Below are 115343 nucleotides of genomic sequence, written 5' to 3'. Positions count from 1 at the left end.
TCCAATTACCTTCTGAAAATTGCCGACCGGATCGAAACCGAAGCCGAAGATTTCGTCAAACTGGAATCCCTGAATTGCGGCAAGCCGATCAATGCTGTGCGCAATGACGAAATCCCGGCCATTGTTGATTGCTATCGTTTCTTTGCCGGTGCTGTGCGCTGCATGCAGGGATCGATTGCCGGTGAATATATGGAAGGCCATACTTCCATGATCCGCCGTGATCCGATTGGGGTGATCGGTTCGATCGCGCCCTGGAACTATCCGATGTTGATGATGGCCTGGAAACTGGCCCCGGCGATTGCCGGGGGTAACACGGTTGTTTTCAAGCCGTCTGAACAGACACCGCTGACCGCGCTTAAACTGGCGACCATTCTGGCCGATATCCTGCCCGAAGGCGTGGTCAATATTGTACTGGGCCGCGGGGCAACGGTTGGCAATGCCCTGATCAACCATCCCAAGATCGACATGATTTCGATCACCGGCGATGTCGCGACCGGCAAAAAGGTTCTTCAGGCCGCCGCCAAATCGGTCAAGCGCACCCATCTTGAACTGGGTGGCAAGGCCCCGGTCATTGTCTTTGATGATGCCGACCTTGAAGCCGTTGTCGAAGGGCTGCGCGCCTTTAGCTATTACAATGCCGGACAGGATTGCACGGCGGCATGTCGTATCTACGCCGGTCCGAAAATCCATGACAAGCTGGTGGCTGATCTTTCATCGGCGGTTTCAAGCATTGCCTATGCCCGTTCCGATGACGGTGAAAACGAAATCGGCCCGCTGATTTCCGAACGTCAACGTGACCGCGTGGCAAGCTTTGTCGCCCGCGCATCCGAACAGAAACACATCGAAATCACCACCGGCGGCAAGCTGCATGACGGGCCGGGCTTTTTCTATCAACCGACCGTGATTGCCGGTGCCCTGCAAAGTGACGAGATCGTACGCCGCGAGGTCTTTGGGCCGGTGGCCTCGATCACCCGCTTTACCGATGTCGACGAGGCCGTCGCATGGGCCAATGATTCCGATTACGGTCTGGCATCGTCGATCTGGACCAAGGATATCTCGCGCGCCATGCAAACCAGTGCCCGCCTGCGGTATGGCTGTACCTGGATCAACACCCACTTCATGCTGGTTAATGAAATGCCGCATGGTGGCCTGAAACAGTCCGGCTATGGCAAGGACATGTCGCATTACGCACTCGAAGATTACACCGCTGCCCGTCACATCATGATCGCGCACGGTTAAGCAACCGATCCAGCGGTTTGAACATTCCAAACAGCAAGGGCAGTCAACAGGCTGCCCTTGTTTTGTTTAAGTCCCGGCAACCAAACAGGAAATCAATTTCCAAACCCGATGAACTAGCGATTGCATTGCCATCCCAAATCGATCGATATAGTGAGTAATCAAATTCCGATATCGAATTGTCCGGGCCCCGGGTTATGCCGTGTGGTGTCGCAAGTTGCCGAGAACAAAGCATGGTTAAAAACAACAAAGCATTCCGTCTGACCATCCTGACGGTTTCAATCCTGATGTCCACCAACCTTTGGGGGACACCGTTCATCGGAGAAAGCCATGCCGCAACCATGGCGATGGCAGCAACGGCAGCAACGGAAAAATCCTGCGAGGAAAGCGGGTTCAGCGCCTTTATGAAAAAGCTGGGCCTGCAGGGAAATCGGGTTTCCAAAAGCGATCTTCCCCCTCCGCTCAGCATTATGCTGAGCAAGGAAAATGTGGCCCATAAAGAAAAACTCGAAGAAAGCGAGGTCTACAAACAGGCCAGAACAGATTTTGAATATCATATGCTTTTGGCCGCGGTAAGCTTCGGGGACCGGGATTACGCCTTAAGCCTGTATTACATGGGCAAACTCCGCGCGGAAACCGATGATCTGCCGGCAAACTATTATTTTTATTATGCTTTCATGACCTACAGATTATCCATGTTCGAAGATTACGACCACAATCGGGATCAGTTGGTGGCCGTCGCCAAGCAGTATGCAGATACCTATCTTGCCCTTGCGGGTGACTGTGCTGATTTTGCAGAAGATGCGCTGAAAATTTCTGCGGGGAAGGTTCTGTGATGTTTGCAAAAATCCGGCGCGCTTTCGCCGCCCTTGCCATTGTTTTTCCGGTCTCGGTTCCTGCATTTGCCGATGACGACATCACCAAAATTGGCCGGGTTGAAACAGATATCATCACCCTGAAAGATGTTCAGATCCCGTTCAAGGCCGAGATGCTTGATGGCTGGGGCTCGGAAGGCGAGGGGATGGCATCGGTCGATATCAATGCGAAACTGATGATCTATACCCTGTGGGGGGAACCGGTCGTTTATTGCACAGCGAACTGGTCTTTCAACAAGGCACAGACAGACAACACACTTGTCACAAACATCAAGGGTGTCAGTGGCAATCTGCCACGTGAAGTGCTTGACACGATTGTTCTTTATAATGTGAAGATCAATTTCTTCACCAGCCTGACCGACAATATCTGGGTCACGTGCGATCCCGGCTACTTCACAAAATCCGATGATACGAAACTTGCGTTAAGTATGCCTGGAAGTCCAAGCTGGGAGGAACTTTTCCAGGATAACGGGTATGACCTGGGCGGGCGCGAAGAACGCGCGAAGTCTCATTATCTCGAACTGCTGGAAACGGGAAAGATCAGCTCGCAGGCACAGCATTCTGTGCAAACTGCACAAATCGATCTTCATCACGTTCGAAAATGGCTTGCCGAGCAAGACCTGAAAATTGTCGAACAAAAACAGATACAAACCTCGGATCGTTGGCAAGAACGTAAGGACGCACAGTTAAAAGCCCAAAGAGACGACAAACCGATAAAGTCATCTCCGGAAAGCATCGACGCCTTCATGCAATACCTGTTTGAGGCTGTTTATCGCAAACAGCGTGTCGAAGAGTATAAATGGCGCGTGAACGCCTATATTCCAATCAATACAAGTTTGATGGAAAGGAGTGACTCCCTTTTTAAAAAGTTCCGCCACTGTCAGTCCTTTACCCCGCCGCGCAGCTTTGAAGATGCACCAAATTCAGTCATTGGCTATCGCGACTGCTTGCCATCGCCGCTTGACGCCCTGGTTATGTATTCAGTTGGCGAAGATGATGACTATCGCTGCGGGTACAAGAATAAAGACGGCAAAGTTGTGCTCGAAGCTCAGTATAAAAGTTGCTACGACGAACTTAAAGGCATCGGCGTTGTCAAAAGGTTCGAAGGAACACGCGAGGAAACAGGAAGTACCATCGGCCTTTGTAGCGGTAAATGTTCAGGCGGTGCTTCTACGCGCTACACCATGCTGGTCGATGTTGTGAAATGGGTGGTCATCAATGCCAAAGGCGAAGTTCTTGTGCATGAGGACGACACAGAGCCGGTCTTCGGGTTCCAGGCGACACATTTCAGCTTCCTCGATGGCAATCTGGTCGTTACACGGCGAGATGAAGATACGTATCAGGAACTGATCTACGACAACCAGTTGAAGTTACGTCTAAAGCTGCCGGAAGGCTGGGAGTACGAGGGTTATTCAGAAGATCTGATTCTGATCAAGTCGCGGGAGAAAGTCGAGGATGGCTATTCCAGCGCATATGAATATGGATATGTGGGTTGGGATGGAAAATTCGCGTTTGACCCCATGCCCGCAAACGAAGCCAACGTCTTTGAAAATGGCAAGGCCTGGATCGTTGATCCGGATGGGACCGGGTTCCTGTATGACAAGAAGGGTCGTATTTTGGAATAGCCGCTCGCATTCCTCATACAAAAAGGGGCAGCCGGTTGGCTGCCCCCTTTTTATTTGTCTGACTTATGGCCGAAACAGTTTTGCGGCGGGATGTTCGAACGTTACCCGCCCGTCTTTCATACCCCACACGGGGCGGCTGATTTCGGAAACCACCTGTGCGCGGCTTTGGGCGGGCAGGATGATGAAGCTTGCAGCTTCGCCCACTGCAATCCGGTTTGATCTGCCCAGAAGTTTGGCCGGGGCATCGGCGATCATGGCAAAGCAGTTTTCAAGTTCGGCTTCTGTCGAAAGCTGACTGACATTGGCATAAAGGTTCGCCATGCGTGACAGTGAACAATCCCCATAAGGCGTAAACGGATTAAGCACATTGTTGGTCGCAATCGTGCAGCAAACCCCGTGCGCGGCAAGTTTATGCGCCGGGGCGACACCGCGTGGAACGCTGTGATCATGATCGCGCCCGGTCAGGAAAAGATCGGTTGCCGGAAGCACGGTTAATCCGATCCCCGCATCGCGCATAATTGCAATCGTATCTTCAAGTTGCGGTTTGGGCAGTACCGACAGCTTGGTGACATGGCCAATCATCACCCGCCCCTGCCAGCCAAAGGCAATCGACTGGCGCGCCACTTCATCAAGATGACGCCAAGAACCGTCCAGATCAAAATCCAGATGGAAATCAAGATCGACATCATAGTGCCGCGCCATTTCAAACAGACGCAGGATTTGGCCATTCGGATCGGTATCCATATAGGGGCAGCCCCCCAAAAGGTCCGCGCCGTTTTCAAGGGCCTCGCGCAGCAATTCCTCGGTCCCCGGATAATTCAGCAATCCTTCCTGCGGGAACACGCAAATCTCGATATCCATTGCCCATGCATAGTCGGCCTTAAGCCGCTTGATCGCGTTAAAACCCGCAAGCCCGATGCCCGGATCAATTTCCACATGGGAGCGAACGGCATTGGTGCCCTGGGTGATTGCCTTTTCAATTACCTTGGCCCCGCGGGCATAGACGTCATCTTCGGTAAAGCCGCTTTTGGCATTGGCAACCGCACTGATCGCGCCTGAAAGCGTGCCGGTTTCATTCTTGGCACGATCAAGAATGCAGGCCTTATCAAGATGCAGGTGGCTTTCAACAAAGCCCGCCGTCACCAATTGCCCGGCCGCATCAAAAGCGGGCCCATCCCCGGTTATCGACTGAGCAATTTCAACGATCTTGCCATTGGCAATCCCAAGATCAAGAAGGGCGTTTTCGCCATGCAGGCAGGCATTCTTTACCAGATAATCAAACATCTCCAACCGCTACCTTTTCTTGTTTTTTATCGCCCTGTTCGCTGCCGCCCAGATAGGCGGCAATCAGGCGTTCATCCTGACGCAAATCCGATGCGGGGCCCTCGGCAACCACCTGGCCCTGTTCAAGGACATAGGCATAATCGGCCACCGAAAGCGCCATGGTCGCCATCTGATCGACCAGAAGGATGGTCACACCATCATCGCGAAGCTCGCCCAGAATGGCATATAGTTCTTCGACCATCGCCGGTGCCAGACCAAGGGACGGTTCATCAAGCAACAAGGCCTTTGGCTTGGCGACCAAGCCGCGCGCAATTGCCATCATTTGCTGTTCACCACCCGACAGCAATCCTGCCGGACTGTTGATGCGGTCACGCAAACGCGGGAAGCGTTTCAGGATGGCTTCGAGTTCATCCGCACTGACAGGTTTGGGTTGTTTATAGGCCCCCAGTTCGATGTTTTCACGCACCGTCAATTCCGGGAAAACCTGACGCCCTTCGGGCACAAGGATCAATCCCTGTTCAACGATCTGATGCGGGGCAAAGGCATGGATATATTCGTTATTAAGAACAATCTGCCCCTTTACCGGACGCAACAGACCCGCAAGGGCAGTCAGGAAGGTCGACTTGCCCGCACCATTGGCGCCAAGCAGTGCAACCATCTCGCCCTGACGGACCTTGATATCAACCGATTGCAGAACCGGGGCCGCCCCATATCCCGCGGTCAGACGCAGGGTTTCGATTACCGGAGATTCCCCGGCCTCGAACGGAATGGGCCGCGGACGGGCCTTCATTTTGCCATCGCCCAGATAGGCCGCAATGACTTGCGGGTTGCTTTGCACTGCCTGCGGGCTTCCGAAAATGATCGGGGTTCCGGCATCAACCGCCAAAATCTGATCGGAAATACCCATGACCATTTCCATGTCATGTTCGACCAGAACAACCGTAATCCCGGCATCGGCCAACTGACGCAGCAGTTTGGAAAGTGACACCTTATCGGCATGCATCAATCCGGCAGCCGGTTCATCAAGCAGAAGAACACCGGACCTGGTCGCAAGGGACCGGGCAATTTCGACAAGACGGCGATCCACATGCGGCAAATCACCGGCACGGGCGTCGATATCCCCCTGATAGCCACAAAATGCCAAAAGTCCGGCGGCATGATTGCGGTTTTCGTCTGATGCAATCGCGCTGAACGGGTTGCCAAAACGGCCAACCGGAAGACCGGCAATGACGTTATCAACAACCGACATGTTTTCAAAAAGCCGGGTCGCCTGATAGGTGCGCGCAATCCCGTTGCGGGCTGCAAAGTCGGTCGGTTTTCCGGCAATGTCCTGATCGCCAATACCCACCGCACCCTCGGTCGGTTTGTAGAACCCGCTGATGATGTTCAAAAGCGTGGTCTTGCCCGCCCCGTTCGGACCAATGATCGACGTCACCTGCCCCGGCTTGGCGGTGAAGGATACGGAATTGACCGCCTTCACCCCGCCAAAGGCAATAGAGATATCATCAACCACCAGTCCGTCCGACTTGGTATAGGCTTTAAGCCCTGCCTCGATTTCGGCCGCCGGGGTGGCATTGACCTTGCGTTTTTTAAGCGGTATGAACCGTTCGACCACACCGACAATACCGCGCGGCGCAATCAACAGAACCACAATCAGAAGTGCCCCGAAAATCAGCAAACGATATTCGGCAAAATCGGCCAGCATTTCAGGCAACATCACCGAAACCGTTGCCCCGACCAGCGGCCCCAGAACCGTACCGGCCCCACCCAGAATGACCGCAAACAGATACAGGATTGATTGACTAAGCGGGAAGTTGCTGGGCGCAATAAACATCATAAGCGGCGCAAACAGCGCCCCGGCCAGACCCGCCATCGCCGCCGCAATCGCAAAGCCGGTCGCCTTGACGACAAAGGCATTATAGCCCAGCGAACTGGCCGCAATTTCGGCATCGCGCATCGATGTCATCGCCATGCCCCAGCCACTTGTCACCAGACGACGGAATGCCAGCAACGCAACCCCGCCCAGAATAACGCACAGCATCACCAGATCGGTTTCACTGAGCATATAGCCAAACAATTCGGGCATCGGGAAGCCCATCAAACCGTTCTGCCCGCCGGTCAGGGCACGCCATTCAATCGCGCCATGTTCAACAATAAAGGCAAAGGCAATGGTCACCATGGCAAGGAACGGGCCCGCCATCCGCACTGCCGAAAGCGCCAGCAAGCACCCGGCAAACCCGGCAATCACCGATGACGCCACCAGCGACAGCCAGAAATTAAGGCCCGCGAGCGTCAGGATCGCACTGGCATAGGCACCAATCGCAAAGAACCCGACCTGCCCCAGCGACACCAGACCGGTCAAACCATAAAGAACGTTCAGACCCACACACAAAATCGTGGTGATCGCGACAAGGCCAATGATGAACTGGGTATAGCCGCCGGTGATTGAAACACCGATCAAACCGCCAAGCACGGCAAGGACGATCGCAGCATCAAGAGCAACAGGTTTGTTCAGGTTGGGCATCGGATTTTTAAGTTGAAACTTCGTTTTCATCATCAGACCTTCTTGATCGCTGCACGACCAAACAGGCCGCTTGGTTTGATGGTCAGGACCGCAATCACAAGTGCGAACACGACGATGAAGGTATAGGACGATCCGAGATAGGTGGTCACAGCGGCCTCGACCAGACCATAGATAAAGCCTGCAAGCATCACGCTATAGGCCGATGTCATGCCGCCCAGAATGGCAACCGCAAACGCCTTGAGACCAAAAAGCGTGCCCATGTCCGAATGCACCGAGAACAGCGGCGCAATCAACAGACCGGCACAGCCCGCAAGCATTGATGAAATGGCAAAGGAACCGGTGACCATCACGGTTGTGTTGATCCCCATCAGCTTTGCGGCCTGAAGGTTTTGCACCACCGCCAAAAGCGCACGGCCCTGTCGGGTATGGCGGAACAGCGCATGAAGGGCCAGGGCCACACCGATGGCCGCAATCGGGATCAGGATTTGTTGCGGATAAACACCCGTCCCAAAGATATTCCAGGTTTCGCCAACAAGGGCGGATGGCAACGTGCGCGGTTCATTGCCAAAGGTAAAAAGCACCGCGTTATCAAGCAAAATGCCGCCGGCAACCGTCGCCATCAGCCAGGCTTCGGAATTGCGAATGGCAAAGGGACGAACAAGGAAAAACTCGACTAGAATACCGGCAAAGCCACAGCACAGGATGGCAAGCGGATAACCGACAATGACCGGAAAGCCGTATTGTTCACAAAAAACAAAGCCCAATACCGCGCCCAGCATCACCATTGATCCTTGGGCGAAATTGACCTTTGAGGACACCGAATAGGTGATCTGAAAACCAAGTGCGATCAGTCCGTACATACTGCCCAGACCGATCCCGGTAATCAGGGCTGCGATTAATAATGTCATTGCCAGTCGCCTGTTTATGTCCTGCGTCAAAGCGCATCATTCAAAAGGAATAAAACCCTGTGCGATACGGGATGGGATCGCACCGCACAGGGGTAAAAAGATCGGCTTATTTAATCGGAATGATCTGGCCTTCGACGAAATGCGCGAAGGTGTAGTCTTCCGGGCCAAGCGCGTCCTGATCGTCCGGGGTGAACGGCTTGTCATAGGTTTTGATCATGCCTTCGACGCCCGAAATCTCGTACATCGCGGCACGGATGGCTGGGCCTTCGGTCGAGCCGGCTTTTTCGATGGCCGCTGCAATCAAAAGGGTGGCGTCATAAGCGTTGGCAATGCCGGTTGCCGGGGTCACGTCGGCAAGGGTTTTGATTTCCGGGAACTTTTTCTGAAGCTCGACGAACATCGGGCTGGTTGCATCGGTAAACAGATAGGTCTGGATAAAGTGGACTTTCTCGCCGGATTTGCCTGCCAGTTCGGTAAAGCGACCGCCCGCCGGGCCCCAATGCGAAGAAATCGGAACATCCCAGCCCATACGATCAAGCGACTTGATCACCTGTGCGGTCGGGGCAACGTTGGCAACAACGAACAGAGAGTCTGCACCGCTTTCTTTCAGACGGGTCAACTGCGGGACAACGTCAACGTCGTTTGATTCAAACTTTTCGATCCCGGCATGGGTCATGCCACGTTTTTCAAGCGCCTTGAGCAAACCCTTCTCGTTGGATTCCCCCCACGGGTTGTTGATCAGGATCATGCCCGGTTTTTTGGCACCGTAATTTGCAATCAGATATTCCGTGATCGCCTCGTCGACATATTCATCAACGGCGGAAACGCGGAACACATAGTTTTCTTCCGCACCGTTTTTGGTGATGCCAGTGCCAGCAGCCCACGGACCGATGAACGGAATTTTCTGCTGGTTGGCATACGGGACGATGGCAAAGGATACCGGCGTATCAAGACCACCAATGATCGCAGCAACGCCTTCGCGCTGTGCCAGTTCACGGGCCGCAACCAGACCTTTGCCCGGGTTGCTTTCATCATCGCGGGAAACAAGTTCAAGCGGCTTGCCAAGAACGCCACCCGCAGCATTGATCTTGTCAATCGCAAGGGTAATGCCACGCGTAATTGCTTCACCCGATTTGGCCGACTGACCACTGAGCGCAGCAACAAGGCCGAGCTTTACGGTTTCATCAGCACGGGCGTTATGGACAGGCAAGGTGGCAGCAAACATCATCGCAGCAGCAGCACCCAACAGGGCGGCACGGCGCGTCAGTTTCGGAATAGGCGAAGAAATAGGCATGTGAGACTCCCTGATTATGTGACTTCGCATTCGGTCGTCGCAGTTTCACGATACGCGCCGAACTACCACCGCATTGCAGCAAAGCCCGTGCCAAGAATCAAAATCATGCGAAATCAATTACTTATGGGATTCGATATCATTTCTCCAAAGCCATTTGCCTCATGCATACGCAAATTGCATGCAATTATTGCATAAAATTAGTGCATGCAAATTTTTCGCCTACGTATTATGCTGATCACAGATCAATTGCAGTGAATGAGGATTCCCGATGACCGATCAGACTGCGGTAAATGTGCTTGATACACTGCCGCCCGAAGCCCAGACCGTGCGCGATTTTCTTGATGCATCCATGAAGCCCGACCCCGAACTGGCGGCGACTTTCATGTCTGATGATGTCGTGATCACCTTTACCGATGGTCAGAAATACGACCATCCGTCGGGCACCACGGCCTTTAATGCCGCACGCTATAAATGGGTGAAAAAGAAATTCGGTCAGTTTGATGTCGCCAACACCAACGGCCAGACCGTGGTGTATAGCACCGGCTGGCTTTACGGCGAATGGCCGGACGGAACACCGTTTGAAGGCAACCGTTATGTCGACCGTTTCGTGATTGAAAACGGCAAGATCGTCAAAATGGATGTCTGGAATGAAAGTGCCGAACGCATTCTGGTGCGCAAAGGCATCAAGGCATAATCACGCCGTTTGGGAATATCGTGCGCCCGTCATATCCGAACCAACACCTATTTGCTGGAACTGATCGTCTGCTCTTGCGGACAGGCGATCACGTGCGCGGCGGCACTGTTGCATTATGCCCCGCCGTCGCGCACTTTTTTGGCATAGGGTTCAAGGGCATCCAGATACAAAAGCGGCCCGCCTTCTTCGGTGGTGAAAAGCGCACGGTCAGCCACGGCGGTCAGGTGATGACGCATCAATTTACGCGCAGCATCCGCATCGCCCTTCGACAGGGCTTCGATGATCTGGCGGTGTTCCTGAATACCGCAATCGGTCGAATGCGGCCGGGCATACAGCGACAGCGTCAAGCCACAGCGATATCCGATTTCCTCGACATAGCGCAGCAAGACCGGGCTTCCCGAAAGCTTGGCCAGCAGGATATGGAACTCGGTCGCCAGGCGGATCGAAATCGGTTCGGATGCGTGTTCGGCGGCAACTTCCTTGGCCAGATGACCTTCGAGTTCTGCCAGAAGTGCCGGGCTCATATTCTTGATCACGCGGCTGATCACAAGGTCTTCGATCTGGGTGCGCAATTCAAACAGATCACGTGCTTCTTCAAGGCTGGGCTTGGCCACCATCGCGCCCTTGTTGCGGCGAAGCTCAACCAGACCTTCGGCGGCAAGTCGTTCAAGGGATTGCCGAATAAGCGTGCGGCTGACACCGAATCGTTCGCCAAGGGAATCTTCGGGGAGCTTCATGCCGGGCATCAGAACACGTTCAAGGATTGCCGAACGCAATGCCGAACTGATCATGTCCGTACGATGTTTTGCCTTGTCCGCCGCCTTCATCCCAACCGCCATTTCTTATGGTGCATACAATAAACTGTTTGCATTTGTATAATTGATTGCATGCAATTTCGCCACTGCTGATCCGCCTTTCACCTGACAGACATTCATCGCTGACAAAATCGCAGAAAGAAGACCGACAATGCCTGATAGTTCATCTGCCCAAACGCATCGCGCCATGATCACCAGCCCCAGCACCGCCGCCAGCGAGGCCGGCGCACAAGTCCTGCGTGATGGCGGCACCGCGATTGAGGCCGTGGTCGCAACAGCAGCAATGTTAGCGGTAACATACCCGCATTTCTGCGGCATTGGCGGGGATGCGGTCTGGATGGTGTCGGATGCATCGGGGAAGGTGCAATCCTTTATGGGCATCGGGCAGGCCGTTCAAAATCCCGGCAGCTTTGCCGATGCGGGCAAACCGATCCCGCTGCGCGGTCCGGGCTCGACCCTGACCACCGCCTGCACGGTGGATTCCTGGCAACATGCGCTGGATCATTCGGCACGTCATTGGGACGGCAAAAAGACACTTTCCGATCTGATTGCACCCGCCATTGATCTTGCCGAAAACGGCTTTCCGATCAGTGCGTCACAATGCTTCTGGCTTGATTTCCGCAAAGATGACATCGCCAACTGGCCGGGCTTTACCGATATCTTTGCGCCCAACGGCAAGATGCCGGTGGCGGGCGAGATGTTTTATCAGCCGCAACTGGCTGAAAGCCTGAAACTGATCGCGCAAAACGGTGCGCGCGATTTCTATGAAGGCACCCTGTCCGAGCGGATTGTTGCCGGTCTGTCTGCTGTCGGATCGCCAATCACCAAGGCCGACCTTGCCAAAACCCGCACCCGCACGGTTGATGCGGTATCCCTTGATTATGGTGATGTCACCCTGTTTGCCCCGCCTGCCCCGACACAAGGTCTGGCAACGCTGATGACCATGGGGGCCTTGCGCGAACTTGGCCCCAAAAACTGGGCCGAAGGCGATGCCGATCATTTCCATCTGGTGGTCGAGGCCATCAAGCAGGCATTTTTCGAACGCGATCAAATCGGTGATCCCGATTTTGCCCTGAATGATTTCACAGCGATGCTTGATCCGGCAAAGCTCAAAACCGCGGCAGCCAATATTTCGACATCCAAGGCCCTCGACTGGCCACATCCGTTCCGACATGGCGATACGGTATTCCTTGCCGCCAAGGACGCGCAGGGCAATTGCGCAAGCGTTCTGCAAAGTACCTATTTCGATTGGGGCAGCGGGGTTGTCGCGGGTGATACCGGCATTGTCTGGCAGAACCGTGGGGCGGCATTCACCACCAATCCGGACCACCCGAACAGCTTCAAACCCGGCAAACGCCCGTTCTATACGCTTAATCCCGGATTGGCCCTGAAAAATGGCAAACCGCATCTGCTGTATGGCACCCAGGGGGCGGATGGGCAGCCGCAAACATTGGCGATGTTGTTGACCCGTGTGCTTGATTTTGGCCTGTCCCCAGCCGATGCCCTTGCCAAGCCGCGCTTCCTGTTGGGCAAGACATTTTCTGATAGCAATGACAGTTTGAAACTTGAAGTCGATGCAGGCGATGAGGTGTTTGACACACTGTCAAAGCGCGGACACATCCTGCGCGCGATTGAAGCACAAAGTGCGCTTGCCGGTCAGGCCGGTATCATTCGCATTGACGAAGGCGGCTTTGTCGACGGCGCCCATGATCCGCGAAGCGACGGTATGGCGATCGGGGTTTAGGCACAGGAAAATCACAGACCAAGCACCCGCGCGGCTAGCGCGGGCACTTGTCCGGATGGGCATTGGTAAAGGCGTCAATGGCCGCACAGCTTTGTTCAATCGCCCTGATCCGCGGAAAGCGAGCAATACTCACATTCCAGCGGCGGGCATTATAAATCTGCGGGATCAGGCAGATATCGGCCATTGATGGACGGTTCCCGTGGCAGAAATCGCCACTGTTATCATCCTTGGCCAACATGGCCTCGAACGCGGCCAAGCCGGTACCGATATATTTCTCCATCCAGTTTTGCCGGATCGTATCCGGGTCATCGCCATGGGCGGACGCCATATCCATGACATGGCGCACGACACCCAGATTGCAAACGGGATGAATATCCATGGCAATGGCGTGCGACAGGGCGCGCACGCGTTGCCGGGCCAAAGTATCGGTTGGCAGCAATCCCTGCCCCGGCCGGGTTTCATCAAGATATTCGATGATCGAAACCGACTGGGTCATGATGATCCCGTCAATTTCAAGCGTGGGGACAAGCCCCTGAGGATTGCGCTTCAAAAAGTCGGGGACCTTGTGAATACCGGCCAGCAAATCAACCGGCACCGTCTGATAGGGAATATTCACAAGCCCCAACGCAATCCGCACCCGGTAACTTGCCGAGGATCGCCAGTAATCATACAGGATCACATCGCTCATAACCCGATATCACCCCTTGTATTGACGAACAGTCTGATCAATCGCGCCGAAGATTGATTTTCCATCGGCACCGATCATGTCAATCTTGACCTGGTCGCCAAATTGCAGGAACGGGGTTGCCGCCGTGCCGGTGTTGATGGTTTCGATCATGCGGATTTCGGCAATGCAGGAATAGCCCGCGCCACCCTGATCCACCGGCTTGCCCGGTTCGCCATCAAGTTTGTTTGAAACTGTGCCAGACCCGATGATTGTGCCCGCAACAAGCGGACGGGTGCGTGCGGCATGGGCAACAAGCTGCGCAAAATCAAAGGTCATATCGACCCCGGCATTGGCGCGACCAAACGGCTTGCCATTCAGATCAACAGCCAAAGGCAGGTTAACCTTGCCGCCATCCCATGCATCACCGAGTTCATCCGGCGTAACGGCAACCGGCGAAAATGCCGAAGACGGTTTGGACTGGAAGAAGCCAAATCCCTTGGCAAGTTCACCGGGGATCAAACCACGCAGCGATACGTCATTGACCAGCATGATCAGACGAATGGCAGAACGTGCCTGATCCAGACTTGCGCCCATCGGGACGTCGTCGGTGATGACGGCAATCTCGCCTTCCATATCGATGCCCCAGGCGGTGTCAGCCATCAGGATATCGTCACGCGGACCAAGGAAACTGTCAGACCCGCCCTGATACATCAGCGGATCGGTCCAGAAGCTTTGCGGCATTTCGGCCCCGCGGGCCTTGCGCACCAGTTCGACGTGATTGACATAGGCCGACCCATCCGCCCATTGAAACGCACGCGGCAAGGGGGAGTGAAGCTGTGTCATATCAAGTTTGATGCGCTTGGCGATGGTCGAACCGGCTTCGACTTCATCAGAAAGTTCGCGCAAGCGCGGCGCAACATCGGCCCAGTTATCAAGCGCAGCCTGAAGGGTTGGCGCAATCGCACTGGCATCTACATAGAATTCCAGATCGCGGGTCACCAGAACCAGCTGTCCGTCACGGGTGCCGTTTTTAAGAGTTGCGAGTTTCATCGGTTTTCATGCCTCCGGCATTCTTGTCGTTAAGTCCTGAAATATTCTTTTTTTTGCGGGCCCCGTTACGGGCGACCTTCGGGCGTGCCATCGAATTTGCGTTCCAGACCATCCCAACAATCAAGATAGTCGTCCTGAAGCGTTTCAAGTTCGGCGGCAAATTTCGTCAGCTGTTGCGGGAACCGGGTTTCAAACATGAAGGCCATCGTGCCATCGAGTTTCTGCGGCCCCAGTTCGCCATTGGATGCCTTTTCAAATCCGAAGGCATCAGGCCCATGCGCCAGCATCATGTTATGCAGACTCATCCCGCCAGGAACAAAGCCTTGTTCCTTGGCATCATACTGGCCGCAAATCAGCCCCATGAATTCCGACATGATATTGCGGTGATACCAAGGCGGACGGAAGGTATGTTCGGCAACCATCCAGCGCGGCGGGAAGATGACGAAATCGATATTGGCGGTGCCCGCCTCACCCGAAGGGGCAGTAAGAACCGTAAAGATCGACGGATCAGGATGATCAAACAGGATCGCACCAACCGGCGAGAATGTCCGAAGATCATATTTGAACGGTGTGTAATTGCCATGCCAGGCGACAACATCGAGCGGTGAATGGCCAATTTCCGTTTCATGGAACTGACCACACCATTTCACCAGTACCCGACACGGGGTTTCCTTGTCCTCATAGGCGGCAACAGGCGTTTTGAAATCACGTGGGTTGGCAAGGCAGTTCGCCCCGATTGGCCCACGTTCCGGCAAGGTAAATTTCGCGCCGTAGTTTTCGCAGACATAGCCGCGTGCACCACCATCGATGCCGGCAGAAAGGATTGAAACCTTGAACAGCATGCCACGCGGGATCAATGCAATTTCAAGTGGTTCAACATCCATGATGCCAAGTTCGGTAAAGATACGAAGCGTCCCGCTTTCGGGAACAATCAGCAATTCACCATCGGCATTGAAAAAATAGTCATCCACCATGTCGGCATTGCAGACATAGACATGACTTGCCATGCCCGATTGCGACATCGCATCACCGGCCGTCGTAATCGTCCGCATGCCCGAAATGAAATCGGTTGCATCTTTGGGCATCGGCACCGGGTCCCAGCGCAACTGACCAAGCGCAAGACTGTGATCATTCATGCAAGGTGCGGTTTTCCAATGCACGCGATCCACCGCATTAAAACGCCCGTTATGCTTCACACTGGGGCGAATACGATACAGCCAGGACCGTTCATTGGTGCCGCGCGGGGCGGTAAAGGGCGAACCGGACAGCTGTTCGGCATAAAGCCCGTAGGGGCATTTTTGCGGACTGTTCTGCCCCTGCGGCAAAGCGCCGGGCAGCGTCTCGGTTTCAAAATCATTGCCGAAACCGGGCATGTAACGCAGATCGTTGCCCGCACCGTTTGGGGCCGTTCCGCTGGTAACGTTGTGATCCGTCATTGCCTTTTCCCTAACAATCTTTGATATAGTTACGTTCGTAACTGTAATTTTTGTAACTATCAAACAGCCTTTTGATGCCATGAAATCCGAATTCAATTTACACAGCTTCCTGCCGTTTCTGATGCATCACGCCAGCGAGAAGGTCAGCCTTGGCTTTCGCGATATCTATCGCGACCGGTATCGGATGACGCGATCAGAATGGCGCGTCCTTGCAACACTTGGTCAGTATGGCGCACTTACTGCGACCGAAATCGTCACCCATACGGGACTGCACAAAACCAAAGTATCGCGTGCCGTATTCTCGATCGAACAGCGCCGCTGGCTTAAACGCTGTCAGAATGAAAATGATCGTCGCCTTCATCTTCTTGAACTTACGGCACAGGGTCTTTCTGCCTTTCGGGCACTTTGCGATGCCGGCGTCACCTATGACCGGAAAGTTCGCGACTTTCTGGGCGAGGATGATTTCAAGCTTCTTTCAGGCCTCCTGACAAAGCTGAATGACCTTTGACATCTGTTCCCCGGTGTTCATCACCGTCATCACGCGGCTTTCCGCCCCAGCTTTGGGTAAAGTCGGCAATCGCCCGCAAAAAGGTCTCAAAGGCAGGCTGCCCCGGCTGGAAGTAATTGGCCTTGGGATTCATCAGCGTGACACAACAGGCCACTGCCCCGTCCAGATTATAGACCGGCGCACTGATGGCCGATAAACCAGGAACAATATCCCCTTCGATCACAGCCGCCCCGCGATCACGCGTTTCAACGATCAGTCGATCCACTGTCGCGTCGTTCCAATGCAGGATGTCCTGTTCGGCGCGAATCACATGTTCAATCGCATTGCGCGGCATGGTCGACAGAAAAGCCTGACCAGTTGCCGAACGCAAAAGCGGCATCACCGTCCCAAGTCCCATGGTGGAAATAATCGGCGGGCCACCATGTTCGGTCCGGATCAGGACCGGGCCACGTTCACCCCAGATTGCCAAGTGCCCGGACGACCGCAAATCAATCGCCAGATTGCGCAAAAGCCGCCCGGCCCGCATCACCACATCATTGCGTTCAATTGCCGAAACACCCATACGCAGCGCCATCGGACCCAGCCCATAAAGCCCGGTCAGATCATCCTGCCAGGCAAGACCGATGCGGACCAGACTCGCAAGATATCGGTGGACCTTTGCCGGTGGCATTCCGACCGCCGCTGCCAAATCCTTAAGCGGCACCGGGAATTTGAAATCACACAATGCCTCGATGATCACACCGCTGACCTCGACCGACTGAATCCCCTTACGGGTATCAGCCGCCCCGGAGGATTCGGCGAGATCGATTTCGCCATCAGCAAAGGGCGGTTTTCCAGATGTGTCTTTGGTCAAAATTTACCTGCATAAATTTCATATTGCGTAATCAATTATATATATCATAATTCCAATTCAAAGAAAAAACAGCACCCCACATCAGATCAGACGTCGCCGATCAAGACGCAGGCAACCGTTCGACGCCCGCAAAAGCGCCCTTGATCCCCGACCGATCAAAGCAATATCCAAAAATAGGGAGAGGAACATGAAACCGACGACACTTCGCAAAACGCTGCTTGGGCTTTTGACCGGGGCGACCATTCTGGCCAGCGCGGGCATTGCCCAAGCCGCCGACATCACCCTTAAGGTCAGCCACTATCTGCCGCCAAGCCACGGCTTCCAGAAAGACTTCCTCGAAAACTGGGGCAAAGAACTTTCGGAAAAGACCAATGGCAAGGTCGAGGTCAAAATTTTCGACGCAACATCGGCCTTTGGCAAAATTGATCGCCAGGCCGATCAGGTCCGTGCCGGTGTTATGGATATGGCCGTTGGCCTGAACGGCATTCCGCGTGATCGTTATCCGGCAGCTTCCATCATTGAAATGCCGTTCCTCGTCAAACATGCCGATTCCGGTTCCGAAACCCTTTGGCAGCTTTATAAGGAAGGCCTTCTGGGCAGCGACTATCAGGACTTCAAAGTCCTTGGCCTGTTCACCCATGAAGGCGGCCTCATCCACACGCTCGACACGCCGGTTCGATCCCTTGACGATCTGAAAGGTCTTCGCCTGAGAACGCCAAGCCCGGCAGTTTCGGCGATGCTGGAATCCCTTGGGGCGTCGCCGGTTGGCCTGCCGCCGTCGGCCATTTACGAGAACCTTCAGAAAGGCAATATCGAGGGTCTGGTGACCACCTGGGATCTGGTCAACGCCGTAAAAGCCAATGAACTTCTGAAATATCATACGGATGCCGCGGCCTATACCGCCGGATTCTATTTCGTCATGAACCAGAAGAAATATGACAGCCTGCCCGAAGATGTCCGTGCAGCCATCGACGAGATTTCCGGCGATAGCCTTGTCGTCAAATTCGGTGACTGGTGGAACAAGTGGGAAGCAGCCGGCAAAGCCGACGCCGAAAAACACGGCAATGAAATCATCAAGATTGATGATGCCACCCGTGCCGAATGGCAGGCATCGGTTCAGCCGATGATCAAGGAATACCTTGCCAGCCTGAAGGAAAAGGGCGTTGCCGATCCCGAGGCAATTTACAAGCGCGCGCAGGAACTGAATGCGGAATTTGACGCCAAATACCATGCTGGCGACAAATGACACAACGCGCTGAACAATCGGGTGGATCGCGGCTTTATGCCGCGACCCGCCACATCAACCGTTTTCTCGATAGCCTGACCGACATTCTGGCATTTGTCGGCATGTCGGCCCTGATCGGTGCAATCGGCATTGTGGTTGTCGACATCATCTGGCGCCGGATTGGCGGCCAGTCATTGGTCGGCGCGGTTGATCTGACCCAGTTTTGCGTCATGGCCGCCGCATCATGGGCCATCCCCTATGCCTTTAGCGCCCATGCCCATGTCACTGTCGATTTGATCGGCAAGAACCGGTTCCGGTCGGTTTTGAAGTTTGTCGATGCACTGATCCCGTTGCTTTGTGCCGGACTGATGGCGTTTCTGCTCTACCTTTCGTGGGGGCGTGCGATGGAACAGCTCAGCTATGGCGATGTTTCCCAAAACCTTGCGATCCCGATGATCCTGTTCTGGGGCTTTCTTCTGAGTGGCATGGCGATTTCAACGCTGGTGTGCCTTGGGCAATTCATGAAACTGCTTTTAAAAGACGAGAATAACTGATGGCGACGGAATGGGCGGGATTGATCGGGTTTGTAGCCGCACTGGTACTGGCCCTTCTGCGTGTACCGGTTGCTGTTGCGATGGCCGTTGTCGGCATTATCGGGACATTACTTCTGACAGACTGGATGTCGGCAAGTTATGTGATGGCCAGCTTGCCATTCGAGGCGATTTTCCCCTATGGCCTTTCGGTTGTGCCGTTATTCATTTTCATGGGTGTTTTTGCATCCCATTCCGGGCTTTCGAGTAATCTGTTTCGTGGCATCACGGCCTTTTCCGGTCACCGTCCGGGCGGGCTTGCCACATCCAGCATCGGGGCAAGTGCGATATTTGGCGCCATCTGCGGATCGTCGCTTGCGACATGCGCGACAATGGGGCGCGTCGCCCTTCCCGAAATGCGGGAACGCGGCTATGCCAAAAGCCTTGCCGGGGCATCGATTGCCGCAGGCGGCACACTTGGCGTCCTGATCCCGCCATCAATCTTGCTGGTGATCTACGCGCTGATGACTGAACAATCAATTGGCGCGCTGTTTGCCGGCGCCATGATCCCGGGTCTTCTGGCGACTGTGCTTTATATCGCCTCCATCCGCATTCAGGTGATGCGCAACCCGTCCCTTGCCCCGGTAAGCAACTATGTGCCCTGGTCGAAGCGATGGGGGGCCTTGTTGCAGATGTGGGATGCAATCATCCTGATCACGCTAGTGATTGGCGGCATCTATGCCGGTCTGTTTTCCCCGACCGAGGCCGCGGCAGTTGGCGCAGGTGGCGCATTGCTGTTTGCCTTCATTCGCAAGAAATTGAACTGGTCGGTGCTGCGCGCAGGCATTCGCGAAACCGCGGGCATGACCGGGATGATTTTCCTTATTCTGATCGGCGCGGCGCTTTTCAATTTCTTTATTGAAACCAGCGGTCTGACCCAAACCCTTGTCGACTGGATCACCACACAGGGCTATTCCCCGCTTGCCGTATTGATCGCGCTTCTGGTGTTTTACGTCATTCTGGGCTGTTTCATGGACAGCCTTTCGATGATCCTTTTGACGGTTGTACCGGCATATGGCGTCATTACCGGGGTCGGATATGACCCGATCTGGTTTGGTGTTGTTCTGGTATCGGTTGTTGAAATCGGCCTGATCACACCGCCGATTGGCATGAACCTGTTCATCATTCAGGGCGTATCATCGGACATGACGATCACCACACTTTCACGCGGTATTCTGCCGTTTCTGGCAGCCGATTTCATTCGCGTCATCCTGATGATCGCACTTCCGGGTCTTGTTCTTTGGTTGCCGCATCTTCTTGGATTTGGCGCCTACTAAGCCACGCGGAACATCCCGAAACAAAAAGCCCCGATACAGAACCTGCTGTATCGGGGCCTTTCATTAATCAGATTTGCGCAACGCCTATTCGGCGGCATCGACTTTCAGAACACCACGACGGATCTGGTCTTCTTCGATGCTTTCAAACAGGGCGCGGAAATTGCCCTCGCCAAAGCCTTCGTCGCCTTTGCGCTGGATGAACTCAAAGAAGATCGGACCAATCACGGTTTTCGAGAAAATCTGAAGCAGGATTTTGGTCATGCCGCCATCAACGACACCTTCGCCGTCGATCAGGATGCCGTGTTTTTTCATCCGTTCGATCGGTTCGTCATGACCATTCACACGGTCATGGGATTTTTCGTAATAGGTTTCCGGCGGGCCGGGCATGAATTTCAGATCATTGGCCGCAAGCTTGTCGGTGGCGTCATAAATGCCATCCGTGCCCACCGCGATATGCTGAATACCTTCGCCCTTATATTTGCGCAGATATTCTTCGATCTGGCTTTTATCGTCGGTCGATTCATTCAGCGGAATACGGATTTTACCGCAGGGTGATGTGATCGCCCGGCTGACCAGACCGGTGATTTTACCGGCAATGTCAAAGAAGTGGATTTGCTTGAAACCGAACAGGTCGCGATAGAAGTCCCACCATTTATCCATATTGCCGCGATAAACATTATGGGTCAGGTGATCGAGATAATAGAAACCGACACCTTCGGGTTTCGGATCACGTTCGCCAATCCAGTCAAATTCGACATCATAGGCCGACCCGGCATCGCCATATTTATCAATAAAATAAAGCAACGATCCGCCAATGCCGACAATCGCCGGAACATCGATGCTTTTGTCATCGCCAAGATACGGTTCCGCCCCCTTTGACACCGCATGATCAAAGGCGTGTTTGGCATCAACCACCCGCCAAGCCATCGACGGCGCGCAGGGGCCATGCTGTTCAACAAACTTCATGCCATGCGAAGACGGCTCGGCATTGAGAATGTAGTTGATGTCGCCCTGACGCCAGACCGTGATGTTTTTGGTCTTGTGCCTTGCCACCGGGCTATAACCCATGCGGGTGAACAGGGTTTCGAGTTTCTCGGCATCCTCATGGGCGAATTCGACAAATTCGAACCCGTCGGTTCCAGCGGGATTGTCATCACTGATGGTGGCACGGGGGGCATCATGCGGGAACGGACCCATCGGAAGTCTCCTTTGATTGAAGCGCTCACTTAATTCGAATTTTTCGAATTCTTGTTATGCCCCAATCGTGCGCCAAACCGCGTGCAACGTGCGTGCATTTTGGGTTGATTTCCGGAAATGATTGCGCACATCATGCATCAATAGACATATGGATGCGGAAAACATGCAACTTGATCGACTGGACCTTAAACTGCTTGCGGAATTGCAGCGAGACGGACGCCTGACCAACAATGATTTGTCCGAGCGGATCGGACTTTCGCCGTCGCAATGTTCGCGCCGCCGCGCCCGTCTGGAAGAAGACAAGGTCATCCGCGGATACCGTGCCGATATTGATCGGCAAAAAATGGGATTGGGGTTGCTTGTGGTGATTTCGGTGACGCTTGCCACCCATAACCGCGACAATGCCAAACGGTTTGCAAAATTGCTGGCCGATCTGCCCGAAGTGCTTGAAGCATTTTCACTGACCGGGGAAATGGACTATCACCTGAAAGTCGCAACCAAGGACCTTGCCGCCCTGTCGCACTTCGTCAACGAGGTGCTTCTGCCCCATGATTCCGTTCAGCATGTAAAGACATCGATTGTTTTGAACGTTCTCAAAGACTTCGAGGGACTTGCCGTTGGCACCGATCACTAGGGCTTGTTGAACCTGACCCCAGAAAGGGAAAAAGGCCGCACCCGCAGGCACGGCCTTTCCTGTCCCGAAACTCCCCTTACAACAAAGTTTCGGTGACGCCCCCCTGTTCTTAGGAAGCTAGATCGCCAGATACTGATCACGCAGTTCCGCGTCATCAAGGACGGCCTGCGCAGTCCCGTCAAAGACGATCTCGCCGCTATCCATGATGATGGCCCGGTCGGCCAGTTTCAGAGCCGCAATGGCGTTCTGTTCAACGATGATGGTGGTGATGCCAAGTTTCTTGACGTTTTGAAGTGTCTTTTCGATTTCCTGCACGATCACCGGTGCAAGTCCCTCGTAAGGTTCATCGAGCAACAGGATCTTGATGTCACGCGCCAGCGCACGGCCGATGGCAAGCATTTGCTGCTCGCCGCCTGAAAGCGTGATGGCTTCCTGTTCCGCCCTTTCACCAAGACGCGGGAACAGTTCGTAAATGCGTTCAATCGACCAGCCAATCGGTTCGGCAATCTGGGCCAGTTCAAGGTTTTGCTGAACCGTCATGCCCGGAATAATCCGGCGATCTTCGGGGACAAGCTGCACGCCAAGGCGGGCGGCCTGCCAGGCTTTCATCTTGTGAAGCGGCTGATGATCAAGCCAGATTTCACCATGTTTAAGTTCCGGGTCCCCCATCCGCGCAAGGGTGCGAAGCGTGGATGTTTTACCCGCGCCGTTACGGCCCAGAAGGGCCAGAATTTCACCTTCGCGGATATCGAACGAAAGACCCTGGACGATATAGCTTTCGCCGTAATAGGCATGGATATCATAGACCGAGAAAAAGGCCGGATCGCCACCCTGTTTACGGACAGGTTCCTGTTTTGGCAGCGCGTTCATTCTGATTCCCCTCCGAGATAGGCTTCCTTGACACGTGGATCATTGCGCACCTCTTCGGGCGTGCCTTCGCAAATGATCGCGCCCTGTGCCAGCACACTGATGCGGTCGGCAAGGCTGAACACAACATGCATGTCATGTTCGATAATCACCTTGGTCATGCCGCGTTCCTTGATCCGTTTGAGAAGATCAATCGTGCGGTTGGTGTCGTGACGCGCCATACCGGCGGTCGGTTCATCAAGCAGGAACAGCTTGGGCTGTTGACCAAGACACATGGCAAGTTCAAGACGGCGTTTGTCACCGCGCGACATCGAACCGGCAATGTTGTCCTTCTGGGAAATCAGGCCAACATCATCCAGAAGATGTTCGGCATGTTCGCGGACTTCCTTTTCCGAAAACAGGCTTTTGATGAAGTTCATCTTGAAGATGCCTTCGCGCTTGGCAAAGGCCGGAACCATCACATTTTGCAAAAGCGACAGTTCCGGGAAGATTTCCGGTGTCTGGAACACACGGGCAACGCCAAGCTGGTTGATCTCGTGCGGTTCCTTGCCGGTCAGCACCTGATCACCCAGCAACACCCGGCCACGGTTCGGGGCAAGACGCCCGACAATGACGTTCAGCAAGGTTGATTTTCCTGCACCGTTCGGGCCGATAATCGCGTGAACCGTGCCTTCCTTGACCCGAAGGTTAATGTCGGAAAGTGCGCGCAAACCGCCAAAGTTCTTGTCGACGTCAGTAACATCAAGAATGTATTCGGACATGGTTCAGACCTCCCCCGCCGATGCTTGTTCTTTTTCTTTGTTTTCATGTGCGCCGGATTTCGGTTCGGCCTTGTTGCGGTTGGTGATCAGTCGCGCAAGACGGCTGATGCCTTCCATGATGCCACCCGGCAGGAAGATCACGATCAGCATAAAGACCAGACCAAGGGTCAGGTGCCAGCCTTCACCAACAAACAACCCAACCACAGCCGCAACCGGATGGGCCAGCCAATCGGGCAGGAACGAAAACGCATTGAGAAGTACCGTCTCGTTAAAGGCCGAGAAGATGTTTTCGAAATACTTGATGATCCCGGCACCCAGAAGCGGGCCGATCAATGTCCCGACACCACCAAGGATCGTGATCAGGACGACTTCGCCAGAAGCAGTCCACTGCATGCGTTCGGCACCGGCAAGCGGATCGGTCACCGCCAGAAGCGAACCGGCAAGACCGGCATACATCCCCGAGATAACAAAGGCCGTCATCAGATAGGGACGCGTGCTGAACCCGGTATAGCCCATACGGTTCTGGTTCGATTTGATCGCACGCAGCTTAAGCCCGAAGGGCGAACGGAAAATGCGCAGATAGATAAAGAAGGAAATCAGCAGCAATGCCGCGCAGATATAGAACCCGGAATAACCGATGCCTTCAATCCCGAACAGGTTCGGGGTCGGAAGCGACGCATCGGCTTCAATCCCCGCCATCCGGTCAAGGACACGGGCATCACCCTGGGTCAATTGCAGGCCGGTTTCACCATTGGTAATCGGGGTCAGCACGGAATAGGCCAGGTTATAGGACATCTGCGCAAAGGCGAGTGTCAGGATCGAGAAATAAATCCCCGAACGACGCAACGACACAAACCCGATTGCAAGGGCAAACAACCCGGAAAGCGCAGTGCCGAAAATCAACGCCGGAATGACATTCATCGACAACAGTTTGAACGACCAGACCGCCGTATAGGAGCCGACACCAAGAAACGCCGCATGACCAAATGACAGATAGCCGGTCAGACCAAACAGAATGTTATAGCCGATGGCAAAGATGCCAAAGATCATGAATTTCTGCATCAGGTCGGGATAGGCGGCACCAAAAGGCTGCAACCAGATCGGCATGGTCAGGACCACCACCGACAGGATCGCCATGAAAATCAGGTCCTGTTTCGGGGAGACGATTTTTGTGTTTGTCATTTTAGCTCTCCATCACGCCACGACGACCCATCAGACCGCGCGGGCGGGTCAGCAGAATGACGACGGCAACAAGGTAGATGATGATCTGGTCAATGCCCGGGAAGATGTCTTTTACCTCGGTCATCGACGAGAAGGATTGCAGGATACCCAGCAGGAAACCGGCCAGAACAGCCCCCGGCAAAGAGCCCATGCCCCCGACAACCACCACAACAAATGACAGCACAAGGAAGTCCATGCCCAAATGGTAATCCGGGGGCAGGACCGGCGTATACATGACCCCGGCAAGCCCCGCGACCACGGCGGCGATCCCGAACACAATCGTAAAGCGGCGTTCGATATTGATGCCCAGAAGTTCGACCGTTTCACGGTCCGCCATCCCGGCGCGCACCACCATCCCGTAGGTGGTGAAATGCAGGAACGAGAACACAAGCCCAATGGTCACAAGCGAGAACGCCAGATAGATCAGACGCCACCACGGATAAACAACCGCTTCGCCAAGACCGAACACAGCACCGATTGCGGCAGAACCGGAGACAATATCAGGTGCGCCTTGCGGCAGCGGGTTGGCACCAAAGAAGGATTTGACCAGTTCCTGCAAAACGATGGCAAGGCCAAAGGTCACAAGGATCTGTTCGGCGTGTGGACGCTTGTAGAAATAGCGGATCAGACTGCGTTCCATCACGATGCCGATCAACAGCATCACGGGTATCGCCAGAATGATCGACAGTGGCACGGACCAGTCAATGATCGCCTTGCCGGTATCGCCAAACCACACTTCGAGATAGGGCGTTTCCTTGTAGGCTTCAAAGAAGGTCACGGACTCGTCTCTGACCCGCATAGACAGGGTCAGAATTTTTTCCACCGTCACCGCACAAAAGGCCCCCATCATGAAGATGGCACCGTGGGCAAAGTTCACCACGCCAAGCGTGCCGAACACCAAAGTCAGACCAAGTGCGATCAGCGCATAGGCTCCGCCCTTGTCCAGACCATTGAGAATTTGAAGAAATATAGCGTCCATCAGTTATCCGCCGCGTATTCTGTAAGGGACTTAGTCAAAAGTCGTAGAGGCCGGAGCCAGAGACCAAACGGGCCGACCATTGGGAGATGGTCGGCCCTGCTTGCATCAAATTGGCTGTATCAGACTTGATACGGGCCAAGCTCCCCGCCGAACATATCGGCCGGATACTCAACCTGTGCACGCGGCACCTGTTTGACGACTTCGAGAAGGTCAAAGTTGGATTGCGGTTCCTGTTTACCGCGCACAACCAGAACATCCTTGAAGCACTGATGGTCCTCTGCACGATACAGGGTCGGGCCGTTGCCCGCGCCATCGAACTCGAACCCTTCAAGCTGCTTGATGACTTCCCAAGGTGCAAACGTACCAGCCATTTCACAGGCGTTTGCATAAAGCAGTGCCTGTACATAGCAGGTGTGAGCAGCCTGGGACGGCGGGAAGCCGTATTCCTGGCCGAAAGATTTCACAAAGGCCTGAGAACCTTCATCCTGAAGTGACCAATGCCAGTTGGTGGTACCAAGAATACCTTTGGCAGCATCGCCGGCACCCTGTGCCATCAGGCGGGAATAGAGCGGAACGACGATTTCGAACTGCTTGCCATTGACCATCTTGTCACGCAGACCGAACTGAACAGCCTGGGTCAGCGAGTTGACCATGTCCTTGCCATAGTGGTTCAGGATCAGGACATCCGCGCCAGAGTTCAGAACCGGCGTGATATACTGGGAGAAGTCACCAGCACCAACCGGGGTACGAACCGTGTTGACGGTCTGCCAGCCGATATTCTCGGTCGCAGCTTTGATCGATTCTTCCTGGGTCCAGCCCCAGGTATAGTCAGCAGTCAGGTGATAGGCGCGGCGTTCGGTACCGTATTCATCTTTCAGAACCGGTGCGATTGCCTGACCCGACATGTAAGCGTTGAAGAAGTGGCGGAAGCCATAACGCTTTTTGTCCTTGCCGGTGGTGTCGTTGGAGTGGGTAAGCCCCGCCATGAAGATGACGCCCATTTCCTGACACAGACCCTGCACGGCAACAGCCACACCCGATGACGAACCACCAGTGATCATTGCGACATTGTCTTTTTCGATCATACGCTTGGCCGATGCACGTGCGGCATCGGATTTGGTTTGCGTATCACCGGTTACAAACTCGACCTTCTTGCCGAGGATGCCGTTGCCCTTAAGCTGCAGCGGCTTGATGGTGTTGATCATGCCGCCGTCGCCTTCACCGTTCAGGTGCTTGACGGCAAGCTGATAGGCACGCAATTCGTCAGCGCCTTCATCGGCATACGGACCGGTCTGCGGAACGTTAAAGCCGAGTTTCACGCTGCTGGCGCTGCCCGGATCGCCACGGAAAGTCTGGGCATGGGCATTCTTGATGAAATGCATCGGGAAAGTGCCGCCAATCAGGGCTGCACCCGTGGTCGCCGCGGTTCCTTTAAGGATCGTACGACGAGTCACAATTCCGGTTTTTTTAGTCTCCGACATGGTTTTCCTCCCCAATGTCTTGGGATCTGTTTCAGAGAAATCTGAGGTCTGTTTTCTGGTTGGTTTTTTCACGACCTGTCAAAACAATGGGGACGTTCAGAAAATGAATCAACACTGAGTTGATATATAACGATTTTTTTGTAAATATATTGGCGAGTAAGGTGAAAATTTGTAAATTCTGTCAATATTGAGGTTTCATCATGTCCCGCCAGGCCCCTATCGGACACCGCATTCGCGGACGCCGCAAAGATATCGGCATGACCCAGAATGCCCTGGCCAAAGCCGCGGGAATTTCACCGAGTTATCTGAACCTGATTGAACATAACCGCCGATCCATCGGGGGCGGGTTGTTGATGCGGATTGCGGCCGCACTGGAAATCCATCCCCACACATTGTCGGGCTCGGAAGAAGGACGCTTGCTGGCCGATCTAAGCGAAGCTGCATCCGATCCGGTATTTTCAAACACCCCGATTGAAGGCCGGGAATTCCCTGCCATGATTGCAGCGGCGCCAGGCATGATCAGTGCATTCCTTGCGCTTTATCGCGCCTATCGCAGCGGCCTTGACGAGGTCGACGCCCTTTCCGAGCGGCTCAGCCACGATCCTTTTCTGACCGAGGCCAGCCATTCGATCCTGACACGGATCACATCCATCCGGACAGTTGCAGAGATTTTTGACGATTACGACAACCTGTCACCCGAACAGCGCGCCCGGTTCAACGCAACACTGGTCAAGGAATCCCATCGACTGGCAGAATCCGCGACCGAGATTTTCAACTTCCTTGAACGCGGAAGTGCCGGTCGCCCGGCCAACAACCCGGCCGAGGAAGTCGATGATCTTTTGTATGACAACGCCAACTACTTCCCCACCCTTGAAGACAAGGCAACTGAGCTTGGCCCGAAAATCGACCCGGAAGGCGGTCTTTATCTTACCGATCTGATCAATTATCTGGAAGACACCCACAAAATCCGGGTGGAACGCCTGCCATCAGAGGATTTTCCGACCAACGGGTTTCATTGGGATTTTGCGCAAAGGACCCTTCGCATTTCGCGCGCTCTTGCCATCCCGTCCGCACGTTTTCAGGCCGCAAGGGCAATTTGCCAGATCGAAGCCAAGGATGCCGTCAGCGCCGTTCTTGCCAAGGCCAGTATCAGCAGCGAAGCCGGGCGCCTGCGCGCCCACGAAGCCCTGATATCCTATTGCGCAGCCGCCCTTGTCCTGCCCTATGACAGCTTCCTTGCCGATGCCCGCGAATTGCGTCACGACATCGAACTTCTTCAACAACGCTATGCGGCGAGCTGGGAGCAAATCTGCCACCGCCTGACCACCCTGCGCCGCCCGGGCGCAGAAGGCATCCCGTTTCACCTGATCAGAACCGATATTGCCGGGAACATTTCCAAACGCTTTTCGGCATCAGGATTGCAGTTGCCGCGCTATGGCGGGGCCTGCCCGCGCTGGGCCGTGCACGAGGCCTATCTTGCGCCGGAACGGGTGATATCGCAGTTTGTGCACCTGCCCGATGACAGCGAATATCTTTTTGTCGCCCGTGCCTTGCGTTCGGGCGCAGGCGGATATGGCACACCGCAATCGGTGCATTCGGTCATGATCGGCTGTGACACAGCATTTTCAAACGAAGTCATTTATGCCGATGCCCTGCCCCTTGAACGGGCGGAATCCGCGGTTCCCGTCGGGATCGCGTGCCGACAATGCCCACGCGACGATTGCGCCCAGCGCGCCTATGAAATGTCCGACACTGCCGAAGGTCGATCCGATCACGCCTGAATATAGCAGCAAACGGCTAGTCAAAGGGATGCAGCATCCCAACATTTACGATACCAAAGCATAGAAAACCGGCGCCTTTGCCCCCACCCAAAGTAGCATTATATTTTGATAAATTAACAGTTACGATAAGCGCCATAACAATCAGAAAAATCGGGGAGAACGTCCTTTGAACGAGAGACCAAAGGTCCTGATTGCTGAAGATGAGGAAACCATTGTCGAATCACTAAGCTTTCTTATGGAAAAGGAAGGCTATGACGTCAGTGTGGCCACAGATGGCCAAACGGCGATATCGATGATCGCCCGCGACGTGCCGGATATGGTTTTGCTGGATGTGATGATGCCCGGCTGTGACGGGTTTGAAGTCGTGCGCGCAATGCGCGGCAATGCGACCACCAGACTGATCCCCATCATGATGCTGACTGCGAAAACACGCGAAGTTGACCGCCGCAAGGGACTGGAACTTGGCGTGGATGATTTTGTCACCAAGCCGTTTTCGACCCGCGATGTTGTATCGCGGGTCCGTGCCCTTTTGGGGCGCACGGAACATTGATTAAATCCCGGAAATCCTTTCCCCATTCAGGAGAGTCCCCATCACCCCGCCACGCAGATTGACCGAACGTGCGCTTGCCCTGATGCTTGCGGCCCTTTTTCTCTGGATACCGCCACTTGTCGGGATGTTTTCCCTTGATGGCACGGTGTTCGGGTTGCCGATCCTGTTTGTCTATTTCTTTGCAGGATGGGGCGTTTTGATCGTCTTCTGTGCGCTTTTGACCCGCGCATTGCGCAGTGCCGCGCAATCCGAGGGGCGATAACAGATGCTGTCTTCGGAACTGGTCATCTTTGTATCGCTGGTCTATGTCGGCTTGCTCTATGCCATTGCATGGTGGGGCGACAAACGTGCGCGTGATGGCCACTCCTGGGTTCGAAATCCGACGGTTTATACCCTGTCGATTGCCGTTTACTGCACATCCTGGACATTTTATGGGGCGGTTGGAACGGCGGCGCGCAACGGACTTGAATATCTGACCATCTATCTTGGCCCGACGGTGATTTTTCTGGGCTGGTGGTTCCTGTTGCGCAAAATGTTGCGCATTTCCAAGGCCCATCGCATCACATCCATCGCCGATTTCATTTCATCGCGTTATGGCAAAAGCACCCAGCTTTCGGTCCTTGTTACCCTGATCGCGGTTGTTGGCACCACGCCCTATATCGCGCTTCAGCTTAAAGCCATTGCAACCAGTTACACCGTGCTGACCGTTTGGGATCACGGCATGGTTGAAACCGCCCAGCACAGTCTTAGCATCTTTTCCGACAGTGGTTTCTGGGCGGCCCTTGGCCTTGCATTATTCGGCATTTTGTTTGGCACCCGCTTTATCGATGCCGATGAACATCACGAAGGCATGGTTGCCGCCATCGCCTTTGAAAGTCTGGTCAAGATGTTCGCGCTTTTGGCGGTTGGCATCTTTGTCTGTTTTGTCATGTATGGCGGGATTGGCGATTTGTTCGCCGAGGCCGCAAGCAATCCCGATACCGCAAAACTGTTATTACTGCCCGAAAACGGCGCGCCACGGTGGCTGACCCTGATGATGCTGTCGATGGCGGCAATTCTGTGCCTGCCCCGTCAGTTTCAGGTGATCATTGTCGAAAATGTCGACGAACGCCATCTTGCCACTGCAAGCTGGGCCTTCCCGCTTTATCTGCTTTTGATGAACCTGTTTGTGCTGCCCATTGCCCTTGCCGGGCTTGGCGCGTTGCCTGCGTCATCGGACCCGGACTTTTTCGTGATTTCCGTGCCGCTGTTTGAAAACCAGTCATTACTGGCGCTGCTGGCCTATGTCGGCGGGCTTTCCGCAAGTACCAGCATGGTCATTGTCGCGACCATCGCGCTTTCGACCATGGTCTGTAACGACCTGATTGTCCCGGCACTGTTGCGCATCAAACCCCTTCGCCTGACCGAGCGCGATAACCTTACCGGGCTTCTGATTTTCATTCGCCGGGCATCGATTGTTGTCGTGGTGTTTCTGGGTTTTGCCTATTACCGGTCGGCTGGCGCAACCGATGCGCTGGCCGAAATCGGACTGATATCCTTTGCCGCCACCGCGCAGTTCATCCCGATCATGATTGGCGGCCTTTACTGGAAAGGCGGCACCAAAACCGGTGCGCAGGTCGGGCTTGTGGTTGGCTTTGCACTTTGGGGATATACCCTGTTGCTGCCATCCCTTGCCGATAGTGGCTGGATGGACCCGGCCCTTATTCAAAACGGGGCCTTTGGCCATCCCTGGTTACGCCCGGAAAGCTTGTTGGGTCTGACGGATTTTGCCCCGTTGACCCATGCGCTGATCTGGTCGATCTCGCTAAATACCGTCTTTTACGTCGTGATCAGCCTGTTTACCCAACCAAGTGCACTTGAACGCATCCAGGCCACCCTGTTTGTCGATGCCTTTTCGCGCAAAGGACAGGACACGGTGATCTGGCGGTCATCGGCTTCGATTGATGATCTTTATGAACTGGTTGAACGGTTCCTGGGGCGTGAGCGCGCCTTTCATTCCTTCCGTGAATTTGGCTGGGAAAAAGACACATCCTGGCGCGGCAAGGGCGAAGCCGATGCCGACATGATCGCCTTTACCGAGCGCCTTCTGGCCGGTTCCATCGGGGCGGCATCGGCCCGTGTGATGGTGTCCTCGGTCGCCAAGGGCGAAATGGTCAGCCTGGACGAGGTTCTTGAGATTCTTGAAGAAACCTCGCATGTCATTGAATATTCCCAGCGCCTTGAACAGAAATCCCACGAACTTGAAAAGGCCGCCGCCGAATTACGCGCTGCCAATGACCGGCTTAAGGAACTTGATAAGCTTAAGGATGAATTCCTGACCATGGTCAGCCATGAATTCCGAACCCCGCTGACATCGATCCGGTCATTTTCAGAAATTCTGGTCGACACACCCAACCTTGAACATGACAAGGTCGAGCGTTTTCTCAGCATAATTGTGCGCGAAAGCGAACGCCTGACCCGCCTGATTGATGATCATCTTGATCTTGCACGTCTTGAAGCAGGCCATTCGGACTGGCGTGCGGTTGACGTAAATCCGCGCACAGTTCTTGATGAAAGTGTTGATGCCGTCAAAGGCCTGTTTGACAGCAAGGGCGTTGCCCTGACCACCGAATTTTCACGCCAATCGGTGATGCTTCATGTCGACCGGGATCGATTGACACAGGTCTTTATCAATCTGCTTTCGAATGCTGCGAAGTTTTCAGACCCGGAATATCCCAGCGTCATAGTCCGCGGCGAAGCAATCGATGGCGGATATCTGGTTTCGATCACCGATAACGGACGCGGCGTTGCGCAGAACGAACTTGAAACGATCTTTGACAAGTTTTCACGCAGCGGCAAATACGCCGATGATCAGCCCAAGCCATCCGGTTCGGGGCTTGGATTGGCAATTGCCCGCCATGTCGTTGATCACTGTCAGGGGAAAATATGGGCGGAAAGCCCGCCCGGCAGCGGGGCAACGTTCCGCGTCTTCATTCCCGGCCAGATCATGGAGGCGATTGATGCCGCCAAACCCGAAAGTTCCGGACCTGATAACCTGATCCTTGGCCGCTAGATCACCTTTTCCGGATCAAAGATCGTATTATCAAGGAAGCTGTCAGGTCCGACAAAGGACCGGTCTTCGGCATCATTAATACCTTCGACCCGCCAATCATGTTTGGGCACGGCAACATCAAGATCCTTTACCGCCACCCGGTACAAATCAGGACGATAAACCTGTCGCACCACGTTATTGAGGTCCGTATCGGCGGGCACCTGCCCCCAGCGTTTCATTTGCGTGCCAACCCAGCTTCCCTGTGACAACCACGGGAAAGTCGCGGTGTAGCGGTAAAACACATGCCGATCCGGGATTTCAGTTGGCGCTTCGCCCGGGCGCAATACGGGCTTGCCACTTAGCGATGCCTTAAGAACCTCGAACGGGGCACCGACATTGGCGTCCTCGGACAGTAACTGGGCAAGTTCGGCCCGGTTTCCGGGTTCGTCCGCCCATTCCGCCGCCCGCACCAGCGCCCGCACAAGGGCGGATACCGTTTCAGGATTGGAATTGACCCAGTCTTCACGCACACCCAAAACCTTTTCCGGGCTGCGCGGCCAGATATCTTCCTTTAACGCGACAATTACACCATCGCCGTGGAACACCGCACGCTGGTTCCAGGGTTCACCCACGCAATAGCCATCCACCCAGCCATTTCGCAGACTGTCAAACATGCGCGGCGGGGCAATCACCCCGATATTCACATCCTTGTCCGGATCAATCCCGGCGGCTGCCATCCAATAGCGCAACTCGTAATTATGGCTTGAGAACGGGAATACCGTGGCAAAGGACATGACCGGACGCCCGGCAGCACGATCTTCGTCGATCACCTTTTTAAGTGCACGGGCAGATTGGCCGCGCGGACCATGCATGGCACTCGGATCAGCTTCAAGCATCCGCTGATAAAGGCGCGTTGAGACCGTGATCGCATTGCCACCGCGCCCCAGCGCCATCGGCACGACAATATGTTGCACAGGAACACCACCAAGGCCAAGACGGGCAGCGAGCGGAATACCGGCCAGCAAATGTGCTGCTTCGTAAACGCCATAGGAAAGCTTGTCACGAATGGCCGCCCAGGACATTTCGCGGACCAGTTCAAGTTCAATGTTTTCCTGTTCGGCAAAGCCCATCGCACGGGCCACAACCGGGATCGCACAATCGACAAGCGGAACAAATCCAAGACGAACCTTGTCTGCCATTCCTTAAAACTCCAACTGAAACGCCGTGATGACGCTTTGCGCAATTTCGTAAATCTTGCGGTTCTGTTTCATGGCGTTCTTGCGCAGCAGCGCATAAGAATCTTCTTCGGACAGGCCTTTTTCCTTCATCAGAATGCCTTTGGCCCGTTCAATCAGTTTGCGTTCATTAAGTTTGGCTTGTGCTTCGTCCCGTTCACGCCGGAGCTGATCAAACACGTTAAAACGTGAAATCGCCATTTCGACGATCGGGCGAATGCGGTCCTGACGCAGACCATCAACCACATAGGCACTGACACCAGCAGAAATCGCTTCGTGGATCATCGTGGAGTCACTTTGATCGACAAACATTGCAATCGGACGTGCGATGGCACGTGAAACCTGAAACATCTGTTCAAGCGTATCGCGGTCCGGGTTTTCCAGATCAATGATGATGATATCGGGCGCCAATGCCTGAATGCGTTCGACCAGATTATGGGATGTTCCGATACGGGCCACACGGGCATAGCCACTTTCGACCAGCCCGCGTTCGACAATCGCCGCACGGTCGGGATTCTCGTCGATTACCAGAATGTTGTATTCTTCCAGCTTTACCAAATTAACCCCAACTCCCTGACAGCCCAATCGGCCGCGCCTCTCTGACTTGCATTATTATGTTCCAGCCTGTTTTCAGGTCCGGATTAAAGTTCGGGATGCGATGCCCACCGCATCCCGAAAAGATTTAGGTCGTCCGACTTATTCCGCCGGAACCGGCTGTGCACCCGAAGATGCTGCAAGACGTTCGGCCTGCGCATTTTCAAAGCGTGCCTTTTCTTCTGCCTGGGTTGCTGCCGAGAACCGGACAGCAAGGGCTGCGAACGAGCACACGATAACCGCACAACCGAGATAAAGAAGTCCTTCCTGATATGTAAGGGCTTCGGACTTGAACAGGAAGCCCGCGGCAACAGCCCCGGCATTACCACCGGCACCGACGATCCCGGCGACCGAGCCAAGTGCCTTGCGGTTAACAAACGGGACAATCCCGAAGGTCGCACCTTCTGACATCTGAACGAACAGCGAGAACACGATCATCACGGCAACCGCAACGGCAAGTGCTTCCATCTGCGAGAAGGCAACAAGCGCGATCCCTTCGATGAACAGCGCCATAAACAGGAATTTGACACGCCCCGAAAGGCCGCTTTTGGCCGCGAACTTATCAGAGAACACACCGCCCAGTGTACGAGCAAAGATGTTCATCAAACCAAACAGACCGGCAATCATGCCTGCTGTTGCCAAAGACAGTTCAAACTTGTCGAAGAAATAGATCGCAGCAATGTTGTTGATGGTCAGTTCAACACCAAAGCAGGCGGCATAGACCAAAAACAGTGCCCAGACGCGGTAATCGGACACTGCGGCAAGCATACCCTTGGCGGCACCGGCAGAATCATCTTCGGGCTTAAGCGCGCCGCTTTTGCGCATTTCATCATAGTTGCCGTCCGGGCAATCGGTGGTGAAGACCCAGTAAAGTACCGCAACCACCAGCATGATCGCACCCGGGAACACCATGGCCAAACGCCAGCCCATGGTTTCAGCAACACCAAAGCCCAGCACCATAGCAAGGATCAGCGGCATAACCATTTGGGTGACACCGCCACCAAGATTACCCCAACCCGCCGTCGTGGCATTTGCCGTACCAACGACATTGGGCGCAAACATCATCGAGGTATGATACTGCGTGATCACAAAGGATGCCCCGATCGAGCCAATGGCAAGACGGGCCAGCAGGAAAGTTTCATAACTGTCGGCAAGACCGATCAGCATTACCGGCAAAGACCCAAGCACCAGAAGTGCGGTATAGGTTTTGCGCGGGCCGATCTTGTCGCACAGCGGACCAATCAAAAGCCGGACCAGAACCGTAATGGCAACCGATGCAATGATGGTGCTGCCGATTTCGCTTTTGGATAGGCCAAGGTCATCACGGACCAGCGGCATCAGCGGCGCGATCCCGAACCAGCCAAAGAAGCACAGGAAGAATGAAAGCCAGGTAAGGTGGAAAGTACGCATCTGGACAGTCTTGAGACTGAAGAGATTTATGCGTGTAGCCTTGTTCTTGATTTCCATAATATGAAGCCCTTCGTTTAGGTCGCGCAGAGCTTGCGAGATGCTATGTACGACCGACGGTTTTTCCCCATGGGCCTCTTGCTTCATCTGATGGATTCCGCAGGCGACCCGTCATTCGTATCGGAAAGGCTGCGCATTCATCGCGCTGCTGTTCCAAACGTCTGATCGTCCGCCGTTGGACGAAGAACTGTGAGCCACCCGTCATTGGGCCTGCTTTCGTCAAAGCTGCTCACGCCGGATGGTAATTGCAAACGGCGCGCCAATTTTTCCGCGATGCGGGATAAATTCACCAACCCACTGTTAATCAAAGATTTTGCCTGATCGCGCCTGCAACGATATTTTTCGGCCCCTTCGAAAAATCCAAAATTTGCATATATTTTAATCACACCAAATTTGTGATGTTTAAATTTTAATCAATTAGGTGAAAATCACAAATCAAGCCTCAACCGGAAGGATCAATATTTCTCTTACTTCCCAATGGCTTGAAAGATAAATCGGCAATCTTTTCAATCTGGCATGGCGCTTGAATATAGAGGGGTATGAGCGCGGGCAGTGTCGCCTGCGGCTCCGGCCTTAAAAGCCGATTGCATATATAAAGAATCCAAAGACGGGTTCACCGGATAACGACGTCCGTTGCGAAATGCCTTTTTAAAGGGCAGGCCGCTTCGGGCGTTTTTTTGTGCCAACTTCGCATCCCGCGACGAGGAGCCAGAGACAAATGAACCACGTCCCTGCAAATATCAAAGCCGCAAAAGCCCGCCTTGTAGTTATCGGCAACGGCATGGCCGGCATGAGAACCGTTGAAGAAATCCTCAACCGTACGCCAGACAAATACGACATCACCGTTTTCGGTGCAGAGCCACGCGTGAACTATAACCGCATAATGCTGTCGCCATTGCTGTCGGGTGAAAAGAACTTCGACGAAATCGTGATCAACACCCCGGAATGGTATCGCGAAAACAACATCCATCTTTATTCCGGTGATCCCGTTGTTGAAATCGACCGCATCCGCAAAGTGGTGATTTCCAAAAGCGGTACCGAAACCGAATATGACCGCCTGTTGCTGGCCACCGGTTCGGACCCGATCATCATTCCGGTTCCCGGCCACAAACTTTCCGGTGTTGTAACCTTCCGCGACGTTGATGATGTCGATGTGATGCTGGGTGCCGCCGCCAAGGGTGGCCCGGCTGTGGTGATTGGCGGGGGGCTTCTGGGCCTTGAAGCCGCGGTTGGCCTTCAGGCACGCGGCATGGATGTGACGGTTTTGCATCTGGCCGGTCATGTTATGGAACGCCAGCTTGATCCGTCTGCCGGTTATCTTCTGGCACAGGAACTTGAACGGCGCGGCATCACGGTAATTACCGAAGCCGACACAGCCGAAATCGTCGGCACCGAAAATGTAACCGGCGTTCGCCTTAAAGACGGACGCATGATCCCGGCTGATCTGGTGGTCATGGCTGTTGGCATTCGTCCCAACGGGCGTCTGGCCGCAGACACAGGCATCGCAGTCGAACGTGGCATTGTCGTTGACGATGTCATGACCACCAGTGATCCGGCAATCTTTGCGGTTGGCGAATGCGTTCAGCACCGTGGTCTGTGCTATGGCCTTGTTGCACCGCTGTTTGAAATGGCGAAATCCTGTGCCGACCATCTGGCCGAGATCGCAACCGATGGCTATGCCGGTTCGGTGACATCGACCAAGCTGAAGGTCACGGGGGTTGATGTGTTTTCCGCCGGTGATTTTTCCGGTGGCGGCAATACTGAGGAAATCGTGTTCCGCGATGCCGGACGCGGTGTTTACAAACGCATTGTCCTTGAAGACGGCAAGATCAAGGGCGCAGTCCTTTATGGCGACACCACCGATGGCGGCTGGTACTTCCAGCTGATGAAGGACGGGCAGGATGTCACCGAAATGCGTGACACCCTTGCCTTTGGCCAGGCATTCGCCGGGGGATCTGCCGGAAACCCTTTTGACGCTGTTGCAGCCCTGCCAGATGACGCAGAAATTTGTGGCTGCAACGGCGTTTGCAAAGGCTCCATCGTTGCCGCCATCACCGAAAAGGGCCTGACGACCCTTGATGAAGTCAAAGGCCACACCAAGGCATCTGCATCCTGCGGATCATGCGCAGGACTGGTTGAAAACCTTTTGGCCGCGACCCTTGGTGGCGACTATCAGGCGGCAACTGTCAAACCCATTTGCACCTGCACCGAACATGATCATGACAGCGTGCGTCGTCTGATCATTGCCAAGGGCCTGAAATCGATGCCCGCCATCATGCAGGAACTGGAATGGAAGTCTTCCGATGGCTGCCATGTTTGCCGTCCGGCTTTGAACTATTACCTGCTGGCAGCTTGGCCCGGTGAGTATGTTGATCACGGTGCATCGCGCTTCATCAATGAACGCGTGCACGCCAACATTCAAAAAGACGGCACCTATTCCGTCATCCCGCGCATGTGGGGCGGCTTGACCAACCCGCGTGAACTGCGCGCCATTGCCGATGTGGCCGACAAGTTCGATATCCCGACAGTCAAGGTTACCGGCGGTCAGCGCATCGACCTTTTGGGTGTGAAGAAGGAAGACCTGCCGGCTGTTTGGGCCGACCTTAATGCCGCAGGCATGGTATCGGGTCATGCCTATGGCAAATCGCTTCGTACCGTCAAAACCTGTGTCGGACAGGAATGGTGTCGTTTTGGCACCCAGATGTCGATGAGCATGGGGGTCGAACTTGAAAAAATGACCTGGGGGTCATGGATGCCCCACAAGTTCAAAATGGCTGTATCAGGATGCCCTCGTAACTGTGCCGAAGCCACCATCAAGGATTTCGGCGTGGTCGCAACCGATGGCGGCTGGGACCTGCATGTTGGCGGCAATGGCGGCATTCATGTCCGCGCAACCGATCTTTTGTGCAAGGTCACGACCGATGAAGAAGTTCGCGAATATTGCGGTGCTTTCATCCAGCTTTACCGCGAAGAGGCCCGTTACCTTGAACGCACAGCCCCCTGGATCGAACGCGTTGGCCTGAAGCATGTTCAGGAACGGGTTGTTGAGGATGCCGACAACCGCAAAGCTTTGTTTGATCGCTTCATGATCAGTCAGCAAACCGCGCAAAAAGACCCGTGGGCCGAACGCGCATCCGAGGGCGTTGACGCCCACGAGTTCCAGCCCCTTTCCATGATCGCAGCGGAGTAAGACAGATGACGAACAATCTGACCTGGGTAGAAGTCGGACCCGCTGCCAATATCCCGCAGCAAGGCGCACGCACCCTGCAAACCCAAACTGATCGCATCGCGATTTTCAGAACCCTTGATGATCAGATTTTTGCGCTGCTTGACCGTTGCCCGCACAAACAGGGACCACTGGCGCAAGGCATCGTACACGGCCATTTCGTCACCTGCCCGCTGCATAACATGGTGTTTTCACTTGAAACCGGCGAGGCACAGGGACCCGATGACGGGTGCGCCGCCAAGGTCGAATGCAAGGTCATTGACGGCATGGTTCGTGTTGGCCTGACCGAACTGCAAGCTGGATTGCGCCATGCGGGATGAGGTCAAAACAACCTGCCCCTATTGCGGTGTTGGCTGTGGCCTGATCATTTCGCCAACCCGTGACGGATGGGCTGTGGGCGGCGACCCTGACCACCCGGCAAATCTTGGGCGCATCTGCTCCAAGGGTGCGGCCCTGATCGATACGATCATGGCCGAGACCAAGCGCGATTTTCGCCTGCTTGAACCCGAAGTCGACGGCAAACGGGTCGGTTGGAAAACCGCCATTGCCGAAACCGCAAATCGCCTGCGCGATACCATTGAAAAACATGGTCCGAAATCGGTGGCTTTTTATGTCTCGGGGCAGCTTCTGACCGAGGATTATTATGTCGCCAACAAACTGATCAAGGGCTTCATCGGGTCGCCCCATATCGATACCAATTCACGTCTTTGCATGGCATCGACCGTGGTCGGGCACAAGCGTGCCTTTGGGGCCGATGTTGTGCCCGGATGTTACGAAGACCTTGAAATCGCCGATCTGGTCATTTTGACCGGATCAAATCTGGCATGGTGCCACCCGGTGCTTAATCAGCGCCTGCGTGCGGCCAAGGAAAAACACGGCACCAAGATTGTCGTGATTGATCCGCGCAAGACGGCAAGTTGCGATATTGCCGATCTGCATCTTGCCATCAAACCGGGCAGCGACGTTGCCCTGTTTAACGGGTTGCTGGCCTGGCTTGACCAGACGGGCAATACCGATCTTCGTTACGTAGCCCGCCATGTGAGTGGCTATGAACAAGCCGTGGCAGAGGCGCGTGCCGACTGCCCGGATATCGAGACAACCGCGCATAAATGCGGGCTCGATCTGCAAGACAGTGCCGATGAAACCGGCTCAGGTCTGGGAAAACTGGAAACGTTGTTTAACTGGTTCGCGGCCTTTGATCGTACCGTCACGGTATTTTCACAGGGCGTGAACCAGTCGTCTAGCGGATCGGATAAAGTCAATTCGATCCTCAATTGCCATCTGGCAACCGGCCGTGTCGGAAAACCGGGTTCAAGCCCGTTTTCCGTCACCGGCCAACCCAATGCCATGGGTGGACGCGAAGTTGGCGGCCTTGCCAATCAGCTTGCCGCCCATATGAACCCCAATGATCCGGTCGATATTGATCGCGTCAGACGGTTCTGGAAATCGGACATCCTTGAACCGGGCGAAGGATACAAGGCCGTTGATATGTTCCGGGCCATAGAAACCGGCGAAATCAAAGCCGTCTGGATCATGGCAACCAACCCGGCGGTAAGTCTTCCGGATGCGGATCGTGTACGCCTTGCCCTGTCGCGTTGCCCGCTTGTGATTGTGTCCGATGTGGTCAGTGACACCGACACATTGCGCCATGCCCATATCAAACTGCCCGCCACCGGATGGGCCGAAAAATCGGGCACGGTGACCAATTCCGAACGCCGCATTTCGCGTCAACGTCCGTTCCGCGAGGCACAAGGCAATGCCAAGGCCGATTGGTGGATCATGACCGAAGTGGCACGCGCCATGGGATATGGCAAGGCGTTTAAATATAAAGACCCCAGCGATATCTTTGCCGAACATGCCGCCCTTTCCGAATTTGAAAATGACGGCATGCGGGCCTTTGATATTGGCATCTGGCACAAGGCCAAGAAATCGGCCTATGACGCCATGCAGCCATTTCAATGGCCTGCTTCGCGTCGCCACCAACCCTCTACTGGCGCCGAACGGCTTTATGGTGACGGTATTTTCACCACTTCAAGCGGCCGGGCAAAAATGCTGGGTGTTGCGCACATTCCACCGCAATCCCAAACCAGTCCTGATTTCCCGCTGATCGCCAATAGTGGCCGTTATCGCGATCAATGGCACACCATGACGCGCACCGGAACGGCGGCACGTCTTTCGGCTCATCGCCCGGAACCGTTGCTTGAAATCCACCCAAAGGACGCCGCCAAATTTGGGCTTTCGGATGGTGGGATCTCCCGGATCAAAAGCAAACAGGGTGCATCCCTGATGCGTGTTCAGGTCACGGATGCACAAATGCCCGGACAGGTTTTCGTTCCAATGCATTGGAACGATATCTTTTCGCAAGCAGGCGGGATCGGGCGACTTTTGGCCCCCAATGTCGACCCCCATTCCGGACAACCCGAAAGCAAACATATCCCCGTCATCCTTGAACCCTTTGTTCCGAAATGGCAGGGATTGCTGTTTTCAAGCATGCCGGTCGATTTGACCGGTCTTCCTTACTGGGTGGCGGCGACCGGACCGGGCAGCATGATCTATGAAATTGCCGGGTCCGAGCCGATGATGTTCAAATCCCTGCTTCCCGTTGCCTCAAACGCCGATGATCAACAGGTTATTGAATATAGCGACAGCAAAAAGGGCGTTCATCGTTTTGCGCGCCTGAACGGGGATCGCATTACCGGCGCGCTTTTTATCAGCCCGGAACGTCCGGCCCTTGGCCGGGATTGGGTATCGAACCTGTTTTCGTCTGATCTGGTGGCACCGACAGAACGCAATGCCCTGCTGGCCGGACGGATGCCCGATGCCGGAGCGATCAACGATCGCCTGATCTGTTCATGTTTCTCGGTCGGGCTGGCGGCCATTACCCGCGCCATTTCCGAACAGAACGCAATGTCTGCTGCCGATATTGGTCGCTTACTTCAGGCCGGGACCGGATGCGGTTCGTGCCTGCCTGAAATAAAGGAGATTCTCGATGACGCATTACCACGCGCCGCAGAATAATCGCGGGCCTCAGTCAGACAGTGCCGCACATGCCGGGACATCTGAAAACTTCGCCTATTTCCCGGCCTTTATTCATGTCACCGGCAAAAAGGTAGTTGTGCTTGGCGGCGGTGAAGTTGCGCTTGGCAAGCTGCGCCTGCTTGTCCGCAGTCAGGCAACCATCACGGTCATCGCCCCGGAAATTTGCGATGACATTCGCACGATGGTCCGCGATGGCCAGGTCACATGGGAATGCGCACCGTTTGTCGACACCATGGTCAATGGTGCGGCGATGGTGTTTGATGCCGCCGACGATCCGTATTTGACAACCCGGGTGCAAGCAGCAACCAAACGGCGCAACATTCTTTTGAATGTGGTTGATCGCACCCAGCATTGTGATTTCATTGTTCCGGCAATCCTTGACCGGGCACCGGTCATGATCACGATCTCGACCGGTGCCTGCGCCCCGGCATTGGCGCGCATCATCCGCCAACGTCTTCAAACCGTTCTTCCGGCTTCGATGTCGGAACTGGCCCGGATTGCACGGGACGCACGGCAAAAAGTCGCCGATCACCTTCATGACAATGTATCGCGCCAACGGTTCTGGACCCATTTTTTCCAGCGCGGCCTTCATGACGGCACCGCACAGTCCAATGACAAACGCGATATTGATGATGCCCTGCGCCAGTTTATCCCCGATGGCAGTAGTGCGACTGTCCCCGGCGGACAGGCGATGAATGCCGAAATCCATGCAGACAATGCCTTTGATCTTCCGCACGGCATCGCACGTGCAATTGAAACTGCCGATATCGTGTTTCACGAAGATCACATTGCCGAGGATATTCTGGCCCTTGCCCGTCGGGATGCCACCCTGATCCCGGTTGGCTGTATCAGTCTGGATGAAAATCCGACACACCGGCGCGAAAGCATTCAGCAGCAAACCAGGATTTTCACCCGTCAGGGTTTCAACATCGTCACCCTGACACAGGCCATCACCCATTAGATATAAGGCTCACCCTGTGAGATATGGCTCCCCGTATTTCACATAAACTAAAGGCGCGCAAAGTACCCCCTTGCGCGCCTTTCTTTTTTGCCAGAAGGGCAAATGTTATTTCATGGTCGGCATGACGAATTCCGCACCCTTGCGAATGCCCGTCGGCCAACGCGAGGTGATGGTTTTCAGTTTGGTGTAGAAACGCACACCTTCCGGGCCATGCATGTGGTGATCACCAAACAGCGATGCTTTCCAGCCACCAAACGAATGGAAGGCCATCGGAACCGGGATCGGAACGTTGATGCCGACCATGCCGGTCTGGGTGCGTGCAGCAAATTCACGTGCCGTATCGCCATCACGGGTAAAGATCGCAGTACCGTTGCCATATTCGTGGCTATCGACAAGGTTTGCAGCGGTTTCATAATCATCAGTGCGCACCACCGACAGAACCGGGCCAAAGATTTCTTCCTTGTAGATGGTCATATCCGGGGTCACGCCATCAAACAGGGTGCCACCGACAAAGTAGCCATCCTCATAGCCCTGAAGCTTGATGTCGCGGCCATCGACGACCAGCTTTGCGCCTTCTTCGACACCCTTGTTGATATAACCAACAACCTTGTCACGATGGGCCGCCGTTACCAGCGGGCCCATTTCAGCCGCCGGATCGGTGCCCGGTGCAACGCGCAGTTCGTTGATGCGCGGAACCAGCTTTTCAATCAGGGTATCTGCGGTCGCCAGACCAACCGGCACAGCAACCGAAATTGCCATGCAACGTTCGCCAGCCGAACCGTATGCCGCGCCCATCAGGGCATCGACAGCCTGATCCATGTCGGCGTCCGGCATAATGATCATGTGGTTTTTCGCACCACCCAGCGCCTGGCAACGTTTGCCCTGCGCAGTTGCGGTTTCATAGATGTATTTGGCGATCGGGGTCGAGCCGACAAAGCTGATCGCGGTAACGTCCGCATCAAACAGAAGCGCGTCAACGGCTTCCTTGTCGCCCTGAACAACGTTGAATACGCCATCGGGAAGCCCCGCCTCGGTCAGCCATTCCGCGAGAAGCAGCGATGCAGACGGATCGCGCTCGGACGGTTTGAGGATAAAGCAGTTGCCACATGCAAGGGCAACCGGGAACATCCACATCGGCACCATGGCCGGGAAGTTGAACGGCGTGATACCGGCAACAATACCAAGCGGCTGACGCACCGAATGGCTGTCGACCTTGGTTCCGACATTCTCGGTGAACTCACCCTTGAGCAATTGCGGCGCACCGGTTGCAAATTCGACAACCTCGATACCGCGGGTGACTTCGCCCAGCGCGTCGGAAAGAACCTTACCATGTTCGGCAGTGATTGCCGCAGCCAGTTCTTCGGAACGCTCTTCGAGAATGCCAAGGAATTTGTTGAGGATACGCGAACGGCGAAGCGGTGTGGTATTGGCCCACTCATCGCGAACAGCAGCAGCCGATTCAACAGCAGCACGCACTTCGGCCTTGGACGCAAGATCGACCGTGCCGCTCTGCGCGCCCGTGGCCGGATTGAAAACAGCGGCAGAACGACCGGACGTACCGGCGACGCGCTTGCCATTGATGTAATGGGTGATCTGGGTCGACATGGGGTTCCTCCCGACTAAACCTGATTTCGGATTGCCTGATTTCATGATCGGCAAAGTAGGCCCATTATGACTATGCACTGCGATGCACATCAATTATCATTCCTGCAAATTCGATGTGCAAAAATTAAAGTCATCAAAGGTCATCTACTGCCATGGATTGGGATCGTTTCCGTATCTTCCTTGCTGTTGCCAGACAGGGGCAGATTCTTGCCGCCGCGCGCCAGCTTGGCCTTAACCATGCGACAGTTGGTCGCCAGCTCACCGCACTTGAACAGGAACTGGGCACCAAACTGATTGACCGGCGCACCACCGGGTCGGAACTGACCAAGGCAGGACGGGAATTGATGGCGGCGGCAGAGGCCGCTGAATCTGCATTTCTGCGTGCCGGAACCGCCGTATCCAACCAGTCTGAAATCATCAGTGGCACGGTACGCGTTGGCGTCCCCGATGGATTGGGGAATTATTTTTTGGCAAGTGAGTTGGCTTACTTTGCGGCACAAAACCCTGATCTGGTGATCCAGATTGTGCCGCTTCCACGGACATTTTCCCTGTCACAGCGCGAAGCCGACATTGCGATCACCCTTGATCGCCCGAAACAGGGGCGTCTGGTGATCAAGAAACTGACCGACTATACGCTAAGTGTCTATGCCAGCCGCGATTATATAGAACGCTATGGGGATGTAAGGACCGAAGCAGATCTGTCAGACCGGTTATTTGTCACCCATATCGAAGACCTGATCTATAGCCGCGCGCTTGATTATGCCGCCCGCCTTGGCAAACTGATGAAGCGCCGATTTGAATGCGGCAGCGTGGTTGCCCAGATGGAGGCCGTTCGCCACGGCCATGGCATCGGTATCCTGCATGATTACGCCACCCAGGGCGAACCGGACCTTGTCCGCCTGCTACCTGAAATCCGTTTTACCCGCAATTACTGGATGCTTCAGCACCCCGACACCAAGGATACAAGGAGTGTCGCGGCAGTTGCCGATTACATTACCCGCGTGGTCCGCGGGGCGCGGGATCAATTTGTTGCAATGTGAAGAAGCCGCGAAACTGCACGGCCATATGACGCCCTCTCCTAAATAAGAACGGAACAGATCACGTTCCCTTGACCTTCTATGGAGATAATAAATATGACGTCAGAAAACCGCCTTAAACAGATCATCGACCGCCTGCACGATCAGGAATTCAAGATGATATGCGCTCTTCGGTTTCTCAACCTGATCAATCTATGCAATCTCAGCCGACATAGCGAACTCCGCAAACGCGAAGAGAAGAAGCTTGCAGATGCCGCATCCATGATCGAACACCTAAGAGCAGAGCTTTACCGCTACGGTTAACCGTTTGGGTCAGCCCCAGGGCGATCAAGAACCAGTATGCCCAGCCGAAACCGGTCGCCGCCAGAGACAAAACCCAAACCGCGAACAGGTTACCTTTCCCAGAACGACATCAGGCACAAAGACCATCTCGTCTTTGTGCCTGTATGGGTGCGCAACGCGCAGGGGGCGAATGGTCCAAACAACCATCAACCCGAAAATTAATGACCAACGGTCAATGTTTACGCCAGTCAAATTCGATCACTTGGTGATCAGACAGGCTCCGCAATTTTTCTTCGACATAACCGCGGATCTGATCAAGTCCCTCGCCGTCCGATGCCGACATCGCAACGGTCAGGAATGACGAGCTGGCAGAGATTTCGCAAACCCCGTCCTCAAAGGCCAGAAGACCCTTGTTTGCATCACGCAGTTCACCGTGAACCGGTTCCTGCACAGTACCGAGAACACCTTGAAGGTAGCTGGGGGCATTGCGTACATAGATATCCGCAAAACAATAATTGGCGTCCATATCCCGATCCAATTCCATATCTGGATGGTTTGTCATTTCTGATGATGATACCGATGCCTCATCACCTTTATCTTCCCCGATATCCTGTGCTTTGATAATCCGGTCAGACATCCACAAACCCATTTTTCCAATGGTGCCAGAAATGCACCAGACGATTCCCCATTACCCCTATCGCATGCATAGCACAGAACAGTTGCAAGCGACAATAGTGACCATTGGTCACTTAAATGTGAGCTGTACTGGAAAGCACACATTTTCTAAAGCGGAAAATGTCTCAAATTCCGAAGAACGCAACCCGTCAGCCCATTTTTTTTTGAGAAAATCAAAACAACCAGCTTGCCAAACCATAGAACGCCGCGGGAAATTCGAGATAAATCTTTTAAATACAATACCTTAACACCATAACTCGACCAAATGCCGGCACAAAGCGAACCGATCACTAAATGACCGAAAAGATGGCCTAAATCAGCCCCTTCTCAAGAGCCGCCAGAACTGAGGAAGATTTTTTTTTTGCAAATCGGGCAGACTCGGCCATGTGAACGATATCACGCCCACCCCCGACCTTAGCCACTGCAAACAACCAGTTTTCCGGTGAAATCAGCAGGGACATCCAGCAAAATCTCTGCCAGCGGGCTCAGGTGTTTTTGCTGATCAGGATCAAGAACACCTGTTGCCTTGAAAAGTGCTTCGTACTGGCACCAGCCTTCGTAAAACCCATGCACATCAATTGATGCTGACATATCGATCTGCGCAGCCAGCTCGGCGATGGGCCGTTGCAGATCAATATATTCGATATCAATTCCAACCGTCAGATCAGGGCGCGTCGCCAAGGCCACAGCAACAACATTCCGAGAATGACTGATTGAGGCTGCCAAAGACTGATCGCCAAGCGTCACCCATGGGCGGCCATTCTGATCCTTGGTGACCATCCCTTCCCGCCCTTCAAAAATCATCTTGGCGAGCCCGGAAAGAATATCATGCGCTGCCACCGACATTTCCTGACGGGGAGGCCTTCGCATGTCTTGATATTCTTTAAGGACATGCACAACACCAAACACCGTCCTATCGCAATAGACCGACGGTTCGATTGGCCCTGCCCGACGCATCCTGAAAGTGGTACTTGTCCCCACCAGCTCAATCCACTATTGCTGAAATCTGGTCACATGAGCACGGTCGAATTCATAAAAATCACATTCTTCGGCCGACAATCAACGCGATCAATTGAATTCGTTTTCACCAAAGAATCAAGGCAGATCAATATGCGTAGCTTGAAACTTGCAGCAGTTGCCATCGTCCTCGTCGCACTTGGCGCTTGTAATGCAACCGTTCAGAATTTCTCGAACCAGCCTTTCCCAAGCGATGTTGAGAAACTCAGCATGAAGGAAATCGAAGCAACCATCATTGATGCTGCGTCCGCACGCGAGTGGATCGTTCAGCGCGAAGGCGAAGGCCAGTTGAAGGCAACTTATGCCCCGCGCTCCCACAGTGCGGAAGTCATGATCGCCTTTGATCAAAAGAAGTATTCGATCATCTACGCCGATAGCACCAATCTTGGTTATAATGGCACTCAGATCCATCGGAACTATAACCGTTGGGTAAATAATCTGAGACAGGATATCCTGCGTGCGGTTTCAGCCCGTGCCGCACTTGCCAACTAGGATTTAAGATGACGTTGCTTTGCGCCCGCATGCCCGGATGGGCTTTTTGGGAACATACCGATGGTCAGTCCTCACTGACGATAAAGCGCAACGCAGATGCCCAGATTGCGACTGAAATATCGGATCCGGCCAAACTGGCGCAAAGCATAAAACCGGCCTGGCGGCGGCGACTTGACCTTTTTGGTCGTGCTGCCGCCGAGGTTCTGACCCACGCCCTTGACGGGGCAGATAACCCGCGCATCGTGTTTTGTTCACAACACGGCAATATCGAACGCACGGTCAAATTGCTTCATCAAGTCGCGACAGACGATGCCTTGTCGCCCGCTGATTTCAGCATGTCGGTTCACAACGCCTTTATCGGTGTTGCATCGATCAACTGGTCAATCACCGAAAGCCACACGGCAATTTCCGCGGGAAATGACAGCCTTGTTTCCGCCTTGACTGAAACGCTGGCACAACTGGCAACCGACCCGCGGCCGGTGATTTTGTGTTTTGTTGATCTTCCCCTGCCCGAAATTTATCGAGATCACGTCAAACAATCAGACGTCGGAATGGCGCTTGCCATTCGCTTTGAAGCGGCGACGGACAAAAATCCGGGTATGGAACCTGTGTTCACGTTCGCGGACATGACTGCCGAAGATCGCCAGAAAACGTCAACGGCAACGACCACACCATTTGATCAGGCAAAGGCACTGGTTGCGTTCCTGACATCGCCATCAACGCAAATCAATATGACCGGTAAAACAACCGGCTGGGTACTTTCGCGACATGACTGAACAGACTTTGGCCCCGACACCATCCCGCCCGGAACCGGTTCACGGACTGAACTGGTATTGGCGTTTATTTGCCACCGGATTTGCCTTTTGCAGCTTTGGCCTTGGTGGCCTGTTCATGGCATTGACGATTTTTCCGGCCATGATGGTGATCCTGCGCAATCGCAGCAAACGCCGCCAATATGCCCAGTTTGTGATTTGCCGGGGGTTTCGGCTTTTTGCATGGATGCTTGATGTTACCGGGGTTGCGGGCGTACAGGCCTTTAACCTTGAACGGTTACACAATGCGCGGGGCACCTTGATCATCGCCAATCATCCGACACTTCTTGATGTCGTGATGATCCTGTCGCGGATGGATCGATGCCAGTGCGTGGTCAAGCACGAACTGTTTCGCAATCCGTTCCTGTTTGGTGTTGTGCGTGCGGCGGGCTTTATTCGCAATGATGACAACCCGGAAAACCTGATCACGCAGGCGCGTCATCATCTGGCAGCCGGTGCAAACATCATGATTTTTCCCGAAGGCACACGAACCCCGCCAAACCACAAGTTAGGAAAGCTTCAGCGCGGGGCCGCAAACATTGCGATAGAGACACAAGCCGACTTGATTCCTGTGGTTGTACATTGTAATCACGACACCTTGAAAAAAGGGGTCCCGTGGTATCGAATTCCGCCGTCAAAAATCCAATACCGGCTGGAAGTTGATCCACCAATAATATTTAGCGATATTCATGATTCCGAGTTGCCACGTGCCAAACAATCACGTGCGTTGACCCGGCTTATCAAAGAATACTTCTTGAGCAGATTGAAATATGACTTCGCTGGAAACAGAACTTAAAGCCTTCATCATCGAGACCCTTAATCTCGAAGATGTGCAGGTCGAAGACATCGACAGCGCCGAAGCCCTGTTTGTGGATGGCTTGGGCCTTGATTCGATTGATGCGCTTGAACTCGGGGTTGCGCTTCAGAAAAAGTATGATGTCCGCATCGATGCCAAAGATGAAAACGTCAAAACGCATTTTGCGTCCGTACAGAATCTGGCGAAATTCATTCAGGCTGAGAAAGGTTCGTGAACATGCATAGTCGCGACGAAGTCTATAACCAGTTGCAACACTATCTGGTCGAACTGTTTGAAGTTCCGGCCGAAGATATCACGCCTGACGCCCGCCTGATGGAAGACCTTGATCTTGACAGCATCGATGCCGTCGACCTGATCGTGAAGTTCCAGGAACTTACCGGCAAAAAGATTCCCGCCACTGAATTCAAATCGGTCAGAACCGTCGATGACGTGGTCGAGAAGATTCATGACCTGGTCAGCTCCTAATCGCGTTATTGCCATTCTGCTTGCGATACTGGGCGCTGCTTATCCGGTACTGGTCTATTTCGGGCTTTCGATCTTTTCGCCGCGTCTGATTCTTGTTTTGCTGATTGTCGCCGTGCTTGTGCGTGCGGGCCTGTTTCTGGGCAACGGTAAACGTGCGCAAGCTGCAAGTTTTCTGTTCATCGCCATTATTCTTGCCTCTGCAGGTATCGCCAGCGAACTGGTTGCGATCCGGTTTTACCCGGTCATTGTCAGCGCCACACTTGCGACCCTGTTTGGCTTATCCCTTGTTTCGGGCATGCCGATGATCGAACGGTTTGCGCGTTTGCGATCGGGTGAACTTGATGCCTATGCCATTGGCTATACCCGCAAACTGACCGGCATATGGGTTGGCTTTTTCATCGCGAACGGCTGTATCGCGGCATGGACGGCCCTTTTTGCCAGCATTGAAACATGGACGCTTTATAACGGCTTGCTATCCTATGTTCTGATTGGTGTTCTGTTCGTGGGGGAATGGCCGGTAAGACGCATTTTGCGAGCACGCCATGATCGCAAATCATCCGAAGCCCCCCGTCAGGAGAACGCATGAGCGTTTTTTTCTCAAACCTCAATGCCCCCACAAATCAAGAAACACCTCTGTTTTTTGAAAATGAAAAGGTGATTGATGTTGCTCGCGTTCAGACCGATATCGGCAAGCTTTCCTCGATGCTTGATGCGGGATCACGGATTTCGATCTATTGCCAATCCACACGCCTGTTTATGATTGCTTTGGCCGCTGTCTGGCGATCGGGTTCCAGCGCGATCCTGCCCGCAACCGACAGGGCCGGCTATCTCGATGAAATCGGGCAACAGTTCGACTGCCATCTTGATGACGCCAGAATTATCGAGCTTCTGGGGAATGCGGACGAAAACGCATTGAACCATGATCAGAGTGACCAGATACCGGATGCCGCATCCTGCGCAGCCATCTTTTTCACGTCGGGTTCAAGCGGCGCCCCCAAGCCGATCACCAAAACTCTTGCCCAGATCGAGGACGAAATTGCGACCCAGTCCCCACTGTGGGGCCCGCTTCTGAAAGAGGGGGCCCGGATCATCGGACTTGTGTCGCATCAACATATTTACGGGCTGATTTTCCGGGTGATCTGGCCGGTCATGAACCGGCAAATTACCCGTGCGGAACCCGCACCGTTCTGGGACATGGTTCTTTCCGAACTGCGTGATGGCGATATGCTGGTTACAAGCCCGGCACAGCTTAAAAACCTTCACCCCGATCTGATCCATGCACCGCGTCCGGCCATTATCCTGAGTTCGGGGGGGCCACTGGATTTGCCAACCGCCAAGACCGTTACAAAGGCCCTTGGTGTCTGCCCGACCGAAATTTATGGCAGCACGGAAACAGGCGGGATTGCCTGGCGCCAGCAGCATGATGAAAACACCCCGTGGAAACCGCTTCCTGGGTTGGAAGCCGGTTTGAACGAGGATGGATGTTTACGTGTCCGTGCCCGCCATGTCGCCGGAGATGACTGGTATCAAACACAGGATCGCGCCATCATTCACACCGATGACAGCTTTGTCCTTAAGGGACGGGCCGATCGTGTTGTTAAGATCGAAGGCAAGCGGGTTTCCCTTGTCGCGGTTGAAGAACATCTGCGTCAAAGCGAGTTGATTGAAGATGCGGTTGCACTTTTGGCGCAGGATAACGACCAGCGACTGGCCGTTGTTGCGGTTCTGACCCTGAAAGGTCAGGCCGAACTCGACAAACGCGGGCGTTTCCGCATGGGGCGCCTTTTGCGCCGCGACCTTGCACGGTTTGAAGATGACGCCGCATTGCCACAACGCTGGCGGTTTGTTGAGGCCCTTCCCACCGATAGTCAGGGCAAAAAGCCCCTGCATCTGTTGCGCGCCCTTTTTGCTGATACCGGCAACGAATTGCCAACCGTTTCGGCACAAACGCGCGATGGCAACTCTGTTTCAATGACATTGAAACTCAATGCTGACATGACCTGCTTTAAGGGGCATTTCCCCGGACAACCGATCCTGCCCGGGGTCATTCAACTTCATTGGGCAGCCCTTTTCGGGGCATCGGCATTTGGATCATCGCGCAAGGTCTGCGAAGTCAGTCAGCTTAAATTCCGCAAACCGATTACCCCCGCCGATATCATCACTCTTGAAATTGAATATGACCCATCCGTTCCGCGTTTGAAGTTCCGCTATCAATCCGATGGCGCTGATCTGCACAGTTCAGGAACACTGAAATTGCAGCCGCAAGACATTGCGCAGGATGACGTCGCGTGAAGATTTGTACGCTGATCCCGACCCACAATCATCATGCGGTTCTGGCCGATGTTGTTGCATCGATCCGTGCCCGCGGGCTTTGCGTCTTTATTGTCGATGACGGATCAAATGCGCAAACCCGACAGGTTGTTGCAAGCCTGCACGATCCTGAAAATGGGGTGATTTGTCATCATCTGCCACAAAATGGCGGCAAGGGTGTTGCGGTTATGGCCGGCATGGAAATTGCCCACAAGGCCGGTTTCAGCCACGCCATCCAGATTGATGCTGATGGTCAGCATGACCTTGATCGCATCCCGGAAATGCTGGCAGCAGCACAAAGCAACCCGGATGCCCTTGTAACCGGCCTTCCGATTTATGATGACAGCATCCCGACTGGACGCAAGATTGGCCGCTGGGTCACACATGTCTGGGTGTGGATCGAAACATTGTCATTTGCCATCCGTGACAGCATGTGCGGATTTCGCGTCTATCCGGTTAAGCCTTGCCTTGCCGTCTGGCGCGAAGAAGGTCTTGGCAAAAAAATGGATTTTGATACCGAACTGATGGTCCGCCTGTTTTGGCGCGGGGTTCCGGTGATCCATATCCCGACCAGGGTCACCTATCCCGAAGGCAACATATCGAACTTCCGCATGTGGAAGGACAATGTCCTGATCAGTTGGATGCACACCCGACTTGTCTTCGGGATGATCTGGCGGTTGGCTGGCTTTATCCTGCGGGGCGGTCGATTTGCCCGACCACCGCAACCAACAGCCGATACGGCGCAATCCGAACATTGGGCCGAGATTGATGAACGCGGCATCTATTTCGGAATGCGGTTTCTTGGTCTGGTTTATCGATATTGCGGTCGCCATTTTTGTCTGGCGATCATGTTGCCGATCATTTTCTATTTTTATCTGACCGGACATAACGCCCGGAGGGCATCGCATGATTTTCTGACCCGTGCCCGAAAGGCCGGGGCAGATATCGCACCCACACGCCTTAATGTTTTTCGCCATTTTGTGCGGTTCGGCGAAAGCGCGCTTGATAAGATCGCAGCCTGGAGTGGCAAGTTATCCCAGAAAAACCTTGCGCTTCCTGATGATGCGACAAGTCTTTTTGACTATTTGCCACGCAATCAGGCGGTCGTTTTGCTGGTATCGCATTTCGGCAATATGGAGCTTGTCCGTGCCATCGCCAGCCGGGATCGCGATTTTCGCGTCAATGTATTGCTCCATCAAAAAAATGCCGCCCGGTTTGGACGTGTCCTTAAAAAATTCGCACCGGAAAGTCAGGTCGACCTGATTGAAGTCACCGATATCGGCCCGGATACTGCGATGATGCTTCGTGAACGGGTTGAGCGCGGCGAATGGGTGGTGATTGCAGCCGACCGGATTGCCATCGGGGCCCGCGATAAAACCGTTACCGTCCCGTTCCTTGGCGATGATGCGCAATTCCCGCAAGGGCCGTTTATCCTTGCCTATCTGCTGCAATGCCCGGTTTTCTCGGCCGCGGCATGGCGTTCGGGCAACAGTTTCCGCATCGCGTGGCACAAACTGGCAGATCAAATGATCCTGCCACGCGCCACCCGCGAACAGGCAATTACCGACTATGCCGGCGCATATGCGCAATGGCTTGAAAAGATTGTTGTTAATGAACCCCTGCAATGGTTCAATTTCTATGACTTCTGGGCGAAGAAAAAGGCAGATAATGACCAATAATCACATCAATATCATTTTCGGCGAGAACGATCTGACAATCGAAGATGTGATTGTCCTGTCCGAGCAACGCGCCCGACCTGTGCTGTCTGGTGATGCGGAATTCCGCAGCCGCATTCAAAATGGCGCGGATTTCCTTGATCGCGAGTTGCGGGAACATGGCCATATTTACGGTGTTACGACCGGCTACGGGGATTCAGTATCGCGCCGTGTACCGCCGGAACTGGTGGCCGAGCTGCCCTTGCATCTCAGCCGTTTTCACGGATGTGGTCTTGGCAATATCCTGTCCGCCGATCAGGCCCGCGCGGTTCTTGCCGTCCGCCTGGCATCTCTTTGCAGTGGCTATTCCGCGGTAAGTGTCGATCTGCTTGATCAACTGACTGCTCTTTTGGCCCATGACATTACGCCCCTGATCCCCGAAGAAGGATCGGTCGGTGCATCAGGCGATTTGACCCCGCTTTCCTATGTTGCCGCCGCCCTGATCGGGGAACGCGACGTTTTGTATCGCGGCACCCAAACCACGGCCAGGGATGCGCTTGATCAGGCGGGACTGGTTCCGCTTGTCCTGCGCCCCAAAGAGGCCCTTGCCATCATGAATGGTACGGCGGTCATGACCGCATTGATGTGTCAGGCTTTTGTCCGGGCGCAATATCTTTGCAAGCTGACCAGCCGCATCACCGCAATGGCAAGCATCGGCCTGCTTGGCAATCCGGCACATTTCGACAAACGGCTTTTTGCCGCCAAACCCCATCCCGGACAGGCGCAAATCGCGGCATGGATCGAAGGGGACCTTGGCCATCTTGGCGATGATTTCGAACCGGCCCGTTTGCAAGACCGCTATTCTTTGCGCTGTGCGCCGCATGTGATTGGCGTGCTGGCCGACATGATGCCGACTTTCCGTAAGACGCTGGAAATCGAACTCAATAGCGCCAATGACAATCCGTTGCTTGATGTAGGCGAGAACACCATTTTGCATGGTGGCCATTTTTATGGCGGGCACATCGCCTTTGTTGCCGATGGCATGAAAACACTGGTCGCCAATCTTGCCGATCTGATGGATCGGCAGATGGCGCTTCTGGTCGATACCAAGTTCAATCATGGTTTGCCGTCCAACCTTTCGGGATCGAATGCGGAACGGGCATCGATCAATCATGGCCTTAAAGCCGTACAGATCGGCGCATCGGCCTGGACGGCCGAGGCATTGAAACAAACCATGCCGGCCAGCGTCTTTTCGCGCTCCACCGAATGCCACAACCAGGACAAGGTCAGCATGGGCACGATTGCTGCGCGCGATTGCCTGCGTGTCCTGCAATTGACCGAACAGGTGGTTGCCGCCAACCTGATCGCAGCCCTTCAGGCCATCCGCCTGCGCGAAATATCGGGCGAGATCACGCAAAAGCAACTTGGTACCGATATGATCCGCTTTATCGACCAGTTAAAGCACGATATCGGCTTTATTGACGAAGACCAGCCGCTTGAAGCCACTTTGCGTTTGGTGATTTCCCGTATTCAGAGCCGCCACTGGACGCTTTATGACGGGGACATCGCATGATAGCCGCATCTGTCACCGAAACCATTCAGTTCTATCATCTGGATCCGATGAATGTGGTCTGGCATGGCAATTACGTGCAGTTCTTTGAAAATGCCCGCTGTGCGCTTCTGGATCAGATTGACTATAACTACCCGCAAATGGATCAAAGTGGTTACTTGTGGCCGGTGGTCGATATGCGGGTCAAATATGTGCGCCCATGCCGGTTCGGACAGGAAATTTGCATTACGGCGACGCTCAAGGAATATGAGAACCGCCTTAAAATCGATTACCTGATCACCGATGCCAAAACCGGCGAAAAGCTGACCAAGGGCTTTACCATTCAGGTTGCCGTTGAAAAGGCGACCGGCGAGATGTTGTTTGCCAGCCCGGAATGCCTGATCAGCAAGCTGGAACCCCTTAAATGATGCAGCTTCGTCACATCGCGCGACAGATATTCATGCCTGTTGCTGTCTTTGTCCTGACAGCGGCAATCCTGCCATTGTCATCGGCACGGGCCGATGATGTAGCGATATCTGCCCTGCAACCGATTGGCGCGGATGAATATCTGGGCGGGGAATTTCGCCTTGATAGGTATCTGAACGGGTTTGATCAGCCCCTTGTTTCAAGTGGTGCCTTTACCCTGTCCCCCAAAGACGGGCTGGTTTGGCAGAACAAGGAACCGTTTCCCGATACCACCATCATGACCGACCGCGGGATCATGCGTATGCTTGATGATGGCAGTCGCGAAGTGATCGCAAGCGGTGCACAGTTTCATCAATTCATTGCATTGATTTCTGCGGTTCTTGCCGGAAACTGGGATGCGCTTTCGGGGCATTTCACACTTTCTGAAATCCCCCCCGAAAACGCTGTATCCACGTCTTCATGGCAGGTGGAACTGACACCGCTTGCCAATCTTCCGATCGCTGGTCAGATCGCAAAAATCACCGCATCCGGGGATCAGTTTGTGGAACATGTGACGATTAAAAAGCCATCGGGCGACTATGATGAAATCACACTGCGCAATCAGGAAAATGCCCCGCTGCCTTTGCCCGATGACATTGCAGTCCTTTTGTCCGGTCAGGCGCAATAATGAAAATGCGCGCCGTCATATGGACAATGTGCCTGATCGCGATGGGGATCGTCACCATCTGGAAGATCAGCGCAAATCATAGCCGTATTGACGGTGATATCCTGTCCCTTATCGGGCAGGAAAGCAGTTCAAACACCAGCTCGGAACAGCTTTCCGATATTAATATTGTCCGCGATCTTTTGGCGCAGGATGCCAATCAGGCCATTATCATGCTGTCGCACAGCGAACGCGATGCGCTTGAAAACACAAGCCAGGAACTGGCCCAAAAGCTGCGCGCCATTGACGGCACCCAAAATGTCAGTCTTCCCGGTTTTGAAACCGGCGATGCCCAGCCGCTTTATGCGCTGTATCAAAAACACGCCTATGGGCTGTTGTCGCAAAAAGATCGCGATGCCCTGATCAAGGGCGATGGCAAACGACTGTTTCAACGCGCCTTACAGAACCTTTATTCACCATCATCTTTGATCAGCGCCCAGTCGCTTAAAAGTGATCCCTTTTCGCTTCTGCCGGACTTCCTGTCCGACCTTGGTGCTAAAATCGGACAATCTGGCTTGGTGATGGATGGCGAACAGTTTGCAACCCCGATCATCCTGACCCTTCCAAAGGATGTGCGTTCCAACGGACAGGACGCCAACTGGGTCAGTCAGGTTAATGACACCATCACCACCACGCTGACCGCCAATACCGGACTTCATATCGCCAAAACAGGCCAGATTTTCTTTGCGGTATCCGAGGCATCACACGCGCGCGACGATGTTCAGCGCATCGCGATCATCGCCACCACCGGCGTTGTCATTATGGTCATCGCCGTCTTTATGTCCGCCCTTCCACTGGTCGCAACGCTTTTGACCGTCGGAAGCGGATTGCTTGCCGGTATCACCGCCCTTGTTGTTGTCTTTGACAGCATCCATGCCATCGCACTGGTTTTTGGAGCCAGTCTGATCGGGATATCCATTGATTACGCGCTGCATTATCTGGTCCTGCCAAGTTCGACCGGAACTGCCAGCGCCCGACTGGCACAGATCAGGCCCGGATTGCGGCTGGGTCTTTTGACGACGGCTTGCGGATTTGCAGCCCTTGCCGTGACACCAACAATATTGCTTGCGCAGATTTCGCTTTATTCGATTGCCGGACTGATTGCTGCCTATGCCACGGTGGTTCTGATCCTGCCCGTTCTGCCATGCCGCGATGTCCGCAACCAGTCGCCGGTTCGGGTATTATATGAACGGATCAATCACGCCTTGCTGAAAGTCCGCATTGGTCCTGCACAGCGTTTGTCGATCCTTGCCGCTGCAATCCTTGGTCTGGTTGCTATGGCGGTTTACCTGCCCGCCAATGATGATATCGCAGCCCTTGGGCATGGCGATGCCGCCTTGATCAACGATGCCCGTATCATTGGTCAAACTCTGGGAATGGGGGGCAACCTGCAATTCATCCGTATTGATGGTGACAATGTTCAGGATCGCCTTGAAACAGCCGAGGCAGTGAGAACTGCACTGGAACCGTTCCTGCGTGATGGTGTTGTCGGCAGTTTGTTTGGATTGGCCGATGTCATTCCATCGATTAACCGTCAGCGCGAAAATCGTGATCTTGTGGCGTCAGAATTAGTCGATCCGTACGGCGCAAAATTGCAGGCTGCCCTGCCATTTAAAATCAGCACCGATGACACCCCGTCCGATTTCCTTGAACCAGATCAGGGCCTCCTTGCCAGCATTCCCGGTCTTGCGAATTTGCAACAGGGGGAAACTGACATTATGCGGATCAATGCCGTTCAAAACCCTGATGCCATCCGCAATGCGATTGCTGACATTCACTCTGCCCGTCTGATCAATCCGCGTGAAACGATCACAGCGCAATTCGGGCAGTATCGCAACTGGGCGGTCCTGGCACTTGCCGCATCCCTGATCGCGGCGGGTATCCTTGCCATCATCCGGTACGGAATACTGGGGGGATTAAGTGTTCTCGCCGCACCGCTGATCGCAATATTGCTGGCCGTTATCGGGGCATATGCCGTTGGTGTGACGGTCAATTTCTTTGCCGTGATGGCGCTGTTTCTGGTCTTTGCCATCGGGGCTGATTACGCGATTTTCACGGCGGAAAGCCAACATCATGGCCAACAGGATGAAACCCGCTTTGCAGTATTCCTGTCCTTGATCAGCAGCATTCTGGCATTCGGTCTTTTGGCGACAAGTTCCGTGCCGGTGGTCAATGCGATTGGCACCATCATTTCAATCGGTCTGACCTGTGCATGGGTTCTTTCCTATTGGATGGGTTCTGCACATGTGCCTGATCGCAATACAGACAACCGATAATCAAAGGGAAAAAAATAAATGCACGATTGCGATATTGCGATTATCGGTGCCGGACCAGCCGGGGCAGTTGCCGCCAAGTTCCTTCATGATGCCGGGCTTCAGGTGACGGTTCTTGAAGCACAGACCTTTCCGCGCTTTGTGATTGGTGAAAGTCTTCTGCCCAATTGCATGAATATTCTGGAACGCGCAGGCCTTCTTGACGCTGTCGAGCAGGCCGGTTTCCAGTTTAAAAATGGTGCTGTTTTTGAACGCGGCCCACAATATCAATCCATTGATTTCCGCAAGAATTTCGAAGAAGGCGGCTGGGGCACCACCTTTCAGGTGCAACGCGCGCGGTTTGACAAAATCCTCGCCGATCATACAAACAAGGCCGGGGTTGATATCCGCTTTGGACACAAGGTCACCCATGCCGACCTTCAGGACGGGAATTGCACCCTGACATTTGAAAATGATCAGGGGCAAACCGCACAGCTACGATCCGGCTTTGTCCTTGATGCCAGTGGTTATGGCCGCGTGTTACCGCGGATGCTTGGCATTGCGCGGTCCGATCATTCCGTCGAGAGACGCGCACTTTTCACCCATATGCAGGATCATATTTCCGATCCCGACTATGACCGGGAGAAAATCCTGATCACGGTGCATCCCGATCATCATGACATCTGGTACTGGCTGATCCCGTTTTCGGATGGCACCGCATCGGTTGGCGTCATCTTCCCGGATCAGGACCCGAAATGGGCGGGTATGGAAGAACAGGACATTTTTGACAAACTGATCAGCGACACCAGATTGGGCACCCTGCTTGCCAATGCGGAACCCATTCGTCCCCTTGGGGCCATCGCCGGATATTCGGCGCAATCCGATCAATTGTTCGGGGATGGTTATGCCTTGCTTGGCAATTCCGCCGGGTTCCTTGATCCGGTATTTTCATCGGGGGTCACCATTGCCCTGCAATCGGCCGAAATGGCGGCACGCGTTTTGATCGAACGCCATCGTGGCAACGCCATCGACTGGCAAAACGATTATGCTACCCCGCTTGAACAGGGCGTTGCAACGTTCCGTTCCTATGTCGATGCATGGTATGACAAGCGCCTGCAGACGATCATTTTCAATCAGCCGACCGACGACACTCAGGTCAAACGCATGGTTGTCTCTATCCTTGCCGGATATGCCTGGAACATGGACAATCCGCTTGTTAGTAAAACCGACCATTACCTTAAGATGTTGCACGACCTATGCGATCAGTCCTGACACTTTTGACCGCCGTGATGCTCGGTGCTTGCAGTATGCAACTTTCGACCGTTTCCAGTTTGGAAACGGCAAAACGTGATGCATATAATGTGATCGTGCTTGGTCAAGAAAACGGGATGTCCCTGACCCTGCCCGCCAATCCCTGGCAGGAAAGCACGGTCATTGACGTCACCCAGCAGGTCAAAGCCAAATGGAACGACCCGCGGGCCCAATCCGGTCAGGGTCACGCAACATTTATTGCCCGTATCGCAATTGATCCGGGCCATGTTAAAATTGCCGTGATTGATGATCTGGGACGGCGTGCGCTTGATATCGACTGGACAGAAAACGCCCTTGATATCACCACTGCCGACTGGGTTTCCGGGATGGTTGACGGACGTCGTTTACTTGCCGATATGGTGATGACCTATTGGCCACTTGGGGTGGTGCAAGTCGCCCTTGCACCCGGCCTGTCGATTGCAGAGACCGGTGACAAACGTGTCATTCGCAAACAAGGAAATGACATGGTTTTCATGCGCATCACCCGCCCGGAACAGGACCCCTGGCAGGGTATTTCCACCGTCCACAATACATCACTTGATTATGAACTGGGCATCAATTCAAAGCGTATGATGCCATGACCATGACGACAAAACCTGCATTCCTGTCTGCACTCGGTCTGGTTTCTGCACTGGGCACCGGGATCGCACAATCTGCCGAAACCCTGTTTGGGGACCGTCCGGCAGATATGTGCGCCCATGATGATTATCTGGTCGATCAAAGCACCATTTTGGGCACAGTAACAGCCCCCCTTGATCCGCTTCCCGATCATCTTGGTCATTATGACACACGGAACAACCGCCTTTTGTGGACAGCGGCCAATCAGATATCCGATGAAATTTCCGATGTTATCGCGACCTTTGGCAAGGACCGCGTCGCTGTCATTCTGGGCACCAGCACATCGGGGATCGAAGAAGGCACATCGGGATATCAGGACAAACTGACAAACGGTGCATGGCCAGACACATTTCGCTATGCCGATCAGGAAATCGGATCGCCTGCCGAGTTTCTGCGCGATGCCCTTGATCTGCAAAATCAGGCCTATGTCATTTCAACGGCCTGTTCATCAAGTGCCAAGGCATTTGCCGCCGCCCGACGCCTGATGCAGTTGGGCTTGTGTGACGCGGTGCTGGTTGGCGGGGTGGATAGTCTTTGCCGCCTGACAGTACGTGGTTTCCATTCTCTTAGTTCCGTTGCAACGGGCATCTGCAACCCGTTAAGCATCAACCGCGATGGCATCAATATCGGCGAAGCGGCAGCGTTATTTGTCATGCGCCCGGATCACGGCGAGATCAGTTTGATGGGGGTCGGCGAAACATCGGATGCCCATCACCCCAACGCGCCGCATCCTGATGGTATCGGGGCGGTTGCCGCCATGCGAAGTGCCCTTGAACAATCGGGTTTGCCATCCGATGCCATTGCCTATGTCAATTTACATGGCACGGCCACGCCACTGAATGACAGCATGGAAGCACGCGCCGTTGATACCGTGTTCAACCACCCGGTTGCGGTCAGTTCGACCAAGCCGATGACGGGTCATACACTTGGTGCCGCAGGCGCGATTGAAGCAGCAATTCTGTGGTTGTCCCTGCAAGATATCGGCAACGGTGCCCCGTTGCCCCGCCATATCTGGGACAGGGTTATCGACCCTGCAGTTCCTGATATCAATCTTGTGACAGAGACCGGACACCGGCTTGCACCGACCGATCAGGCCGCAATGATGAGCAATTCCTTTGCCTTTGGCGGAAGCAACGTATCAGTCATTCTTGGTCGGGGATTTAAGACGAAGGACGCGGCATCATGACCCAACCGATTTCCATGCCACCCGTTTCCGAACTGGTCCCGCACGCAGCCCCGATGTTGCTGATTGACGAAGTTTGTTCGGCCGATCCCCTGAACCTTCAGGCCCGTGTTGCGATCCGTAAAAACAGCATGTTTTATCAGGACGGTCTTGGAGTTCCGGCATATGTCGGTATCGAATATATCGCACAGGCCGTTGCCGCCTATAGCGGCTGGCGCGGCAAGCAGGAAGACCCGACCATGCCGCCCCGGATCGGTTATCTTTTGGGGACGCGCAAAATGACCCTGAATTGCGATGGATTTCAGGCTGGCGACTGCCTTGATGTCTTTGTAAAAAACATCTTCGAAGATGAACAAATGGGCGTTTTCGAAGGCGAAATCAGAAATGGTGAAACCGTTCTGGTTTCGGCACAGATCAATGTCTATCAACCCGCATCCGAAACCGGCGAACAACAAGAAACGGCAAAGCCATGACAGAAACCATACTGGTAACCGGCGCAAGCAAAGGCATCGGTGCCGCCACCGCAAGACGTCTTGCCCGTGACGGATTTGACATCATAGTCCATTACCATTCCGATCAGGCCGGTGCGCAAAAGGTTCTTGATGATGTCATCACCCTTGGACGTCAGGGGCGTCTGATCCGGTTTGATATCGGAGATCGTGATGGCACACGTGCGGCACTGGAAGAAGACATTGCACAACATGGTGCGCCCTATGGCGTGGTTCTGAATGCCGGTTTGACCCGCGACAACGCATTCCCTGCCCTTGAAGATGATGACTGGGACAGTGTTCTGCACACCAACCTTGACGGTTTCTACAATGTCCTGAAACCCGTGATCATGCCGATTATTCAGCGTCGCAAAGGCGGGCGCATTGTGGCCCTGACATCGATTGCCGGATTGGCCGGCAATCGCGGACAGGTCAATTATGCTGCGTCCAAGGCCGGGATTATCGGTGCGGTAAAGTCGCTGGCACTCGAACTTGCCAAACGCAAGATCACGGTCAATGCCGTGGCACCGGGTGTCATCGACACCCAAATGACCGAAGATTTGCCACAAGACGAGGTCAAAGCCATGATCCCGATGCGCCGTTACGGCACCTCTGATGAAATCGCCGCCGCCGTGGCGTTCCTGTGCAGTGCCGATGCATCCTATATCACCCGACAAGTCATCAGCGTGAACGGGGGGATGCTATGACCAGACGGGTTGTTGTCACCGGCATGGCCGGTATCACCGCATTGGGCGATGATTGGCAAACCATTTCCGCACGGATGAATGCCGGGGAAACCGGGATCAGGCGCATGGATGAATGGGACGGGAAATATGATCTTCGCACCCGCCTTGCCGGTCCGGTCGAGGATTTCAGTCTTAAAGGCAAGTTCAGCCGCAAACAGTTGCGCAGCATGGGTCGCGTCGCCCAGATGTCCGTTGCTGCGACGGACAAAGCCCTTGAAGTCGCAGGCCTGCGCGATGAAAAATCCATATTGCAGGGCGGCCGCCTTGGCATTGCCTATGGTTCTTCATTCGGAAGTACCCCGCCGGTACTTGGCTTTACCCGCCTGATGGAAACCGGCGACAGCAACGCGATTACCGCCACCAGCTATATCCAGATGATGAGCCACACCTCTGCGGTGAATATCGGGGTTCTGTACGGGATTTGCGGCCGTATCATACCAACCTCAACCGCCTGCACATCAGGAAGCATGGGCATCGGTTATGCCTATGAAGCGATCAAATACGGCATGCAGGATATCATGATTGCGGGCGGGGCCGAGGAACTCTGTCCCACCATGGTTGCGGTGTTCGATACCCTGTTTGCAACCAGTGACAATAACGATCACCCCGAAGTGACACCGCGCCCGTATGATCAGAACCGCGACGGTCTGGTGATTGGCGAAGGTGCCGGGACACTGATCCTTGAAGAATACGATCATGCCGTTGCACGCGGTGCGACCATCTTTGGCGAGATTGTCGGTTTTGCGTCGAACTCGGATGGCGCGCATATTACCCAGCCGCAAGCCGACAAGATGGAAATAGCCCTTCGCAAATCGCTTGAAGATGCCGGTTTGACGCCGTCGGACATTGATATTGTCAACGGGCATGGCACGGCCACCGATCATGGTGATCTTGCCGAAAGTAAAGCCACGCGGGCGGTGTTTGACCGCGCCATCCCGATCCATACCCTTAAGGGGCACTTTGGACACACCCTTGGCGCTTGTGGCGCAATCGAGGCCTGGCTCGGCCTTGAAATGATGCGCGAAGGATCATTTGTACCGACGGCAAATCTTGTCTCGCCCGACCCGGAATGCGCGGAACTTGATTATATCCGTGAAACACCGCGCCGCATTGATGCCCAATATTTGATGAGCAACAATTTCGCCTTTGGCGGCATCAACACATCGCTGATTTTTGCCAAAGTTTAAACGCCACGCCAGAACAGGACGACCAGACGATGCGGATTGCCATTCTTGACGATTACCAGAACCTCGCCCTGCAATCTGCGGACTGGTCTGCCATCGAAGCCCATGCCAACATCACGGTGTTTGGTGACACGATTGGCAATCAGGATGCCTTGCGTGATCGTTTGATGCCATTCGAGGTTCTGTGTGTCATGCGCGAACGCACCCCGTTTTCCGGCGAACTGATGCGCAACTTGCCGAACCTTAAACTGATTGTGACCACCGGCAAACGCAATGACGCAATTGATGTTGCCACCGCCACCGAGCTTGGCATCACGGTCTGCGGAACTGAAAGCCCGTCAACGGCGACGCCGGAATTGGCCTTTGCGCTGATGCTGGGGCTTGCGCGCAATATCGTCGCGGAAAATGCATCGATGCGGGCCGGTGGTTGGCAGATCGGCCTTGGGCAGGACCTTGCCGGATCGACATTGGGCATCATTGGTCTGGGACGGCTGGGCGCAAAGATCGCCAAGATCGCACAGGCCTTTGACATGAAAGTCACCGCCTGGAGTGCCAATCTGACCAAGGAACGCTGTGACGAGCTGGGCGTTGAATATAAGGACAGCAAGGAAGCCCTTCTGCGTGATGCCGATTTCGTCACCATTCATCAGCGCCTGTCAGATCGCACCATCGGTCTGATCAGCACCGCCGAATTCGCACAGATGAAAAACACCGCCTTCCTCATCAACACATCCCGTGGCCCGATTGTTGATGACGTTGCCCTGATTGATGCGGTCAATAGCGGCGAAATTGCCGGTGCCGGTATTGATGTTTATGACCGTGAACCGCTTGCGCCATCCCATCCGTTGCGCAAATGCGATGGCCTGTTGCTGACACCGCATCTTGGCTATGTCACCCGCCATACCTGGGATGTGTTTTATGGCCAGACTGTCGAGGCGGTTCTGGCATGGATCAACGGATCACCGATCCGTGTGATCAAGGCCAACTGACATACCATCCGGGCAACAGCATTGTTGCCCAATCCGATTATTCAATTACCATCAAACAGGCAGTTCAATCTGCCATCGGGGGAAATCACCGGCCCAAGGCCGGACTGAACAGCAAATTCAATGGCTGTTCACATCATGGAGAAACGCCATGACCAGCTTCTTTAGCGAAGAAAAATCTGTCGACGCCGTCAATGCGCGGATGGGCGAAGATATCGATCCGCGACTTCGCACCGTGATGACAGCACTGATCCGCCATCTTCATGACTTCGTCAAAGAGGTTGAACTGACCGAAGACGAATGGTCAAACGCCATTGCCTTTCTGACCAAGACCGGACAAATGTGCGGTAATGAGCGTCAGGAATATATCCTTCTAAGCGATGTTCTGGGTGTTTCGATGCTGGTTGATGCCATCAATCATCGCCGACCCGAAGGCGCAACCCAAAGCACGGTCTTTGGCCCCTTCCATGTAGAAAACGCCCCCATACGCCAGATGGGCGAATGCATTTCCCTTGATGGCAAAGGTGAAAGTTGCCTGTTTGAAGGCCGCATTGTTGATCTTGATGGCACCCCGATCAACGATGCCAGAATTGATGTCTGGGCCGACAATGCCGAGGGTTTTTATGACGTTCAACAACCCGATGAACAACCCAAATGGAACAATCGCGGCATTTTCATCACCGGCAATGACGGGAAATATGCCTTTGTCGGCAGCAAACCTGTCAGCTATCCGATCCCCGATGATGGTCCGGTCGGTAAAATGCTGGCCGCCCTTGGTCGCCATCCGTTTCGTCCGGCCCATATCCATTTCATGATCACAGCACCGGGATACCAGAAACTGGTCACCCATACCTTTGTTGGCGGCGATGACTACCTGACATCTGATACGGTCTTTGGCGTGAAGGAAAGTCTGGTCGCACCGTTTGACAAAGTCGATAACGGCGCGACCATCTGGAAATCCACCTTTGATTTCGTGCTTGCACCGGGTGCATAGCACCGCACAAATTCAGGCTGCTTAACCCGCCATCTTGGTGATAAAGGCCCGCCAACTGCCAAGGGCGGTAATATCCGTTGCCCCGATCAGTCCGGCACTTTCACACAGGAAGCCCTTTTCGAAGGTACCGTCTTCAAGTTCTACCGAACCAAGGCACAGCGGGGATGGAATACCGGCCAGGAAGCCGCCGACTTCCGATTTCGGTAATGCCCAAACCTCGACCTCGATCGCGGCACCGCCATCTGTCATGGCAACCATGCCCGGACGTTTCGGCGGGCCACCGGCAAGGGCGTAGAAGCTGTATTTCGCAGCAGTTCTGGTTTTGCGCAACAAACGCGCCCCGCGCCCGGTCAATTCGGGATTAAGTGGCAAGCCCGACATATGTGCCCCGCACACCACCATCCCGATTTCATCGGCACCGACCGTATCCGCCGCAAGGGACGGTTTCACGCGTTCCCAACCAGTCGCCCCGACAATGCCGTCTTCCATTGATGCGGCAAGGGATGCCACCAGTGCATCCTCGCCCTTGCGTGCAAGAATGGTCAAACTCCCCGGACGGCCGTCTTTGCGCGCACCCGTGGGCACCGCAATCCCGCACATATCAAGCAAATTGACAAAGTTGGTATAGGTCCCCAACCGGGAATTCGGTCCGATTGGATCAGCGGTGATATCCTCGACCGAGACGAAATGCGGAATGGTCGGGACACAGATCGCATCAATCCCGGCCATCGCGAATTCACATTCACGTGCAAGGTCCTTAAGGCGATACATCCCGTTAAAGGCATCGGCCGCCGACAGTTTCAGGCCCGGCTCCAGAATGGCCCGCGTGGTTGGATGAAGGGTTTCCGGCTTGTCGATCAAACGTGATCCAACCGCGGCAACACGTTCCGCGACCCATGCACCTTCGTAAAGCATCTTGGCAACGTTATAGAACGGCGTGAAATCGATCTCGGTGATCTCGCATCCCAGTTCCGAAAGCTTTTTGACATCATTGTGGAAATGGCTCGCCTGAACATCATCACCAAAAGTTTCAAGGGTCTTGGCGTTGGGCACAGCAACCCGCATTGGTGCAATTGCCCGCAACTCCCCCATTGCCGGGAACTTGCGCGAATAGGCATCCTTGGGATCATATTTCGCGGCAATCCCGAACACATCCCAGGCATCGGATACATTGAGTGCAAAAATCGAAATCGTATCAAGGGTCCGACAGGCCGGAACCACCCCGCTTGCCGAAAAGGCACCCAGGGTCGGTTTCAAACCAACGATGCTGTTAAGTGCCGCGGGCACACGACCAGAACCAGCCGTGTCCGTACCAAGCGAGAATGTCGCAATACCATGCGCGACCACAACGGCCGATCCAGATGACGAACCACCCGGTACAATCGACGGATCAACCGCATTAAGCGGCACCGGATAGGGGCTGCGCACACCGACCAGACCGGTTGCGAACTGATCAAGGTTGGCTTTGCCAAGGCAAATCGCACCCGCGGCAAGCAGTTCGGCGACCACAAAGGCATCCTCTGTCGCGTCATAGGCAAAATCCGGGCAGGCCGCCGTTGTCGGCATACCCGCAACATCAATATTGTCCTTGGCAACAAAGGGAATGCCCCACAAGGGACGCCCGTCATAACTGCCAAGTTCCTTGGCCGCCGTCAGGGCCGCTTCGCGGGCGGTATGGATGAAAATACCGGGGTCACCTGTGGCATCCAGTCGACGAAACGCCTCTTCGATGACTTGCGTCGGACTCTCACCTGATGCGTATGCCTGCCGCAAGGCGGCAAGTGTAAAGGGAAGATCAGCAATCATTTTCTGCATTCCGTCTGTGGCGTTATAGAAGTTTGTTTGGTGGCTATGGCTCAGGCCATTTCGCGTTCCGGGGCCTGTGGCGCCGCCGAAAGCAATTCGCTTGTATAGGGATGTTGCGGGGTTTCCATCACGGTCGCGACCGGACCTGATTCAACGATGGCACCGTTTTGCATGACGATGACGTGATCACATAGCAACCGCACCACATTAAGGTCATGACTGACAAACAGATAACTGATGCCAAGACGTACCCGCAAATCCGCCAACAGGTTCAGAACCAGTGCCTGAATTGACACATCAAGGGCGGCAGTAGGTTCATCAAGGATCAGGAAATCAGGTTCTGTGGCAAGGGCGCGGGCAATGCCGACACGGGCCTTTTGCCCGCCCGAAAGCTGATGGGGGAACCGATCCAGAAGATGGGCCGGAAAACCCGTCATTTCTGCCAATTCCTCGGTCCGTTTGGTCACGGCATCCCCGCGCATTCCCATTAACCTGAGGAGCGGGTCAGCTATGGCCTGACGGGCGGTAAAGCGCGGGTTCAAGCTATCCGTTGCGTCCTGGAATACCATCTGGATTTTCGAACGCAACGGATGCTTGGCAAAGGTCGCCGCCGGGAGGCTGGCGATATCTTCACCACGGTAAAAGATGCTGCCCGATGTGGTATCAAGCAGACGCACCAGCATCGAAGACGTCGTCGATTTCCCGCAGCCGGATTCACCGACCAGTCCGACACTTTCGCCTTCATGGATGGTAAAGCTGATTTTCTTGACCGCATGAACCGGGCCGCTTTTGCCCTGATAGGTCTTGGCAAGATTGACCACATCAATCAGCGGTTTTTGCCCGATCACATGGGGCGGAAGTTCCGTCCGTTCGCCTTCGGGCAACAATGCACGAATTGATCCGGTCCGGCGCGGTGTGGCATTGACCAGCTTGCGGGTATAGGCATGCTGCGGATTGGTAAACAGGGCAACAGGATCACCGGCCTCGACGATCAGGCCATCCTTCATCACGACAATCCGGTCGCAATATTGCGATGCCAGCCCAAGATCATGGGTAATCAAAATCGATGACATGCCGCGTGCCCGCACCAGATCATCGACCAGATCCATCACCGCCTTTTGGGTGGTGATATCAAGCCCCGTGGTCGGTTCATCGGCAATGATCAGTTTGGGATCACAGGCCAGTGCAAGGGCAATCACCACACGCTGGCACATGCCCCCGGAAAGTTCGAACGGATAGGCTTCATATCGTGCGGCAGCATCGCGGATTTTAACCGCTTCCAATGCCTCGATGGCCTTGGCCTTGGCGTTATGGCGGGTGGCCCGGCTGTGGCGGCGCAAAACATCTTCGATCTGATGACCGACCTTGCGGATCGGGTTGAGTGCTGCGCGCGGGTTCTGGAAAATCATGCTGATTTCACGACCGCGAATATCGCGCATATCACGTTCGGATGCATTGCGAAGGTCAACCCCGCTATAGATCGCATCGCCCGCCTTGATCCGTCCACCGGCATCAAGAATACGCATCAACGCATAGGACGTGACAGATTTTCCCGATCCACTTTCCCCGACAATGCCAAGACGCTCGCCCTTTGCCAGTTCGAAATCGATCCCCTTGACCGCATTGACTTCGCCGTTTCGGGTACGGAAGGCAACGCTTAATCCCTTGATGGAAAGCATGGTCATGTCCTCCGGCGCGGATCGACGATATCGCGCAGACCATCGCCCATCAGGTTAAACGTCAAAACCGCAATCATCAGTGAAAGCCCAGGGAACAGTGCCAGCCACCATTCACCTGACACGATGAAGTTTGCACCCTCGGCCACCATGATCCCCCATTCCGGGGTCGGCGGACGCACGCCCAGCCCGATAAAGCTGAGACCCGCGGCATTGAGGATCGCCCACCCAAGATTAAGCGACACCTGCACCATCATTGGCGGCAGGGCATTTGGGAAAATGTGAAAGGCCAGAATACGTGCATCACTATTGCCTGAAAGCTTCGCGGCAAGGGTAAAGCCCGCATTGCGGCGAATATTGACCTCGGCCCGGACCAGTCGGGCATAGAACGGGATATTAATGATCGCCGTTGCGTAAATGATGTTCGCCACCGAATTGCCAAGGGCAGCAACAACGCCCATCGCCAAAACAAACAGCGGAAAGGCCATGATGGTATCAAGCACACGGTTCAGTGTGATGTCCGTCCAGCCGCCCCGATACCCGGCAATCGCGCCAAGGAACGATCCAATCACAAAGGACAAGGCAACGGCGGCGACCGAAATCACCAGATCAAGGCGGGTCGCAACAACAACGCGGCTGAAAACATCACGGCCCAGATTGTCGGTTCCGAACCAGTGGGCAAATGACGGCGGCTGCAACACACTTGCTGCATCGGTTGCCAGCGGGTCATAGGGAACGATCATTGGCCCAAAGATCGCGGCAAAAATCAAAAGTGCGAACATGCCAAAGGCAAGACCGGTCACCGGATTTTCACGCAGCACGTAAACCAGATGGGCAAAGGCCCCGGATTTCGGCTTAGCAGGCGTTGCCGGTGCATTGGCCTGAGCCGAATTAACAGAGGCGGCATCAGTCGCGGATGAAACGATCTTGTTCATTTGCCAGATGTCCCGAAACGCGGATCGATCAGGGAATAGGCCAGATCAATCACCAGATTAAGGAAGACGAAAAGAAACGCCATCGCCAGGACAAATCCCTGAACCGCGGCATAGTCCGAAACAATCAGAGCTTCGACCGCATAGGAGCCGATACCGGGCCAAGCAAAGACCTTTTCGACCAGAACATTCGCCCCCAGCACAAAGGAAAACACCATGCCAAGCGTGGTCACGACCGGAAGCAGCGCATTGCGAAACGCATAGCCATAAAGGATGCGCCCCGAACCAAGCCCTGCCGCACGGGCGGTGCGGATATAATCAGATGACAGGGCCGAAAGCATCGCGGCACGGGTCATGCGGGCAATCGGGGCCAGCGTAAACAGGGCCAGCGTAATGGCAGGCAGGATCAGTTGTTTAAGGGCACCAAACCAGGTTTCCCAATCCCCGACCAGTGCCGCATCGATCAGGAAAAAGCCCGTCACATGCGGCGGATCAAGATAGATGAAATCAAGTCGTCCAAGCGGGGATGGCGCAATGCCCAGCAGATAATAGAAGATGTAAATCAGCATCACGCCGGTAAAGAAGGTCGGAAGAGAAACCCCCATCGTCACCAGCAATCGGCAAATCTGGTCAATCCAGCTTCCCGGTCGGGTTGCCGCCAGAACACCAAGCGGCACCGCCACCAGACAGGAAAGCACAAGCGCACTTAACGTCAGTTCAAGCGAAGCCGGAAGGCGACTTGCAAGTTCGGTCAAAACCGGTCGCCCGGTTGAAACAGATTGCCCAAGATCCCCCTGAAACAGCTGGCCAAGATAGACCACAAACTGTTCAGGAAGCGGTTTATCAAGACCAAGCTTTGCCCGGGTTTCTTCAATTGTTTCGGGCGTTGCCATGATCCCGGCGAACTGGACAGCCGGGTCACCAGGCAAGGCACGCGTCAGGACAAAGCTGATAACGATGACCCCGAACAGGACCGGAATGGCCTGTGCGATGCGCGTCAAAACGCTGGTTCCCCGGACTGCCATGATCTTAGCTTTCCACCGTGGTCAGGCCACGGATATCAAGCTGACGGTGGAACCAGAATTCATATCCCCCTGCGCCGTTAAGCGCGACGTTAAGGGCCGGCTGCCACAGCGGAATACGCGGCAGGTCTTCATGAACGATATCAATCATGCGCATGATTTTCGGCGCATATTCCGGATCATCCATGGCCATATGCAGGGTTTCATTGGTCAGTTCCTCAACCTCGGCATTTGAATAGTTTGACGAGTTGAACAGATGACCTTCCTGATAGGCCCAGAAGAAGTAATAATCCGGTGTATTAAGCCAGCCGCCAAAGTTTTCGAGATGGAAATCAAGGCGCTTTTCAACCAGTGCCGCCGTACGCCAGTTCGCACCCGGGATTTTTTCAATCTCGACCTTGATGCCAAGCTTGCCAACCGCTTCCTGAATCAGAAGGGCAGCCGGTTCCATCCAGGATGACAGATCGGTCGAAATCGAAAGCTTGGTCTCAAACCCGTTTGCAAAACCGGATTTGGCCATATGTTCCTTGGCCTTATCAAGGTTGGTGTCATAGGGCGACTTGCGCGGCCATGCGATATCGGTCGCCTTGGCTTCACCACCCCAAAGCGGCGCACCACGGCCATAGGCAGCCGCATTAAAGATCGCTTCATAAGGAACGGCAAAGGCAATTGCCTTACGGACATCGGGATCCTGGAACGGCTCGAACTTGGTGTTCAGGCAAAGGGCATGGATGCAGTTTTCAATCGGGGTTGAATGCACCGTGACTTTACCTGCCAGTTCGGCGGCATCCTTGTCCGGGATATCAAAGGCAACCTGAACATCACCACGTTCAATCAATGCACGGCTGGTTGCCGCCGACGGAACTTCGCGCATGATCACGCGGCGTACCGGCGGGGTCGGACCACCAACCCATTTGTCATTGCGTTCAAAAACAACCTGCTGCCCCGCATCCCAGCGGGTAACGGAATAGGCACCCGAACCGATGGTGTTGGTATGCAGATATTCCATCGCCCAGGGATCATCGGTGGTCGCATGTTCCATGGCGACCTTGGAATTGATGATAAAGGGCACCGGCACGGCCAGATCAGGAAGGGCAAGTTTGGATGCCTTGTCCAGTTTCACGACAAAGGTTTCATCATCAATTGCCTCGAACTGATCAGGGCGGGTGAAACCGCCAGCCTTCATCTGAACCGTCGGGAAGCCGCCGACACTGACCGCGCGATCAAACGACCATTTGACGTCCGCTGCGGTAACTTTGCTGCCATCATTGAAAACGGCACCGGATTTCAGCTTGAAGGTGATGGTCATACCATCTTCGGAGAAGCTCCAGCTTTCCGCCAGTTCGGGCACGATGGTCGAATAGTCGTATGACAGTCCGCCGCCCTCTGCCGGTTTGGAGCCGAACGATACCAGACGGTCATAGCAGTTCACCGCAATCTGATAGCTGGCACGGTTGGTTCCGGTGCGGTGCAAATCAAGGCTGTTGACCGTTTGCGAAGACACAGCAACCAAGGTGTCGGTTCCTGCGGCAAGTGCAGAAAATGAGCGTGCGAAAGGCAATGTACCGACAAGAACAGCACCGCCTTTTAGGAAATTACGTCTCGAAACCATCGTGAAACCCCCATGAACAGCTTGTTAGAATCCATTGATGCCAGTTTGCAGTATTTTGCGTTCGCGAAAACTGCTATATTTTCACCAACGCGGTGCAAAAAATGCAACAGGCCGGGAAACTGCTGAAACATGAGATACTTGCAAACCTTTCGGTTGATCGAAGCCGTGGCGCGTGCCGGTTCCATGCGCAAAGCAGCCGAGGATATGAACCTGACCGCATCGGCCCTGAACCGCCGCATCAACGGGTTTGAGGAAGAATTCGGTGCCGAGCTTTTTGAACGGCTTCCTGGTGGGGTACGCCTTAATCCGGCGGGCGAATTGTTGCTGCATCACTATCGCGCGATGGCATCGGACCTTGAACGGGTACAGGGACAGGTCGCCGATCTGACCGGCGAACGCCGGGGCCATGTGTCGATTGCCTGTTCACAGGCACTGTTACCCTATTTCCTGCCTGAACAAATTGCGATTTACCGTGCGGCCCATCCCGGCGTGACTTTCAGTGTTAATGTCCGTGACCGCGCACAGGCCGAACAGGAACTGGCAAGCTATTCAAGTGACCTTGCCCTTGTGTTCGAACCGATTTATCTGGTCGATTTCGAAGTTATCCACGCCATTCCGCAAACGGTCGATGTCGTGATGCGGTCCGATCATCCATTGGCATCCCGTGACGAAATCCGCCTGCGTGACTGCCTTGATTATCCCCATGTCGCCCCGACCCATCGTTTCGGGGTGCGTCATCTTCTGGACTTTGCCGCCAGGCGCGGATCGCGGCAGGTTTCCCCGGTGGTCGAAACAGAAAGCTTTGAGCTGATCCGTCACTATGTCCTGCATGAAAATGCCCTGGGATTTCAAATCCCGATTGGCCTGAAAATCCCCAACGACGGATCATTGATGTTCCGACCTATTTCAGAACGCGACGTCCCGCCCGGCAACCTTATCCTTGGTCAGTTGCGCGGGCGCACCTTGCCGGTGGCGTCCGCCCGGTTTGCGATGCAACTTGCCACCGCACTTAAGGATTATCAGCTCGCCCGCGAAAGCATCGTCTGACATTCAATATTCTTTATGTGACGTCGATTACTTTCCAATCGGCAGTCGCGCGTTTGTGACTTGTGCAAACGATAATATCGCTGAAAATCATTCTCACTCTGGCCCTCCCCCGATCAGCGGTCAGGGCCGAAAGAACTGCGTTAATCTGATTTGTCATAAAATGCCGTCACCCAAAGCCCCAATCCCCGTATCACCCAGGACAGGAGCGCATGATGGAACGTCTGACTGCCAAGGATTTTTCGCCGGAACTTCTTGAATTATACGACTTCTACGCGCACGGGATGATTGACCGCCGCGAATTTCTGGACCGCGCCGGACGATATGCCATTGGCGGGATGACGGCACTGGCGATCCTCAATGCCATGAGCCCGAATTACGCCATGGCCCATCAGGTAGATTTCACCGATCCTGATATTGTCGCCGAATATACCATGTATCCGTCGCCCAACGGGCATGGCGAAGTCCGTGGCTATCTGGTCAAACCGGCGAATGTGACCGGCAAGGTTCCCGGTGTTGTTGTCGTTCACGAAAACCGGGGTCTGAACCCCTATATCGAGGATGTCGCACGCCGCGTTGCCAAGGCGGGCTTTGTTGCCCTTGCCCCGGATGGGCTGACATCGGTTGGCGGATATCCCGGCAATGATGACAAGGGCCGTGAATTGCAACGCACCGTCGATCCGGCCAAGCTGATGAATGACTTCTTTGCCGCGATTGAATTCCTGACCGCGCACGAGGCCACCACCGACAAAATCGGCATTACCGGTTTCTGTTATGGCGGGGGTGTGGCGAACGCAGCCGCTGTTGCCTATCCTGAACTTGGTGCCGCCGTGCCCTATTATGGCCGTCAGGCCGCAGCCGAGGATGTCCCGCGCATCAAGGCCCCGATCCTTTTGCAATATGGCGAACTAGATGAACGGATCAATGCCGGTTGGCCCGCCTATGAAGAGGCCCTAAAGGCCAATAACAAGGTTTACGAGGCCCATATCTATCCGGGTGCCAATCACGGTTTCCATAATGATTCGACCCCGCGCTATGACAAGGAAGCAGCCGAGCTTTCATGGCAACGCACCATCGACTGGTTCAACAAATACCTGACTTAAGGATTGGCCTAGCCAGTAAATGAAGCCGGCCTGCCACCCACGACAGGCCGGTTTTTTCTTTATCCGGTAAAGGCCTAAAAATGCCTATTGGTCGCGAACCACATCAATAATGCCATCGCGAACATGGCAGACCTGATTGGCGATATGGAACCAGCGATCATCATGGGTCACGCAAATGATGACTTTGCCCCGGTCTCGCATGGCGGGCAGGATTTCCTCGTAAAATACCTTGCGGAAATGCGGGTCCTGATCGGCGGCCCATTCGTCAAGAACCAGAACCGGCTTGTTTTCAAGACGGGCTGCAATCAGTGCAAGGCGCTTGCGTTGTCCCTGTGACAGCAAGGTGGTCGAGAATGCCAATCCATCCAGCGTCACCTTGTCATCGACTTCCATTTCATGAAGCAGTGCATTGACCTTGTCTTCATCAAGATCATCAATGCCGTAAAGTTCGGAAAACAGGTGATAGTCCGAAAGCACCGTGGCAAAGCAATCGCGATAGGATTGCATATCGGTCGGCACGAGGGTTTGAGCATTGATGGTGATCGATCCGCTATCCACGTCACGAAGACCGGTCAGCAAGGCTATGATCGTTGATTTTCCCGCACCGTTCCCGCCGCTGATGAATGTAATCTCGCCGCGCTTGAAGCGCGCATTCACCGGCCCGACCGAAAAGCCGTTCGTCGATGACCGATAGGCAAAGCAAACATCATTCAAGGCAATTTCATCAATCTGCTGATGCCAGTCGGATAAATTACCCGCGCGGGCATCGGCATCACTCTTATCGCTGGACTTATCGCGTATCTCGGTCTGTTGAGCGTCAATTACCCCTGACAGATTGGCTTCGAGTTCGACAATACGGCCAAGCGATGTTTCCGCCTGATTAAAACTTGGAACCGTCATGATTACCGTTCCGATCGGACCGATCAGGAACATGGTTGCGGTTGTGACCTGCACGGCCACATCGTGATAATCCGATGTAAAGATCGGCACGATAAATACCATGGCCGCCATCATGACGTAGAATGCCAGCTGGATACTTGCGCTTTCACGCGACCACTGGGCTTTGGTCACGGCCTTTGCCTCGCTTGTGCGTTTTGATCTCTCGCTCAGATTGGCGACAAGTGCATCCCTGCGCCGGGTGTTCATTTTGACTTCCTTGAACCCCGACAAAAGATCATTTAACCCGCCAAACAGCTGCGCCTCGTCATCTTCGGATATGCGGGTTGCCGCATTGACCCGATTGATGCGGTGAATGTGTATGAAACCGGCTATCGCGACAAGAATTGCCAGCATGACAAAGGCAAAGATCGACAGCCACGCCAGATAAAAGCCGACGCAAACAACAAGGACCACCTGCTGAACACCGTTAAGGACAATCGGCAGGCTGTTGGAAATTGTCTGCATCTCGGTGGTGATGGCGGCATGCACGGATCCTTGGCCGACTTTGGCCAGAACATCGGGGCCAGCTTTGCGGACCTGATCGAACAATCGCACCCGATATTCATGCAGCATGGTTTCAACTTCGCTTGAAACCATCAAGTCGGACTTGTGTTGCGCCCACATATAGCCAGCCAGCGACACAACCATCATCAGCAACAGCTGAAAATTGACCTTGTGTTCTTGCACCTGATCGGATGCCAGATTGACCACCACTAGAACAAGGGTCGTGGCAATTGCCGACATGGATGACAATGCAATCACGGTGCGGATATTCAGGTCACCACGGGATCGAAGCAAACGTAACAGCAACATGGATCAGATCCTCCCGCGTGGATCGTCTAGGGTGACTTCGGAAAGCTTGCCGTTTTCCAAATGAATCCGCCTGTCTGCCATCTCGAAATAGTGATCATCATGGGTCACCGCGATCACGGTCATACCGCGCTTTTTCAAATCCGGCAGGATGTCAGTATAGAATTTCTTGCGGAATGTCGGGTCCTGGTCCGCCGCCCATTCATCCAGAACAAGGATCGGGCGTTTTTCCAGAATGGCGGTAATCAGTCCAAGACGTTTGCGCTGTCCCGATGACAGGGCGGTTGTCACAAAACGCCCATCACGAATGGCCGTGACATGGGAAATTTCAAACCGCTCCAGCCAATGATTTGCCTCTTCCGGGTCAATCTGATCAACCCCGTGCAAGTCGGCAAAGAGATGAAAATCGGAAAAGACTGTGGCAATCAAATTGCGATATGACGCGATGCTTTGCACGCCAAGTTCGATCTGATCAATCCTGATCTTGCCACCTTCGGGACGATACAGGCCGGTCAGAAGCTTGATCAAAGTCGACTTACCCGAGCCATTGCCGCCCGTCACAAACAACAACTCGCCCGATGTCACGGCAAGATCAATCGGGCCAAGCACAAATCCGTGACGCGGATCACGGTTCGGATAGGTAAAGGTCGTCGCCTCGAACGTGATCTGGCCAAATTCCGCGGGCAGCTTCTTGGGGTGTTCCTCGTCAATGTCTTCGCGAATGCCAGACAGCTCGGTTGACAGTTCCAGCATTCTGGTCGCCGAACCTTCAATCTGTGCGAACACCGACATGGATTGCACCATCACCGCAATCGGGCCGATCATAAACAGGATCGCGGTACTGATTTTTGACAGCTCGGTGGTCATATTTCCGGAATAGGCCGGCACAATAAACACCACCACGGCCAGCAATATATAGAATGCCGACATGCCCATGATCATCTGACGTGAAATCAGATCATGGGCCTTGTGCCCGTATTCTGCCTTTTTGGCGGATACCTCTTCAAACGAACGATGAAGCGTATCGCTGCGCCGCGACCACATCCGGACTTCCTTGATGCCGCGAAACAGGTCAGCGATTTTTTTAAACATCTCGGCTTCGACCAGGCCCAGCTTGCCAAACCATTCGCCAAGTCGCTTGCCCATGCGCAGATAAATAACAATCCCGACCCCGATCACCCCGATGATCAGGAAAAAGGCCAGTGTTGAAATCCAGAACACATAGATCATCACCGCAATCAGCAACATGACACTGCGGAAACACATGCCAATCAAGTGCGAGTTCTGGGAAATAACCCGTGTGCTTTGGGTGATGTTCTTGAAAAGCCGTTCCTGACCGATGGCTTCGAGTTTGACGAAATCGGCCAGTGCGATCTGGGCAAACAATCTTTGACGAATGCGGTCAATACCACTTTCAATCTGACGACCAATGGTGCTGAGAAGGAAAACTTCGGCAAAGAAATAGACAAGCGTAATCCCGGCAAAACTTCCCGCCAGAACCCAGTTCACGCGATCAAGGCCGTTATCACTGATTTCCTGTGCTGCTGTATTTACAAGGCCAAGCAATGCCGCACTGCCAAGCCCCGACAACACACCGGACACCATAAGCCGGAGCTTAAGTTTGTTATCTTCCAAAGATAACAATTCCAGCAACTTCATTGATTTAACAGCCCCCAAGAACCGACCCGGTGTCGACATTCCCAACTGTAACCACCGGTTGGAAATGTGTCCAGAGACGCTTCATCTTTGTCGTCACAAGGTCGTCTAGAGATATTCTGACGGTATCGCGCCTTCGCTATTGACCACCAATATCCGACTGGTGGCATCAAGCCCGTGTTTACGGCGCAAGTCCGGGTCATGGGCGACATGCCAAAGTCCGGCAATCCCGGAAATCCCGGTATCCCACGTATCGACCGGGCCATCACCATTGACGCCGGTCATCAAGGATTCCTGTGCGTTTTTGGCACATTCATCATCAATCGCAATATTATCAAAACAGACATCTTGCAGGATTTTCAAGGCTGGCAAACTTGGATAGCCGCATGAAAGCCCGACCATACGGGTCAAAAGTTTGCCCGGTACGCGCGTCGGCGCACCCTTCTCGATACTGGCTTTGACGCAGGCTGCTGTGACCGGCTCGACACTACAGACATTGGGTTTGATGCCGCTCTGATGCCAATATCCGATGGCACAACCGGCTGCCATGCCCCCCACACCGCATTGCAGATAAATCTTGTCGATTTCCGCATCCTGACTTTGCAACTGCCTTGCGCACTCAACACCCAGAACCGCATAGCCCGCCATAATGTCGCGGGTCACAACCAGATCACCGCGATAGTCGGTATCGGTGATCAGTAAAACATGATCGGCCTGTGCATATTCCTCGGCGGCAAGCACCGCGTCATCATAGGTGCCCTCGACCGTGACCAGTTCACCACCGCAATCGACAATCCGGCGCATCCGTGCCGGATCGACATCCTGCCCGACAAAGATTTTGGCCCGGCAATTAAACTTTCCCGCCGCCCAGACAACGGCCAGCCCGTGATTGCCATCGGTCGCCGCGACTGCAACATAAGCACGGCATTCTTCGCTTCCCGGTTCGAGACCAAGTTGCAGCAATTGCTTCTTCAGGCCATAGGGCGCACCAAGTGCCTTAACCCCACCCAGACCGAAACGTTTGCTTTCATCCTTGATCCATACCGAACCAACACCCAAAGTCTGCGCCAATCCCCGCGCACAAATCAGCGGGCTCTCGGCATATTCCGGCCAGGACGAGATCAGCGCAAATGCCTGATCGATTTCTGGTCCTGTCGGTTCAAAGATGCCCTTTGGGCTCATGATTGGCTCCTGCATGCCGGTTCTGGCTGGTGATGTATCGGGAGGTACTTATCCCCGCATAGATTGAATTAATCAAACACCAAGCGACATCCTTGCATAGTTACAACTATCTGAGAAACGTACATTTACGTGATATTGAATCTCGACGGGCCTGTGTCAAATCCTTTAGACTGGCGACTATCGCGCAAACTGTTTTCGGACGTTATCAACTTGCAAATCTCTGTACGCCGATCTGCATCCTTGACTGCACGTTTCCTGATTGGAACGGTGTTGATAACGCTTGCTGCGCATCCTGCGCTGGCACAGGACACGTCCCCTCCGAACGTTGATAGCGCTGCGACCATCACCTCGACACAGGCCATGCAGGCGTACGAAGGCGGTGCACTTGATGTCGACAAGTTCGATGACAGCCCGGCCAACGCGGCACCACCCCAGGATATGATTGACGGGTTTGTCTACAAGCCCGATGCCATTCCGCTTTCACAATATCGCAGAATGTCGCTTGTCGAAGACGGGCTGGCCAATTTCGCATCCAGTGGCGAAATCACCGGCGACGGATCGCGCGACAAGTCCTATTACGCCGCAATCTATAGCGGCAGCACCAGCGGCGTTTATTTTCAGGTCGCGGCAAGCATCTGCGACATGATGCTGCGCACCTATAAACGCCACAGAATTCATTGTGTCCCACTCCGATCACAAGGTGTTGGCAGTAACATCCGTCTAATGGCAGAAGGCCGGGTACAACTGGCACTGGTTCAGTCCAACAACAATTGGGAAGCCTTCAAAGGCATCAATCCGATCCCCGGCGCCCAGTCAGTGATGTCGCTGCATGACGAGATGGGCCTGCTGGTTGTTCGATCAGACTCCGGGATTAACAGCGTCGCCGACCTTAAGGGCAAGCGCATCAATATCGGCCCCGAAGGATCGGCAACCCGGGAATTGTGGCTTGAAATCCTGAAGCAATACGGGATCGGCCTGGACGATCTTAAAACTGTTTATAGCGTGGCCCAGGATTACAACCGTCTTGGTATCTGCGAAGATTATATTGATGCCTATGGATTGTGGATCGGTCATCCGGCGACACTGATCGACGAAAGCCTTGAATGTGATGCCAAGGTGATTGGGATGGGCGGTCCGCTTACCCAGAAGCTTGTCGAAGCCAACAGCTATTTCTTCAATCAGGTTCTTCCGGCCAAGACCTATGCCGGGCAGGAAAAGGATATTGAATCCTATGGCTTCAAGGCGTCCCTGATCGCCTATACGCCAGCGGATCCCTATGTGGTTTACTGGATCACGCGCATCATTCACGAAAACATCGAACAGCTTAAGGCAGAAAACCCGACCTTCCGCAGTGTGAATGGCGACGACCTGTTTAAAAAGGGCAATTTCCTGCCCTTCCATGCGGGTGCCGCTTGTTACTGGGAAACCGATCCGCATGCTTGTGACTGGCAAAGCCGTTATCAGCAACCGCTTGTCGATAACAGCAACAGCAGCGGGTCAAGGATGTATAAACGTTCGGCACAATAGGCTCGGACCGGGTTTTAGCGGCCCCACCCGATTTCCGGCGTGGCATTTCCACCAACCTGCCGATAGGTAACACCAACAAATCCGTCCCCAATCAAGGACCGGCTTGCGGCATGATCCGTGACCGGGCACCAATGTTGGATGTTTTCAGGCGATTTTGGTTGTGGGGCATTTCGCCCCCCCATATCCCGGCGCACCAGATACCGCACACCGCCAAATTTGTCCTTCACACCGCAAATCTGCATACCGGCAGCCAGAAGGTTGACGACGCTTGCGATATTACCCGGCGCCGCCGTGCTAAGCGCAATCGTGCGCCCCGCATCCAGGGCCGCGTCAAGCCGATGAAGGACCATGCGTTGTTGCCACTTTGATCCGCGATGATCCTTGCGCACCGCCACCCCGTCAATATGGGCAACGTGTCGTAAATCAGTTTCCGACAATCCGTGATCAGCACCAAAATTCGGATCATCCGCACGCGGCAATCCCAAAACGCTATAGGCAATCAGATCATCACCGGCAAACGCCCCGAATATCTGTCCGCATACCGCAAGATGTAACTGGAAAAATTCATCGGTTTCGGTTGCCACCGTTCCCGCGGGCATGTTCGCAATCACTTGGTGATGAAGCGCAATGACGGCCTTCAGATGCTGTTCATCCAGTCGCAGGATCGGCGTCATTGGATAATTTCCGCATAATCAAGCAGCAACAAGGGCGGAAAAAGCGACAACCGCTGCGCCGAAGACAACCGGATCAAATAGGAAAACCGGTCAAGGGTCTCGACCGGAATGTCGGATGGCGAAATGCCATTGACCAGAATATCTTCTGCCTTGCTTGCCGCCAGACGCCCTACCAGATCATAGCGACTGACCAGACCAAGCATTGCCTGTCCGTCCCGGACTTCAAGTTCGGTCGCACTAAAGGCCGCAAGTCCATTGGCAAACCCGGCCTCGGTCAATTCATCGCGATAGGTACCGATGAAATTGTCCGGTCCGATATAAAGAATATTGGCACCTTCTTGCGCCAGCATCTCGACCGCCGGTGCGATGTCTTCGGGATTGGCTTTGCCGTTTTGACCAAGCGGCGCTTCAAGGACGTCAAACCCCATTTCCGCACCAAGCGCCTTAAGATCACTGACATTGGCTTGTGAATTGGCTTCTTCGACATTGTAAACCACGCCGAGCTTGGTCATCGGGCGATAGGCGCGAATGGCCTGAATTTGCGCCGCAAGCGGGGCAATATGGGCCGCCCCGGTTACATTCGGGCGCGATTGACCTTGTGGGGCCGCAATACCGGTTTTCCAGGGCGCGGAAACCATCACAAACACCACAGGCAGTTCCGTGATGTTGGTGGCGGGATCAAAGTCGTTATATTTGCCAACCACCCGTGAGGTCACACCGGTGCCCCATGTATAAACAAGATCAGGCGGATCTTTGCGAATTTCTTCAATGATCGCCGGAACCTTGTCCAGATCACGTCCGATATCGTGAATTTGCAAATCCACCGCGATGTTTCGGTCCTTGAAATAGGCACGAAAACCGTCTTCGACATTGGTTTCCCCACGCCAGAGGATCATTGCGATCTTGAACGGGTCATTTGCTTCGCCCTTGGCCCATGCGCTTTGTGGGACCACCAGATTGGCAAAAACAAGACACAACAAAGCCCCCGTCAAACGAGACAAGGACCTGCAGGCATTTCGATCAAACTTTCCGGTTTTCACAATCATGCCCCCTTGCTGGCCGGTACGGGCTTTTTCTGCACATCTTCATCGACATGCCCGATCAGAAGTTCAAAACAAACAACCGAGACAAATGCAAAGACCCCAAAGAACGTCACCGCCCCTTCTGTGCCAAGCCATGTTGCCAGCACCGCGGCAAGCAAAGGCCCCGCAGCGCCGCCAAGACGTTCTGCCAGACGTAAAACTGCCAGAACCCCGCCGGTTCCGTGTTCCTTGGTGAAATCGCGGCTGATCTTCAAACTTGCCGACACCTGGGCCGGAATCGATGTCGCCTGCGCCAGACCAAGCATCCCGACAGCAACGGCAAACACACCGTAAAACGGCAACAGTCCGGCAAACAGCAATCCGAATGCGGTTAAACCACCGCCAAGCCCGACTGCACGCGTTTCGCGCTGTTGTTTGTCGGTCCAGCGCGCCACGCTCCATCCCGTTAACAAGGCGATCAACCCATACAGCATGATCACCCGCCCGGTTTCGGCAATCGTCGCGCCCTGTTCAATCAGGATCAGCGGCGTCAAATAGAACAAGAAACCGCTCAGGATCATTTTGGCGGGCATTGCGGCAAAGACCACAAGTACCTGGAACTGCCGGTTTGCCAACAGTGCCTTCATGGCCTTGCGGGTCGGGATCGGCGGGGCCGTTTGACCACGCACCTGCGTATCCAAAAGGAAGAAGGCCAGCAACACCGCAAGACTTGCAACAACCGCACCGGCGATAAAGGTCGTGGCTTCGCCAAAGTGACCGGCAAAGATACCACCAATTGCCGGACCGCAAATATCGGCAAGCATGATCCCGCTGACCATCATTGCCGTACCCTGGGTACGGTTACGGTCGTTCGTGGCGTCAATCACATAGGACTGACAAGCCACAAAGGTTGTCGCATATCCGATCCCCGAAAAGGCCCGCCAAATCAGCAAGTCCCACATCCCGGTGGCAAAAGCGGTTCCAAACAATCCGACCGTGGCAAGGAACGCCCCGGTCAAATACATCCGAAGTGACCCGACCCGTTCCTGAAACAGGCTGCATACGGGCATGGCGATTGCCACCATCAAAAGATGCACAGCCATGATGATCCCCGCCGTCATATGCGGATCGGTCACGCCCGAGGTCACCCTGCCAAAGAAGGTCGGCATGATCGGGCGGGCAAGTTCCTCGGCCAAAACAAACAGGAATGCCAGCAGGCGCACACCGATCAGCTTGACCTCGCGTTCGGATTTCGGCGTGGTGCCGCGCTTCTCGGCGGTGCGGGTCACAACCGCATTGATATTGGCCATGAACTTGCCAATTTCGTCCTTCGACGATTGGCCATGCAACAGGGTGAATTGCTTTTCGCGAACACTTGTCAAAACCCGCTGTGCGACCCGAACCGGCAATGCGACGTTCACGGTCAGGACAAGCAGGATCAACTCGAATGACAGCGCAAGCGAGATGATCAGAATGACTGCGATATCAAAAAGGTTATCGGTCAAGGGGCGCATCAGTGCGGCACGATCATGACCAATGACAATTTCAATGTCCTGATCATTATCAGCTACATGGGCCACATTGATCTGCGTAACGATATAGTCGTTGCTAAGACCACCACTTTGACTGTTCAGCACAGATTGCAAGGCAGCCGGTTCAAGCCCGCCGGTATGCAACATCTTTCCATCATGCAGGATGGCGGCAAATTGCAAATCGGGATCGGCATGTTGCAATTGAACCAGAACGTCCGAAAACCCGACAATTTCTTCAAGCGGGATACCCAGATGCACCGCCCGGGTGATTTTGGTCGCCAGTGTGTTGGCCTCGATCTCGGCCTTTTTGCTGATTTCCGTTTGCAGGTCGGTGCGCGCCAAATCCGCCGCACGCCATGAAATCCCGATCAAGGCAATGCACAGCATCACAATGCTGAAAATCGACAATATCCAGACGCTTCCCTTGGGCAATACCCGTCCGTTTGGCGTCTCTACCTGCGGCTGCCCCGTTACAGGAACCTGATTTTCGATATTGCTCATCGGGGGGTCTCGTTGCTCGGTGTCGACGGATTTCCCGGCGCGGCTTCATCGCGAAGGTTTGCCCTGATATCACGATACATCGCGACCATTTCCATTTCGCTTTCGGTCAAAAGATCTTTGTCCTGGAAATTTGCCACCGCATCCTGACCGGCCATCGCCCGTTTGACGTCATCATTGAGACTGACAAAAACCCGGTGCCGTCGGTTCATCAACCACAACAAAAGAAGCAGAATGGGAAAGACAGCAATCATGCCGATCCCGGCCGCGCGGACCATTTCACTCGATACCCGGTCCAGTCGGGTATTGATGTCCGAAAGGTCGGCGGCCAGACGCAGGTTGCCCGCACATTGACCAAGACTGTCCTGTAATGACACATCATAAAGTGCCAAGCTTTTCGTAAAGACAACATCCCCCGTGCGAACAGGTTCGCCGGAAATCGGATGACCGGCATTTGAACGTTCGCTTGAAATCAGGTTGCCTGAACAGTCACGCACTGAAATTTCGGAAATCTCGTCTGACATCCCAAGACGGCGCATCAGGATTTCATTCAGATTTTCCATATTTTCCAGCCGCAAACCAATATCAATCGCGGCACTGAGATCCTGACGGGTTTCATTGGAAATAACTTCAATCCGCTGGATCAGAACGGTACGTAATGTCTGTTCCAGACGCATATAATTCAGCATCGTTGTCATGCCGAGTGCAGCTGCAAATATCAGAACAATCGCCAATGCTATTTTGGCTGTTAAATTCAACTCAAAGCCCCTTGAATATCCCCGAAGACCCGGCGCGAACACCGTCCAGCCAACCTATATTGCCCGGATAGATATTACATCGTCGGTTGCCGGTGCAATAACGTCAAGTGGCTTCTAAACCCCTGAAACAAATTGCAGTGTCCAGTTTTAGCGTTTATGGTTTTATGCGGAACAAAACAGGGGGGCACCATGGACAGCGAACGTCTTGAATTGCTTAGACGCAAAAAGCTTCATCGCAAGTCCGATGCCATTATCCGGAAGAACACATTGTGGGCTGCGGGCACGGGATTTATTCCGATCCCGGTTCTCGATTCTGCGGCAATTGTTGCGGTTCAACTCAAAATGCTCGGTGAACTCAGCAGCATCCATAATGTTCCCTTTACCGAAACAAGCGGCAAATCCGTGATTGCCAGTTTTGTTGCCAGCCTGACCAGCAACGTGCTTGCAAAATCACTTTTGGCGACCGGACTGTTTTCCAATGTCGCACGCGCCTTGCCGGTTATCGGTTCTACCTTGAGCATTTTGACAATGCCGGGATTTAACGCGGCCTTCACCTATGCGCTGGGCAAGGTCTTTCAGCAGCATTACGAGGCCGGTGGCACGATCCATGATCTCGATCCCAAGGCAGCAGCCCCCTATTTCAAGGAAAAGTTCAAAGAAGGTTTCAAATTCGGTCAGAAAGCAGAGGCTGTCTGAGATGACCGGACATAACCTTTATGACTCACAGGATTCCAAGCCATGCATCTGGTAGTTATTCTTCTTTATATTGTGGCCGCTGTGATCTGTGGCCTTTTGGGCCGCAAGACATCGTTCGGGTTCCTTGGTCATTTCATCGTGGCATTGATCATCACCCCGATTGGCGATTTTCTGGTACAGCTTATTGCCCGGCCATCCCGGGAAGTCCGGGAAAAAATGAACCACATGGATGATTTTTAACGTGCATCTGCCATTTTCCGACCTGCACGCGAAGACGAGATTTTAAATGGTTGAAAGCACGACAGCGCCAAATAACGGGCCACAAGGCACCCATGCATCGGATGCACCCCGTCGCGGTATTCGTCACCGGCTGACGTCCGGTCTGCAACGGTTGGTTGCGCGTTTTCAGACCCGCATTTTGATCGCGCTGTTCTTCATCGTTTTGGCGATGATTGCCCTTGCACCGCAGATTTTCATCACCATTCCCGCCGGTCATGTCGGGGTCATGTGGTATCGCTTCCTTGGCGGCACGGTGGTTGACCGGACCTATGGCGAAGGCATCCAGATGATTTTCCCGTGGGATGAAATGTATGTGTATGACGCCCGCCTGCAAAACCAGGCCCGTGTTTATGACACCATTTCGTCTAACGGCCTGTCGATGGAAGTCGATATTGCCGTGCGCTATCGCATCAACCGTGAAGCCGCTGGCATGCTCCATAAGCTTGTCGGTCCGGACTATGCCGAAGTTCTCGTTTACCCGGAAATCGGATCCCATGCCCGCGAACTAATTTCACGCTATACACCGGAACAGCTCTATACAGAAACCCGTGCTTTCATTCAGGCTGAAATCCTTGAGCGCATGGTCAATCAGCTCGGGTCATCGCTGGTCAATCAGAGTTTCCAGGGACGTCTGGTCACGGTTGAAGATGTCCTGATCCGATCTGTCACCCTGCCCCCGCGTGTCGCCGATGCTATTGAACGCAAAGCCGAACAGTATCAGGCCATGCTCGAATACGATTTCCGTATCGCCCGCGAGCAAAAGGAAAAAGAGCGCAAAAGAATTGAGGCCGAGGGTATCCGCGAGTTCCAGGACATTGTCGCCAAGACAATTACCGAAGAATATCTGCGCTTGCGCGGCATCGAAGCAACCATGTCGCTGGCCACATCGAAAAACAGCAAAACCATCATCATCGGTGGCAAGGATGGCCTTCCGGTTATCCTGAATACGGCAGATTCCCCAGTGGCACAAACCGGTGCTGAAACCACCGATGACAGCGCGGATACTCTGCCAAGTGCCACCGACTTCAATGCCCGTTCGCAGGAACTTCCGCCGCAAAATGCCATTTCGCCGGGCGTAAAGGTAAATCCTGATACCTCCGGCAAAGCAGCCGAGTCCGACAAGACTGCGAAATCACAGGTCAATGCTGCGCAGCCGGAAACGGCAAACCCAGCATCATCGGATGCATCCCAGCCAGGAACCATGACCAAGCTCCTGCAGGCCGTGTCTCCGAATTATGATCAGACAGCCGGCAATGCTACGCGCGCAGACACCCTGTCATCCCAGCATGAAGCCGCGGCAAGCGCAGAACCCAAAAGCAATCAGCGACAATAGGCTTTACCGATTGTTGCAGCCAACCCCAAGTTGAGATAATCTGACCACAGGATTAAGCTTCGAATTTCGGGATACAAACCAACAGTTCTTTTAAAGAGGCGAGTATGACAGAAGCAGAAAACGTACAAGAAACTGAAGACGTTGCCGCAGCAGAAGCAGAAGAGCTGCGTGCTCAGACGCGCGACTGCATCCATCGTCACAGCGTTTACGCTGCTGTTGGTGGCCTTGTGCCGATCCCCTTCCTTGAAATGGCAGCATGCAGCACGATCCAGTTGCGCATGATTGCAAAGCTTTGTGATATTTACGGCGTCTCCTTCTCGGAAAATGCCATCAAAAATTCGGTCGCGACCCTTGTTGCAACGGTGCTTCCGGTGACCGGCATTGGAATTGCCACCGCAAACCTGATCCGGCGTGTTCCGGTTGTCGGAACGGTATTCGGGCTTGTTGCGATGCCGACTTTTGCAGCGGCTTGTACCTATGCGCTTGGTCGCGTCTTTGCCTGGCATTTCGCCAAGGGCGGCACGGCCAGCGATTTCGACGCCGAAGAGATGAAAGATCGCTTCAAGGACGAATTTGCAGAAGGCAAACGCAAGGCATCCGATTTTGTCAAAGGCGGCAAATCAACGGCCAAAACAGCCGGCGGAGCCGAAACGGCCAAAGCATAAACTACCCTGTACAGCGCTTTAAAACGTCAAAGGGCCCAAGGAATCTGCTTTGGGCCCTTTGACGTTTTAAAGCGTCCTGCATATACCGATGTCAATTACCGGCCAATCCATGCAGCCAGCCTTCATATTCACGGTCAAGTTCGTCTTCCTGCCTGTTGCGTCGTGTTGAAATATTATTTCTACGCGCATCACGCGGAGACAATCCATACTGATTGCGAAAAACACGACAAAAGTCACTTGGTGAACTGAACCCACATTCATCAGCCACTTGTGAAACCATCGCCCTGGAATCCCGCATCAGGATGTTCAATGAACGTTTAAGCCGTTGCTGGCGGATAAAATTCTTTACCCCGCCTTCTTCCTCGAACAAGCGGTAAAGATTACTGCGTGAAACATCTAGTTCATCACAGATCATATTCGGACTGAGTTTCTGATCACTCAGTGATTTCGCGATCATATTCTTGATCTGATGCTTCATGCGCCAGTGACGCAGCAATGTCATACTTTGATCCGGGTCATCCGCATCATTCAGACACACTGCAACCATCGACAAAACCGACGGCAGCAATGGTCGTAACTGATTGTAATTCAATGCTGGCAGGTTGCGATCAAGCAGGATCATATAATCGCTTAGCAGTTCTGCAATCGGCGTTCCTTTGCGCAGACAGCGCATATGCTGCCCGTCCGGGTTTTTGAGCAGCGGCGCCAACCGGGAACGTGGTAGAATCAACGAAATGTGATTGAAATCGCTGGTATGGCTTTGCATTTCCTCGGCCATATCAAAAACAATCAGATCACCGGTATTAACTTCTCCTGACCCTCGCGGGCTTTGCCAACGCATCCCCCCTCGCAAGAATAGCTGGATCATGTAATGGTCCAAGCCATCCCGTGCCACATGAAACGGGGTACGCCACCAGTCGGTTTCAACCGTTGTGGTGTTGGCCAACATGAAGTCATCGAAACGAAAGGCTTCAATTGCTGCTACAAACGCGTCCGACTGGCGGAGTTCTTTCTCGGTATCCACATCAAAAATACAAGAAATACTGTCGGCCCAAACCTCGTAACGCATGGTTTCGTCGATGTCCTGTACATCGAACCGCGACCGTAAAATTGTGTTTTCCATCCTTCCAGCCTCCCCCCGACAGCAAGAATTCAGCCTGAAACCGTCCCGACCTTTGAGTTTCTTTATTATTTCCAATAATCATCCCTGATGTTTGATCATGTGTCAAATTTCAACCTTATGTTTTCAGGAGAAAAGACAACCCAACAGCAAGCCTGTCAGAAATAAACAAATTCAACAATGTGATCGATGATCGACGGAGTATCCGTTTCATTGATGAAATCCATATCGCCATCTCCGTCCTCGTCTATGATTTCCAGATCCCCGCGTCGAAACTCGCGATAAATTTCAGACTTGGAAAGATCGAGCATCGTCTTGGTCAAGTTATTGGTCGGCGTGAACCAGTGCTGAAACCGCTCGCGCAGCAATGCCATGGACGATTTATCTATCGGTTTGCCGCTATCATCTTCAACATCGTCAAGAATTTCATCAACCTGGGAAAGGTCGTCTACTGTTGATGCCAGTCTTGGCGTCAACAGAATGATAAGCGACGTTTCGTTTTTCTGCTTCTCAGCACGGCTGAACAGATATTGCAGCACCGGAATATCCCCAAGGATCGGGACTTCGTCGGTCGTATCTGTTTCGTTGGTTCGTGTGCCCCCACCAAGAACAAGCGTTTCCCCGGTACCGAGCAATGCAGTACTTTCGATCTTGTTCTTAAGGGTGGATATCTGACTGTCAAAACCAACAGCAGTATTTTTACCTGTGAACTCATCAAACTCCGCTGTTGCAGCAACCCGGACCCGTCCATCACTTTGAACTTCCGGTGTCACACGCAGGGACAATCCGACTTCCTTGTCAAAGGAATCTGCACCATCGCCCGACACCATATAGGTCACTTCAGATCCAAGGAAAAAGTTTGCCGGTTCCCCGTCAAGCACGGCCAAAGACGGACGCGCCATGATTTTGGCATAACTGTCGGTAACATTCGCGATATTCAGGGAATAAGTAATTCCCTTGGATCCGTCTCCCAACGCAACCTTAAAAGAGCTGTTACGTTGTGTGTTATTGGTACTGCCCGTCGTATAATTGCTTGCCCAATCCACCACGTTTCCAGAAAACGTGACCTGCAAGGATTTCAACAAGTTCACCCCATGCGATGATGAGCTGCTTTCTTCCTGCCGGATGATTACAACATCGATCACCACCATATTTTGCAGGGCCGGACCATTTTCATTTCCTCCGGAACGACTGCCACCGCCACTGCCAAGCGGGCCAAGTGATGTACTGCCCCCACCCCCAAAGAAATTGGCTTTCTGGATCGCCTCATCCCCACGGAAACGATCATAAAAGCCCGACCACTGATTGACCCTCCGTTCCAATTTTCGGCTGCGGAATGCACCGACAGTCTGGACATATTCAGCAGAATATTTTTGCGCCTGCGACTGTTCACCAAGTGCAGCATAGGTCATTGCATTTGCCCGGATGACCTTGGGCGAACCATCAAAATCCTCCGGTAAATGATCCAGAAAAGCACGGGCTGTTTCCGGATCATGATCATAATAGCTGGCGACAGCCAGATCATAGATGATTTCCGGGCTATCAGGTTCAAGCAATAGTGCCTCGGCCAGAAAATGGCGGGCAGACTTATAGTCTTCATGCCTCAAATACCAGTGCCCAAGGCGATAGGCCGCCATCCAGTTGGTCGGATCCATACGGAATGCCGTTTCATAACCGACTTTGGCAAGATCACTGGCTTCAATCCCGTCACGGATGGATTTCAGTTCATATGCAACACCGTTCAGGAAATGTAGATCCGGTTCACTTGGGTCAAGGGACAGGGCATGGTTAAACGCGATATTGGCATTTTCAAATTCACCATTGGCAAGCAGCAGAATCCCTTCTGCCCTGTAACTTCCGATCAGATCCCCATTGGCCTTACTTTGGTCGAGTTCATTGTGCACAACCTCCAGCGCGGTTGGATCGGCCGTTATAATCTGCATTTTGGGTGATGACGGTAATTGCGTGGTTTCCATCACACAGCCCGACAGCACCCCGGAAACGGCTGCGATACCCAGGAACTTGCCAATGATCTTCATATATTCCCCCGCTCGGAATTCCTGCTTTTCTTCTGATTAGTTGCCCGGCTGCAAAATAATGTTCGTGCCCGGCTCTCGATATCCAACAGGAACCCAGCGCCCCTGCTGTTCATCCAAAATCCAGGTTCTGCCGGTTTTACTGTCGATCATAAGTGTGCCGTAACGGATGTTCTCCGTACCGTCCCCGACGGATCGTTTGATGATCACGGTACGGAAGCGCCCTTCGTCATAACTTTCCTGTGCGAAAGCCGACGAGGTATTGACCGAAAATGTCGCCCCCGCGACGACCAGGGCCGAAACGACTCCAATGACTTTCATTGTCTTTATTCTCCCTCAAAGCCCGAAATTGCACCGCTAGTCCCGATGATCAAAATTTTTTTCGGCGTGCCCCGAAGACACGCCTTGGCGTCTTTTTGTATTTTTCCAAGGTAATCCGCACACGCCTACGGACGAACCCGTTGGGGCAAAACGTCAAGTTTATGGCCGTGAGGTTCTGTTCCCGAAATTTGATTGGGACAAAATGAAAAGTCCGACATTCCCGCCATCTCCCGCCAATCGAGATCATGGCCCCGTATACATTTGTAATGGTCCTGTTCATCGGCACATCACAATCAACAATCGATCCTGAAATGTTGCGTTCCGGGACTGTTTTGCCCGATAAATTTCAATCAGCAACATCCTTATCCTTGAAATATCCGGGATCACTTTCAGATCGTGAATACATTGCTATCGATAAACGGATTGTCATTTTCCTATGGGCGTAAAACCGCCCTAAACGGCATATCCCTTGATCTGAAAGAAGGTGGTGTTACTGCCCTGATTGGTCAGAACGGGGCGGGAAAGACTACATTGATGCGCGCCATCACCGGTCTTTTGCCCATCACGGAAAACGTGGTTACGGTGGACGGGATCGACGTCGCATCCAATCCGCGCAAGGTTCACCAGATGGTCGGATTTCTTCCCGACATGCTTGGATTTTATCCGTCTTTGACGGTGCAAGATAACCTTGCCTACGCTGCCCAAATTAACGGCCTGACAGACGAAGAAGCCCGACAGGCAGTTGAAAATACCTTGTTGCGCCTTGATTTGACGTCCAAGAAATCCGATCCGGCAGGAAGCCTGTCACGTGGCTGGCGTCAGCGCATTTCGATTGCCCAAGCAATTGTCCATTCGCCCCGGTTTCTTGCCCTGGACGAACCGGCAACCGGACTTGATCCCGATGCCCGGTTATCGCTTTCCAAATTGTTTCTCGAACTGAATCAAGCCGGTATGACGCTTCTCGTGTCATCCCATATCCTAGCCGAGCTTGAAGATTACTGTAACCACATCATCATGCTTGAAGACGGTGAACTGGTTGGGCAACGTGATATCAAAAACTTCCTTGCCTACAGAAAATCCGATGTCAAAGATCTCAGAATTGAACTGGCCGATGATCGAACATCAATTGAACGGGCATTATTGATCCTTTCGCAAGACACACAGTGCAACGACATCTTCCATCGCGACCGGATCATCACACTTCGCTTTCACGGCACTGACGCGGATCAACATATCCTTCTTAAAAACCTGTTCGCTGCAGATGTTCATGTCCTGAGTGCTGGCGAAGATCATAACGGGCAACGAGAAACCTTGCGCGACGCCTATCACCGCATGAACAACAAGACACCGCCACGATGATCAATGAATTTCGCAAGAATCTATTGCTTGGCAATGTCAGAAAAAACCTGATCATTGATGGCGGCTGCGTTCTTGGACTTCTTACGGTCTGTTTTGCGATTGATGATCTCAGTTTTTCGTTCTTTACCGAACGTGTTGCCAAGATTCTGTTTGTCCTTGTGGTGTTGTTCCGAGGCGCCCGATTGGTCAGTGATACCCTTACTGATGAATTTCAAAACAATATGTGGGACTTTATCAGGCTGTCTCGTCAATCAGCCTTTTCCCTTGTCTGGTCCAAGCTTCTTGGACGGACAATAACCGTCTGGCTGGGCGGAAGCATCGCGTTGACCGCCTATGCCTTTGCCGAGGCCAAATGGCTTGATCCTTGGACGATCGCCATTGTCATCACATCCTTCATCGCTGCGGGTGTCATCACGCATGTCGTTACCTTCCTTGTACAATTGCTGGCCATCTATCGCCAGCAATCGGAGGGATATGACATTGGAAAGATGAACCGGCTTGGCGTTCAGATCATCGGACTTCTGGCCGCTCTTCCAATCCTGTCGACAATCTATGAAAGCAACAGTCTGGGGACTATTCTGGACGGTGTTATCTGGTACGGCTGGTATATTGATCTGCCGCTTGTCCTTCTTTGCCTGACTGTCTTTGCAATCACGTGGGCTTTGATTGCGTCTGCGATGATGATGCGCCGTTTACTCGCATATGTCCCTGTCTTTTGGGTTTGGCCTGTTTTTCTGATCAGCTTTGCGCTTGTAATCAACGGGTTTGAGACCCTACCCTATAGCCTTTATTACATTGGAACGCTTTTTTCCGGAGGGGTTAGCGGTATTCACCTAATCACGTTGGGATTTGCTGCAATCATATATGTGCTTTTATGCTTCGAACCACTTGGTCCCAATCACATACAGGCTCTGATCAAGCAGTTATCTTCCCGAACGGCTATTGATATCTTGCAACATCTGCCGCGCAGCATCATCACCCTTGTCGGTATGGTTGCTGTTATCGCTGTATCCTTGATATTCACACACCCCACACAGGACGCGTCGGTCAAAATCACACTGGCATTGCTTTATATTGGACGTGACGTTCTTCTTGTTTACGGCCTGGCATTACGGCTTTGCAGGCATCGTAAAACACTGGCCAGCACACCGATCATCATCACTATTCTCTTGCTATATTTTGCCCTGCCATTTGGCCTTGATCAGATAGGATTAAACTTCATAGCAACCCTGACATCGCCAATTGTCGGTAATGACTGGATGGCACTTCTTTCTGCCATCGGGCAGCTGGTCATGGTGACAGTGTTCGCATTCCGTCAAATCACGATAATGCGGGACAGTAAAGTATCCCATGCCCAGGGCCAATAGCAGTCACCTGATCCAGTCAGGACGGTGTTTTATAAGCTTCTCTTCGCTATCAAACTGGTCATCCAGATCACCATCTTCGCCCAGTGCTTCGTTTATTGCGGCAAAGAAGGCGCCAGACCTGCAGAACTCCTGCGCTTCGTCCTGTTCAATCCGAAGGTCTTCGCCTTCCTGCTCTTTTGCCTCTTCTATCAGTTCCCCGATGATCTCTAGACAAATCTCGATTTCCTGAGGCGATGGCGTTTCTGGCAATTCATCGCCCGAATTTGTGGCAAGTGCCAAACTAGATGAGGTCAGCAAAACACCTGCACACAGACCTATTTTGATCAATGACGCCATTTCTGGTTCCAATCATTGTGGCAGCGATACAGGATCAGATTTGTCATATCCCGATCATTTGCACTTTCGACATCCATACACAGCCCCGTGCGGTCATGTACCAGACGGTCGCCATCCCACCGCCACAACTGACCTTTTGTACTCGAACGGCAACTATATGTTCCGATCTTGGCGTGACTTCTGCTGTCAGATGGTTCTAGACACTGCCCATTCGCGACACTGCGAAGGCGGAATGTATTGGATTTGTCATCCGGATGCCCGATCTGAAGCCACTTCTGGGAACTGTCACCATTCTGCCGATAAATCACTGCAACACCCCGTCCGTTCACATCAAGTCGTCGACCGCCACTGCCATAGCTTTCCAAGCTGAGGGGGCCGGCAATCCGATGGAAGTCCTGATGCGGGGTTAAGTTCCATTCCTGATAGCTGCTTGTCGCACATGCATGGGGTTGCAGACGTGTGCCCATGGCAACGTTTGACGATGAAAGGTCAAGACACAGACCGGATTGGCGGTTTCTGATTTTTACCCGGGTGGCACGTTCCAGCTTGACCGGGCGCCTACCATTTTCCAGCCATTCGAAGTCAAATTTCTGGCGCATGTTCTGCGGGTCACATCTTTCTAGTTGATAGGCCCCGCTTGTACTGGACGGTTCGGTCATACAGTCATTGGCATTGGCCGCCGCGCGCAGGGTGCCATCCTGGAACAGGCTAAAGACACGATCACATGCCCCGGTTTGCAGTCGCCTGCCTGATTGGGTCACACAATATTGGAAATGCGCCGGGCGGAAATAGAATTCGCCATATTCATAAACCCTGCCATACGGATAATCTTCTTTAAATCGGTTTACCGCCGCCTGTCCGAACACTTGGACTTCGCGGAAATTCAAGACGCGATTTCCCGGGGCCTGCAAGCGAATATACCGGGCGGTCAAAGGTGCGCCGTTATTCACAAAATCGGCCTCGGCATAGGGTTGGTTTTTAAGAGTGACCGTGCGATTTCTACCCGATACATGGTTTTCATAGGCGAAATTCTCCATGCTGCTGAACGGATAGTTTGATGCTGTCACACGCACCCCGGCCAGACGATCTTTACAACAATCCGTGCGATTAAAGACACGCACCATTTCGATGGGATAATGCGCCCCAAGATCAACATCCCACCACGGATTTTCTTCCTCGGTCGAATGGAACAATCCCCCCATCCAGTCATCCACGCCGCGTTCGGGGGGATTATCGGAATAATGACTTGATGCGGTCACGGTTTTTCCCGCGGCAAGGTTTCGGGATACCGGGCTGTTGTCATTGCCGGTTTTACTGAGGACCGACAGTTCTGCAAAGTTAAGATATTCATGCTTTCTCGCCTGAATACGGACATAACGGCCATATGTGGCATTCCCGACATTCAGGTCATAAGTCTCGTGCCCGCCTTGCAACTGCACGGCATGAACCGAACCCATCTGTTCAATGACGTCAATATCGTCGGTTTCAATCGGATAGCGCGAGATGAAGATACGCGCCCCGTCCATACGGTTCATTACCGGCTGGTTGCGTGTATAGTTTTCAACAACCACCCGATCAATCTTGTAAACAGCCCCAAGATCAACCTGCCACCATGGGTGATCATCGGCCGGGGCATATGCGATTTGGTTTTCATTGCGCCCGATAACGCCATCATTCCCATTGCCCGGTATTGTTGCGTTGCTCAATTGTCGCGACATCGCTGTCGGCTTGTTCAAGGCAAGGTTGGTATAATCCCGTCGCGATGGTGGCCTTGCTACTTTCCGCCCCGAGCTCATCACTTCAACTTCTGCCAGACCAAGTCGGGTGCCATTGACAGTGCGAACACGAACATATCGCGCAACGTCTTCGTTCAATGCGATGGCAACCTGCCTGTTGGTACTCGAAACCGATCGGCGAATAACCCCGTCTCCGGCAAATCCCCGATAAATCTCGTTTCCAAATGGTTCACTGCTTAGGAGAACCTCCGCGCCCGCCAGGTTTTCTTCATTGTGCGCATGCAGGCGTATTTCGCGGATCGGGTAATAATCGCCAAGATCAAGTTCCCACCACAAGTTACCATCCCGGCTTTCCATCCAGCTGCCGGTCAATCCGCGTCCCGGATCACGAACAGCAAAGCTGTTACCATCGACAGCAAACGATGCCGCACTTGCACCTTGATCATCATATCGCTGCCGCGCGCTTTTGTTTTGCGCAATGTTATGAATGGGCAAACTGTCAAGACCGTTACGCACCGCCTTGGCATCACCAAATATCGCAATTTCAGACAGGTTAAGTGCCCCGTTTGCCTCGCGGGTCAACATGATGTAACGACCTTCCTCTCCTCCAAGCAGGAAGCCATGATCATCCACCATATCCTTGACCCGGTATCGCTTGATCCCATCATTTGGCCAGGACCAGACAGGCACACCGACAAACGGATCGACAGAAACAAGCATCACAAGATCACTTGCCTTGCGATCAATACCAAACAGCCTGATCTGATCGATCCGATATACTTTTCCAAGATCAATGCCGATTGTCGGGGTCATTTTTGCAGGCGTTTCAACATTTACTGAAACATTCCCATCAGTCAGTTGAGTACTTGGAGACGAAACATTGCGCCAGAGTTCCCGCCCGGCGACAAGGTTGGTTAGAAACACTGGCTCATAGCGTTGGGCTGGGCTTTGCGCACAGGTACGTAAATAAACCACACCATTTGGCCCCGTTTCAAAACAGCTGTCCTTATCCTGAATGAAAATACGATGCTCACTGATCATATATCGGCGGGCTTCATGGTTCTCACACCGATATCCTGTGATCTGCCCCTGATAATGATCCAGACACAACTTATCGGCCGGATCTCCTATCTCGACATACCCGTCACTTTTGAATGTAAAGGTCTGGTTTCGGCTTCCCACACAATCACGCAGGGCGATTTCACGGAACCGTCCGTCAAATACTGTCTGGTTCGTCATTGTCAGACACAGATCTGTTCCCGGTCGACGGATTGACAGGTTTTGTCCTCCGTTGGGTAGCTTACCACGGGCATTTGCCAGCATCTCGGCGCGCTCTTTTTCAAGTCGCTTAAGTTCTTCGGCTTCACGTTGTTCACGTTCAATGCGCGCAGTTTCGCGTTGTCGAGCCAGTTCTTCTTCGTTCAGGGCAAGTTTGGCGATATCGGCGGGTTTTTGCGGTGCTGTCTGACGGAAGAATGAGACTTCCTGATTTTCAAATAGAGCCAAGAACAGTCGAGCAAGATCCCCAACTTGCGTGTTTTGCGGACGACCAACATCAAATGCGATTTTTGTTTCGATGTCGCTGTGGTTCCAGAAATCTCCCTCCAGATACAATTCACCCTTGGTATCGATCACATTGGCCGCCAATGTTCCCTTCATTGTCGCACGCTTGATATTCAGGTTTGCAGGCTTGATCGCCCCCTTAATAAGGGTATCGGCCAGTGTAATGGTGTTGTTTGCGACAGACTGGGCTGCTTTGACGCTGGCTTCGGCAACACTGACCGCTGCCAATGCCGTGGATTTGGCAAAGATCAGCGGAGCGACTTCGGGATGAAGGTCAACCGGGAAGTTTTCCACTGCACGCGCTGAAACTTCCAGCCCGCCTTCAACAACTTTCAGCGTTTCCCGCGCAATGTTCATTGCGACAACGACACCCTGTTCGGCAATCCATAGTGCCGGAATTTTCAGTTTTTCAAACACGTTCCAGCTTCGTTCGGCCGCCTGCCTTTGACGACGCAGATCGTTTCGCGAAGATTCAAGCGATGACAGTTTCGATCTTTGCGCATTGACAGCATCGCGTGCCCGACGCAAAAGGTTCGCCCCTTCTTCGCGCTTGCCCTTTACTTCGGCACGCTTGCTATTGATCTGATTTTCAAGGTTGGCGACATTTGTCTTTGCTTGGGCCAACGATTTTTGGGCAACATCAAGCTTCTGGTTCACTTCGTCGCGGCCGCGCGCAATCACCTGCCCCATCTTGCCCTGCAGCCAGTTGGTCAACCCGTTATCCACATCCGCCCAATATTCAACCCGGTCCGGCAACAGGATGGAACCGCCTTCTGACCAGACAAAGATGTCAGATTTAAACAGCCCCGCCAGATTGTCCTGTGTGCGCAACACAAAGTGTGTCGGAAACATCGAGATAAAGACAGATTTGTTGGTCAGTCCCAACATGCTTGCCCGGGCCTTAAGAACCAGCGCGTTTTTCTTTTCACCATTCTTTTCAATTGTCGCAGCACTCAGCTCGCCGTCGGCAGCAAGTTTAATCGGCCCAAGATCACCGACCTGAATTTTCTGCGGATGTTCGATCAGATACGAGAAGAAGCTTTGTCCAAGAGCATCAATCACCTGACGGCCAAGGAACAAATCCTGTATGTTGCCGGTCTTCCAGATCGGCTCCATCCGAACCGTGACATCGGGGACTTCGGAATCACCAAAAATCTTGTGCTTTACTGACAGGATCAATGGATCACCTTTGACAAACGCCTTGGCGGCCCCCTCAAAGCTGAACCCGCTGATGAAAAGCGGTGTGGTTTTTTTAAGCCACGTTTCAACCGCAGTCGGGATTTTGAGAACCGGGAAGATCTTCTCAAACAACACATTATCGATTTCAGTTTGCCCCGTTGCCTTAACGATGAAATCGGTATCCGACGAAATCAGGCTGGCCCCTTTGGGCGTTTCAGCAGTGACATCAAGCTTGCCAATTTCACCGTAATCCTTCGCCACCCTGAAGGAAATCTGATCCTTGGACAGATTGACAATCGTGCGGTCAAAGGTACCGGGGAACAATGATATATCCCCGGCCAGTTTGAAATGCGGCGGCTGGGCAATCGGATTCAGCCCGGCTGCGATATCGATATTGGCTTGCCGCAGTTCAAGCGGGCCAAGCTTGAATGGTTTCAGATCACCATAAACCTTAAGCCCGTCCTTGAATGTCAGGCGGTTATCAAGCTGGCCAAGTTCACGCTGGGCCTGTCCCATAAGCTTGGCAAAGAAACGTCCCTTGGTAACAAAACCAACGGTTGATTCCCCTTCTTCGCCCGGAATGACCGCCCCCGGTGTCCGGAACATCACCTGTGCGCCTTTGACCGACAGCAATCGCAAAGGCAACTGGTCAAGCTGCATGACCTTGACCAAACTGGTATTCGGGTCGTTCAAAGCCCCCTTGAAATGGTTGAACCCGTTGGACGCATCCGGGCCTAGTCCCTTGGCAATTTCGCTAGCAAGCGGCCCGGTTACAACCCCGCGTAAAGCCGCATCCATGATTTCGATTTGCGACATCATGGAGAGTTCGGTCTGTTCCCCAAACTCAAGATTCACACCAAGTTTCTTGGGGATTGGAACACCAGAAGCTGCAAAATTGATGCTGGTGACGAATTCGGATGTGAAATCGAAGTTCTTCTTTCCACCATTATCGGGGTCAAGCAAACGCCATTGCCCACCCGACTTGATGCCAATCTCGGCCGATCCATCGGGGTCACCACCGACAGTAATCGCAGCCTTGCGCAGGGTAACGTTTTCATTGATACCAAGCGGGCTTTTCCATTCCCCGTCAATCGCCCCGGTCAGTTTGAATGCACCGGCCCATGACACGGCATCGACACTGGCCAGCAGGCTGCCTTTAAACGCCACCTTGTCTCGTATCTGTGGCTGCGCCAGACGCGGAATATCAAGCACCACATTTCCGGCAATCCCCACACGCGCGGCCAGATGTTCGAGCGAAAATTGCAAAAAGAATTCTGAACCGGCGCGGTCAAAATTGACCAGACTTGCAAAGGCCTGCAAATTATTCCCGAATTCAACCTTTGGCAGTTTTGCAGCCAGATAGATATTGGGTTGTCCCGAAAGAACACCGCCAAGCCCACCGGCAAGAATCAAACGATCAATCTGCGCGCCGTTGGGGCCGAACAGTCCCAGGTCCCTTATCAGTAGTTCCTTAAGGTTGACCGGGCTGGTGGGCAGATCATCGGGCGTCAGACTGGCCATCAGCGATACACCATCCGGAACCGTGATCTTGGTATCCGAACCATAGATATCGCGCATCATATCCCCGGCGATATCGGGCAATTGCGCGGTATTTACCCCATCAATCAGACCGGTCGAGAAACTCAGCACCGCTTTGGGGAATTTAAGACCACTTAACTGTCCCAGTACCTTTTTGACTTCGGATGGGGCTGAATTTGCAAAGGCCGTAAAATCAAGGTTCGGGACTTCCATCATCCCGACCATCTGTTTGTTTGTTTCAAAAAAGGCGGTCTTGCCATCCAGTCCAAGCGACGGCCATTTTACATTTGCCGAAAACCCGCGCAGGGAAACCGACGCGTTTGAAATCTGAAAATCGCCAGTAACACCGATCCCTGGCAAATCTTTGATGATCGGCAAATCCGCAAGTTTCAGGTCATTATCAATTGCCAGCACAATGTCCTTAAGGGCACCGTCCCGGACTTGGATTTCCCAAAGTCCCTTGACCATCTTGTCATTGATCCGGGTAATGGCATCCAGTCCAAGATCAAGCTGCTTGCTGTTACTTCCCGCAACCAAACGGCCCGACAGTCCGATATCTTCAAGACTAAGAAATTTAAGCCCAAAGGCCTCGTTCCAATCAACCTGCGAACGCCCGCGCAATGCCAGTTCAAGGCCGTCTTGACGTTTGGCGACACCAAGCCCACCCTCGAGCGCCAAGCTTTTATCAACCAGCTTCAACGACAGATCGGAATAGACGCCAAGATGGGCGGTTTTTTGCGTCAAATCCGCGCCGATTGCAAACCGCGCCTTGGTATCATTCAGTGCAAGAATTCCGGGAATTTCGAACGCATCGGGGAACTTGAAACGGGGTAAGTCAGCCGCCAACTCAAACGCCCCCGATTTTTTCAGCAAATTGCCAATACGCCCGGAAACAATCAGGTCGCCTTGCACCATTTCAAAGAAATTCAACTGGCTTGCCAGAAGGTCGGCAACAGGAACCGGAAGGTTTTCCCGGCCAATGCGCCCGACCAATGTAATCCCGCTTTCAAGATTCTGATTGGGCAAACGCCCCAACACATCAGCAAGCGGATTGGCTGTGCCCAGTTGATCGTTCAGTGAATTCACGGCTACTGCTGCGCTGTTAAAGATCAATCCGGCATCCGGAAGTTTCAAGCCTGACAGGATCGAATTGCCACTGTTCCCGCCGCCACCAGCCTTTTCAATCAGGCTTGCCAGATCAAGTTCCGGTAACTTCAGCATACCGACACTACTCCCCCCGATCCGGGTGGCTGACAGTCTCGCATTGCTAAGACCCAATGCCGGCCAGTCGACCGTTGCTTCCAATCCAGCACGTGAAATCTGGGCGGATTTCAAACTGAATTCATTAATCAGGGGCAACGTACCGATGACCGGCAAATCCCCGACCGACAGATCATTTTGCAGAGCAAGTTTCACATCGGTCAAACCACTGGGAGAAAATGCAATATCCCCACTGGCCTGCATCTGTTTGCCTGAGACCAGCACTTTGGTCGTACTGGCAAGAAGCAGCCCAGTCTTTTCGACATCCCGGTCAAGCTTTGCTGAAACCCGGATTTCATCAAGGGTGAGGAACGGGATACCAAACGCACGTTCCCAATTGACCGGTGTAAATCCGGCAAGCACCAGATTGGTTGCACCATCGCTTTTTTCGAATGCCAACCGGCCGTCAAGTGCAAGGTCCTTGTTGGGCAACTTGATGGTCAGCCCCCCCGTGGCAGCAAGCCGAACCAACACATCACCGGTTGGAGCACCTTCGTCATCCAGAACATCGGTTCCCGCAAGGGTCAGGCGACTTGACTGCAACGCAATCACCTTGCCAATATGTGGCAGGGAAATCGCCGGAATATCCGCATTCAACGCAACGTCGCGAAGGTCGGCTGTACTTAGTTGCGGTTTCTGCCCCTTGATCAAGGCATTCAGCTGCTTGGCCGGTATCTTGCCTGCAAACCGGAAATCACGCCGTTTTGTCCCCACCGTCCCCAGTGCGCGCGCAAGCGGTGAGCCATCCTTTAGGGCTGCAACAACTGACAGGTTCACACCTTCGGACAATGGAAGCGCCGAAAAGGCCGCATCCTCATCCCTAAGCGAAGCAGCAATAATTTCGGGCAGTTCACCGGGTTCAAGCATCCCAGACGTACCGGGTGGGGCGATAATCAGTGCCCCGTTTTCAAGAACTGCCGTATCAAGTGGTGTTCCGGCAATCCCCGGGATCAGGCGGGCTGCATCGAACTGTTTCTGGGCCAAAGCCAAAAGGGGTGTTCGCGCCCCGGAATCCCTGAAAATTGAAAATGTTGTAGTGCCACCAGCAAGCTCAACCTGTCCCGATATTTCGCGTGATGAAATCCGCGCCTTTGACAGGGTGGTCTCACCCAAAACCGGTATATCCAGACCACTCAGATCAGCAAGACTGACATCCCCGGTCCAGTCAAAGGCAGACTGATTGTCAGTGTTGCCAAATCCGACAGTTCCGGCAATGGCAAAGGGTTTGGCGCTGCGTCCAAACACACCTTTGCCGTCCACTTTCATCACAATATCACGGGCTGTCGCCCCGGCATCAACCGCAACAAAACCATCAACCGAAAGTTTCTGCGCAGGTAACGGAACAGCAAGATCAAAACCACCGGCAATACCGGCTTTCAATCTTACAGGGCCGCCGCCATCGGCATTTTCACCGCGAATGGTCAGAACCCCGTCACGCAGGCTGACACCACTTGCTCCGACAACAACTTTCAAATCTGGCAAATTGCCTTTGAGGTTAACCTGCGCAAGCATCGCCTGCCCGGCATCCTGGCGGCTTTTCTTGCCTTGTGCCATGGCGCCAAGTTGGCTCAGGACATCACCAGGCAAAGTGCCGTAGACGCGGATTGGTTTGGGATTGGCTTGACCAAGTTTGGCCATCAATTTGGAAATGACCGGCGACCGACCGATGTCCGACGTCGCATCCAGATATAACCCGCCCGTCCAGGGAATATCGCTTTGCGCAACTGCGTTCAGGACCCCGCGCACGGCATCGGGTAACGCTTTCGTCGCGGCAATTGCAACAAGATCAGGCGTTGTTCCGGATTTGCCATATAACAGCGTCGACTGGCTAAGGTTTAATCCCGATAACGGTGTCTGCGCCAAGCCGGGAATCAGAAGATCGGGGCTTAGTTCCGAACTGGCAATTGCAACAATTGGACTGCCATTTCCTGAAATCATTGCAAAATCAGATTTTGACGGGCCGAGTTTAAGTTGCCCGTATGCCATGCCAGGCACCAGCCGAAGGTCGCCTAGCGCGAGTGTCCCCAATCCCGGAATGTCATAGCCGGCAATATCGCGCAGAGTGGCATCGCCCTGAATGTTCAAAGAAAAATCACGCGCACTTCCAAGCGTCAAAGAGGCCTTTGAACTGATTTCCAGGGTTCGGTTATCAAATCGAGATGCAAATGAAACCGGCATATTCAGCGCCAAAACAAGATTGCGCTTATCATCGACTTTAAGGGCAACTTTGGCATTGGAACGGACATCAACGTTCAGGAATGGCAATGTTCCCGACACCGGGACATCAATACCGGCAAACAATTCCCCATCCTGACCACGAAATGCCAGCGATGCGGTACCGTCAACCCGAATGAATTCGTCGATACCCGGCAAATTGAAGCCGTGTATTTCTGCACGGATATCAACCCCGTCCAGATCGCTGATGCTTGGACGCGACAGGCTTTTACCACGCGTTGTCAAAATCGTCTGAAACAGCTGTGCCGGTAACACCCCGTGCATTGCGATGCTTTGTGGTGCATTGCCCGTCGTCGATTTAAACAGCTGGTTTAAAACCGGATTTCTTGCAACCGACAGCTCCGACCAGTAATTGGCACCGGGCACCAATGTTATCTCGTCACCTGCGGATGTTGAGCCGGTGATGCGTCGCAATGTAGTTTCAAGGGGACCTGGAAGCTCGGTCAGGGCAAGTCTGTTATCATTTTGCGCAACATTTCCGTTGCGATCCAGACGCAGCAATACAGCCTGCTGCGGGCTTTCGATCCCGCGCAAAACCGTATTGCTCAGTCCCGGCACAATCGCATCGGTTCCAAGATTTTGGGCAGCAATCCCCAAAATAATGTCATCACGGGACCGCGATACAAAAAGCTGCCCTTTTGCCTGTCCATATTCAAGGGCAGCTGCAATGCCCCTTGATGACAAATAGACATCTTCGAAACGCAATGATTTCAGATTTCCGGCGGGAATTTGCAGCAATTCATCAAGCGAGATTTGCCCACTCAGACGGATATGTTCCAAGACCGGAATGCCGGATTTTCCCTGACCAATGGCAGTTTCCATCGCAATGCCACCGCGTTTAAGGTCAACCGTTCCCTTGTCGAACTCGCCGCCGGTAAATGTCAAAAGGTTGGCACTGTCGGGCTTTGCGTTGGCCGCAACAGACACACCAAAAGTTCGGGGGTCTTTCCAGCCGGGTAACTGCAACTGCCCACTGATCCCGGCAACGGCAGCATATGAACCGTTTTTCGTTCCATCAAAATAAATCCCAAAGCCGCGGTCAATAAGCTCAAAACCGGGAATTGCGGTAAAGGCAACGCCGCTTACGGTCCCTTTGACAAACAGAGAATCAATGATCGCTTTCTCAATTTTGCGACCATCACTTGAACGGCGGAAAAATTCGTTAATGTCATCCTCGGGTTCATCAAACAATCGGCCATCAACTTGCCCGACAAAGGAAATGCCACTATCCCCGGCCCCCAGAAAATCCAGCACCCGCCCATAGGAACTTTGCTTTGCTGTACGCTGGGTAAACAGCACATTCAAGCTGTCATATTTACTGCCCTTTGGAGTGCCCGATTTGATCGACACAGGATCAAATCCCGGTGCCGCACGTTCCAAAAGTTCACGCATTTGCGCTGGCAAACGCGCGAAATCAAGCCTGTCTATGTCTTCTGACATATAGAAAAACAGGCCATCGGCGACATTTCCAATGTCAAATGCCGATCCTTCTACCGCCGGGAAAAACGCATCGGTGCGAAACGTACCAGCATCGGGAACAAAGGCAATATAGGATGCCTTGCCACGATCTTCGGCAATATAAACTTTGCCCTTAACATCGCGGGCAACTGTTTCACCAACCGTCATCCGACCAGAACGCGATACATTCTGGACACGAATTTCACCAAACCCAGGAATGTCGAGTTCGGTCAGCGCATTTAGGGACGGCCCCCCAAGAATAAGATCAAATTCCTTTCGACCATCTTCGGTATCAAGATCAGCCGCGATCTCGAACTTTTGACCTGTCCGGGTTTCCGCCATACCCGACGCCGTCAGGACCTGTTCATATTCCTTGGTAAGGGCAAAGGTAACGGTCAGGGATCTCGCCGTCCCCCCATTATAACTTAGCCGTTTGGCTTCTGCCTCTGGCACATTGGCCGTCACTTCAAAGACCCGACTGTCATCGCCCGGATCAGGATCAATGGTAATCTCCCCGGTCGCTGAAAGCTTCCGAACCCCCATACCAATTGAAAGGTCTGTCTGGCCACCTATCAGGAACTGTCCATCTTCGGCCCCTGTAACAGTCAAGGTCATGGTCTTGCTGCTGACAAACCGGGAAATCTTTGAGGGGTGGATACCATCAAGTTCCATGGAAAGGGAGAGTTTGCTGCGCTCCTTGATATCGGTTCCGCCTTTGCCATTCAGATAAAATGCCAAAAGATCGGCACCTACCGTTCCCCGAATGACAGCTTCTGACTTACTCAATTCCAATGGACGTAAAAGCGGTTTGATAACCTTCGATGCATCAAGATCAACCTGCCCCCAAAAGTTGATCCCGCTTTTGACCTTCAGGGTCTTTGCCTTGCCAACAAGGAACCGTTCAAGATGCTGTTTGATTGTCGATGAGGTGTTATCAAAATCAAGAACGCCATCAGACTTGGCGATCAGAATAAACGTATCGTTTGTACGCAGGGAATTCAGGGCAATGTCTTTGCCTTCGGGATAAGGCCCGGCGAAATCGAATTCTGCCACCGGTAACAGAACCATCCAGTTGGCGTCTTTTTGCGTATCTTTTTCGTTCGCATCAAAAAAGATAGCGGCCCGTCTTTTACTACCAAGTTCGGCCTCATAATCACGGCCGTTGCGTTCAAGTTCTTTGGGAAGATAAGGCGATAGCTCGGCAATTTTTCCAACCATTTGAAGAACGGCTGCTGCACGTTCCTCAGCGGTTTGCGCCGCCACCGGGGATATTCCCCCGATCACCAACGTCATAAGAACAGCTACCTGCCGTATGGCCAACCGCAAAGATGCATGCACAGCCGTGTTTTCCCCGGTTCCAATCTCGAACATGCCACAAAGGCTTTCCCTTAATCTGCAGGGTACGAAACAGGCCAGATAGACTGAACACGTTGGGACGCATTACGCAATATCACTATCCAAAGGCGATATCGGCCGGTTGTTTTGAAACGGTTTGTAAAAACAGGTATGCATAAGAAACAGCTGTTTCCCGCACACCAATGACCTGCATTGGTTTGGTTAACCAGCTTGATCTTGAGGACATAAGGACAGCATGCGTCCCGTTAAAACGCCATTTCCCGGATCACACCTGACACCACAGCTTCATACAGGCTTGTGACCATGCTTTTTGCGCTGGCCTCGATTTGCAAGGAACCACGGCGGAGTTGCGAAAAAGCATCCTGTTCTGCGGCAACCGCAGATGCATCCATCACGGTCCCTGTCACCTTGAAAACCGGATCAAGTGGCGTGTATCGTCCTTCACGATCCCTGGTTGCGGCGATAGCACCGCCATTCGGGGTCGTCAGGATCGCTTCATCAACAAAGGAACTGTTCAGGCGTTCGACCGTCTTGATCTGGATATCAAGTGCCGGGCTTGTAATCTGTTCCGGGTAGAACCGTGCGGTCGGCGCACTGCCAAGACGATTGATTTCACGCTGCGAGATATAGGCAACCACCTCCCATTGATGTTGTTTGTCATCAACAATACGGGCCAATGGTACTCTTGGCCCGATCCAGTGATCGGGTTTGAGGATGTCAGATGTTTCACGCACAGTACCGGAAATCGGTGCTGTCAAAACCAGAAGGTCTTCACGCGCATCAAGGGCCTCGATCCGCGCACTTAGACGTCGCATTTCCTGCAACCGGGCAGAATAATCGCCGCGTTGTTCCGGATTAAGTTCGGACTGATCAAGCAGGATGTTGGCCTCGGCCAATTCAAGATCACGGATGCGATGCTCGGCATCAAGTTCGGGCGACGTCATAATAGCAATCGGATCACCTGCTTTGACCTGATCGCCTTTGTGCACGGTAACTTCCCGAATTTGCCCGGCCACGGCGCTGACAACTTCGCCTTCGCCAGCCGCCCTAACAATTGCCTCTGCGGTGACGTGTGACTGCCAGGGGATTGTCATGATCAGGACTGCACCGATAAGCAACCCGCCAACCGCCCACTGCACAGGGGTGCGTTTCACACGATGACGCTCTTTCCACCAGTTTTTCATTTCCTTGGAGATTGGCATCACGATGAACCATGCAATTTCGATGATAAACAGAACAATTCCGAGAACCTTGAAGAACAGGTGATAGACAACAACCGCAATCCCGAGAAAAAGGAAGAAACGATAAATCCACACCGCGACCGCAAATAGCGCCAGCATTCTTCTTTTCGGCGCAGCCATCGGTTCGGGCGGCGGATCACCCAACGCAAAAAGCCGTTCACGAATGGCCCATTTTGCCATCGCAAATGACCGGTTTTGAAGATTGGCAATCCCGAGGAAATCCGACAACAGGTAGTAACCGTCAAAGCGCATGAACGGGCTTAGATTGATAAACAGCGTGGCAATCCAGCTTGTCGTCGCCATCAGGAAAACAGCACTTTGCAAAGGTCCCGGCGGGATCACGTGCCAAAAGAATGTTGCAAGCAATGCCAATGACAATTCAACACGAATGCCCGCCGCACCGATCCGCAGTCTTTTTTCCTTGCTGACGATACGCCAGGCATCGGACGTATCGGTATAAAGCACCGGATACATCACAAGGAACGCGACACCCATCGATGGCACCCGGCATCCATACCGTGTCGCACTATAGGCATGACCGAACTCGTGCAATATCTTGGTCAGGCCAAGGGTCACAGCCATCCAGACAACACCCTGCCAGTTGGCAAAACCCATGAATGTTGACACAAACAGATCCCATTGCCGCAGGGTCAGAAAGATACCAACCATGCCCAAAACAAGGATCGCAATGGTGACAAAACGCGATGCAACGAAATCGGCAAACGCCTGCGTCTTGCGCAGAAAATGATCGGGATGCAACAACGGCACGCGGAAAAACAGATAGTTATGGATCAACCATTTCCAGAACGTTGTTTTACCGGCTTTGGCAATTCGTGAAAACTCGTCGACGGTTTCACTGCCATAACGTTGCAGCAAACTGTTGCCGTGCAGGAATTTGATCAGAGATGTCAGGCTGCCTTCATTCGGGGTCAGGACCGTTTCACCGCGCACCCGCCCCAGAATTTCCGAACCCTTTTGCAAATGCCAACGGCGCAGCATTTCAAACTGAAGATATCCAATCCGGAAATAGCGGTTACGCACCGGGTCAAAAATTGTCCAGTTGGGCGCACCATATTCATCGGTTCCGGCCGGGAAAAGTTTCAGGTCCTCGCGCAAGGGCGGTACATTCATGTCCTGTACGCTTGGTTGCAACGGTCCCAGCATGACAGATCAGAACCCGATCATCTGGCGCAAGGCCGACAGGGGCCGACGGAACAGGAACAGTGCCAGCGGCACATCATCCCCCATCACTTTTGCCGATCCCTTTAGGCCAATCCGCGGGATATTATCCTGATCCTCAAACCGCGCAACGGCGCGATAGGCCAGAATACCTTCCGGCGTTTCGGTCGGCTGATAGGCGGCATATTCCAATACCGCCGGCACAGAAGCCAAGGGATCAATATCGAGGAAGAACCTTACTTCAACCCCGGCCCGCAATGAAATGGCATCAGCAACCGGAATAGACACAACAAGTTCGGCATCATCCGGGCGGGCAAGCAACATGACCTGCTCGCCGGTTGAAACGGGCCTCCCGCGCCAGTCATTCGGATCACTAAAAACGGCAATACCCGTTTGCGGTGCGCGAACTTCGACCTGGGATAATTGATATTGGCTGAAGGCCGCCTGTTCCTGACGCAAGGCAAGTCTGGTCTGCTGCAACGCGACTTCTGCACGCCCCTTGGTATCCCCAAAAGCCTGCTGTGACGAACGGCGCAACTCTGCCTCGGCTGTATCTACGGCCCGAAGCGCAATTTCGTAATTGGCTTTAAGTTCTGCATCTTCGAATGAAAACAGTAAATCGCCTTTATTGACCAGGGAGTTCGGTCGCACGGCGACATCACGAATAACCCCGGCAATCGGGGCTGCCACCATCACCGGATCACGTGGCGAAACGGTTGCAGGTGCAATCGTGCTTTGCGGGACAGGTATAAACATGGCTACGGCGGCCAACGCCAACGCCGATCCAAAAACAATGCGCTGACGCTTTTTATCGCCAAACCATGCCGATTGCCGTTTCCGCGGAGACAAGGCGTTCCATGCATGTCCAAGTGCATCAACCAGCTGCCCGACAAGCAGTTTTTCCGCCTCTTCCCATATATTGGCCCGCGACAGGATCAAGCTTCCCAAACGGGTTCCATCCGGGGCACATACAGGCTGGCACAACAGGTTTTCCTGTAGGAACTCCCGCCAGTCGTCAGATCCATGCTCGCTGTCTGCAGCCGTCAGTATTTGTGTATCAGACGTGCTGGAAAATTCACCATTGACCAGTTTTTCGACGAACCGGACAAAAGGTGCATTGCGGTCAACCGTTGGAACGTTGGAAACCGCAATCACCCGTTCTTTGCCATCCATTCCGCGCGCCAGCAAAATGGCCTGCTGATAGGCAACCAGTCGCCGGGTTTCGGTCACCACCGTAAAGCGCAAGGCGGTCATATCCTGGGCTTGGCGAATGGATTTCTGGATACCAAGCAGAATTGCAGATGCGGTTGGGGTCGTCATGGCTCACGTCAAGGGTTGGGATCAAAAACGGCAACGCCACTCATCCCTGGCAGCAACTTGCCTTCCTGTCCATCAAGGGTCGCAAAAATTTTGACAGTCTGACTAACCGGATCGATATCCGCACCGATCCGCTCGGTCTTTGCCGTGATCACAGAACCGGTTTCATCAATCCGTGCCTGGAACGTCTTACCGATGGAAAGCCATGCCAGCCAATGCGACGGAACAATCAGTTCAAGTTCAAGACTACCCGAACCGATGATTGCCAACAACTCGTCGCCGGGATTGGCGATCTGATAGGGCTGGCTGCGCCATTCAACAACTGTCCCGTCATAGGGGGCGTTGATCTGACAGCGTTCAAGATAAACGTCCTGAAGCTGCAATTGCGCACGCGTGCTATCGCGTGCCGCCTCAGCCATGATCACATCAAGTTCACCAACACTGCGCAATTCAAACAAACGTTGCTGGGATTTGAATTGCGCATCGGCCTGTCGAAAATCGGCGGCAACGGTTGCCCGCTGGGCCTTGTAGGCTGCGCAATCAAAGGCAATCAGCAAGTCGCCTTTCTTGAAATGCTCGCCTGGTCGAACGGCAATACGATTGATCCGTGCTGCCAATTCACCTGAAAGCACGGCACGTTCGCGGGTCGTGACCAGAACCCGTGCCTCGGCCCCGTCTTGGGCCGAAACCGGGGAAGTCCCAAACAACAACGTTGCGAGCATGCAAAACACACCCGCAACGCCAAATCCAGAAAGTCGGCGGGACTGTCTGAAAACATCCCGCCGCATCATTCCAACCATCAATGCCATTACTGGACAGCAGCCTTTGTTGCTTCAGCCGAAGCCTCGACAACTTCGGCTTCCGTAGTCGGCTCCTGCGCCGCATACTCGCCTCGGTTCCAGCGCGACAGAACTTCGCCAACGGCCTTGGAAAGACCCTCGATCGTGTCGTTCGGAATTTCGCTCGGGAACGGGTCTGCACCAATGGATGCAAACAGACGACCATATGACGCCTGCATATCGGCAAAGGCCATGTCGCGTTGCAGATTACTCAGCATTGCACGGACTTCGGCGCGAATGGCTTGTGCTTCACCAACCGTATTGGCAGAACGGCTTGCATCAATCGTTTCGGCAATATTGCTCTGAACATTGGCGATCTTGTCGGCCAGTTCATAGTCACGTTTGGAATGGTCAAAACGCAACTGCGCGATATTCACCTGACTGATCACCGCCATGCTTAGGGCCAGACGACGGACTTCTGAAAGTTCGATCTGGCTGTCGGCAAGGCGCATATTTGCCGGTGCCTTGAAGACCTGCATCAGGTTCCAGGACAGGTTGATCGCACCTTCATACCATTTCGAATTAACCTTATAGCTATCCGTGGTGTGATTGATACCAGCACTGAAATTCAGGCCTGGGATCATCTGAACGATAGCGATCTTGGCTTCCTGCTGATTGATCCGCATCTGATATGCTTCGGAACGAAGTTCAGAACGGTTTTTCAGTGCTTCAAGCTCAAGAACTTCGCTGCTTTCGGTCAGAACCGGAAGCGCATCACGGTCAGTTTCGGTTGCGGCCTGAAGCGTGAATTCGCTGTCCGGATGGATGTTCATAAGAACTGCCAATTCGGTGCGGGCTTCAACCAGCTGACGGCGGCGGGTTTCAAGTTCCCGCAACGTCAAAAGCAGATCTTCCTGATAGGTCAGTGCTTCAAGCGGGGCACCTACGCGTTCACGTACCTGCGTTTCTGCGCGCGAAAGGGCATCGCGTACCTCTTGCAAAACCGGCTCGAACTGTGCGAGTGCGCGTTCTGCCGCTGCCGCACGCCAATACGCACTGCGGGTGTCATTGATGACGTTGTGGATTACCTGACGACGGCGTTCCTTGACGATCAACGCCATGTCGGCCTGCTGGTTCGCCCGCATGTAACCAATCGCAAAATCAAGAACGTTCCAGCTGACCGTCAGGTCCGCATCACGCACGTTCTTGTCCGAACTGGTCGATGTCGAGGTCTTGTCTTCGTTATAGGTGGCGTCCTGCTTGCTGCGGCGGGTCCAGCCCGAAGATGCAACAACGTCCGGCAACAGGTTCATGTTGGCAACATCAAGCTGCCCCATCGAAACCGCCTCTTCCATCAGCTTCAAACGATGGTCAAGGTTGTATTTGAGTGCGCGGGCAATAGCCTCTTCAAGGCTCAGCGGACCAGTGATCTTTTCCTGTTTGGCAAACAGCCGATCGAGATCCTCGGCAACACGTGCATCGTTGTCAGCACTGGTCAAAGGTTCGGGTGTGACCGCACAGGCTGACAGCAATGCGACTGCCCCGGTTACAACGGCCACCTTCCGCCATTTGCGAAATGCGTCAGCTAATTTGACAGTTCCAGCAACCAATTCTTAGTCCCCCTTCGCATGCCATCTCCGACATCTGTCCATATTCGGAAATAGCAACACTATTAATCAATGACTATACCATTAGTTGTGATGGCTTGCATCATGCTATCCATCCAACCAGGCCGTTCAATTCAAATTCTTCACCCGTCACGCAGGCACCTTATGGAGCATCAAAGCAGCGGCAAGCTGTTCGGCCTCGAGATCGGGCATCCCCCCAAAGGCCGCCAACTGAGCACTGAAGTCTGCTGACACGGCAAATGCCAGTTCTGACAGTTCGGCCTGCTTGGCCTCCCCATCCTCAAGTGCCGCCTGATCGCCATTACCGCCAGCAGCAGCGCCACCGTCCGGAC

92 protein-coding genes (1 of these 92 running past the window's edge) are annotated in these 115343 nt (G+C 53.6%); 49 read left to right on the top strand and 43 right to left on the bottom strand.

Going from position 1 to position 115343, the window contains the following annotated elements; translation table 11 throughout:
• The 3 genes from TH19_RS14305 to TH19_RS14295 all read left to right on the top strand — a co-directional run.
• Positions 1 to 1239 carry the 3' portion of a gamma-aminobutyraldehyde dehydrogenase gene (locus TH19_RS14305; RefSeq protein WP_114103037.1) on the top strand. The gene continues 189 nt to the left of window position 1, outside the view, so 1239 of the gene's 1428 nt are visible here — the last part of the coding sequence; its start codon lies off the left edge, out of view; its stop codon occupies positions 1237 to 1239.
• 338 nt (positions 1240 to 1577) lie between these two features.
• Complete coding sequence (locus TH19_RS14300) at positions 1578 to 2072, top strand: hypothetical protein (protein ID WP_147250772.1); 495 nt, start codon at positions 1578 to 1580, stop codon at positions 2070 to 2072.
• 152 nt (positions 2073 to 2224) lie between these two features.
• Positions 2225 to 3736 (top strand): hypothetical protein, encoded by a 1512-nt coding sequence (locus tag TH19_RS14295; protein WP_147250771.1) that lies wholly within the window; start codon positions 2225 to 2227, stop codon positions 3734 to 3736.
• 63 nt (positions 3737 to 3799) lie between these two features.
• Here TH19_RS14295 and TH19_RS14290 read toward each other — a convergent pair whose 3' ends face one another.
• From TH19_RS14290 to TH19_RS14275, 4 genes are all read right to left on the bottom strand, one after another.
• Complete coding sequence (locus TH19_RS14290) at positions 3800 to 5020, bottom strand: amidohydrolase family protein (RefSeq protein WP_114103034.1); 1221 nt, start codon at positions 5018 to 5020, stop codon at positions 3800 to 3802.
• Positions 5013 to 7577: a branched-chain amino acid ABC transporter ATP-binding protein/permease gene (locus TH19_RS14285; protein ID WP_114103033.1), complete on the bottom strand. Its 2565-nt coding sequence runs from the start codon at positions 7575 to 7577 to the stop codon at positions 5013 to 5015. The genes TH19_RS14290 and TH19_RS14285 overlap by 8 nt, the downstream gene beginning before the upstream one ends.
• Positions 7577 to 8452, bottom strand: a complete 876-nt coding sequence (locus tag TH19_RS14280; RefSeq protein ID WP_114103032.1) for a branched-chain amino acid ABC transporter permease — start codon at positions 8450 to 8452, stop codon at positions 7577 to 7579. The genes TH19_RS14285 and TH19_RS14280 overlap by 1 nt, the downstream gene beginning before the upstream one ends.
• A gap of 106 nt (positions 8453 to 8558) precedes the next feature.
• Positions 8559 to 9746 carry an ABC transporter substrate-binding protein gene (locus TH19_RS14275; protein ID WP_181846427.1) on the bottom strand — a complete coding sequence of 396 codons (1188 nt, stop codon included), beginning with the start codon at positions 9744 to 9746 and terminating at the stop codon, positions 8559 to 8561.
• Between the two features lie 268 nt (positions 9747 to 10014).
• On the opposite strand from TH19_RS14275, the gene TH19_RS14270 reads away from it, so the two are divergent.
• Positions 10015 to 10440: a nuclear transport factor 2 family protein gene (locus tag TH19_RS14270; RefSeq protein ID WP_114103031.1), complete on the top strand. Its 426-nt coding sequence runs from the start codon at positions 10015 to 10017 to the stop codon at positions 10438 to 10440.
• A gap of 113 nt (positions 10441 to 10553) precedes the next feature.
• Here the strand turns inward: TH19_RS14270 and TH19_RS14265 are convergent, their stop codons facing one another.
• Positions 10554 to 11279 (bottom strand): GntR family transcriptional regulator, encoded by a 726-nt coding sequence (locus TH19_RS14265; protein ID WP_258547968.1) that lies wholly within the window; start codon positions 11277 to 11279, stop codon positions 10554 to 10556.
• Between the two features lie 127 nt (positions 11280 to 11406).
• Here TH19_RS14265 and TH19_RS14260 point away from each other — a divergent pair, with 127 nt between their 5' ends.
• Positions 11407 to 12999, top strand: coding sequence for a gamma-glutamyltransferase family protein (locus TH19_RS14260; protein WP_220151744.1), 1593 nt, complete (start codon positions 11407 to 11409; stop codon positions 12997 to 12999).
• A 34-nt stretch (positions 13000 to 13033) separates the two neighbouring features.
• Here the strand turns inward: TH19_RS14260 and maiA are convergent, their stop codons facing one another.
• From maiA to hmgA, 3 genes are all read right to left on the bottom strand, one after another.
• Positions 13034 to 13687, bottom strand: a complete 654-nt coding sequence (gene maiA / locus TH19_RS14255) for a maleylacetoacetate isomerase (RefSeq protein ID WP_114103029.1) — start codon at positions 13685 to 13687, stop codon at positions 13034 to 13036.
• A gap of 9 nt (positions 13688 to 13696) precedes the next feature.
• A complete protein-coding gene (locus TH19_RS14250; protein ID WP_114103028.1) occupies positions 13697 to 14716 on the bottom strand; it encodes a fumarylacetoacetate hydrolase family protein in 1020 nt (339 codons plus the stop codon).
• A gap of 65 nt (positions 14717 to 14781) precedes the next feature.
• Positions 14782 to 16152 carry a homogentisate 1,2-dioxygenase gene (hmgA, locus tag TH19_RS14245; RefSeq protein ID WP_114103027.1) on the bottom strand — a complete coding sequence of 457 codons (1371 nt, stop codon included), beginning with the start codon at positions 16150 to 16152 and terminating at the stop codon, positions 14782 to 14784.
• Between the two features lie 79 nt (positions 16153 to 16231).
• Between hmgA and TH19_RS14240 the strand changes: the two genes are divergently transcribed.
• Positions 16232 to 16660, top strand: a complete 429-nt coding sequence (locus TH19_RS14240; protein WP_114103026.1) for a MarR family winged helix-turn-helix transcriptional regulator — start codon at positions 16232 to 16234, stop codon at positions 16658 to 16660.
• On the opposite strand, the gene TH19_RS14235 is transcribed toward TH19_RS14240, so the two are convergent.
• Positions 16617 to 17513: an IclR family transcriptional regulator gene (locus TH19_RS14235; protein WP_114103025.1), complete on the bottom strand. Its 897-nt coding sequence runs from the start codon at positions 17511 to 17513 to the stop codon at positions 16617 to 16619. The two genes, TH19_RS14240 and TH19_RS14235, sit on opposite strands and share 44 nt — an antisense overlap.
• 187 nt (positions 17514 to 17700) lie before the next feature.
• On the opposite strand from TH19_RS14235, the gene TH19_RS14230 reads away from it, so the two are divergent.
• Genes TH19_RS14230 through TH19_RS14220 form a run of 3 tightly spaced genes read left to right on the top strand, consistent with a single transcriptional unit; the run spans position 17701 to position 20605 of the window.
• On the top strand, positions 17701 to 18759 hold the full coding sequence (locus tag TH19_RS14230) for a TRAP transporter substrate-binding protein (RefSeq protein WP_114103024.1): 1059 nt from the start codon (positions 17701 to 17703) through the stop codon (positions 18757 to 18759).
• On the top strand, positions 18756 to 19292 hold the full coding sequence (locus TH19_RS14225; RefSeq protein ID WP_114103023.1) for a TRAP transporter small permease: 537 nt from the start codon (positions 18756 to 18758) through the stop codon (positions 19290 to 19292). Before TH19_RS14230 ends, TH19_RS14225 begins: the two co-directional genes overlap by 4 nt.
• Entirely contained in the window at positions 19292 to 20605 is a 1314-nt protein-coding gene (locus tag TH19_RS14220) for a TRAP transporter large permease (RefSeq protein WP_114103022.1), read from the top strand. The genes TH19_RS14225 and TH19_RS14220 overlap by 1 nt, the downstream gene beginning before the upstream one ends.
• A gap of 84 nt (positions 20606 to 20689) precedes the next feature.
• On the opposite strand, the gene hppD is transcribed toward TH19_RS14220, so the two are convergent.
• Positions 20690 to 21802, bottom strand: a complete 1113-nt coding sequence (gene hppD / locus TH19_RS14215; protein WP_114103021.1) for a 4-hydroxyphenylpyruvate dioxygenase — start codon at positions 21800 to 21802, stop codon at positions 20690 to 20692.
• Positions 21803 to 21965: 163 nt separating this feature from the next.
• On the opposite strand from hppD, the gene TH19_RS14210 reads away from it, so the two are divergent.
• On the top strand, positions 21966 to 22436 hold the full coding sequence (locus TH19_RS14210; protein ID WP_114103124.1) for an Lrp/AsnC family transcriptional regulator: 471 nt from the start codon (positions 21966 to 21968) through the stop codon (positions 22434 to 22436).
• Positions 22437 to 22553: 117 nt separating this feature from the next.
• On the opposite strand, the gene TH19_RS14205 is transcribed toward TH19_RS14210, so the two are convergent.
• The 5 genes from TH19_RS14205 to TH19_RS14185 form a co-directional block, all read right to left on the bottom strand.
• The gene (locus TH19_RS14205; protein WP_114103020.1) at positions 22554 to 23306 is read right to left on the bottom strand and encodes an ABC transporter ATP-binding protein; all 753 of its coding nucleotides are present in this window, start codon (positions 23304 to 23306) and stop codon (positions 22554 to 22556) included.
• Positions 23303 to 24064 (bottom strand): ABC transporter ATP-binding protein, encoded by a 762-nt coding sequence (locus TH19_RS14200; protein ID WP_114103019.1) that lies wholly within the window; start codon positions 24062 to 24064, stop codon positions 23303 to 23305. Before TH19_RS14200 ends, TH19_RS14205 begins: the two co-directional genes overlap by 4 nt.
• Positions 24065 to 24067: 3 nt before the next feature.
• Positions 24068 to 25246, bottom strand: coding sequence for a branched-chain amino acid ABC transporter permease (locus TH19_RS14195; protein ID WP_114103018.1), 1179 nt, complete (start codon positions 25244 to 25246; stop codon positions 24068 to 24070).
• Position 25247: 1 nt separating this feature from the next.
• Complete coding sequence (locus TH19_RS14190) at positions 25248 to 26264, bottom strand: branched-chain amino acid ABC transporter permease (RefSeq protein ID WP_114103017.1); 1017 nt, start codon at positions 26262 to 26264, stop codon at positions 25248 to 25250.
• A gap of 119 nt (positions 26265 to 26383) precedes the next feature.
• A complete protein-coding gene (locus tag TH19_RS14185) occupies positions 26384 to 27745 on the bottom strand; it encodes an ABC transporter substrate-binding protein (protein ID WP_114103016.1) in 1362 nt (453 codons plus the stop codon).
• Positions 27746 to 27945: 200 nt separating this feature from the next.
• On the opposite strand from TH19_RS14185, the gene TH19_RS14180 reads away from it, so the two are divergent.
• The 4 genes from TH19_RS14180 to TH19_RS14165 all read left to right on the top strand — a co-directional run bounded on the left by TH19_RS14180 (position 27946) and on the right by TH19_RS14165 (position 33128).
• A complete protein-coding gene (locus TH19_RS14180; protein ID WP_114103015.1) occupies positions 27946 to 29526 on the top strand; it encodes a helix-turn-helix domain-containing protein in 1581 nt (526 codons plus the stop codon).
• Between the two features lie 166 nt (positions 29527 to 29692).
• Positions 29693 to 30076, top strand: a complete 384-nt coding sequence (locus TH19_RS14175) for a response regulator transcription factor (RefSeq protein WP_258547967.1) — start codon at positions 29693 to 29695, stop codon at positions 30074 to 30076.
• Between the two features lie 58 nt (positions 30077 to 30134).
• Positions 30135 to 30338 (top strand): hypothetical protein, encoded by a 204-nt coding sequence (locus TH19_RS14170; protein WP_114103014.1) that lies wholly within the window; start codon positions 30135 to 30137, stop codon positions 30336 to 30338.
• Positions 30339 to 30341: 3 nt separating this feature from the next.
• On the top strand, positions 30342 to 33128 hold the full coding sequence (locus tag TH19_RS14165; RefSeq protein WP_114103013.1) for a sensor histidine kinase: 2787 nt from the start codon (positions 30342 to 30344) through the stop codon (positions 33126 to 33128).
• Here the strand turns inward: TH19_RS14165 and TH19_RS14160 are convergent.
• The 3 genes from TH19_RS14160 to TH19_RS14150 all read right to left on the bottom strand — a co-directional run bounded on the left by TH19_RS14160 (position 33125) and on the right by TH19_RS14150 (position 36346).
• On the bottom strand, positions 33125 to 34306 hold the full coding sequence (locus TH19_RS14160; protein WP_114103012.1) for a CmpA/NrtA family ABC transporter substrate-binding protein: 1182 nt from the start codon (positions 34304 to 34306) through the stop codon (positions 33125 to 33127). The genes TH19_RS14165 and TH19_RS14160 overlap by 4 nt on opposite strands.
• 3 nt (positions 34307 to 34309) lie before the next feature.
• Entirely contained in the window at positions 34310 to 34900 is a 591-nt protein-coding gene (locus tag TH19_RS14155) for an ANTAR domain-containing response regulator (protein ID WP_114103011.1), read from the bottom strand.
• Positions 34901 to 35038: 138 nt separating this feature from the next.
• Positions 35039 to 36346 (bottom strand): NarK family nitrate/nitrite MFS transporter, encoded by a 1308-nt coding sequence (locus TH19_RS14150; protein ID WP_258547966.1) that lies wholly within the window; start codon positions 36344 to 36346, stop codon positions 35039 to 35041.
• A 775-nt stretch (positions 36347 to 37121) separates the two neighbouring features.
• Here TH19_RS14150 and nirB point away from each other — a divergent pair.
• The 4 genes from nirB to TH19_RS14130 are packed head-to-tail and all read left to right on the top strand — an operon-like array spanning position 37122 to position 43629.
• Positions 37122 to 39593, top strand: coding sequence for a nitrite reductase large subunit NirB (gene nirB, locus TH19_RS14145; protein ID WP_114103010.1), 2472 nt, complete (start codon positions 37122 to 37124; stop codon positions 39591 to 39593).
• Between the two features lie 5 nt (positions 39594 to 39598).
• Positions 39599 to 39949 carry a nitrite reductase small subunit NirD gene (gene nirD / locus TH19_RS14140; RefSeq protein WP_068516984.1) on the top strand — a complete coding sequence of 117 codons (351 nt, stop codon included), beginning with the start codon at positions 39599 to 39601 and terminating at the stop codon, positions 39947 to 39949.
• On the top strand, positions 39939 to 42647 hold the full coding sequence (locus TH19_RS14135) for a nitrate reductase (RefSeq protein ID WP_114103009.1): 2709 nt from the start codon (positions 39939 to 39941) through the stop codon (positions 42645 to 42647). Before nirD ends, TH19_RS14135 begins: the two co-directional genes overlap by 11 nt.
• On the top strand, positions 42619 to 43629 hold the full coding sequence (locus TH19_RS14130) for a precorrin-2 dehydrogenase/sirohydrochlorin ferrochelatase family protein (protein ID WP_114103008.1): 1011 nt from the start codon (positions 42619 to 42621) through the stop codon (positions 43627 to 43629). The genes TH19_RS14135 and TH19_RS14130 overlap by 29 nt, the downstream gene beginning before the upstream one ends.
• Before the next feature lie 105 nt (positions 43630 to 43734).
• Here TH19_RS14130 and TH19_RS14125 read toward each other — a convergent pair whose 3' ends face one another.
• Positions 43735 to 45234 (bottom strand): CoA-acylating methylmalonate-semialdehyde dehydrogenase, encoded by a 1500-nt coding sequence (locus TH19_RS14125; protein WP_114103007.1) that lies wholly within the window; start codon positions 45232 to 45234, stop codon positions 43735 to 43737.
• Positions 45235 to 45386: 152 nt separating this feature from the next.
• On the opposite strand from TH19_RS14125, the gene TH19_RS14120 reads away from it, so the two are divergent.
• Positions 45387 to 46274 (top strand): LysR family transcriptional regulator, encoded by an 888-nt coding sequence (locus tag TH19_RS14120; protein WP_114103006.1) that lies wholly within the window; start codon positions 45387 to 45389, stop codon positions 46272 to 46274.
• A 93-nt stretch (positions 46275 to 46367) separates the two neighbouring features.
• Positions 46368 to 46574, top strand: coding sequence for a hypothetical protein (locus TH19_RS14115; RefSeq protein ID WP_147250770.1), 207 nt, complete (start codon positions 46368 to 46370; stop codon positions 46572 to 46574).
• Between the two features lie 211 nt (positions 46575 to 46785).
• Here TH19_RS14115 and TH19_RS14110 read toward each other — a convergent pair whose 3' ends face one another.
• Positions 46786 to 47190, bottom strand: coding sequence for a DUF2218 domain-containing protein (locus TH19_RS14110; protein ID WP_181846426.1), 405 nt, complete (start codon positions 47188 to 47190; stop codon positions 46786 to 46788).
• 452 nt (positions 47191 to 47642) lie between these two features.
• Entirely contained in the window at positions 47643 to 48068 is a 426-nt protein-coding gene (locus tag TH19_RS14105) for a 4'-phosphopantetheinyl transferase family protein (protein ID WP_147250769.1), read from the bottom strand.
• 270 nt (positions 48069 to 48338) lie between these two features.
• Here TH19_RS14105 and TH19_RS14100 point away from each other — a divergent pair, with 270 nt between their 5' ends.
• From TH19_RS14100 to TH19_RS14000, 20 genes are all read left to right on the top strand, one after another.
• The gene (locus TH19_RS14100) at positions 48339 to 48737 is read left to right on the top strand and encodes a hypothetical protein (RefSeq protein ID WP_147250768.1); all 399 of its coding nucleotides are present in this window, start codon (positions 48339 to 48341) and stop codon (positions 48735 to 48737) included.
• Between the two features lie 8 nt (positions 48738 to 48745).
• Entirely contained in the window at positions 48746 to 49513 is a 768-nt protein-coding gene (locus TH19_RS14095; protein ID WP_114103001.1) for a beta-ketoacyl synthase chain length factor, read from the top strand.
• Positions 49506 to 50345 (top strand): lysophospholipid acyltransferase family protein, encoded by an 840-nt coding sequence (locus tag TH19_RS14090; protein ID WP_114103000.1) that lies wholly within the window; start codon positions 49506 to 49508, stop codon positions 50343 to 50345. The genes TH19_RS14095 and TH19_RS14090 overlap by 8 nt, the downstream gene beginning before the upstream one ends.
• Positions 50320 to 50580 (top strand): phosphopantetheine-binding protein, encoded by a 261-nt coding sequence (locus tag TH19_RS14085; RefSeq protein WP_114102999.1) that lies wholly within the window; start codon positions 50320 to 50322, stop codon positions 50578 to 50580. The genes TH19_RS14090 and TH19_RS14085 overlap by 26 nt, the downstream gene beginning before the upstream one ends.
• Before the next feature lie 2 nt (positions 50581 to 50582).
• A complete protein-coding gene (locus tag TH19_RS14080; protein WP_114098135.1) occupies positions 50583 to 50831 on the top strand; it encodes an acyl carrier protein in 249 nt (82 codons plus the stop codon).
• Positions 50812 to 51417 carry a COG4648 family protein gene (locus tag TH19_RS14075; protein ID WP_114102998.1) on the top strand — a complete coding sequence of 202 codons (606 nt, stop codon included), beginning with the start codon at positions 50812 to 50814 and terminating at the stop codon, positions 51415 to 51417. Before TH19_RS14080 ends, TH19_RS14075 begins: the two co-directional genes overlap by 20 nt.
• On the top strand, positions 51414 to 53123 hold the full coding sequence (locus TH19_RS14070; protein ID WP_114102997.1) for an ApeI family dehydratase: 1710 nt from the start codon (positions 51414 to 51416) through the stop codon (positions 53121 to 53123). The genes TH19_RS14075 and TH19_RS14070 overlap by 4 nt, the downstream gene beginning before the upstream one ends.
• The gene (locus TH19_RS14065; RefSeq protein ID WP_114102996.1) at positions 53120 to 54820 is read left to right on the top strand and encodes a glycosyltransferase family 2 protein; all 1701 of its coding nucleotides are present in this window, start codon (positions 53120 to 53122) and stop codon (positions 54818 to 54820) included. The genes TH19_RS14070 and TH19_RS14065 overlap by 4 nt, the downstream gene beginning before the upstream one ends.
• Positions 54810 to 56369 carry an HAL/PAL/TAL family ammonia-lyase gene (locus tag TH19_RS14060; RefSeq protein WP_114102995.1) on the top strand — a complete coding sequence of 520 codons (1560 nt, stop codon included), beginning with the start codon at positions 54810 to 54812 and terminating at the stop codon, positions 56367 to 56369. Before TH19_RS14065 ends, TH19_RS14060 begins: the two co-directional genes overlap by 11 nt.
• Positions 56366 to 56773 carry an acyl-CoA thioesterase gene (locus tag TH19_RS14055; protein WP_114102994.1) on the top strand — a complete coding sequence of 136 codons (408 nt, stop codon included), beginning with the start codon at positions 56366 to 56368 and terminating at the stop codon, positions 56771 to 56773. The genes TH19_RS14060 and TH19_RS14055 overlap by 4 nt, the downstream gene beginning before the upstream one ends.
• On the top strand, positions 56770 to 57438 hold the full coding sequence (locus TH19_RS14050; protein ID WP_114102993.1) for a LolA family protein: 669 nt from the start codon (positions 56770 to 56772) through the stop codon (positions 57436 to 57438). Before TH19_RS14055 ends, TH19_RS14050 begins: the two co-directional genes overlap by 4 nt.
• Positions 57438 to 59750 carry an MMPL family transporter gene (locus TH19_RS14045; RefSeq protein WP_114102992.1) on the top strand — a complete coding sequence of 771 codons (2313 nt, stop codon included), beginning with the start codon at positions 57438 to 57440 and terminating at the stop codon, positions 59748 to 59750. The genes TH19_RS14050 and TH19_RS14045 overlap by 1 nt, the downstream gene beginning before the upstream one ends.
• Before the next feature lie 18 nt (positions 59751 to 59768).
• On the top strand, positions 59769 to 60998 hold the full coding sequence (locus TH19_RS14040; protein WP_114102991.1) for an NAD(P)/FAD-dependent oxidoreductase: 1230 nt from the start codon (positions 59769 to 59771) through the stop codon (positions 60996 to 60998).
• 35 nt (positions 60999 to 61033) lie between these two features.
• The gene (locus tag TH19_RS14035) at positions 61034 to 61618 is read left to right on the top strand and encodes a DUF3261 domain-containing protein (RefSeq protein ID WP_181846424.1); all 585 of its coding nucleotides are present in this window, start codon (positions 61034 to 61036) and stop codon (positions 61616 to 61618) included.
• 2 nt (positions 61619 to 61620) lie between these two features.
• Positions 61621 to 62841 (top strand): beta-ketoacyl-ACP synthase, encoded by a 1221-nt coding sequence (locus tag TH19_RS14030; protein WP_114103121.1) that lies wholly within the window; start codon positions 61621 to 61623, stop codon positions 62839 to 62841.
• Positions 62838 to 63311 (top strand): hotdog family protein, encoded by a 474-nt coding sequence (locus TH19_RS14025; RefSeq protein WP_114102989.1) that lies wholly within the window; start codon positions 62838 to 62840, stop codon positions 63309 to 63311. The genes TH19_RS14030 and TH19_RS14025 overlap by 4 nt, the downstream gene beginning before the upstream one ends.
• The gene (gene fabG / locus TH19_RS14020) at positions 63308 to 64033 is read left to right on the top strand and encodes a 3-oxoacyl-ACP reductase FabG (RefSeq protein ID WP_114102988.1); all 726 of its coding nucleotides are present in this window, start codon (positions 63308 to 63310) and stop codon (positions 64031 to 64033) included. Before TH19_RS14025 ends, fabG begins: the two co-directional genes overlap by 4 nt.
• Positions 64030 to 65259 carry a beta-ketoacyl-ACP synthase gene (locus tag TH19_RS14015; RefSeq protein WP_114102987.1) on the top strand — a complete coding sequence of 410 codons (1230 nt, stop codon included), beginning with the start codon at positions 64030 to 64032 and terminating at the stop codon, positions 65257 to 65259. Before fabG ends, TH19_RS14015 begins: the two co-directional genes overlap by 4 nt.
• Positions 65260 to 65288: 29 nt before the next feature.
• Entirely contained in the window at positions 65289 to 66245 is a 957-nt protein-coding gene (locus TH19_RS14010; RefSeq protein WP_114102986.1) for a D-2-hydroxyacid dehydrogenase family protein, read from the top strand.
• 148 nt (positions 66246 to 66393) lie between these two features.
• Complete coding sequence (locus tag TH19_RS14000; protein ID WP_114102984.1) at positions 66394 to 67236, top strand: intradiol ring-cleavage dioxygenase; 843 nt, start codon at positions 66394 to 66396, stop codon at positions 67234 to 67236.
• 21 nt (positions 67237 to 67257) lie between these two features.
• On the opposite strand, the gene atzF is transcribed toward TH19_RS14000, so the two are convergent.
• Genes atzF through TH19_RS13975 form a run of 5 tightly spaced genes read right to left on the bottom strand, consistent with a single transcriptional unit; the run spans position 67258 to position 74284 of the window.
• Complete coding sequence (gene atzF / locus TH19_RS13995; protein ID WP_114103120.1) at positions 67258 to 69042, bottom strand: allophanate hydrolase; 1785 nt, start codon at positions 69040 to 69042, stop codon at positions 67258 to 67260.
• A 50-nt stretch (positions 69043 to 69092) separates the two neighbouring features.
• Complete coding sequence (locus TH19_RS13990; RefSeq protein WP_114103119.1) at positions 69093 to 70721, bottom strand: dipeptide ABC transporter ATP-binding protein; 1629 nt, start codon at positions 70719 to 70721, stop codon at positions 69093 to 69095.
• 2 nt (positions 70722 to 70723) lie between these two features.
• A complete protein-coding gene (locus tag TH19_RS13985) occupies positions 70724 to 71653 on the bottom strand; it encodes an ABC transporter permease (protein ID WP_114102983.1) in 930 nt (309 codons plus the stop codon).
• On the bottom strand, positions 71650 to 72675 hold the full coding sequence (locus tag TH19_RS13980; RefSeq protein ID WP_114102982.1) for an ABC transporter permease: 1026 nt from the start codon (positions 72673 to 72675) through the stop codon (positions 71650 to 71652). Before TH19_RS13980 ends, TH19_RS13985 begins: the two co-directional genes overlap by 4 nt.
• 4 nt (positions 72676 to 72679) lie before the next feature.
• Positions 72680 to 74284 carry an ABC transporter substrate-binding protein gene (locus tag TH19_RS13975; RefSeq protein WP_114102981.1) on the bottom strand — a complete coding sequence of 535 codons (1605 nt, stop codon included), beginning with the start codon at positions 74282 to 74284 and terminating at the stop codon, positions 72680 to 72682.
• 129 nt (positions 74285 to 74413) lie between these two features.
• On the opposite strand from TH19_RS13975, the gene TH19_RS13970 reads away from it, so the two are divergent.
• The gene (locus TH19_RS13970; protein WP_114102980.1) at positions 74414 to 75331 is read left to right on the top strand and encodes a LysR family transcriptional regulator; all 918 of its coding nucleotides are present in this window, start codon (positions 74414 to 74416) and stop codon (positions 75329 to 75331) included.
• 212 nt (positions 75332 to 75543) lie between these two features.
• Positions 75544 to 76431, top strand: a complete 888-nt coding sequence (yghX, locus tag TH19_RS13965; protein ID WP_114102979.1) for a YghX family hydrolase — start codon at positions 75544 to 75546, stop codon at positions 76429 to 76431.
• An 84-nt stretch (positions 76432 to 76515) separates the two neighbouring features.
• Here yghX and TH19_RS13960 read toward each other — a convergent pair whose 3' ends face one another.
• The 3 genes from TH19_RS13960 to TH19_RS13950 all read right to left on the bottom strand — a co-directional run bounded on the left by TH19_RS13960 (position 76516) and on the right by TH19_RS13950 (position 81018).
• Positions 76516 to 78183: a cyclic peptide export ABC transporter gene (locus tag TH19_RS13960; RefSeq protein WP_114102978.1), complete on the bottom strand. Its 1668-nt coding sequence runs from the start codon at positions 78181 to 78183 to the stop codon at positions 76516 to 76518.
• A gap of 3 nt (positions 78184 to 78186) precedes the next feature.
• Positions 78187 to 79839 (bottom strand): cyclic peptide export ABC transporter, encoded by a 1653-nt coding sequence (locus tag TH19_RS13955; protein ID WP_258547965.1) that lies wholly within the window; start codon positions 79837 to 79839, stop codon positions 78187 to 78189.
• A 105-nt stretch (positions 79840 to 79944) separates the two neighbouring features.
• On the bottom strand, positions 79945 to 81018 hold the full coding sequence (locus TH19_RS13950) for a pyridoxal-phosphate dependent enzyme (protein ID WP_181846422.1): 1074 nt from the start codon (positions 81016 to 81018) through the stop codon (positions 79945 to 79947).
• Positions 81019 to 81258: 240 nt separating this feature from the next.
• Here TH19_RS13950 and TH19_RS13945 point away from each other — a divergent pair, with 240 nt between their 5' ends.
• Entirely contained in the window at positions 81259 to 82545 is a 1287-nt protein-coding gene (locus TH19_RS13945) for a TAXI family TRAP transporter solute-binding subunit (protein WP_114102975.1), read from the top strand.
• Positions 82546 to 82559: 14 nt separating this feature from the next.
• On the opposite strand, the gene TH19_RS13940 is transcribed toward TH19_RS13945, so the two are convergent.
• From TH19_RS13940 to TH19_RS13925, 4 genes are all read right to left on the bottom strand, one after another.
• Positions 82560 to 83219, bottom strand: coding sequence for a hypothetical protein (locus TH19_RS13940; protein WP_114102974.1), 660 nt, complete (start codon positions 83217 to 83219; stop codon positions 82560 to 82562).
• Positions 83216 to 84196 (bottom strand): ABC transporter substrate-binding protein, encoded by a 981-nt coding sequence (locus TH19_RS13935; RefSeq protein ID WP_181846421.1) that lies wholly within the window; start codon positions 84194 to 84196, stop codon positions 83216 to 83218. The genes TH19_RS13940 and TH19_RS13935 overlap by 4 nt, the downstream gene beginning before the upstream one ends.
• 65 nt (positions 84197 to 84261) lie before the next feature.
• Positions 84262 to 86274: an MFS transporter gene (locus TH19_RS13930; RefSeq protein WP_114102972.1), complete on the bottom strand. Its 2013-nt coding sequence runs from the start codon at positions 86272 to 86274 to the stop codon at positions 84262 to 84264.
• A complete protein-coding gene (locus TH19_RS13925; RefSeq protein WP_147250767.1) occupies positions 86271 to 87029 on the bottom strand; it encodes a hypothetical protein in 759 nt (252 codons plus the stop codon). Before TH19_RS13925 ends, TH19_RS13930 begins: the two co-directional genes overlap by 4 nt.
• A gap of 189 nt (positions 87030 to 87218) precedes the next feature.
• Here TH19_RS13925 and TH19_RS13920 point away from each other — a divergent pair, with 189 nt between their 5' ends.
• The 4 genes from TH19_RS13920 (at position 87219) to TH19_RS13905 (ending at position 90002) form a co-directional block, all read left to right on the top strand.
• A complete protein-coding gene (locus TH19_RS13920) occupies positions 87219 to 87725 on the top strand; it encodes a YcjF family protein (protein ID WP_181846420.1) in 507 nt (168 codons plus the stop codon).
• A gap of 42 nt (positions 87726 to 87767) precedes the next feature.
• Positions 87768 to 87965, top strand: a complete 198-nt coding sequence (locus tag TH19_RS13915; protein ID WP_114102969.1) for a hypothetical protein — start codon at positions 87768 to 87770, stop codon at positions 87963 to 87965.
• 46 nt (positions 87966 to 88011) lie between these two features.
• Positions 88012 to 89337, top strand: a complete 1326-nt coding sequence (locus TH19_RS13910) for an SPFH domain-containing protein (RefSeq protein ID WP_258547964.1) — start codon at positions 88012 to 88014, stop codon at positions 89335 to 89337.
• A gap of 104 nt (positions 89338 to 89441) precedes the next feature.
• A complete protein-coding gene (locus TH19_RS13905; RefSeq protein WP_114102968.1) occupies positions 89442 to 90002 on the top strand; it encodes a YcjF family protein in 561 nt (186 codons plus the stop codon).
• A 91-nt stretch (positions 90003 to 90093) separates the two neighbouring features.
• On the opposite strand, the gene TH19_RS13900 is transcribed toward TH19_RS13905, so the two are convergent.
• The 3 genes from TH19_RS13900 to TH19_RS13890 form a co-directional block, all read right to left on the bottom strand.
• Complete coding sequence (locus tag TH19_RS13900; protein WP_147250766.1) at positions 90094 to 91200, bottom strand: helix-turn-helix domain-containing protein; 1107 nt, start codon at positions 91198 to 91200, stop codon at positions 90094 to 90096.
• An 80-nt stretch (positions 91201 to 91280) separates the two neighbouring features.
• Positions 91281 to 93161 carry a tetratricopeptide repeat protein gene (locus tag TH19_RS13895; protein ID WP_114102966.1) on the bottom strand — a complete coding sequence of 627 codons (1881 nt, stop codon included), beginning with the start codon at positions 93159 to 93161 and terminating at the stop codon, positions 91281 to 91283.
• 36 nt (positions 93162 to 93197) lie between these two features.
• Positions 93198 to 93479, bottom strand: a complete 282-nt coding sequence (locus TH19_RS13890; RefSeq protein WP_114102965.1) for a hypothetical protein — start codon at positions 93477 to 93479, stop codon at positions 93198 to 93200.
• Between the two features lie 396 nt (positions 93480 to 93875).
• Here TH19_RS13890 and TH19_RS13885 point away from each other — a divergent pair, with 396 nt between their 5' ends.
• Both TH19_RS13885 and TH19_RS13880 read left to right on the top strand, forming a co-directional pair.
• Positions 93876 to 94838, top strand: a complete 963-nt coding sequence (locus TH19_RS13885) for an ABC transporter ATP-binding protein (protein ID WP_181846419.1) — start codon at positions 93876 to 93878, stop codon at positions 94836 to 94838.
• Positions 94835 to 96205 (top strand): hypothetical protein, encoded by a 1371-nt coding sequence (locus TH19_RS13880; RefSeq protein ID WP_114102963.1) that lies wholly within the window; start codon positions 94835 to 94837, stop codon positions 96203 to 96205. The genes TH19_RS13885 and TH19_RS13880 overlap by 4 nt, the downstream gene beginning before the upstream one ends.
• 3 nt (positions 96206 to 96208) lie before the next feature.
• Here the strand turns inward: TH19_RS13880 and TH19_RS13875 are convergent, their stop codons facing one another.
• The 7 genes from TH19_RS13875 to TH19_RS22770 form a co-directional block, all read right to left on the bottom strand.
• Positions 96209 to 96541 (bottom strand): hypothetical protein, encoded by a 333-nt coding sequence (locus tag TH19_RS13875; RefSeq protein ID WP_114102962.1) that lies wholly within the window; start codon positions 96539 to 96541, stop codon positions 96209 to 96211.
• Complete coding sequence (locus TH19_RS13870) at positions 96529 to 108882, bottom strand: galactose-binding domain-containing protein (RefSeq protein ID WP_114102961.1); 12354 nt, start codon at positions 108880 to 108882, stop codon at positions 96529 to 96531. Before TH19_RS13870 ends, TH19_RS13875 begins: the two co-directional genes overlap by 13 nt.
• A gap of 230 nt (positions 108883 to 109112) precedes the next feature.
• Positions 109113 to 111272, bottom strand: coding sequence for an HlyD family efflux transporter periplasmic adaptor subunit (locus tag TH19_RS13865; protein WP_114102960.1), 2160 nt, complete (start codon positions 111270 to 111272; stop codon positions 109113 to 109115).
• Between the two features lie 6 nt (positions 111273 to 111278).
• Complete coding sequence (locus TH19_RS13860) at positions 111279 to 112607, bottom strand: efflux RND transporter periplasmic adaptor subunit (protein WP_114102959.1); 1329 nt, start codon at positions 112605 to 112607, stop codon at positions 111279 to 111281.
• A gap of 8 nt (positions 112608 to 112615) precedes the next feature.
• Entirely contained in the window at positions 112616 to 113326 is a 711-nt protein-coding gene (locus tag TH19_RS13855; RefSeq protein WP_181846418.1) for an efflux RND transporter periplasmic adaptor subunit, read from the bottom strand.
• 86 nt (positions 113327 to 113412) lie between these two features.
• Positions 113413 to 114942: a TolC family protein gene (locus tag TH19_RS13850; RefSeq protein WP_181846417.1), complete on the bottom strand. Its 1530-nt coding sequence runs from the start codon at positions 114940 to 114942 to the stop codon at positions 113413 to 113415.
• Between the two features lie 198 nt (positions 114943 to 115140).
• Positions 115141 to 115343 (bottom strand): hypothetical protein (locus TH19_RS22770; protein ID WP_181846416.1); only part of this gene is annotated, 203 nt, incomplete at its 5' end.

Source organism: Thalassospira profundimaris (assembly GCF_003326675.1).
Classification (GTDB): Bacteria; Pseudomonadota; Alphaproteobacteria; order Rhodospirillales; family Thalassospiraceae; genus Thalassospira; species Thalassospira aquimaris.
This window is presented reverse-complemented; position numbering and strand designations above follow the sequence as displayed.

Bases quoted from the DNA above. Each gene is read 5' to 3' on its own strand.
- TH19_RS14300 (WP_147250772.1), top strand. From the start codon at position 1,578: ATGGCGATGGCAGCAACGGCAGCAACGGAAAAATCCTGCGAGGAAAGC.
- TH19_RS14295 (WP_147250771.1), top strand. From the start codon at position 2,225: ATGCTTGATGGCTGGGGCTCGGAAGGCGAGGGGATGGCATCGGTCGAT.
- TH19_RS14290 (WP_114103034.1), bottom strand. From the start codon at position 5,020: ATGTTTGATTATCTGGTAAAGAATGCCTGCCTGCATGGCGAAAACGCC.
- TH19_RS14285 (WP_114103033.1), bottom strand. From the start codon at position 7,577: ATGATGAAAACGAAGTTTCAACTTAAAAATCCGATGCCCAACCTGAAC.
- TH19_RS14280 (WP_114103032.1), bottom strand. From the start codon at position 8,452: ATGACATTATTAATCGCAGCCCTGATTACCGGGATCGGTCTGGGCAGT.
- TH19_RS14275 (WP_181846427.1), bottom strand. From the start codon at position 9,746: ATGCCTATTTCTTCGCCTATTCCGAAACTGACGCGCCGTGCCGCCCTG.
- TH19_RS14270 (WP_114103031.1), top strand. From the start codon at position 10,015: ATGACCGATCAGACTGCGGTAAATGTGCTTGATACACTGCCGCCCGAA.
- TH19_RS14265 (WP_258547968.1), bottom strand. From the start codon at position 11,279: ATGGCGGTTGGGATGAAGGCGGCGGACAAGGCAAAACATCGTACGGAC.
- TH19_RS14260 (WP_220151744.1), top strand. From the start codon at position 11,407: ATGCCTGATAGTTCATCTGCCCAAACGCATCGCGCCATGATCACCAGC.
- maiA (WP_114103029.1), bottom strand. From the start codon at position 13,687: ATGAGCGATGTGATCCTGTATGATTACTGGCGATCCTCGGCAAGTTAC.
- TH19_RS14250 (WP_114103028.1), bottom strand. From the start codon at position 14,716: ATGAAACTCGCAACTCTTAAAAACGGCACCCGTGACGGACAGCTGGTT.
- hmgA (WP_114103027.1), bottom strand. From the start codon at position 16,152: ATGACGGATCACAACGTTACCAGCGGAACGGCCCCAAACGGTGCGGGC.
- TH19_RS14240 (WP_114103026.1), top strand. From the start codon at position 16,232: ATGAAATCCGAATTCAATTTACACAGCTTCCTGCCGTTTCTGATGCAT.
- TH19_RS14230 (WP_114103024.1), top strand. From the start codon at position 17,701: ATGAAACCGACGACACTTCGCAAAACGCTGCTTGGGCTTTTGACCGGG.
- TH19_RS14225 (WP_114103023.1), top strand. From the start codon at position 18,756: ATGACACAACGCGCTGAACAATCGGGTGGATCGCGGCTTTATGCCGCG.
- TH19_RS14220 (WP_114103022.1), top strand. From the start codon at position 19,292: ATGGCGACGGAATGGGCGGGATTGATCGGGTTTGTAGCCGCACTGGTA.
- hppD (WP_114103021.1), bottom strand. From the start codon at position 21,802: ATGGGTCCGTTCCCGCATGATGCCCCCCGTGCCACCATCAGTGATGAC.
- TH19_RS14210 (WP_114103124.1), top strand. From the start codon at position 21,966: ATGCAACTTGATCGACTGGACCTTAAACTGCTTGCGGAATTGCAGCGA.
- TH19_RS14205 (WP_114103020.1), bottom strand. From the start codon at position 23,306: ATGAACGCGCTGCCAAAACAGGAACCTGTCCGTAAACAGGGTGGCGAT.
- TH19_RS14200 (WP_114103019.1), bottom strand. From the start codon at position 24,064: ATGTCCGAATACATTCTTGATGTTACTGACGTCGACAAGAACTTTGGC.
- TH19_RS14195 (WP_114103018.1), bottom strand. From the start codon at position 25,246: ATGACAAACACAAAAATCGTCTCCCCGAAACAGGACCTGATTTTCATG.
- TH19_RS14190 (WP_114103017.1), bottom strand. From the start codon at position 26,264: ATGGACGCTATATTTCTTCAAATTCTCAATGGTCTGGACAAGGGCGGA.
- TH19_RS14185 (WP_114103016.1), bottom strand. From the start codon at position 27,745: ATGTCGGAGACTAAAAAAACCGGAATTGTGACTCGTCGTACGATCCTT.
- TH19_RS14180 (WP_114103015.1), top strand. From the start codon at position 27,946: ATGTCCCGCCAGGCCCCTATCGGACACCGCATTCGCGGACGCCGCAAA.
- TH19_RS14165 (WP_114103013.1), top strand. From the start codon at position 30,342: ATGCTGTCTTCGGAACTGGTCATCTTTGTATCGCTGGTCTATGTCGGC.
- TH19_RS14160 (WP_114103012.1), bottom strand. From the start codon at position 34,306: ATGGCAGACAAGGTTCGTCTTGGATTTGTTCCGCTTGTCGATTGTGCG.
- TH19_RS14150 (WP_258547966.1), bottom strand. From the start codon at position 36,346: ATGCGTACTTTCCACCTTACCTGGCTTTCATTCTTCCTGTGCTTCTTT.
- nirB (WP_114103010.1), top strand. From the start codon at position 37,122: ATGAACCACGTCCCTGCAAATATCAAAGCCGCAAAAGCCCGCCTTGTA.
- nirD (WP_068516984.1), top strand. From the start codon at position 39,599: ATGACGAACAATCTGACCTGGGTAGAAGTCGGACCCGCTGCCAATATC.
- TH19_RS14135 (WP_114103009.1), top strand. From the start codon at position 39,939: ATGCGGGATGAGGTCAAAACAACCTGCCCCTATTGCGGTGTTGGCTGT.
- TH19_RS14130 (WP_114103008.1), top strand. From the start codon at position 42,619: ATGACGCATTACCACGCGCCGCAGAATAATCGCGGGCCTCAGTCAGAC.
- TH19_RS14125 (WP_114103007.1), bottom strand. From the start codon at position 45,234: ATGTCGACCCAGATCACCCATTACATCAATGGCAAGCGCGTCGCCGGT.
- TH19_RS14120 (WP_114103006.1), top strand. From the start codon at position 45,387: ATGGATTGGGATCGTTTCCGTATCTTCCTTGCTGTTGCCAGACAGGGG.
- TH19_RS14115 (WP_147250770.1), top strand. From the start codon at position 46,368: ATGACGTCAGAAAACCGCCTTAAACAGATCATCGACCGCCTGCACGAT.
- TH19_RS14110 (WP_181846426.1), bottom strand. From the start codon at position 47,190: ATGTCTGACCGGATTATCAAAGCACAGGATATCGGGGAAGATAAAGGT.
- TH19_RS14100 (WP_147250768.1), top strand. From the start codon at position 48,339: ATGCGTAGCTTGAAACTTGCAGCAGTTGCCATCGTCCTCGTCGCACTT.
- TH19_RS14095 (WP_114103001.1), top strand. From the start codon at position 48,746: ATGACGTTGCTTTGCGCCCGCATGCCCGGATGGGCTTTTTGGGAACAT.
- TH19_RS14090 (WP_114103000.1), top strand. From the start codon at position 49,506: ATGACTGAACAGACTTTGGCCCCGACACCATCCCGCCCGGAACCGGTT.
- TH19_RS14085 (WP_114102999.1), top strand. From the start codon at position 50,320: ATGACTTCGCTGGAAACAGAACTTAAAGCCTTCATCATCGAGACCCTT.
- TH19_RS14080 (WP_114098135.1), top strand. From the start codon at position 50,583: ATGCATAGTCGCGACGAAGTCTATAACCAGTTGCAACACTATCTGGTC.
- TH19_RS14075 (WP_114102998.1), top strand. From the start codon at position 50,812: ATGACCTGGTCAGCTCCTAATCGCGTTATTGCCATTCTGCTTGCGATA.
- TH19_RS14070 (WP_114102997.1), top strand. From the start codon at position 51,414: ATGAGCGTTTTTTTCTCAAACCTCAATGCCCCCACAAATCAAGAAACA.
- TH19_RS14060 (WP_114102995.1), top strand. From the start codon at position 54,810: ATGACCAATAATCACATCAATATCATTTTCGGCGAGAACGATCTGACA.
- TH19_RS14055 (WP_114102994.1), top strand. From the start codon at position 56,366: ATGATAGCCGCATCTGTCACCGAAACCATTCAGTTCTATCATCTGGAT.
- TH19_RS14050 (WP_114102993.1), top strand. From the start codon at position 56,770: ATGATGCAGCTTCGTCACATCGCGCGACAGATATTCATGCCTGTTGCT.
- TH19_RS14045 (WP_114102992.1), top strand. From the start codon at position 57,438: ATGAAAATGCGCGCCGTCATATGGACAATGTGCCTGATCGCGATGGGG.
- TH19_RS14040 (WP_114102991.1), top strand. From the start codon at position 59,769: ATGCACGATTGCGATATTGCGATTATCGGTGCCGGACCAGCCGGGGCA.
- TH19_RS14035 (WP_181846424.1), top strand. From the start codon at position 61,034: ATGCAACTTTCGACCGTTTCCAGTTTGGAAACGGCAAAACGTGATGCA.
- TH19_RS14030 (WP_114103121.1), top strand. From the start codon at position 61,621: ATGACGACAAAACCTGCATTCCTGTCTGCACTCGGTCTGGTTTCTGCA.
- TH19_RS14025 (WP_114102989.1), top strand. From the start codon at position 62,838: ATGACCCAACCGATTTCCATGCCACCCGTTTCCGAACTGGTCCCGCAC.
- fabG (WP_114102988.1), top strand. From the start codon at position 63,308: ATGACAGAAACCATACTGGTAACCGGCGCAAGCAAAGGCATCGGTGCC.
- TH19_RS14015 (WP_114102987.1), top strand. From the start codon at position 64,030: ATGACCAGACGGGTTGTTGTCACCGGCATGGCCGGTATCACCGCATTG.
- TH19_RS14010 (WP_114102986.1), top strand. From the start codon at position 65,289: ATGCGGATTGCCATTCTTGACGATTACCAGAACCTCGCCCTGCAATCT.
- TH19_RS14000 (WP_114102984.1), top strand. From the start codon at position 66,394: ATGACCAGCTTCTTTAGCGAAGAAAAATCTGTCGACGCCGTCAATGCG.
- atzF (WP_114103120.1), bottom strand. From the start codon at position 69,042: ATGATTGCTGATCTTCCCTTTACACTTGCCGCCTTGCGGCAGGCATAC.
- TH19_RS13990 (WP_114103119.1), bottom strand. From the start codon at position 70,721: ATGCTTTCCATCAAGGGATTAAGCGTTGCCTTCCGTACCCGAAACGGC.
- TH19_RS13985 (WP_114102983.1), bottom strand. From the start codon at position 71,653: ATGAACAAGATCGTTTCATCCGCGACTGATGCCGCCTCTGTTAATTCG.
- TH19_RS13980 (WP_114102982.1), bottom strand. From the start codon at position 72,675: ATGGCAGTCCGGGGAACCAGCGTTTTGACGCGCATCGCACAGGCCATT.
- TH19_RS13975 (WP_114102981.1), bottom strand. From the start codon at position 74,284: ATGGTTTCGAGACGTAATTTCCTAAAAGGCGGTGCTGTTCTTGTCGGT.
- TH19_RS13970 (WP_114102980.1), top strand. From the start codon at position 74,414: ATGAGATACTTGCAAACCTTTCGGTTGATCGAAGCCGTGGCGCGTGCC.
- yghX (WP_114102979.1), top strand. From the start codon at position 75,544: ATGGAACGTCTGACTGCCAAGGATTTTTCGCCGGAACTTCTTGAATTA.
- TH19_RS13960 (WP_114102978.1), bottom strand. From the start codon at position 78,183: ATGTTGCTGTTACGTTTGCTTCGATCCCGTGGTGACCTGAATATCCGC.
- TH19_RS13955 (WP_258547965.1), bottom strand. From the start codon at position 79,839: ATGAAGTTGCTGGAATTGTTATCTTTGGAAGATAACAAACTTAAGCTC.
- TH19_RS13950 (WP_181846422.1), bottom strand. From the start codon at position 81,018: ATGAGCCCAAAGGGCATCTTTGAACCGACAGGACCAGAAATCGATCAG.
- TH19_RS13940 (WP_114102974.1), bottom strand. From the start codon at position 83,219: ATGACGCCGATCCTGCGACTGGATGAACAGCATCTGAAGGCCGTCATT.
- TH19_RS13930 (WP_114102972.1), bottom strand. From the start codon at position 86,274: ATGAGCAATATCGAAAATCAGGTTCCTGTAACGGGGCAGCCGCAGGTA.
- TH19_RS13920 (WP_181846420.1), top strand. From the start codon at position 87,219: ATGGACAGCGAACGTCTTGAATTGCTTAGACGCAAAAAGCTTCATCGC.
- TH19_RS13915 (WP_114102969.1), top strand. From the start codon at position 87,768: ATGCATCTGGTAGTTATTCTTCTTTATATTGTGGCCGCTGTGATCTGT.
- TH19_RS13910 (WP_258547964.1), top strand. From the start codon at position 88,012: ATGGTTGAAAGCACGACAGCGCCAAATAACGGGCCACAAGGCACCCAT.
- TH19_RS13905 (WP_114102968.1), top strand. From the start codon at position 89,442: ATGACAGAAGCAGAAAACGTACAAGAAACTGAAGACGTTGCCGCAGCA.
- TH19_RS13895 (WP_114102966.1), bottom strand. From the start codon at position 93,161: ATGAAGATCATTGGCAAGTTCCTGGGTATCGCAGCCGTTTCCGGGGTG.
- TH19_RS13890 (WP_114102965.1), bottom strand. From the start codon at position 93,479: ATGAAAGTCATTGGAGTCGTTTCGGCCCTGGTCGTCGCGGGGGCGACA.
- TH19_RS13880 (WP_114102963.1), top strand. From the start codon at position 94,835: ATGATCAATGAATTTCGCAAGAATCTATTGCTTGGCAATGTCAGAAAA.
- TH19_RS13875 (WP_114102962.1), bottom strand. From the start codon at position 96,541: ATGGCGTCATTGATCAAAATAGGTCTGTGTGCAGGTGTTTTGCTGACC.
- TH19_RS13870 (WP_114102961.1), bottom strand. From the start codon at position 108,882: ATGTTCGAGATTGGAACCGGGGAAAACACGGCTGTGCATGCATCTTTG.
- TH19_RS13865 (WP_114102960.1), bottom strand. From the start codon at position 111,272: ATGCTGGGACCGTTGCAACCAAGCGTACAGGACATGAATGTACCGCCC.
- TH19_RS13860 (WP_114102959.1), bottom strand. From the start codon at position 112,607: ATGACGACCCCAACCGCATCTGCAATTCTGCTTGGTATCCAGAAATCC.
- TH19_RS13855 (WP_181846418.1), bottom strand. From the start codon at position 113,326: ATGCTCGCAACGTTGTTGTTTGGGACTTCCCCGGTTTCGGCCCAAGAC.